This is a genomic window from Collinsella aerofaciens (assembly GCF_039062315.1).
Taxonomy (GTDB): Bacteria; Actinomycetota; Coriobacteriia; order Coriobacteriales; family Coriobacteriaceae; genus Collinsella; species Collinsella aerofaciens_BG.
Window position 1 is genome coordinate 1 of sequence record NZ_JBCJBG010000007.1, and the last position, 102,153, is coordinate 102,153.

Below are 102,153 nucleotides of genomic sequence, written 5' to 3' on the forward strand. Positions count from 1 at the left end.
CGCAACCGGTGAAACCGCCTTTGCGCGAACGGCGCGCCTGTTTAGCGAAACTGGTGAAAAATAGATTGACGCTAACAGCGCACGTCAGGCGCAGCATCGACTCCCTCGAGGGGAAGGACTGCACGACCCTGTAGCGGCGCTTGATCTCGCGGTTGGCGCGCTCCTGGACGTTGTTGGTGCGGAGCTTGGCCCAGTGCGCCCTGGGGAAGGCCGTGAACGCCAGCGCGGAGTCCTCGGCCTGCTCGAAGACCTCGCCGGCCCTGGCGGACACCGACGCCACCCAGGGCGCCGCCTCGGCCCACACGCAGCGCGCGAGGTCGGGGTCGTCCTGGTAGACCGCGGCGTGCACGAGGTCCCTGACGGCCGCCTTGGAGTCCTCGGGCCTGCCCGAGCAGGCGCTCTGGAGGTTGCGCTGCAGGTGCGTCACGCAGCGCTGCCAGGCGCAGCCCTGGAACAGGCGCGAGACGGCGGCCACGAGCCCGGCGTGGCTGTCGGAGACCACGAGGCGAACGCCGGCCAGCCCGCGCTCGCGCAGGCCGCCGAGGAACGCCGCCCAGGAGTCCTCGCTCTCGGTGTCGACCACGTCGCAGCCCAGGAAGTGCTTGCGCCCGTCGGCGCCCAGCCCGATCGCGGTCACGACGCCCTGCGAGACGACCGACGAGCCGACCCTGCAGCTCATGTAGGTGGCGTCGAGCCACAGGTAGCAGCACGGCGTGCCCGAAAGGTCGCGGCGGCGGAACTCCGCCACCTCGGCGTCGAGGCCGGAGCAGAGGCTCGAGACCTCCGAGCTCGACAGCGAGGATATGCCCAGCCTGGACGCCACGCGCTCGACCTTGCGGGTGGACACGCCGCACACGTACATCTCCTGCACGATGGCGGCCACCGAGGTGTCGACGCGCGACCATCGCGCGAGCATGCCCTCGGGGTAGTAGGTGCCGTGCCTGAGCTTGGGTATCTCGAGCTCCACGTCGCCCACGGCGGTCTTGAGCGACCTGGGGCGGTAGCCGTTGCGGCTGTTCTCCCTGCCGTCGCTGCGCTCGTTGCGGCCCGCGCCGCACATCTGCTGGGCCTCGGAGTCCATCAGCGCGTTCATCACGCCGCCCAGCACCCTGCACGCGAACTCGCGCGCGTCGCCGCACTCCTGCCAAAGCCTCGCCGCCTCGAGGGCCTCGTCGCGGCCGAGGCGCAGTACACTCTCTTCTTGGGGCATCGCCTTTCCTTCCATTCGTCACCTTCATTACTCCAACGACGAATTCTAGGCGGTGTCCCCTCCCTTTCAAGAAAGGGAAGAGGCGGGGCATGCCCCGCCTCTTACACCACATCTCTGCGCGCTACCCATGATTCAGCGGTCTGGAGCCCGTTTTGCCTTAGATTTGCTAAGGCAGGGAGACCCGCTGGTCAAAAAACATTAAATATGAGTACTGCTACCGATTTGGTAGCAGCAATTTTGGACTAATAAGGCCAGATAGCAAGTCGAAATGGCGATGAATGCACGATTGTGATCTAACTGTTAGTCCTTATAATGGACATATGTTGCGTAACTTACGCAAACGCTATCTTTTTATATGTTGCAAGCAAAGTAGCAGTACTCATTTTTGCCATTATTTGGCCACGGCCTTTGTGACAGACGTGCTGGCGGGTTCGAATCCCATGAAATGGGCCCAAACAAAAACGGTCCCCTTTCGAGGACCGTTTCCAACTCAATGGTGGGCGATGAGGGGTGTCGCGTGCGGCTGACGCCGCCCGCTTTCGCTTCGGGCCTACGGCCCTCGCGTGCTGCGCTGGAAAACGCTTCGCGTTTCCTCAGCTCCGCACCCTGGCGGGTCCGAATCCCATGCACCGGGCCCAAACAAAAACGGTCCCCTTGCGAGGACCGTTTCCAATTCGGTGGTGGGCGATGAGGGATTCGAACCCCCAGCCTTGTGCGTGTAAAGCACCTGCGCTAACCGTTGCGCCAATCGCCCGTGCGGAGAGAGTATAGCAAAACAATCGCCTCATTCATCTCATATCCATTAAAGGTAACTGGCGCGTGTCGGCGCGGAGCTGATTCAGTTGAGATTGCCTGAACATTCCGCCCCTCTTTACGCCCTCGGGTATACTCAAAAGCTACTGATTCGATTTGATGCCCAGCAACAGCAGAGGGGATAGTATATGTGCGGTTTTGTTGGTTTTGTCGGTGGGACGGATAACCAATCCGAGGTGCTCACCAAGATGATGGACCGCATCGTCCATCGCGGTCCCGACATGGGCGGTCAGTTTATCGACGGCCGCGTTGCCCTGGGCTTCCGCCGCCTGTCGATCCTCGACCTGACCGAGGCCGGCGCTCAACCCATGGCCAACGAGGACGGCAGCGTCGTCATTGTCTTCAACGGCGAGATCTACAACTTCCAAGAACTCCGTTCCGAGCTCGAGGCCAAGGGCTACAAGTTCCACTGCGGCGCCGACACCGAGAGCCTCCTGCACGGCTACGAGGAGTGGGGCGAGGCCGTCCTCGATCGCCTGCGCGGTATGTACGCCTTCGTCATCTGGGACAAAAAGAAGAACAAGCTTTTTGGCGCCCGCGACATCTTTGGCATCAAGCCGCTTTACTACTATCCCATGGCCGATGCGGGCGACGGCGCTCCGGGCGTGCTCTTTGGTTCCGAGATCAAGAGCTTCCTGGACTACCCGCACTTCCACAAGGCGGTCAACAAAAAGGCTCTGCGTCCGTACATGACGCTGCAGTATTCGGCGACTGAGGAGACCTTCTTCGAGGGTGTCTACAAGCTGCCGCCGGCGCACTACTTTACCGTCGATATCCCGACCGGCAAGATGAACATCGAGCGCTACTGGGATTGCGATTACTCTGCCGTCGAGAAGCCGTTCGAAGAGTATGTCGACGAGCTGGACGAGGTCGTGCACGAGAGCGTCGAGGCCCATCGCATCGCCGATGTCAAGGTCGCGTCGTTCCTCTCCGGTGGCGTCGACTCCAGCTACATCGCCGCTTGCCTTATGCCCGACAAGACCTTCTCGGTGGGCTTTGACTACAAGAATTTCAACGAGACCAACTACGCCAAGGAGCTTTCCGATAAGCTCGGCGTCGAGAACGTTCGCAAGATGATCACCGCCGACGAGTTCTTCGGTGCGCTCGAGGACATCCAGTATCACATGGACGAGCCGCAGTCCAACCTGTCTTCCGTGCCGCTGTGGTTCTTGGCCGAGATGGCCCGCAAGGACGTTACCGTCGTGCTTTCGGGCGAAGGCGCCGACGAACTCTTTGGCGGCTACGCCTACTACGAGGATACGGTCCCGGTGCGTAAGTACAAAAAGATGGTTCCGCTGCCCATCCGTCGCGCGCTCGGTAACCTGGCGCTGCATATGCCGTACTTCAAGGGACATAACTTCCTGGTCAAGGGTGCCGAGATCCCCGAGAAGTCGTTCCTGGGACAGGCTCTGGTATGGCCGGAGCGCGAGGTCGACGGCGTGCTCAAGCCCGAGTACAACACCGGCGATGGCGCCTTCGAGCTTGCCGCTCCCATCTATGCGCGCGTGAAGGGTCAGCCCGAGCTGGTCAAGAAGCAGTACCTGGACATGAACATGTGGCTCCCGGGCGACATTCTGCTCAAGGCCGACAAGATGTGCATGGCGCACTCGCTGGAGCTGCGCGTGCCCTTCCTGGACCGCAAAGTCATGGAGTTCGCCGAGCACATTCCCGACCGCTACCGCATCAACGAGAACGGCAACAAACAGGTACTCCGCCACGCTGCCAACAAGTCGTTGCCCGATGAGTGGGCCACCCGTCCCAAGGTGGGCTTCCCGGTGCCGATTGTCTACTGGCTGCGCGAGCAAAAGTGGTACGACTATGTCAAGGAGTACTTCACCGCGCCGTGGGCAAGCGAGTTCTTCAATACCGACGAGCTTATGCACCTGCTCGATCTGCACTTTGCGGGCAAGGGCGATTTCCAGCGCAAGATCTATACGCCGCTCGTGTTCCTAGTGTGGTACAAGCGCTTCTTTATCGACGAGGGCCAGCCTTCTGTTCAGGCTGCCTAGCCTCGGCTTACGAACGCCTGCGCGTAACGGCTCCTCCGGGAGCCGTTTTTGCGCGAGCACGTTTCAGTTACTATGAAAACCGTCCCTGCCAAATGGCTGAGAAAGGTGAAAGATGCACCATTCGGATTCCGCGACCGTGACCACGGTCGATACGCTTGCCAAGCTTCTCGATGTGTGCGGCGAGCTGCGCGCATCAGAGCAGGTTGACGAGCGTGCCGTGACCGGTTGCTCGTTTGATTCGCGCGCGGTCTCGGCAGGTGACGTGTTCTTCTGTAAAGGTGCTGCCTTTAAGCCCGCGTTTTTGAGCATGGCGCTCGATGCGGGCGCCGTCGCATTTGTGTGCGAGGAGTCGCTGGTCGAGTCTCTGGAGCCGCTGGCGCAGGAGAGCGGTGCTGCGATGCTGGTTGTTGATAGTGTTCGCACGGCCATGGCCCTGCTGCCGCCGGAGGTCTACGACCGTCCTGACCACGACGTCAAGATCGTGGGCATCACCGGCACCAAGGGAAAGACCACGGCCGCTTTTATGCTCCAGTCCATCATCAAGGCGGCGGGCGAGTCCTGCGGCATGATCGGCTCGGTGAACACCGACGATGGTATCGAGTGCTACGAGAGCACCAATACTACGCCCGAGGCCCCCGAGGTCTGGCGCCATATCGCCAACTGCCGCACGTCCGGTCGCCAGTCCATGGTCATGGAGGTCTCGAGCCAGGCGCTCAAGTACCAACGCGTCGAGAATCTGCCGTTTGACGTGGCGTGCTTCCTCAACATCGGCCGCGACCACATCTCGCCGATCGAACACCCCACGTTTGAGGATTATTTTGAGAGCAAACTCAGGATCTTTGACCAGGCAAAGACCGCCGTGGTGAATCTAGGCACCGAAGAGGTTGACCGTGTGCTAGAGGCAGCGTTGACGGCCGATCGCTTGGTGACCGTTGGCGTCGAGCATCCCGAGGCGAGCCTGTGGGCAAGCGACGTACGCATGGTCGGCTTTAGCATCGAGTTCAACTTGCATGGCCTGTGTGCCGACGAGTCCGAGACGGGGGAGAAGGTCCTGCTGGGCATCGCGGGCGACTTTAACGTGGAAAACGCGCTGGTCGCTATCGCCGCCGCGCGCGAGATCGGCATCGGTATCGAGGCTATCAAGAAGGGCCTCTCCAAACTGCGTGTGCCGGGCCGTATGGAGGTCGTGGAGTCGAAGGACGGCCGCGTGATCTGCGTCGTCGACTATGCGCACAACCAGCTTTCGTTCCGTTCGCTTTTCTCGTCGGTCAAGCGCGCGTTTCCCGCCAGCCCGGTCATCGCGGTGTTTGGCGCTGCCGGCGGCAAGGCGCAGGAGCGCCGCGAGCAGCTTCCGCGCGAGGCCGCACCGTATTCCGACCTGATGATCTTTGCCAATGAGGACCCGGCTCACGAGGACCCGATGAAGGTCTGTCGCGAGCTTGCCGAACATGTTCCCGACGATACGCCGAACAAGATCATCCTCGATCGCGAAGCTGCCGTGCATGCGGCGTTCAAGGCGGCGCGCGAGGAGTACGTCAACCCCGATGCTCCTACCATTGTCTTGCTGCTGGCAAAGGGTGACGAGGAGCTCATGCACGTGGGCGACGAGTTCGTGCCCATCGAGAGCGACCTTTCGTTGGCCAATCGCCTGATCGATGTTACCCAGTTTGACTAATGAACCATGATGGCGGCGGCGCCCTGAGTGCGCTGTCGCCATAAGCGTGTTCCCTCAATCAAAACATGCCGTCCAAGTCCAAATCCTTCTACGTAAACGGAGTAACCATGTCCCACAATACCCTGCCGACCGTTGCCGAGCTTTCGGGCGAGATGCGCGAGCGCTTGGCCAAGGTCAAGTACGTCTTTACCGACCTGGATGCCACGATGCTCGCGCCCGGCTCGTGCGTGCTGCGCGACAACGACGGCAACCCTTCGACCAAACTCGTCGAGGCCGTCGTGGCGCTCGCTCGCGCTGGTATCCAGGTGGTTCCCACCTCGGGCCGCAACCGTACCATGATCCACGAGGACGCGCGCGTGCTCGGCCTCAACTCCTACATCGGCGAGATGGGCGGCCTGGTCATGTACGACCTCAAAGCCAACGATTGGGAGTATCTGACCGGCGACATGCCTTACGACCCCGCCTGCGGCCTTACTCCGCACCAGGTGATCGAGCAGACCGGCGTGTGCGAGAAGATCCTTGCCCGCTGGCCGCACAAGATCGAGTACCACAACGACATGTCGACCGGCTACAAGTACCGTGAGGTCACCGTCGGCATGCGCGGCGATGTGCCCGACGATGAGGTCCAGGCCATCCTGGACGAGGCCGGCTGCGGTCTGGTCTGGGCTTGCAACGGCCATCTGACGCACCTGTCCAAGCCGACGACGCTCGAGCTTAATCGCGTCGAGGACGGTCGCGCCTTCAACATCAATCCGGCGGGTCTTAACAAAGGCGTTGCCATTTCGCGCTTCTGCGAGCACCTGGGGATCGAGTGCGAGGAGACGCTTGCGCTCGGCGACTCCGAGTCCGACTTCTACATGGCCGACCATGTTGGCATGTTCTGCCTGGTCGAGAACGGTCTGACGAGCGCCGGTGCCCCGGAGTTCTTGGACGCCTGCGACAATGCCTATATTACGCGCGGCAAGATTGTCGACGGTTGGGTGGCAACGGCCGAGCTGCTGGTCGCAGCCCGTTCGTAGCGCGACGCATCACGATTGGTCGCATTTTTCGAGAGAGAATCTGGTGAGGTAATGTCCGATATCGATAATATGGCCGGGGACACGCGTCCGATCGGCGTGTTCGACTCGGGCCTGGGCGGCTTGACGGTCGCGCGCGCGATCGCAACGGCACTTCCGCACGAGTCCGTCTACTATTTCGGTGACACTAAGCGCTGCCCTTATGGCACCCGCACCGAGGACGAGGTTCGCTCGTTTGCGTTGCAGGCGGGTCGTTGGCTTTCGAAGCACGACGTCAAGATTATGGTCATCGCCTGCAACACGGCGACCGCTGCGGCCTTGCGTTTGGCCCAGCAGGTGCTCGACGTTCCCGTGATCGGCGTGATCGCGCCGGGTGCCCGTGCAGCAATCAACAGCACGCGTACGCGTCGCGTGGGCGTGCTCGCTACCAACCTCACCATTCGCTCGGGCGCCTACACGCGCGCCATTCAGGATCTAGATGCCGGCGTCGATGTATACGGCTGTCCTGCCTCGAGCTTTGTCGAGGTTGTCGAACACGAGCTCGCCTCGGGTGCACATCTGCAGGAACAGTGGCTTGAGAACGAGGACATCTTCGATACGCCTGCCGTGCGTGCGCTGGTGGGTGCCACGGTTGAGCCGCTGCGCGACCATGGTATCGACACCGTGGTGCTCGGCTGTACGCATTTCCCGCTGTTGGTGGGACCTATCCGCCATGCGCTGGGGCCTGGGGTGCGCGTCGTGAGCTCCGCCGAGGAGACCACGCGCGAGCTGACCGATATCCTCACGCGCCGCGAGCAGCTGGCGGGCGACGCCGCCGAGCCGCAGCATCGTTTTGCCACGACGGCCGATAACATTGCCGAGTTTGCGGTGGCGGGTAGCTTTATCTTTGGCCAGCCGCTCAAGAGCATTGAGCATATCGATATCGACGAACTGAAATAGATACAAGGTCACCGACCAAAGGCTCACTTTCACCTTTTGCCGAAAGGATATTTCTATGGAGTATATGCAGGTCAACCGCGCCAACGGCCGTGCCGCCAATGAGCTGCGCCCCGTCAAGCTCACTCGTGGCGTCATGAAGCACGCCCACGGCTCGTGTTTGGCCGAGTTCGGTGACACGCGCGTGCTGTGCGCCGCCACTATCGAGGAGGGCGTGCCGGGCTGGCGAAAGGGAGCTAAGGCCGGCTGGGTGACCGCGGAATACGCCATGCTGCCGGCGTCGACCGGCAAGCGCTGCAAGCGCGAGCACGCCAACCGCAAGGGCCGCTCCATGGAGATCGAGCGCCTCATCGGTCGCAGCCTGCGTACCGTCGTCAATATGAAGGCACTCGGCGAGTACACCGTTACCGTCGACTGCGACGTGATTCAGGCCGATGGCGGCACGCGTACAGCGAGCATCACCGGCGCCTGGGTGGCGCTGCGCGACGCCCTCGCCATGTGGGTCGAGGCGGGCAAGATCGAGCGCATCCCGCTTATCGGCCAGGTGGCTGCCATCTCCATGGGCGTTGCCGACGGCAATACGCTGCTTGACCTCGATTATTCCGAGGACAGCCATGCCGAGGTCGACATGAACCTCGTCGCCACCGACACCGGCGAGATGATCGAGCTCCAGGGCACCGGCGAGCAGGCGCCCTTTGACCGCAAACGCCTCAACGCCCTGCTCGACCTGGGCGACAAGGGTATCGCCGAGCTCATCGAGCTTCAGCGCCAAGCCATCGCCTAACCTGCCAAAAGGGACAGGTTTATTTTGGTAGGTTTTATCTGCTGAAATGCTGCGTTGAAAGGTCCGATCGCCTGAGAGGGGAGAGGTCAAGTGCCCAAACGCCCCTCACGCGGCTTGCTATAGAGACAAGGAGGCCAGTCATGGCACTTGAGAAGATTGACATCGACACCCTCGACCCGGCGGCGACCATCGTCGTGGCAACGGGCAACGCCCATAAGCTCACCGAGATCGAGGCCATTTTGGGCAAGGTCATGCCCGAGGTGCGCTTTGTGGCGCTCGGCCAGCTGGGTGATTTTGAGGATCCCGAGGAAAACGGCACGACGTTTTTGGAGAACGCCATCATCAAGGCCCAAGCCGCGGTTGAGGAGACGGGCCTTATGGCCATTGCCGACGATTCGGGCTTGGTCGTCGACGCGCTGGACGGTGAGCCCGGTGTGTATAGCGCGCGCTATGCGGGCGTGCACGGCGACGATGCCGCCAACAACGCCAAGCTTCTCGTTAACCTGGAAGGCGTGGCCGACGAGGACCGCACCGCGCGCTTTATGAGCGTCGTCGCGCTCATCGACACGGACGGTCTGGTTACCTATGGCGAGGGCGCCTGCGAGGGCGTTATCGCGCACGAGGGCCGCGGCGACCATGGTTTTGGCTATGACCCGCTGTTCCTGCCGGTCGACACGCCGGGCAAGACCATGGCCGAGCTGACGGCTGACGAGAAGAACGCCATCAGCCATCGTTTCCACGCGCTCGAGCATCTGTCCGCCAAGCTGACGGGCGAGGAGTAGGCCATGCGTGCGGTGGTGCAGCGCGTGCTCAACGCCGGCGTGACGGTCGACGGCGAGTGCGTGGGCCGCATTGGACGCGGCTACCTGGTGCTGCTGGGTGTGGGCCATGGCGATACGCGTGCCGAGGCCGACAAGCTGTGGGGCAAGCTCCGCGGGCTGCGTATCAACGAGGACGAGAACGGCAAGACCAATCTGGCACTTGCCGATGTCGACGGCGAGGTGCTCGTGGTGTCGCAGTTCACGCTGTTCGCCGACTGCCGCCACGGTCGCCGTCCGTCGTTTACGGATGCCGGCGCGCCCGATGTTGCCAACGAGCTCTACGAGTACTTCCTGACGCTCGTTCGCCAAGATGTCGAACACGTGGCGCACGGCATTTTTGGCGCCGATATGAAAGTCGACTTGGTCAACGACGGCCCATTCACCATCGTCTTGGACACCGATAACCTTTAGGTTACGCGGTTTTACCAAACCGCGTAACAACTGGTCATGCGAGATTGTCGTCTGGTACGTATTCGAGACCGGGCTTTTTTAGCTACTTGCGTATGGCCACAACAGGGTGCTATAGTATTAGAGTTTTGTCTATCTTAGGGGTATTATCCCCTTTTTGAATTGCACCTTCTGGAGGCCCTGTTCATGGAAGAGATGGAAGTCAATCACGTCGACGACATCCACGAGAAGCTGACCGATATGGTGGGCGATCGCGTCAAGGTTAAGGCCAACATGGGCCGCACCCGCGTTGTCGAGCGCATGGGCACCATCAAGAGCGTTCACCCCGCCGTCTTTATCGTCGAGGTTGACGAGCGTCGCGGCCGCAAGTCGCGTCAGTCCTACCAGTATATCGATGTCCTCACCGGTCAGGTCGAGCTGTTCGACCCCGAGAGCGGCGAGCATATCTTTACCCCGCTCGGCAATCAGCTCGAGGAGCACTAACGGTGACCGATTGGTCCCTGACTCTTTCCGCGCCGGCAAAGATTAACCTCTACCTGGGGGTTCATACCGAGCGCGATGACCGCGGCTACCACAGGGTCGATTCCCTGATGGCAGCCGTCGGTCTTTTCGATACCGTGACGGTCACGCCGGCGCAGGCGCTGACTGTCCAGACGGTTCCGGCATCAGATTTTCCCATGCAAAAGAATACGGCGTATCGGGCTGCGGTTGCTATGGTCGAGCATTATGGTCGCGAGGCAAACATCTGCGTGACGATTGAGAAGCGCATCCCATTGTGCGCCGGCTTGGGCGGCCCCTCGACGGATGCGGCCGCGGTCATTGTCGCCTTGGCGGAGCTCTGGGGCATTGATCGCACCGACCTAGCGCTCGACGACATTGCGCGGGGCATTGGTGCTGACGTCCCATTCTTTTTGCACGCGAGCCCTGCGTTTTACGTGGGTGGGGGAGACGTGCTGGCAACTGAGTACCCCGCGCTGCCCGCGACGCCCGTCGTACTGGTTAAGCCGCGGGAGGCGAGCGTTTCGACAATTGAGGCCTATCGACGTTTTGACGAGGCCCCGGTGCCTGCGGACAAGCCCGGCGCGATAGCTTCTGCCTTGCGTGATGGTGATGCCGAGACGGCATATGCGCTCATCCATAACAACTTGGGTGTCATTTCCGCACAGATGGAGCCGCAGATTCAAACGGTTCTCGATTGGCTGCGTAAACAGGACGGCACCGTTGCTGTAGATGTGTGCGGATCGGGTGCCTGTTCGTTTGCCATCTGCGACACCGCCGCCACGGCCGAAAGACTTGCCGAGGCTGCCCAGCAAAACGGCTGGTGGTCCTGCGCGACGGAGCTCATTCCCAACACGGTTCGCGTCGAAGTGCCAAAGAAGTAAAAATTTCTCTAGCACACGACGGAAATCTTTGTTACTATAGTCGAGCTAACGGGTTGTGGCTCAGTTTGGTAGAGCACTGCGTTCGGGACGCAGGGGTCGCTGGTTCAAATCCAGTCAACCCGACCAGAGCATGAGGAGGGACCGCTTCTTGCGGTCCCTTTTTTTAGCTATTGTTGTGATACCGCGATACCCGCGGTATACTCATTCGAGCTTGTCTCGCTGTATTGTGGAGGTCTACATGTTTGGACTGAGGGCTCCTGAGCTCATCATTATTCTCGTCGTTGTCCTGATTATCTTCGGGCCCAAGAACCTGCCGAAGCTCGGCAAGTCCCTCGGCTCTACCGTCAAGAATATCCGCGAGGGTATGGAGGGCGACGATAAGGCCGAGACGAAGCAGGCCGAGGAGGTCGTGGTCGAGCAGTCCGAGGAGGACAAGGAGATCGCTGAGCTCGAGGCCAAGCTCGCTGCTGCCAAGAAGAAGCAGGCAGAGGACAGCGACGCGGACGCAGAGTAGTCCCATCCCTTTGGGGTGAGCACCTGACCGGCTTGCCCGCAGGCTAGCCGGTCTTTTTCGTTTTGTTGACAGTTGATTGTTTGATCAGAGTTGGGGAGATATCCGTATGGACGCAAGCCAGATCGTACTGACCGCTGAGGGCCGCCAGAAGCTCGTCGAGGAGCTCGCTTGGCGTGAGGGCGATTACGCCAAGGAGATCGTCGAGGACATCAAGGAAGCCCGCGCGTTCGGCGACCTTTCGGAGAACTCCGAGTATGACGCCGCTAAGGACAAGCAGGCCCAGAACGCCGCTCGTATTGCCGAGATCCAGGCCATCCTCGCCAACGCTCAGATCGCTGCCAGCACGGGCGACCTGACCGTCTCCATTGGCTCGACCGTCACCCTGGTCGACCCCAACGGTGAGCTCATCGAGGTCACGCTTGTCGGTACTACCGAGACCAACTCGCTCGAGCACAAGATCTCCAACGAGTCTCCGGTCGGTCACGCCATCATCGGTCACGGCGAGGGCGATTCCGTCGAGGTCGTTACGCCTTCCGGCAAGACTCGCGTCTACACCATCGCCAAGATCGCACGCTAGACCACGGTCCCGCGTAAAGGTATGTTTTCGCTCCCTGGGACCGAATCCTGGGGAGCGTTTTAGTTTGAGGAGCTAACTTATGGCAGAGAACCAGAACGCCGCCGATCAGGCATCGACGCTCAACGACGAGCGCGCCACCCGCCTGGCCAAGCGCGCCGCCCTGTTCGAGGCGGGCCAGAACCCCTATCCCGAGCACTCTGAGCTTGAGGACTACGTCGCCGATATCGAGGCTAAGTACGCCGAGCTTGCCGATGGCGAGGACACCGAGGACGTCGTGAAGATCGCCGGCCGAGTGGTCGCCAAGCGCGGTCAGGGCAAGATCATGTTCATCGTCGTGCGCGATGCGACTGCCGAGATTCAGCTGTTCTGCCGCATCAACGACATGGACGAGGCTGCCTGGAATACGCTCAAGGCCCTCGACCTGGGCGACATCCTGGGCGTGACCGGCGTGGTCGTGCGCACCCAGCGCGGCCAGCTTTCCGTTGCCCCTAAGAGCGCGACCCTGCTTGCCAAGGCCGTTCGTCCGCTGCCCGAGAAGTTCCACGGTCTTTCCGACAAGGAGACCCGCTATCGCCAGCGCTATGTCGACCTGATCGCCAACGACGACGTTCGCGAGACCTTCCGTAAGCGTTCGCAGATTCTCTCCACCTTCCGTCGCTTTATGGAGTCCGACGGCTACATGGAGGTCGAGACCCCCATCCTGCAGACCATCCAGGGCGGCGCTACTGCCAAGCCGTTCATTACCCACTTCAACGCGCTCGATCAGGAGTGCTACCTGCGTATTGCCACCGAGCTGCACCTCAAGCGCTGCATTGTCGGTGGTTTTGAGCGCGTGTTCGAGATCGGCCGCATCTTCCGTAACGAGGGCATGGACCTTACCCACAACCCCGAGTTCACCACGATGGAGGCCTACCGTGCCTTCTCCGACCTCGAGGGCATGAAGGCGCTCGCCCAGGGTGTCATTAAGGCGGCTAACAAGGCCATCGGCAACCCCGAGGTCATCGAGTACCAGGGCCAGACCATCGACCTTTCTGGTGAGTGGGCCAGCCGTCCCATGACCGACATCGTCTCGGACGTGCTCGGCAAGCAGGTCACCATCGACACGCCGGTCGAGGAGCTTGCTGCCGCCGCGCGCGAGAAGGGCCTGGAGATTAAGCCCGAGTGGACCGCCGGCAAGATTATCGCCGAGATTTACGATGAGCTGGGCGAGGACACCATCGTCAACCCGACCTTCGTGTGCGATTACCCCATCGAGGTCAGCCCGCTTGCCAAGCGCTTTGAGGACGACCCGCGCCTGACGCACCGCTTTGAGCTGGTTATTGCCGGTCACGAGTATGCCAACGCGTTCTCCGAGCTCAACGACCCGGTCGACCAGGCTGAGCGCTTTGCTGCCCAGATGGCCGAGAAGGCCGGCGGCGACGACGAGGCCATGGAGTATGACGAGGACTACGTGCGCGCCCTCGAGTACGGTATGCCTCCCGCGGGCGGCATTGGCATCGGTATCGACCGCGTGGTCATGCTGCTTACTAACCAGGCTTCTATCCGCGACGTGCTGCTGTTCCCGCACATGAAGCCCGAGAAGGGTTTCCAGTCCGGTGCCGCTGCCGCCAAGGCTGCCGAGGCCGGCAACGCCGCGAGCCCGTTCGTTAAGTCGCTTAAGCCCACGCTCGATTACTCCAAGATCGCCGTTGAGCCGCTGTTTGAGGAGTTCGTCGACTTTGATACCTTCTCCAAGAGCGATTTCCGCGCTGTGAAGGTCAAGGCATGCGAGGCCGTCAAGAAGTCCAAGAAGCTGCTGAACTTTACGCTCGATGACGGTACCGGTACCGACCGCACCATCCTCTCCGGTATTCACGCTTATTACGAGCCCGAGGACCTGGTCGGCAAGACTCTGCTCGCCATCACCAACCTGCCTCCGCGCAAGATGATGGGCATTCCCAGCTGCGGCATGCTGATCAGCGCTGTCCACGAGGAGGAGGGCGAGGAGCGTCTCAACTTGATCCAGCTCGACGCCTCCATCCCCGCCGGCGCAAAGATGTACTAACTAGTTACGCGGTTCTACGAACCGCGTAACGGCTCGACGCTGCGCGGGCCGCATTTGGACAATCTGACGTTCAACTTCAAGGGCGCGACCAGAAGGTCAGCGCCCTTTCGTTTCACGTCACCTTGTCTCAAATGCGGCCCGCTCGCTGACGTTGCCAATACATCGATGTAGTCATTGGGGACGTTCTTAAACGACTACCCAACGGATATTGCGCACATGGCTCGCATGACAGTCGTCTCTTTTATGTTTCCTTTAGCCGTCGCTGCCTAGGATGGGGGTTAGTCGGCAGGAAGGGAGCGTCTATATGGACGACGCGAGCGATCGTGCAATCGAAGAGGACATGCTCGATCAGTTCAATTACTTTGATGATGAGGACGAGGAGCTGATCGACCGTCGCGAGCCAGCGCCGCTTGATTCCTTTGATCTGGTCGATGAAGAGGCTGATGAGGTTGAGGGTGAATCAGTGGAGCCCCCACAGCCTTCGCGCCTTGACTCGCTGCTTTCGAGAGCCCCCATGCACCACGGCGTTCGTGCCGGCGCGCTCCATATGAAAACTGACTGGCACCAGATCGTGACGGCAGGCGATGAGCTTGCCGTCGATGCGCCACTCACCGATAAGTCATCCATCATCTGCCGCACCGGCATGCTTATGCTGGCAAGCGGAACAGGTGCCTGGCGCGTGCGCGATACCATGAATCGTGTTGCTGCCGTACTCGGCGTCACGATTCACGTCGACCTGAGTCTTCTGTCGTTTGAGTGCACTTGCATCGAAGATGGCCACTGCTTTAACGAGGTTGTCAGCCTGCCCACAACGGGAGTCAATACCCATCGCATTTGGATGATGGAGAGCTTCTTAAAGGAAATCGAGACGTATGGGCGCCGGTTTACCGTGCACGAATACCACGAGATGCTCAGGACCGTTGAGAGCTCAAAGCCCGATTACTCTCCCTGGCAACAGGGCCTTGCGGCAGCCTGTGCTTGCGGCGCCTTCGTCTTTTTGCTCGGCGGCGGCCCTATCGAGATGGCCTGCGCATTCGTAGGCGCTGGTGTCGGCAACTTTGCTCGCTCCCATATTCTCAAGCAGGGTCTTGGCCAGTTTAGCGCGCTGACGACGGGCGTTGCGCTCGCTTGCGTTTCGTATCTGCTGGCATTGCTCGGCCTTGGCCAGGTCGTACCGGGGGCAATGTCGCACCAAGAAGGCTATATCGGCGCCATGCTCTTTGTGATTCCCGGCTTTCCCCTCATTACGGCAGGCCTCGACATCGCTAAGCTCGATATGCGAAGCGGCATTGAGCGTCTTTCGTATGCCGTGTCGATTATTGTGATGGCGACCCTTGTGGGCTGGATGGTTGCCGAGTGTGCGGGGCTGGCACCGGATGATTTTGCCCCGCTCGGCCTTTCGCCGCTTGCCCTTACGCTCCTGCGCGTGGTGATGAGCTTCGTTGGCGTATTCGGCTTCTCGGTGATGTTCAACAGCCCGGTAAAGATGGCCGCGGCAGCTGGGCTGATCGGCGCCGTGTCCAATACCTTGCGCCTTACGCTCGTCGATGCGCCGACGCTGTTTCCCTTTCTGGGCCTGAGCGTAGGTATGCCTCCCGAGGCGGCAGCGTTTATCGGCGCGCTGATATCGGGACTGCTGGCAAGCTTGGCCGAAGTCAAGCTCACCTACCCACGTATCGCCCTCACGGTGCCATCAATTGTCATTATGGTGCCGGGCCTGTATCTGTATCGCTCGATGTACTACATGTGCACCTTCGATACGGTCAATATGCTCGGTTGGTTTGTGCGTGCAGTGCTCATTGTGGCGTTTTTGCCCGTTGGTCTGGGTGTGGCACGTACACTCACCGACCCTCGCTGGCGCCACACCAGCTAATTAGTCGTTGGGGACGTCCCAACGGATCAACTGCGCCTCGCATTTTCATAAACTCAACGCTTACGAAGCACGTGCTTTTCGTGCTAGGCTGGTTTCACCACATAAGTAGTCGCAGACGCACGTACCACGGGCGGGCGAGATGAAGTCCCAACAGCTCCATCTCGCCCGCCCGTTTTTGTTGCGTGGTGCCGCGGCGTAACACAGAAAGGACCATGCCCTTTATGCCTATCAACAAACGAGAGAGCCTGCTGTTCACCTTTATCATGTGCTTTTGCATGGTGCTCTGGATGAGCATCTACAACGTTGCCCTGCAGCATGGGGCCATCAACGGCGAGGTTGTTGCCGCCGCGTGGCTCGGCTTCCCCGTTGCCTACGTTTTTGCCATGTGCTGCGACTGGTTTGTTGCCAGCCCCCTTGCTAAGGGCTTCGCCTTTAAATTCCTGGTCACGCCGGGCAAGAGCTCGCCGCTTGCCATGACGCTCGCCGTCAGCTCCTGCATGGTCGTTCCCATGGTTATCATCATGTCGCTCTACGGCGCGTGTGAAGGCCTGTTCCATATGCCCGGCGGCCCGCTTGCCAATTTGCAGGCGCTGCCGATGATGTGGCTCGTCAACATTCCGCGCAACTTTATCATGGCCCTGCCCTGGAACCTGCTGGTGGCTGGTCCGGTTGCTCGCTTTGTCTTCCGCCGCGCCTTCCCCATGGGAACCGTCTTTGAAGAGCAGCATATGGAGCTTGTGCGTATGCCTGGCGCTCCCGTTGCCGATGCCGTCAATGACGTTGCCGAGAGCATGGACGCCGAGCCTGCCTGCTAGGCAACAGCCTCTAGCCTAGAGCGCCCACCGCACCCGGCGATTCCTTTTTTTGTAGACGTTGTCGCGCGGCTACGGGTGGGAAAGGTCCCAACGGTTAACATATACTCCATATGGGTAAAGAGACCAAAGCGCCGCCACGAGTGGCGCTTTGCGTTTGAAAAACTAGCTCGTCTAAGAGGAACTAGCATGTTAGACCGTTTTACCGATCGCGCGCGCAAGGTCATGTCCATGGCCAAGCAAGAGGCGCTCGATCTGCACTCAAATAAGGTGGGCACCGAGCACCTGCTGCTTGCTCTCGCTAAGGAGGACGAGGGTATTGCCGCCGAGGCACTGCGCTCGCTCGATATCTCCTACGATGACATCATGGATACCCTCAAAGAGGTCCAGACCACGGTTCCCGAGCCCAGCGAGGAGACCGAGGCTGCCAAGCTCGCCTTTACGCCGCTCGTCATCAGCGTGATGGAGCGCTCCTTCCGCGTGGCACGCGAGAACAACCAGACCTACGTTTCGACCGAGCACTTGCTGATCGGCATCGTCGAAGAGGGCAACGGCATGGCCATGGACATCCTCATGCGCCTGGGCGTGTCGTCTGCTTCCATTAAAAAGGCCATCGAAAAGCTCACTGCCAAGGATCAGGACAAGAAGCGTCCGCTCGCTGGCGCTGGCGCTGGTCGTCCCGGTGCGGGCCTGCCGTTCTTTAGCGGCTCGGATGCCTCTCAGCAAAAGGGGAGCGGCACCGACACGCTCAAGCAGTTCGCCACCAACCTCACGCAAAAGGCGCGCGACGGCGAGCTCGATCCCGTGATTGGCCGCGAAAAGGAAGTCCAGCGCATGATGGAGATCCTTTCGCGCCGCACCAAGAACAATCCGCTTATCCTGGGCGATCCCGGCGTGGGCAAGACGGCTATCGTCGAGGGCCTGGCGCAGCAGATTGCTGCTGGCAATGTGCCCGAGAATCTTATGAATCAGAATATCTGGACGCTCGATCTGCCGGGTCTTGTCGCGGGTGCCAAGTATCGCGGTGAGTTTGAGGAGCGCCTCAAGAACGTGATCCAGGAGGCGACCGAAGCCGACGACGTCATCTTGTTTATCGACGAGATGCACACCATCATCGGTGCCGGTTCTGCCGAGGGTTCTATCGATGCGAGCTCTATGCTCAAGCCCGTGCTCGCGCGCGGTGCTTTCCAGATCATCGGTGCCACCACGGCCGAGGAGTTCCGCAAGTACCTCACCAAGGACCCGGCCTTCGAGCGTCGCTTCCAGACCATTGATGTCGAGGAGCCGAGCGTCGAGGACACGGTCAAGATCCTGACCGCGCTCAAGCCGCGCTACGAGGAGCACCACCATGTGCGCTATACGCAGGGTGCTATCGAGGCCGCCGCGAACCTTTCCAACCGCTACATCCAGGATCGCTTCCTGCCCGATAAGGCCATCGACCTCATCGACGAGGCCGGTGCCCGCGCTCGCATCGCCGCGAATCGCGCGCCCGAGCCGGTGCGCGAGGCCGAGCATCGTATAGAGGAGCTCAAGGCCGCCGCGCAGGAGGCCACCGAGAGCGATGACATGAACAAGGCCGCCGAGATCACCGAGCAGCAGAAGGCCGCTGAGATTGAACTCGCCGAAGCCAAGGCCGCCTGGACCGCCGAGCTCGACGCCAGCCCGCTCACCATCGACGTGAGTCAGATTGCCGACATCGTGTCCGTGACCTCTGGCGTGCCGGTTTCCTCGCTCACCGAGAGCGAGAGCCGTCGCCTACTGCAGACCGAAAGCGTGCTCAAGACCCGCATTATCGGCCAGGACGAGGCCGTCGAGGCCGTCGCCAAGGCAGTGCGCCGCAGCCGTTCGCCGCTCAAGGACCCGCGTCGCCCCGGCGGTAGCTTTATCTTCCTGGGCCCCACCGGCACGGGCAAGACTGAGCTCGCCAAGACGCTCGCCGAGTACCTCTTTGGCAGCAAGGACGCGCTCATCAGCTTCGACATGTCCGAGTTCGGTAGCGAGTTCGAGGTCTCCAAGCTTATCGGTAGCCCTCCGGGTTACGTGGGTCACGACGAGGGCGGTCAGCTCACCAAGGCCGTTCGTCGTCACCCGTACTCGGTCGTGCTGTTCGACGAGATCGAGAAGGCACACCCTGATATCTTCAACATCTTGCTACAGGTGTTGGAGGAGGGCCGCCTGACCGATAGTCAGGGCAAGACGGTCGATTTCCGCAACACCGTGATCATCATGACGTCCAACGTGGGCGCCCGCGAGATTGCGCAGGATGCGAGCGTGGGCTTTGGCACCACCGGCGAGCAGGGTCTCACGTCGAGTGAGATCCGCGGCCGTGCGATGGGCGAGCTCAAGCGCCTGTTTCGTCCCGAGCTGCTCAACCGTATCGACGATATTGTGGTGTTCCAGAAGCTCTCGGGCGAGAACCTGACCAAGATTGCGCACCTGTTGGTGGACGATCTGCGCCAGCGCCTGATTGCCAACGGCATGAACATCAAGCTCACCGATGCGGCCTATGACAAGATCGTGGCCGAGGGTACCGACCTTACCAATGGTGCGCGTCCGCTGCGCCGTGCTATCCAAAAGCTTATCGAGGACCCGCTGTCCGAGGAGCTTCTGGCCGGCGAATGGGGCGAGGGCGATACCGTCCTGTGCGACGTGGTCGACGGCAAGTTTGTCTTTAGCCACGGCACGGGTGAGATTCCGGCGCCGCGTCCGGCGGGTGCACTCGGGGGCGATACCGCTCCGGCGGCGCCGCACACCGGAAACGCCGCGCCTGTGAGCAGTGGCGTGAGCTCGGGCCCCGGCGGCATGATGCAAGCCGGTTCCGGCGCGCTGTAGGGCGTGGCGACAATTTGATACGCGCAATCGAGGCGCTCCGGAAAGGGCGCCTCGATTTGTAGAGCTGCGGAAGTTGTGACCGTTACGCTATACGGTCCACCGTTAGCCGATGATGCGAGGGCGCTCGGCGTTTTCGACTGGTTTATGCACGCAAAGTCTGGGAATATACAAGTCGCATGTCTTACTGTCTAACCAGTTGCGCCAAGGAGGCACCATGGACTACAAGATTACCGGCTACGAGCCCGCCCAGCTGTTCCATTTCTTTGAGGAGGTCAGCGCGATCCCCCGTGGGTCTGGCAACGAGAAGGGCATCAGCGATTTCCTGGTCGCGTTTGCCAAGGAGCGCGGTCTTGATGTGTATCAGGACGAGGTCTACAACGTCATCATTCGCAAGCCCGCATCTGCCGGCGCCGAGAATGCCCCGACCGTCATGCTGCAGGGCCACATCGATATGGTGTGCGACAAGTTGGGCTCCGTTGAGCACGACTTTACGACCGACGGTATCGACTTGGTCGTCAAGGACGGTGTCCTCACCGCTAACGGCACCACTCTGGGCGCCGACAACGGTATCGCCGTCGCTCTGATGCTCACTGTTCTCGATGACGATTCGATCGTTCACCCTGCCCTCGAGTGCGTATTCACCACCGACGAGGAGACTGGCCTGGTCGGCGCCGAGACGCTCGACAAGTCCCAGATTAGCGCCCGCACTATGATTAATCTCGACTCCGAGGAAGAGGGCGTTGCCACCGTCAGCTGCGCCGGCGGCGTCGTCGTTACCTACACCTGCCCGATCGCGCGCGAGCACAAGACCGGTAGCACCCTCACGCTCGACATCTCCGGCCTACTGGGCGGTCACTCCGGCAGCGATATCCACCTGGAGCGCGGCAATGGCAACCTCATCATGGCCCGCATCATCGACCGCCTGATGGTTGCCGGCGAGCCCGCCATCGTTAGCTTTAACGGCGGCACCAAGGACAACGCCATCAACCGTGAGTGCAAGGCTGTTCTGGTCTACGCCGACCACGCTGCTGCCGAGGCCGCGGCCCAGATTGCAAAGGGCATCATCGCCGACGTCACTGCCGAGCTCGAGGTCTTCGACCCCGGCTTTACCTGCACCGTTGAGATTGCCGACGACGCCGAGGTCGAGGCCATGGACCAGAAGTCCGCGCTTGCCCTCATCCGCGCCCTGCGTCTTGCCCCTAACGGCGTGATTCGCCGCAACGTCGCCACCGACGGCTCCGTCGAGGTTTCCTCCAACATCGGTGTGGTTGCCACCTCTGACGACGAGGTCAAGATCATGCTGTCCCCGCGCTCCTCGATCACCTCGCTGCAGAACGAGTTCAAGGACCGCCTGCAGACGCTGGCCGATGTCCTGGGCTTCGACGCCAAGTTCGAGTTCGAGTATCCCGGCTGGAGCTATGCCGAGCATTCGCCGGTCCGCGACGTCTTCGTCGAGAGCTATCGCGAGCTCTTTGGCTCCGAGCTGCGCATCGAGTCCATTCACGCCGGCCTTGAGTGCGGCCTGTTTGCCGAGGCCCTGCACGGCCTGGACGCCATCGCCGTGGGCCCGACGCTCTCCGATGTCCACACCCCGGACGAGAGCATGGAGCTCGCTTCTGCCGAGCGCTTCTACGAGCTGCTCATCGACGTCCTCAAGCGCCTTGCCGCGTAAAGGTCGCCTGTGAAGCCGCTCTAAAACGGCTGGCTATGAAAACGGCCGCCTGGCGTAATGCCGGGCGGCCGTTATTCGTCACAGTGCGAGGATCCCCAGATGCTCAAGCAAGATCTTAAGCCCGATGAGGATGAGCACGACGCCGCCCACGATGGTGGCGGGATTTTCGTAGCGCGCGCCAAAGGTGTGGCCGATCGCTACGCCGGCGACGGAGAAGATAAACGTTGTGACGCCGATAAGCGATACAGCGGGAACGATGTCAACCGAGAGCGCCGCAAATGAGATGCCCACGGCCAGGGCGTCGATTGAGGTGGCGATGGCGAGGATCAGGTACTCGCCCAGGTCAATCTTTTCAGCATCCTTGCCGTCGCCTTCATCCTCGTCTTCGGTAAAGGCTTCCCACAGCATTTTGCCGCCGATGAAGGCCAAAAGGATAAAGGCGATCCAATGGTCGATGGGTCCGATGATGCCCATGAATTGACTGCCGAGCGCCCATCCGATTACGGGCATGCCGGCCTGAAAGCCGCCGAAGAACAGGCCGAGCACCACGGCGACTTTAAGGTTGATCTTTTTCATGCCGAGGCCCTTGCAGATGGAAACGGCAAAGGCGTCCATCGAAAGGCCAACGGCGAGCAACACGAGCTCTGCGAGTCCCATAGTCTGGCTCCCTCTCTGCGGGCGGGCCCGCGTGTACCTCTTGGGGGAGTAACAAAAAAGACCCGTGGCGTACGCGTTGCGCGCACAGCCACGAGTCTCGTTCATTAAGGCAAGCCAGGCCGCATCGGCCAGTGTGTTGACTTGCCGCGCCACCGGAGGCGAACCCGATCACGCGACTACTCCCTCATTTATGCGAATCCCGATGCTACCACATAAGCAGCTCATTTGGATTGGGGCTCTCAGCTGTGTTCGCTCATTCTGTAAGCATCGGATTTCGCGAGCGCCGCGGGGACAAACCGTGAGAAACTATTTAGCGTTTATGGAGCGTATACGATGGGAGCGATGCCTTGGATAAGAACGAGCTGCAAAAGCGTATGGAACAGGCTATTCGCCTGACTGCCCCCGGCCAGCCGATCCGCACCGCCCTCGACATGATCATTGCCGGTCACTTGGGTGCCCTTATCTGCGTCGGTGACACCGAAAACGTGCTCGCTGCCGGTAACGACGGCTTCCCGCTCAACATTTCGTTTACCTCGAACCGCCTGTTCGAGCTTTCCAAGATGGACGGCGCCATCGTCATCGACGGCGACCTCACCCAGATCCTGCGCGCCAACTTCCACCTCAATCCCGATCCCTCGCTTGCCACGAGCGAGACGGGCATGCGTCACCGCACCGCCGCTCGCATGTCGGTGCTCACCGACGCCATCGTGATCTCGGTTTCGGCTCGTCGTGCCGTCGTCAACGTGTACGTCCACGGTAAGAGCTACGAGATCCAGCCCGTTACCACCATCATGAGCTCGGTCAACCAGCTCGTCGCCACGCTCCAGACTACCCGTCAGTCGCTCGATCGCTCCCTGCTGCGCCTGACGGCCCTTGAGCTCGACGACTACGTCACGCTCGCCGACATCACTGGCATCTTCTCAAGCTTCGAGATCATGCAGCAGGCAAAGACCGAGCTTAAGGATTGCATTGTCAAGCTGGGTAACCAGGGCAAGCTCGTGCAGATGCAGCTCGAGCAGCTCGCGGGCTCCAGCATGGATACCGAATACGACTTGATGATCCGCGACTACGCAAGCGATTCCTCTGAGGCCAATGCCGAGAAGATTCGCGCTGAGCTTGCCCGCATGACGCCTAAGGACCTGTCCGACCCGCAGCACGTGGCGGCAGTTCTGGGCTATGACGACTTGGACGAGGACTCCGTCATGACGCCGCTGGGCCTGCGCACGCTTTCTCGCGTGTCCGTCGTGCGCGACGGCGTGGCCGAGAAGATCGTCGACGAGTACGGCTCGCTGCAGGAGCTCATGGACGACATCAGCGAGGATCCGGAGCGCCTGGGCGATTTTGGCGTTAACAACCCTGCCATTCTTGCGGACTCCCTGTACCGCATGAAGGGCACCAAACAGGGGAACGCATAATGGCGCCCGTATGCGCCGTGGTCGTTGCCGGCGGCAGCGGTCAGCGCTTTGGAAATCCCGGCGGCAAGCAGCTCGTTAACGTGGCGGGCCGTCCGCTTATGAGCTGGTCCATCCGCGCGTTTGACCGTAGCGATAAGGTCGGCCACATCGTCGTGGTTTGCCCTGCCGAGCGCCGTGCCGAGATGCGCCGCCTGGCCATCGACCCGTTTGACTATGACACGCCCATCAGTTTTGCCGATGCCGGCGATACCCGCCAGGACTCCACCCGTGCCGGCGTGCACGCGGTGCCGGCGGGCTTTGAATACGTCGCCATTCACGATGGCGCTCGTCCGCTCATCACGACCGAGGCCATCGATCATGCGATCGACGTGCTTGTGGGCGACCGCTCGCTCGACGGTGTCGTGTGCGGTCAACCCGCGATCGACACGCTCAAGATCGTTGACGGCGATAACATCGTCGAGACGCCGCCGCGTGAGCTTTATTGGGCTGCGCAGACGCCGCAGATCTTTAGCGTCGATGCTATGAAGCGCGCCCACGCCGCTGCTATCGCCGAGGGCTTTATCGGTACCGATGATTCGTCGTTGGTCGAGCGCATGGGCGGACGCGTCCGCTGCGTCCAGAGCCCGCGCGACAACCTTAAGGTGACGGTGCCCGAGGACCTGCGTCCTGTAACCGCGATTCTGCTCGGTCGCATGGCCGAGGGAGAGGACCTTCCCCATGTTCAGTAACCTGCGCATTGGCCATGGCTACGACGTCCACCGTCTGGTGGAGGGGCGTCGATGTATCATCGGCGGTGTCGACATTCCCTACGAGCGCGGCCTGCTGGGCCACTCGGATGCCGATGTGCTCGCGCACGCCTTGGCCGACGCCATTCTGGGCGCCTGCCGCGGGGGAGACATCGGCAAGCTATTCCCCGATACCGACCCCGCCTATGAGGGCGCCGACTCGATGGTGCTGCTCGCTCGCGTGATGGACTATGCGCGCGAGCTGGGCTTCGAGTTTGTCGATGCCGATTGCACCATTGCCTGCCAGCAGCCTAAGATCACCCCGCACCGCGATGCCATGCGCGCCAACCTCGCTCATGCTCTGGGCGTTGACGTCGAAAACGTGGGCGTCGCCGCCACTACGACCGAAAAGCTCGGTTGGGAAGGCCAGGGCGAGGGAATCGGCGCCTGGGCCGTCTGCCTGCTACAGAAAACCGTTAAGGAGTAACGAATGCGTATCTACAACAGCGCTACCCATAAAAAGGAAGAGTTCCAGCCCATCGAGTCCGGCAAGGTCCGCATGTACGTGTGCGGCCCCACGGTCTACGACAACATCCACATCGGCAATGCCCGCACGTTCATCAGCTTTGACGTGATTCGTCGCTGGCTCATCGCGAGCGGCTACGAGGTCACGTTCGCCCAGAACCTCACCGATGTCGATGACAAGATCATCAAGCGCGCCAACGAGCAGGGCCGCACGGCCGCCGAGGTCGCGACGGAGTTCTCCGACAAGTTCATCGGCGTCATGCGCGCCGCCAACGTGCTCGATCCCGATGTGCGCCCCCGCGCCACCAAGGAGATCGGCCCCATGATCGCCATGATCAAGACGCTTATCGAGCAGGGCCACGCTTACGCAGCCGATAACGGCGATGTGTACTTTGCCGTGCGCAGCGATCCCAACTATGGTCAGGTCTCGGGCCGCAACATCGACGACCTTATGGTTGGCGCGCGCATCGAGGAGAACGAGGACAAGAACGACCCGCTTGACTTTGCCCTGTGGAAGGCCGCCAAGCCCGGCGAGCCCAGCTGGCCGAGCCCCTGGGGCGAGGGCCGTCCCGGTTGGCACACCGAGTGCGCCGCTATGGTGCATCGCTACCTGGGCACTCCGATCGACATCCACGGCGGCGGCTCCGACCTTGCCTTCCCGCATCACGAGAACGAGTGCGCCCAGGCCACCTGCGCCTGGCACCAGGGTTTCTCCAACACTTGGATGCACACGGGCATGCTACTGGTTGACGGCGAGAAGATGTCCAAGTCGCTCGGCAACTTCTTTACGCTGGCCGAGGTCCTCGAGCAGCACTCCGCTGCCGCTCTGCGCCTTCTGATGCTGCAGACGAGCTATCGCTCGCCGCTCGACTTTTCTTGGGAGCGCCTGGAGGGTGCCGAGAACTCGCTCACGCGTATCGCCGGTACGGTCGAGAACCTGCGCTGGGCCGCGAACCATGCGACGGCCGATGCCGATGAGGCAGCATCCGAGGCGTTTGCCGCCAAGGCCGCCGAGACCCGTGCCACCTTTAAGGAGTGCATGGACGACGACTTTAACACCGCCGGCGCCATGGGTGCCGTCTTTGGCTTTGTGACCGAGTGCAACCAGTACCTGGAGCAGGCGGGCGACGCTGCCGACAAGGCCGCCACGCTTGCCGCCGCCGACACGCTGGCCGAGCTGCTCGATACGTTTGGTGTTGAGCTCCCCGAGCCCAAGGTCGAGCTGCCGCTGGGTCTGCTGGGTGTTGCCGCCGGTCTGGTCGCCTACACGGGCGACGACGTGGACGAGGCCGCTGCCAAGATTCTCGAGGCCCGCGCCGAGGCCCGTGCCGCCAAGAACTGGGATCTGGCCGACGCCATCCGCGACCAGCTCAAGGACCTGGGCCTGACGATCGAGGATACTGCCGCGGGTACTCGTATTAAGAGTCTCTAGTATTTGTCGACCGTTCGAGGTACGGCAGATTGCCTTGAAAGAGGAGGGCATAGACCTGGTGGTCATGCCCGACGATTGAAAGGCAAGGTGCCGTGGCTCGGACGGTCGATTCTTGTTCGTTATCTATTTAAGGAGGCCGTCCTATGGCCGACAATCGCAAGCGTGCGCCTCGTGGTGGCAAGCAGGCCGCTTCTGGCTCGCGTCCGATTCGCCGCAATGATCGCGCTGCCGCTCCTAAGGGCCAGCGCGATCGCAACCGCGACGCTGTCCAGGCTCCCAAGGGCGAGTTTATCGAAGGCCGTCGTGCTGCCGCCGAGGCGCTACGCACCGGTTTTCCTATCAAGTGCGCGCTCATCGCCGAGGGCGGGGAGCGCGATGCTGCCCTGTCGCGTTTGGTCGATGACCTCAACGCTTCGGGTGTCCGCATTAAGTACGTGCCGCGTGCACAGCTCGATGCGCTGTCGAGCCATGGCGCTCACCAGGGCATCGCACTCGAGGTGGGCAATTTCCCTTATGCCGATGTTGCCGATATCCTCGACCGCGCGGGCGAGGGTCCGGCACTTGTCGTGGTGCTCGATCACGTGACCGACGACGGTAACTTTGGCGCCATCGTGCGCTCCGCCGAGGTCGTGGGCGCCGCGGGCGTCGTCATCGCCAACAAGCGTGCCGCCGGCGTGACCGTGGGCAGCTACAAGACCTCAGCCGGTGCCGTCATGCATCTGCCTATCGCGCAGGTTCCCAATATCGCCCGTGCACTCGACGACCTCAAGGCCGCTGGCTTTTGGGTGGGCGGTGCCTCCGAGCACGCCGAAGGCAGTTGCTGGGATGCTCCCTTCGAGGGCCGCGTGGCGCTCGTCATGGGCTCCGAGGGCGACGGCATCTCGCGCCTGGTGCTCGAGAAATGTGACTTTTTGACCAAGCTTCCCCAGCGCGGCATGACCGAGAGCCTCAACGTTGCCCAGGCAACGACGGCGCTATGCTTTGAGTGGTTACGTCGCAACGCCGGCGAGCTCATGGGGGAGGAGTAGCGCATGTCCAAGAAGAACCGCGCCAAGTCCAAGGCCAAGCGCTTTGGCGAAGGCTCGGCCAAGCCGATTGTCTCGGCCGCGACCTACGGCGTGGGCGGCAATGCGTTTGCACAGGCTATCGCCGACCCAGTCTCGACGGTGCACTCCAACAAGCCCGAGCTGCTGGTGGTCGACGGTTACAACGTGATCCACTGCACGCCGCGCTACGAAAAGCTCGTGTACGACCACTCCGACGATCCGTATTCCAGCGACGTTCACGATATGGCGCGCACCGCCCTCATCAACGATGTCGCCGCGTTTGCCCAGGGCCGCTACGAGGCTGTGATCGTGTTCGACGGCGCGGGCAATATCTCCAGCGAGCGCCCCAACCTGCCGGCCCGCGGCGTGCGCATCGAGTTTTCGCCGACGGGTGTTTCGGCCGATACCGTGGTGCAGAAGCTCTGCATTGAGGCACGTGAGGAAGGCCGCGCGTGCTCCGTGGTATCGAGCGACGGCACGATCCAGGCCGTTGTCATGGGCAAGGGCGTCACGCGCATCTCGAGCCGTATGCTGGTGGACGAGATCAAACAGATCGATAACGACGTTCACGAGGCAGAGGAAGCTCCGCAGATTAAGATGACTCTGGGCAGCCGCCTGAGTCCCGATGCCCTGGCCAAGCTCAAGGCCCTGCGCGGACGGTAGGGGAGTTGGCGGGGCAATGCTGCCTTGCTAACTCCATTCAGCGATGTCGATCATTCTTTCGAGGCGCCACGTTAGCGCCTCTTTTAGATAAGGCAGTCTCGCTGCTAGGGCATCGTTTTTAGACAGAATCTCGATTGCCTCGTCGACAAAACCTTCGAGTTTGCCCCCGTCAAACCAGCTCATATCCTCAACAAGCAACATTTGTTTCGCGGGACTTGAATGGAACTGCGCGCTGGCAAAACTGTGCTCTCCTGCCCTAAGCTCCTCTAGAGATATGTTGCACCAGAGCGATGAGCCCGAATCGAAGATGGGGGCTGGTCTGCAGGCCAGTGAGTTGACGTTTCGCACGAGGCCGAAGTTGCGCCAATGACGATCGTAGTTGGCGATGATGTCGTCGCATACGATCATGCGGTCAAGGGCATCCTTAACGCCTGCCACCCCGAGCTCCTCGCAATTTGCTACATATCGCTCGTAGTCGGTTAGCCGTTCATCTGCGTTTGCGTGCTGGTTTACATAGAACGCAGGGACATACTCTTCTTCATCAGTTAAGAAGACATCGCATATGCTCAGGGCGGAAGTGCCCGTGCCCTCGAGCGAGTAAGGCACGTAATCGCAGGCGTTTAGGATGCGACGGTGGAGCGCGGTCGCCACCAGCTCGTTATAAGGTTCCTGGTTCAGGTGCGCTCCTGCCTTATGCAGAATTCGACGCCCGCCCTCGCACGTCCAGTACTTTTGAAGATTGCCGTCCGAGGTGTTATCGGGCTTTGCGGCAGCCGCTTTTCCCTCTGGGGCAAAGGGCGCAATGGACAGCGAGACGTCATCAAAGGCGTTATTGAAGAAGTTGATATCCTCCCAGGCGAGACCGGAATCTTGGGGTCTAATCCAATACTGGTCGGATAGGGAGAGGCCAAGATTTCGCTGGACGAGTTCATCGGGAACATCGACTGCGGCTTCTGCAAGCAGGGAGGCTAGCCCAATGCGTGCGAGCGGGATACCGCGGCCGCGCCACCAGATGCGGAAGGAGTCGAGCGATATGGGGCTATTAGGGCCAAATACTCCAATAGGGGCGTGGGCGTAATCGATGTCGGCGCCGATGTGGGTAAAGTCTTTTCGAGATGTGCTGTAGACCAGCTGAGCGACTTCGTGCGTGCGATTCATGAGGGTGAACGCGATCTCGCTCTTACCGTGGCCGCGGCGGGGACGTCCCCCCGTTTTGGTCACGGAGCGGAGTCGCGTGTCGACGCTGTCTTTGTCGATGAGCCATACACCAGAAGCCTTGCGGGCCTCAAGTGCTCCGTTTTTTATGAGCTCCTGCACCCTGCGCGGAGTGATGCCGAGCAGTTCGGCTGCTTCCTTGGTAGTAAGCATCGCGAAACCCTTCGTCAGAACGAATAGTTTTATATATAGCAATTGTAATTAAAACTATTCGTTCTGACGAATGGTTTTGAGATGTGGTCGGGTGAAGGGCCTGTTGCGCCTCGTCCGCAATTCCTTTATTCTTAACTGGCTTCGCGTGAAAGCGCCAAGTGTGCCAGTGTGGCGCAACGGTAGCGCAACTGATTTGTAATCAGTGGGTTGCAGGTTCGATTCCTGTCACTGGCTCCATGAGAGTTTCGGGCTCTGTCTCCAATTGGGACAGGGCCCGTTTCTATTTATGTCGACATGTAAGCGGGTTTGACTCCCACCAAGCTTCAGGTTTGTCTCGATCTGTAACACGGGTGGGCTGAAAACCCTCCTTATAGTTACAGATTGAGACAATGCCAAGGGTTGGCCGATAATATCTCGATCTGTAACACGAAGAGGCTGAAACCGTTCTTACTGTTACAGAATGAGACGTAAGCTGGTGTCTCTGCGTAATATCTCGATCTGTAACAGATGGGGGAGGAATAACCCTCTTACTGTTACAGATCGAGACAAAGGCCGGACCGGTCCCAGTCATCCTGGTCGAGTGAGGATTTCCGGACATACGAGGGTGGATAATCTCCCACTTTGGACTCGAAGCCACGCCAAAAGTGGGAGATTATCCACGCTCGATTCTGTCTGGGAAGCCCCGATCTCGACCTATATATAGGTGCAAATAAGCCATTATCGAAGTTCGATCCTGAAGGTGTACTCCACTACACCAAAGTGTTACCTCGGGAAACGTCACCTCAGTATTCAAAACCACCGTCCTTCATATCCAAACTCAACAAAACCGCAGGTCACAGCTATATAGATACGCCCGGCACCGTGTATCTAGAGGTTTTCGTTGACAGCCCCCAGGGTTGCATCGTATTATCTTTTTCGTTCGCGGGGGCGGCGGTCCAAAAGACCAAAGGACCTGCGGATACTTGAACGATTGGGAGTTTGCCCGAGTGGTTAATGGGGACGGGCTGTAAACCCGTTGGCTCTGCCTACATAGGTTCGAATCCTATAGCTCCCACCCGTCAAGTGCCTGTATAGCTCAGTCGGTAGAGCACTTCGTTGGTAACGAAGAGGTCACCAGTTCAAGTCTGGTTGCAGGCTCCATCCGGCGGTGTAGCTCAGTTGGTTAGAGCACACGGTTCATACCCGTGGCGTCACTGGTTCGAATCCAGTCACCGCTACCATAGGTAACACGGTGGCTTCTCAATAGTATGTTGAGAGGCCACTATGGTATAAAGGCAAAGTCCCGTCCGGGGACGACCTGTTTAGAGGAGGGCTTTATGGCCAAAGAGAAGTTTGAGCGCACTAAGCCGCATGTTAACATCGGCACCATTGGTCACGTCGACCACGGCAAGACCACGCTGACCGCTGCCATCACCAAGGTTCTCTCCGAGACCGAGGGCTGCAAGGCTGACTTCACTGCGTTCGAGAACATCGACAAGGCTCCCGAGGAGCGCGAGCGCGGCATCACGATTTCCGTCTCCCACGTTGAGTACGAGACCGCTGCCCGTCACTACGCTCACGTTGACTGCCCGGGCCACGCTGACTACGTCAAGAACATGATCTCCGGCGCTGCTCAGATGGACGGCGCTATCCTGGTCATCGCTGCTACCGACGGCCCCATGGCTCAGACCCGCGAGCACATCCTGCTCGCCCGTCAGGTCGGCGTTCCCTACATCGTCGTCTTCCTGAACAAGTGCGACATGGTCGACGATGACGAGCTCATCGACCTCGTCGAGATGGAGACCCGTGAGCTCCTCTCCGAGTACGATTTCCCCGGCGACGACATCCCCGTCATCCGTGGCTCCGCTCTGGGCGCTCTCGAGGGCGACGCCAAGTGGATGGACGCCATTCGCGAGCTCATGAAGGCCGTCGACGAGTACATCCCGACGCCTGCTCGTAACAACGACCTCCCGTTCCTGATGGCCGTTGAGGACGTTATGACCATCTCCGGCCGTGGTACCGTTGCTACTGGCCGTGTCGAGCGCGGTGAGCTCAAGCTCAACGAGCCCGTCGAGATCGTCGGCATCAAGGATACCCAGAACACCGTCGTTACCGGTATCGAGATGTTCCGTAAGTCCATGGACTTCTGCGAGGCTGGCGACAACGTCGGTCTGCTGCTCCGCGGCATCAAGCGTGAGGACATCGAGCGCGGCCAGGTTCTCTGCAAGCCCGGTTCGGTTACCCCGCACACCAAGTTCACCGGCGAGATCTACGTTCTGACCAAGGAGGAGGGCGGCCGTCACACCCCGTTCTTCGATGGTTATCGTCCTCAGTTCTACTTCCGTACCACCGACGTTACCGGTACGGTCAAGCTCCCCGAGGGCACCGAGATGGCTATGCCTGGTGACCACATCACCATCGAGGGCGACCTCATCCACCCGATCGCCATGGAGGAGGGCCTGCGCTTCGCTATCCGCGAGGGTGGCCACACCGTCGGTTCGGGCATCGTCTCCACGATCATTGAGTAAATTAGCTCTTTGATATAGCTGACTTAGAGAACCCGGCACTTATATGGGTGCCGGGTTCTTTTCTGCAATGGATATTGAGCCGTTGCTGGTGTCGAGAGGATCGATAATGGTCCTGGATGCACCGTCGATTAGCTCTCGATGGCTTCATTGATGTGTTCCAAATATGAATGGATCCACCGAGAACCAATTGACTCGAGGTTTTCATTGACAGCACTTACGTGGAGCTGATAAAGTAACAACTCGTGCCCGTACGGGGCGGAAATGAAAGGTTCAGGATACATGCGTACTCTAGTTACTCTTGCGTGCACTGAGTGCAAGCGCCGCAACTATACGACCACCAAGAACAAGTCGACCATGCCTGATCGTATGGAGATCAAGAAGTATTGCCCCTGGTGCCGTCACCACACGCTGCACAAAGAGACTCGCTAGTCTCTAGTCACATACGCCAGTAGTTCAATTGGTAGAGCATCGGTCTCCAAAACCGAGTGTTGAGGGTTCGAGTCCTTCCTGGCGTGCCAGTCATTATTCCGTAAGCTCCCACTTGGGGGCTTACGGTTTACTCATGTATAAGCGCATTGCGCGGAGGTAACCCAAATGGCCAACAAGAAGAACAAGAAGAAGGCTCAGCAGCCGGCACCTGCCAACAAAGCTGCCGCCAACTCCAAGGTTGAGGCCAAGAAGGCCGTTGCCAAGAAGAACGAGAAGGCTGCGAAGTCCAAGAAGAACGAGAAGCCTGGTTTCTTCGCCCGCACCAAGAAGTATTTCGCTTCGGTCAAGTCCGAGATGAAGCGTGTCACGTGGCCCGATAAGAAGGAGCTCGTGAACTACTCGGTTGTTGTTTGCGCTTCTCTGATCGTCGTCGGCGTCCTCATCGCTCTGCTCGATGCTGGCTTTGGCGAGGCTCTTGCTCTGTTCTCTGGATTGAGGGGCTAAACCATGTCTAAGCGTTGGTACGTCGTTCACACTTACTCTGGATACGAGAACCGCGTTAAGTCCGATCTCGAGCATCGCATCGAGACTATGGGCATGCAGGACCGTATCTTTGATATCGAGATTCCTATGGAGCGCGTCACCGAGATTAAAGAGGGTGGCAAGCGTGAGACCAAGGATTCCAAGATCTTCCCGGGTTATGTCCTGGTCCGCATGGAGATGGATGACGATGCTTGGACGTGTGTTCGTAACACGCCTGGCGTCACCGGTTTCCTAGGCGGCAACGGCAAGCCCGCTCCGCTTTCCCGCGACGAGTACAACAAGATGACTCGTCGTCCCGGTAAGGGCGATTCGCCCAAGCGCACCTCGGTTGATATTGAGGTCGGTACGTCCGTCCGCGTCACCGATGGCCCGCTTACCGACTTTGATGGCAAGGTCTCCGAGGTTAACACCGAGGCTGGCAAGCTCAAGGTCACGCTGATGATCTTTGGCCGCGAGACGCCGGTCGAGCTCGACTTTAACCAGGTCGCTGTCATCGCTTAAGTTTTCGTCCGTTCGCGCGAGCGTGCTTCTTCTGTGACTGCTCATCTCAGGAGTGCTTCTAACACGTGCGTGCTTACGATATAGCAAGTACTTCACACTCGTGATTCGAAAGGAATGACCATGGCTGAGAAGAAGGTTGCCAACGTCATTAAGCTCCAGATTCCTGCTGGTGCAGCAAACCCCGCTCCTCCCGTCGGCCCCGCCCTGGGCGCTGCTGGCGTGAACATCATGCAGTTCTGCCAGGCCTTTAACGCCGAGACGCAGGACAAGAAGGGTGACATCATCCCCGTTGAGATCTCTGTCTACGAGGACAAGTCCTTCTCCTTCATCACCAAGACCCCGCCGGCGGCTCACCTTATCAAGAAGGAGCTGAACCTCAAGTCTGGTTCCGCTAAGCCCCAGGCTGACAAGGTTGGTCAGCTCTCCCAGGAGCAGCTCACCAAGATCGCCGAGATCAAGATGCCGGACCTCAATGCCAACGACATTGACGCCGCCAAGAAGATCATCGCCGGTACCGCCCGTTCCATGGGCGTCACCATCGCTGAGTAGCGATTTCTTATGGTAACGGCGGGTGCTCCGACCGGGGCGCCCGTTAAATGTGTGCAATAGGGCACACGATACGATGTGGGAGGGCTCACGCCCGTTTAACCACAGGAGGTAATGCACATGGCTAAGCATGGTAAGAGCTATAACGCCGCTGCCGAGAAGATCGACCGCGCCACGCTCTACACCCCCCTTCAGGCTGCCAAGCTCATCAAGGAGCTCGACACCGCCAAGTTCGACGAGACCGTCGAGGCTCACTTCCGTCTGGGCATCGATACTCGTAAGGCTGACCAGAACATCCGTGGTTCCATCTCCCTGCCCCACGGCACCGGCAAGACCGTTCGTGTTGCCGTCTTCGCCGAGGGCGAGAAGGCCCGTGAGGCTGAGGCTGCCGGCGCCGACATCATCGGTTCCGACGAGCTCGTCGCCCAGATTCAGAAGGGCGAGATCAACTTCGACGCCGCTATCGCTACGCCGAACATGATGGCCAAGGTTGGCCGCATCGGTAAGATCCTTGGTCCCCGTGGCCTCATGCCGAACCCCAAGCTCGGCACCGTGACCATGGACGTCGCCAAGATGGTCTCCGAGCTCAAGGCTGGCCGCGTTGAGTACCGCGCCGACCGCTACGGCATCTGCCACGTGCCCCTGGGCAAGAAGTCCTTCTCTGAGCAGCAGCTCGTCGAGAACTACGCTGCCCTGTACACCGAGATTCTGCGCGTCAAGCCCTCTTCTGCTAAGGGCAAGTACGTCAAGTCCATCTCCGTGTCTTCCACCATGGGCCCTGGCGTCAAGGTCGATCCCGCTGTCCAGCGTGACTTCCTGGCTGAGTAACTGCTAGTTACTGCCTGAGTACAGCAAGCATTGCTAAAGAAACCCGGTTCTGCCTTGTGCAGGACCGGGTTTCTTGCTATCGCGTCAAAAGCACCATAAAGGGGACAGTGTTCCCTTTATGGTGGTTACCAGGGTGTTCTGGCTGTTGAGGACTCGATGGCATCGTGGCGTTTGAGCTCGCGGCGCATGGTTTGCGAATTGAGCCAGGCTGCCTGCCAGCCACGGATGGGGTAGCGCGTCTGGTCGAGCTCAAACTGCGTATAGCCGCAGGCGTTGATGATCGTCGTTCCACACACATGCTGCCGCTCGCGCTGAAAATCGTAACCGTAGCTTTGGTGTACATGCCCATGCACCATGTAGTCGGCCCCCCAGGATTCAAGCGCCGTGTTAAAGCACTCAAACCCTCGATGCGGCAGATCGTCCAGATCACCCATACCGGCGGCGGGTGCATGGGTAAGCAGAATGTCGCACCCGCCGACCATCCTAACCTTACGCGACAGCTTACGCATGCGCTTGGACATCTCGCGTTCGGTGTACATGTTGGCGCCGTCGCGATAACGCATGGACCCGCCAAGGCCCGCAATGCGAATCCCTCGGTACGTGTACACGCTGTCTTCTACGCAGATACATCCGCCCGGTGCATGACGTGCGTAGCGGTCATCGTGATTGCCACGCACGTAGATGAGCGGTTTGTTGATGACCGTAACCAAAAACTCAAGATAGTCCGGGTCCAGATCGCCGGCGGACAAAATCAGGTCGACGCCCTCAAAGCGTTCCTTGCGAAAGCACTCCCAAAGGCATCGTTCTTCGGTATCGGCTATGGCAAGGATTTTCATAGGGCAGGGACTTTCGGCTCATCGTCGAGCTGCGGAATGGTGCCTACCACGTTATCCGCCAGCCAATTCATCTCGACAATCTGCGTGCTCGGCAGCGGAGGGAAGCCTTCGATCTGTACCACGCCGTTCTGGCTGTGGAGCTCGCCGCCAAAGGGGTTGATGGATCCCTCAACAATGCCGTTACGGAGCAACTGCACGAGTTTGCGCGTCTGGTAGGGTAGGCCCGGAGCGTAACGGATGTCGATAACGCCAGAGCTCATGCCGTACCAGTAGTTGACGGCGCGCACTTGGTTGTCATCGCTGGTCTCGTCCCACGTGCCGTGCAGAAGGCTGCGAACGATGAGCTCGTAGTAACGGCCCCAGTTCCATACCGGCATGGCGATGCCGGTAACCTTGCCATCGACCAGGCGGTGAAGTCCGTAGGCCGTGGGGTCTTCGAGCGACTTTGACATGTCGGCGCCGGTCATGACGCTTACACCTTCGCGGCACATGGCCTCGGCAAGGCCTCCGGCGGGCACATCGCCCCAAGTCAGGATAATTTGCGCACGGGGGTCGAGCAGCGAGGCGCCAATCGCAAAGGCGTTGATCTCGCTGAGCGCGCCCGAGGCGAAGACCGACGCGTGGTAGCCGATGCGGTGGTTGTCCGCCATGCTGGCGGCAAGGGCGCCCAGGAGGAACTTGGCCTCGTACATCTTGCCAAAGTACGAACGGACGCTTTGATGGGGAAGGCCGATAGAGCAGTTGAGGAACCGAACCTGGGGATACTCAACGGCAGCCCTGAGCGTGTATTCCATCAGGCGGTGCGAGGTCGAGAAGATGACGTTTGCCCCATGTTTGACAGCCGTTTCCACGGCGGCGTAGAACACATACGGATCGTGACAGTCCTCGAACGCCTCGGTGCGCACGATACCGCCAAAGTGCTCATCGAGATACTGACGCCCTTGGTCGTGCAGGCTGTCCCAGCTCGACGTCGCACAGGGGAACTCATGGATAAAGGCGATGCGCAGGGGGTTGGTCGCCGAATAGACGGTCTTGCCCATAAAGAAGTTGAGCACGCCGGAGGTGGACTTGGCGGGCGACTCCTCCTCGTCGACGCTCGGCGCTTCAACAAGATCGACCTTGTCCTCGTCATTTTTGCCGGCAATGACCAGCTCGCGCCAAATCTTGCACAGGCGGTTTACGACGATATCCGTTGGCGTATCCAGCAGGCGGTCCTGGTTGTACACATTGAGGTACACGAGCATGGCGTCGGCGGGCGTAATGTCCAGGTGGTCGCCGCCTGCGCGAAGGTAGGCGCGCTTAAAGAGCAGGAAGGTGTGGCGCAGGTAGTCGACCTTTTTCTGCGGCCATTTTTCGATAAGATTCTGACCGAGCATCTTGGCGAGCGTCTCGTAGCTTCCCTCACGCGAGAACTCGATCTCGTATAGGGGGCAGACGCGCCAAAACGCGCAGAATTCACCGTACAGGCGGCTTTCGACGGAATCCCATGTGCCGGGGTAGAGACGGGTGACCCTGGCCGAAACCGTTGGAGCGTCCAAGAATTTGAGGACACTGACGCGTTTATTGCCTTCCTGGACATAGAACCGATGCATGAACTCGGTGACGATGATGGGGTCGCGATAGCCCTCGGTTACCTGGATGTCGTAGAGGTTGGACCACTTGCGGGCGAACTCGGTGTTAAACGGCAGCAGGGGCATAAAGTTGCATGAAAAGGCGGACTGACGGCCCTTGGTGACAGTGCCGACGACCATTTCGATCGGAATATCCCGCAGGCCGACACTCACTCGCTGACCTAAGGGGAGCTGAGCAATCAAACTGTCGAGGTCCGTAAGGTATGGATGCTCGCTTTGGCTAATGGCGCGTCGACGTCCTTGCTCGCCGCGCTTGCGTGCTTGACGATAGGCCTCTTCCATGATGTTGCTCCCTTAGTCGTTTAAACAACTACATAAACCATGGTACCACGAATGAAAACCACCACAAAGGTGCCTGTCCCTTTTTGGCGGGTTAGGCGATGATGGGGGCGATGGCGCGGATGCAGGCGTCGGCTGCCGTGAAAGTAGTGCTGTCGTCGCTGACGATAAAGATGATCTTTCCTTTGATGCCAAAGTCGCCGATTTCGCTAAAGAGTACGTAGGGCTCCTTGTCAAAGCCCGAGATGGGAAGCACGGCGGCTTTGGTGGCGCTGGTCAGCTCGTCTGCCAGTGCGTCCAGTGAAGCCCACTTGGACGTGTCCTTGACCGCGACGGGCACGGCAACGCGCCCAAAGGGCATGAGGTGCACGAGCGTGTTCTTGGAGATGTTGGAGTTGGGGACGATGATGGTCTGCCCACAGGCATCCTCAATCGTTGTATGGCGCCAAGTGATGTCTTGGACCACGCCGGATACGCCGCCGACCTCGATATTGTCGCCGGGCTTGATGATGCCCATAAAGGTCACCTGCATGCCGCCGATAAGGTTTGACAGCGTGTCCTGAAAGCCGAGCGAGATGGCGATGCCGCCGACGCCAAGGGCGGCGACGAGCGCGTTTGCGTTAATGCCAAAGCAGTTATCGAGGATAAAGCTGCCGCCAATCATCCAGATGACGGCGCGCGCGATGTTGATGAAGATACTCGATGCCGGAAGCGGGTTATCGTCTCGGTTAAGCAGATGGTTCAGGGTCTTGGATACGACCTTGGCGGCGACGGCGGTGCCTATCGCCAAGATGACGGCCCAGATGATGTTGTGGACCCACCGTTGCTCAAAGAAATGAAGAATCGGCTCAAACAATTCCATGTAGGGAAAACCTCCTAATGATCGTTCAACCATGATACCCACCAAGAAGCCCGTCCGATCAAATTCGGACGGGCTTCTGTGCTCGATATAAGGTTTACGCGGCGGGGCTGTAAGGCCCGGCGGTGTAGCTTAGCGTCGACGCTTCCAGATAATGCCGAGCATGATGACGATGATGCCGCCGATAAGGCACGCGCCAACTACTGCCAGCGTGCGGTCTCCCGTTGCGGCGAGCTTACCGGTCGTCTTCTTGGTGATGACCTTCGTGGTCGTCGTGTCCGTCTTAGGCGAGGGCTTAGGCGTCGGGGCCGGTGTGGGCGTGGGGTCCACGGCAGCGGAGCCAAAGCTGATGGTGCCCGCGAGCGAGGTCATCTTGCTCTCCCAGCTGTCCTGCCCGATCAGCGCCCTTAGCGCTGACTCGCAGGTACCCCACTCGGTGTGCTTGGTGGCGTTTGCGAAGGTGGGGAAGTCGGTCGTGTTGGTGATGATGTAGTTGTTGGTGGCGACGGTATAGGTCTTGGCGGGGTCGAGCGTGCTGCCGTCTTTGGTGAGTGTGGCGCTCACAATGCGCTTGCCTTCGGGCTGCGTCCAATCAATCGTCACGTTGATGCCGCCAAAGGAGAGAACGCTGCCAGAGTCATCGCGCCACTTGTACTTGTCTTGCGCCTCCTGCTCGCTGTGACCGGCCGCCACATAAGCCTGCTGAAGCTCGTAGCTGTCGTTGCAATCGTCGCTGATTTGTAGCGAGTGCTCGAGCGCTGCGAGGAAGTCCGCGCCGGTCATGGTCCAGGTCTCCACAGTGTTGCCGTAGGGCGAGATGGCGATGACGTTGCCGGCGGTCACGTTGCCCGCCGCGATGCCGCCGCGGATGCCGCCAGCGTTTTCGATAGCGAAGTCCGCGCCCGTCAGGGCAAGATAGGAGCCGCAAATCACGTGGCCGATGGTCTGGGCCTTGGTGGTGTCGCCCTCCTTGCCGGGGCGGAAATCGGTGGTGCGCACCATTTCCCAACCATGCGTGCCTGCGGCGTCCTCGCCGTAGAAATAGTTGGTGGTGGATGTGCCGAGCACCTTGTTCGATTCGTTTTCAAAGTCCTCGTCGAGCGGCTTGATCTTGTTGCGGACGGCTTCAAGGCGGCTTTGGTAGTCGGAGCCCTTGTCGGGGTCTGTCAAAAGGTCGTTGACGTTCTTGGCGGTGTAGAGCTTCTCGTCGCTGCCGTCTGCAGGGACCGTGACCGTGTCATCGTCGGTCGTCTCGGTGCCATTCGTGTCGTATTTGTACGGAATGGAAAGCAGCCCCACCTCGGCAAAGGCGCTGCCTGCCTCGACAACGTGGATCGTCTTGCCGTCGGCTCCCGTCACCTTCTCGTTAAGGTTGATGTGCTCGTGGCCTGCGATAAGGGCATCGACGCCACGGAGCCGCGTGGCAAAGGTCTTTGCGTCGAGCGTGTGCGCGATACACACAACAACATCGCAGCCCTCCTTGCGCAGCTGCTCTGCCTCGGCATTGATGGCGTTCGCGGCACTCGAGAAGCTGGTGCCCGCGACCAGGTCCGCGCGCAGCGAGGAACCTAGCGACTCATCCATGGCTCCGACGACGCCGACCTTGATTTTGTAGTCGAATGTGGAGTGATCCTCGCTATCCTCCCAGGTGCGATCGAGCGTCTTCGTGATGCTCGAGCTCCATGCGCCGTTCGAGGACGTTGCATTCGCGCAGAGCATGGCGAAGGGCGTGCCGGTGGTGCTGTAGCCGGTCATGGTGCGGAGTTTGTCCGCGCCGTAGCTCCAGTCGTGGTTGCCTGGCGTGGTTGCGTCGTAGCCGTCGGCGTAGAAGGTGTCCATGAGCTCGGCGATGCTCTTGCCCTCGCTCATGGTGGCGAAGGACTGTCCGTGGAAGGTGTCGCCCGCATCGAGTAAAAGATCGGGGGCGCTGCTTTGGGCGCTATAGAGAACCGCCAGTCCGTCAAAGCCCACAGTGCCGGTGCCCTTGCTTGCGTTGTAGCTGTACTTGTAGCTGCCGTGGATATCGTTGGTGTGCATGACGGCCACGGAGCCGTCAATAGCGGCGGGCAGGTTTCCCGCGAAAGCGAGGCTTGGGATGCCTGCGAGCGCGCCGGCAAACAACGCGGCGGCCAACGCAAAGCGGGGGAGTCTTTTCATGGCAGTTTCCTTAGTCCTTAGCCAGAATGTCTGGTTGAATATCGGATTATCGACATAATATGCGAAAACCGCCGCAAGGGCCTCTGTCCCTTTGCGGCGGTTTTGGCGTTTGCGCAGATAAAACCTACCAAAATAAACCTGTCCCTTTTTGGCAGGTTTTAGCTTAGCAGCATGCGGTCGTTGGCGAGCTCGCCGCCCGAGACCTCCTCGAACTTCTGCAGCAGGTCGGCCACGGTGAGCGACTTCTTCTCGTCGCCGGCCACGTCGTAGATCACATGGCCCTCGTGCATCATGATCAGACGGTTGCCCAGACGGATGGCGTCGTTCATGTTGTGCGTGACCATGAGCGTGGTCAGGTGGTTCTCGTCGACGATCTCCTCGGTCAGGTTAAGCACCTTAGAGGCCGTCTTGGGGTCGAGGGCCGCGGTGTGCTCGTCGAGCAGCAGCAGGCGCGGCCTGGTGAGCGTGGCCATCAGCAGGGTGAGTGCCTGGCGCTGGCCACCCGAGAGCAGGCCGACCTTGGCGTTGAGACGCGTGTCCAGACCAAGGTCCAGGCGCTTGAGCAGCTCGACGTACTCATCTTTCTCGGCCTTGGTGACGCCCCACGAAAGGCCGCGACGCTGGCCGCGACGCTTGGCGAGGGCCAGGTTCTCGGCGATCTGCATGTCGGCAGCGGTACCGCGCATGGGGTCCTGAAACACGCGGCCCAGGTACTTGGCGCGCTGCGACTCGCTCAGGCGCGAGATGTCGGTGCCGTCGAGCTCAATAACGCCCGAATCGAGCGGGTACACGCCGGCGATCATGTTGAGCAGCGTGGACTTGCCGGCGCCGTTGCCGCCGATCACGGTTACAAAGTCGCCGTCATTTAGGGTAAGGTCGACGCCGGTGAGCGCGCGCTTCTCGGTGACGGTGCCCTTGTTAAAGGTCTTCTTGACGTGCGAGAGCTTAAGCATCTGCCTCATCCCCCTTCGTGTAGGAGCTGCGGAGCTTATAGCGCTCCCAAACCACGGGCACGCACAGGGCCACAGCAACGATCACGGCGGAGAGCAGCTTCATGTCGTTGGCGTCCATGCCCAACTGCAGCACGATGGCGCGGATAAGGAAGTACACCACGGAGCCAAAGACGGCAGAGGCCAGGCGGACGCTAAACTGCGTGAGGCCGCCGGGCAGCAGACGGCCGAGCACCTCACCGATAACAATGGCGGCAAGACCGATAACGATGGCACCGGTGCCCATGCCAATGTCGGCGTACTTCTGGCTCTGGCAGATGAGTGCGCCCGAAAGGCCGATAAGGGCGTTGGAGAGCACGAGGGCGATCATCTTGGTGGAGTTGGTGTTGACGCCCAGGGCGCGGATCATGTACTCGTTGTTGCCGGTGGCGCGCAGTGCTGAGCCAATCTCGGTGCCAAAGAACCAATACAGGATGGCAACGATAGCCACGGCGAGCAAGATGCCCAGGATGATGGCGACGGTGGACTGCGGCAGGCCGGTCATGTTGCTGACGGCCGAGAACACGGTGCCTTTGGCAAGGATGGGCGTATTGGATTTGCCCATGATGCGCAGGTTGATGGACCACAGACTGATCTGCGTCAGGATTCCGGCGAGGATCGCGGGAATCTCAAAGACAGTGGTCAAAATGCCCGTGACGGCGCCCGCGATGGCACCGGCACACATGCCGGCCAGCACGGCGAACAGCGGGTCGACGTTGTTATTGACGATGAGCACGGCGCAGACGCAGCCGCCGAGGGCAAAGCTGCCGTCGCAGGTCATATCGGGAATGTCGAGCAGGCGGAACGTGATAAACACGCCAAGCACCATAATGCCCCAGAGGACGCCCTGCGAAACGGCGCCCTGCAATGCAATAAGCATGCTTCATACCTCCTAGGATAGGGTGGACACGTGAGTCACCATGATAGCGGTAACAATGCATAAAAGAGCTGCGGCCGGATGTTTTGTCTCATCCGTAACAAGCAGGGCGAACGCCGGTCTTTGGCGTTCGCCCCTGTGGCTCAGATATTGAATAACACGGCAACGGCGCAAGTGCGTGCCCTAGCTGCGTTACCGCACATGGTGCTACTCGTCCAGAGCGGAAAGGTCGATGCCTAGAGCCTCGGCCATCTCGTCGTTCTTGACGACGACCAGGTCCTTGCTCGAGAGGTGCTTGATCGGCATATCTTCGGGCTTGGCCTCGCCCTTCAGAATCTTAACTGCCATCTCGCCCGCGGCGTAGCCCAGATCCTCGTAGTTGATGGAGAGGGTGAACAGGCCGCCGGCCATGCACATGCCCTCCTCGCCGGTCACGAAGGGGAGCTTATTCTCCTTGCAGATCTGACCGACCTGCGAAGCACCCGCGGCGATGGTGTTGTCGGTGGGGGAGTACAGCGCGTCGACCTTGCCCACGGCAGACTCGACGACGGACTGAATCTCGTTGGAGCTCGAGACGGTGAAGTCAGTGTACTCGAGGCCCAGCTTGTCGAGCTCCTTCTTGGCGGCCTTGATCTGGACGTCGGAGTTGGACTCGGCGGTGCAGTAGAGCAGGCCGACCTTTTTAACGTCGGGCAGGACCTTCTGCATCATCTCGAGCTGCTCGGCGACCGGGGTGAGGTCGGAAGCGCCCGTGACGTTGGTGCCGGGCTTGTCGTTGTCCTGGACCAGGCCGGAGGCGGCGTAGTCGGTGATGGCGCAGCCCACGATGGGGATATCGGCCGTGGCGCCGGCGGCAGCCTGCGCGGCGGGCGTGGCGATGGCATAAATCAGGTTGACGTTGTCGCCCACAAACTTGTCGGCAATGGACTTACACGTGGACTGGTCGTTCTGGGCGTTCTTCTGGTCGATCTTGACCTTAAGGCCGCTCTTCTTGATGGCCTTGACAAAGCCGTCGTTGGCGGCGTCGAGTGCGGAGTGCTCGGTGAGCTGCAGAACGCCGACGGTGTAGTCGGAACCGGCGGCAGCAGAGCCGGAACCAGAGTTGCCGCCGCATCCGGCGAGCGGAGCGAGCGCGAGCAGGCCAGCAGATACCAGAAGGCTCCTGCGGCTGATGGTGATGTCCTTCATATCGTTACCCCCAGTATAGAAATGGCTGGAAACACTGCACTCAAACAAAGTGCAAGTGGAACTATAGTAGCGCGGATGTCCATTTTTACAATAACTTGGCGGGTTTTTTAATACAGAATCGGATGGGCGGTACGGGTAGTCGAATGGGCGGCGGAGGGTCTTATGCAGCGGAGGCGTCCTCCTCCTCGTCCAGGGCGGCGAAAAGCTTCTTGCCGTCGAGGAGACGTGTGGTGACGTTTCTCATGCGGCCAATCTCTACGGTACGCAGCGTGTCATCGGCGCCTCGGGCGTCATAGACCGTTCCCAGCAAATACGAGATGCCATCGCGCTGCCTGATGGCAAAGGGGCGGAGTGTCATCCGTGCTACTTCGGTTTCGCCACGTGCCGTGACGCTCGAAATATCAAAACTCACCGTGGTTCCGTGGTCGATGGCCTGCTCGACGAGCTCGCACGTGTCGATGCGCTTGATGGGCGTGCGTGTTGCCTTGGTAGCCTTGCTGCCTGCGCTTGGAGCGGGTTCGGGTGTATCGAGGTAGCCGCGAACGTCGGCGCTCGCCATGGCAACTAAGTGCTGCGCCATGCTCTTGCGGATAGCGATAGGCGTGGAGCGGTTGCGCATGACCATACCGTGGAGCCGGATGATCTCTTCATCGGTGAGCGGACGGGTAAGAAGTTTGTAGCCCACGCCGCGTTTGTACTCAATTTCGTATCCGGCATGGCGAAGCGCGGAGATGGCGGTGTAGATGCTGCGCCGCGCCGCCGAGATGGGCATGCGGGCGGGGTCGTCGGGATGGGCGAGGCGCCGGATCAACTCATCGGAAAGCATGGCCTTGTCTTCGCCGGTGTTTTCGCTCAAGAGCTGCAGGATACGAACGGCGCGATAGGCTGCCATCGAGGCGGCGCCTCTCGTCGTGGTGTCGTAGGTTTCAACAGCGGCTTCGGTCATCGTGCCCACGTCCTTTCCGTTTTGGGTGGCGACGGTATGGAGCCTAGGACGTGGGGCTTTCCCAGGGGCGCAGAGCGCTCTGGGCGGTCGGTAGTCGTCGGCAAACGGCGGGTTGAGTTTTCAACAGCCCTGCTCAACTGACCAAAACCTTGCCAAAAGCTTGACGGATGCTGTTGAAAAAAGCGTCTCTCGACTGATGTCGAGAGACGCTTATGCGATGAGCATTGGCGTGTGGCGACGCGAGCTAGCGTCCGACGATTAGAAGTCGGCGTTGCCCACGGTGCGCGGGTGCGGCAGGACGTCGCGGATGTTGCCCACGCCGGTCAGATACATGACCAAGCGCTCGAAGCCCAGACCGTAGCCGGCGTGCTTGCAGGAACCGTAGCGGCGCAGGTCAAGGTAGTACTTGTACTGCTCGGGATTCATGCCCAGGTCCTTGATGCGGGCCTCGAGCAGATCCAGGCGCTCCTCGCGCTGGGAGCCGCCGATAATCTCGCCGATACCGGGCACCAGGCAGTCGGCGGCGGCGACGGTCTTGCCGTCCTCGTTCATGCGCATGTAGAACGCCTTGATCTCGGCCGGGTAGTCGGTCACAAAAGTCGGTCGCTTAAAGTGCTCCTCGGTCAGGAAGCGCTCGTGCTCGGTCTGCAGGTCGATGCCCCAGCTCACGGGGTAATCAAACTGGTGGCCAGCAGCGACTGCCTGCTCCAGGATCTCGACGGCCTCGGTGTAGGTAACGCGGGCAAAGTCGGAGTTGGCGACATGGTCCAGGCGCTCGAGCAGACCCTTGTCCACAAACTTGTTGAGCATATTGAGCTCGTCGGGGCAGGTTGCCATAACGTCCTTGAGGACGTACTTGAGCATGGCCTCGGCGTTATCCATGTAGTCGTTCAGGTCGGCAAAGGCCATCTCGGGCTCGATCATCCAAAACTCGGCGGCGTGGCGCGTGGTGTTGGAGTTCTCGGCACGGAAGGTGGGGCCAAAGGTGTACACGTCGCCAAAGGCCATGGCAAAGTTCTCGGCATTGAGCTGGCCGGACACGGTGAGGCTTGCATGCTTGCCAAAGAAGTCCTGGCTCCAGTCGACCTCGCCGGACTCGGTGAGGGGCGGATTTTTGGGGTCGAGCGTGGTCACGCGGAACATCTCGCCGGCGCCCTCGCAGTCACTCGTGGTGATGATGGGGGTGTTGACGTAGACAAAGCCCTGCTCCTGGAAGAAGCGGTGAATGGCGGCAGCCGCGACAGAGCGGATGCGGAACACGGCGCGGAACAGGTTGGTGCGCGGGCGCAGGTGCTGCTGGGTGCGCAGGAACTCGACGGTTGCGCGCTTCTTCTGCAGCGGGTAATCCGGGGCGCTCGTGCCCTCGACCTCGATGGAGGTGGCAGAAAGCTCGAAAGGCTGGGGCGCATCGGGGGTCAGCTTGACGGTGCCGGTGCAAATGAGTGCGGCCGAGACGTTTTGATGGGCGATCTCGTCGTAGTTGTCGAGTGCCTCGCGGTTCATGACGACCTGCAGGTCGCGGAAGCAGCTGCCGTCGTTGAGCGTAACAAAGCCAAAGTTCTTCATGTCGCGGACGGACTTGACCCAGCCGGCGACGGTGACGGTCTGGCCGCCGAGCGACTCGGCATCGGCATAGAGCTGCGCGATTTTGGTGCGGTTCACGTATCCTCCCATAACGGTTGAATGATAGTTATCCATACAGTTCGATATTCTAGCAGCTCGGCTCATTTGAGCTATACAGATAAAGCATTGGCGGGATGGTTTTTCAAACGAAAAGCGCCCGCGGCCAAATGGTCGCGGGCGCTTGACGAGGTGCCTTTTGGCTGTGTGGCGTGGGGCCTGGCTACTTGGTCTTGGCAACCAGCAGCGGGTCGCCCAGCTTGACGAGCGGGTTGCCGCCGATAAGCGTTCCAGACTCGCCGACATGGTCGATGCTCTTAAGACGATCGAGCTCGGAGACGATGACGGTCACGATGTCCTCGTGACCAGCGGCCTTAATGGCCTCGCGGTCGAAGCTGATGAGCGGCTGGCCTGCCTTGACCACATCGCCCATCTCGACAAAGCGGGCAAAACCCTTGCCGTTCATTTCCACGGTGCCCAGGCCAACATGGATGAACACGCGCAGGCCGTCCTCGGTAATCATGCCGATGGAGTGGTTGGTGACAGTGGTGGCACCGATGCGGCCGTTGGCGGGCGCATAGATGGTGCCGGTAATGGGCTCGATGCCATAGCCCTGGCCAAGCATGCCCGAGGCGATCGTCTCGTCGGGAACCTCGTTCAGGTTGACGAGCACGCCGTTGACGGGGGCATAGATGACGCCTTCGCGGGTAGCGAAGCTTGCTGCGGGCGGAACGGACGCCTCGCCGGTCGAGGTGAAGGTGGACTTAAGCGAATCGAGCAGACCCATAGTTGCCTCCAACTTAAATAGGCGCATATCGCGCGTTTGGTTTGCCGGAAACGTTTCACATGTGTTTCGCGGCTTGGTCAACGCCCCTATTCTACGCTGCTCAACGATACCTCTGAACTGGGATTATGTGATATATCAGTTGAAGGGAAACTTATTGCCGGAGTGTTTCTGCGCCACGGGTTCAAGTGGGGTACGCTTGAAGGCGAAAAACAAGGGCGCATAATTTGCGCGAAGGGAGCACATATGATTGTCGAGAACCATGCGCTGTGGGGCGAGGAGCCGACCGAGGATTATCCGGCGACGTTTTCGTATTTGGGTGCCGAGCCGCTGCCCGATAAACCGAATGGCCGCCGCCCCGCGGTGATCATCTGCGGCGGAGGCGGGTTTACGCATATCGCTCCGCACGAGCAGGACCCGGTGGCGTTTGCATTTTTGGATCGCGGCTACCAGGCCTTTGTGCTCAACTATGTCACGAGTTCTACGGGTGACGTGAGCTTTCCGCACCCCCAGGCAGATCTTGCCAAGATGGTCGCCACGGTGCGCGCCAACGCCGACGAGTGGCATGTCGATCCTAAGCGCGTGTGCGTCGTGGGCTTTTCTGCTGGCGGCATGATTTGCGCCTCGCTGGCAACACAGTGGAAGACCGGCCCCTTCGCGGCACTTGCCGGGGCGCGTCCGGACGACATTCGTCCCGATGCCGTGGTGCTGGGCTATCCATTGCTCGACTTTGCCTATGTGCGTGACATGCAGACGCGCGATCCGCGCATTGACTTGCGTGTGCCCAAGACGGGCGGCAAGACGGGGCGCGATTTGCTCAACGACTACCTGTCGATGGTGACGGGCGGCGAGGCAACTGACGAGCATTTGGCCGACATATGCCCTACCACACATGTTTCGCGTCAGATGCCACCGACCTTTGTGTGGGGCGTGTCCGACGACAAGACGGCGCCGATCGCGCAGGTCTACCCGTTTGCGCAGCGCATGGCCGAGGAGGGCGTTGCATGCGAGATGCACGTCTTCGACCAGGGTGGTCACGGCCTTTCGCTCGGCAACGCCAACACCGCGGTCGACAACGAGGACAAGCAGGTGGCGGTCCGTCCCTGGATTCGCCTAGCCTTCCGCTTCCTGGAGCGCCACGGCTTCTAGTTACGCGGCTTTACCAAACCGCGTAACAGTTCGACGCTGCAAGCCCGCCAGGGCGGCAATCTGCCTTTCAACTTCGGCGGCATGACCAGAAGGTCAATGCCGCCTCGTTTCAAGGCACCTTGCTCGCTCTGGCGGGCTTTTGCTGTCGGCGTCAAAATATCGGTGTTGTCTTGGCTGCCAAAAGAATGACCCCTCGGGGACGGAGGAAAACGGATCAGTTTGGGCAGTGCTGGCGCCAAGGTTTAAGACCGACGTTGTCCCTTGTTGCTTTCCTACCAGACGGTGAACTGGGCGTTTTCCGTGTTCCAATGGACATCGCGAACGTAGTCGCGCACGCCCATTGCATCTCGTGCTTCGAACAACTCAAGAATATGAGCATGTTCGTTGTTGGCTTTATTGAGCAGCTTACACGCCGTTTCCTGGTCAACAGTCTCGTAATCGCGCTTGATAAAGCAACGCTCGAGCTGCGAGATCATATCGCGCAGACGGTCGTTGCCACAGCGGTTGAAGTATGTAAGGTGAAAGTCTCGCTGAATGTCGTCATACTTACGGATGAGACCGCCTTGGATCGCGAGGTCCATGGAGCCGACGAGAAATTTCAGCTGCGTAATATCGTCGTCAGTTAGATTCGGACAGGCGAGATATGCGGCCTGCCCGTCGAGCGGCCCCATAATCTCAAAGACTTCAACGGCGTTTTGCTGATCGAACCCACGGACGCGGAATCCGCGGCGGGGGAGATTGTCCAGATAGCCGTCGCTTGCGAGCTGGATGAGCGCTTCGCGGACCGGCGTGCGCGACACGCCCATGGCGTCGCAGATCGCTTGCTCGCTCAGCCGGTCGCCGGCCGAAAGCTCGCCGGCGTCAATACGGCTCGAAATGTAGTCGTATACGTGGTCTTTCAGGGGCCTTCTGAGCGTTTCCATGAGCCTATGTTCCTTAACGGTATATTTCTAAAAGCAAATACGTTTCACTTGAATAGCTCAGTTGAATTATAGAACGACCAGTTAAATCATGCTACTTAGCGCCGATACGTAAGAATACGCTTACCGAAGAATACCTACCGTTCAGGATTGTATACAATATACAAAACAGGAAAACCGCCCTAAGATAAAGCCATCGAAAGGAAGGCGGGCGCGAAGAAGTCCCGCTCTCTGCTAAGAGATCCAAGGAGGATCATCATGACCAAGTTCAGCCACGTCATCATCCGCCGCCCCGGCAAGTCCCTGAGCAATGGCATCACGAGTGCCCCCGAGCTTGGCCAGCCCATCTACGAGCGCGCCATCGAGGAACACTACGATTACGAGCATGCGCTCGAGCAGTGCGGCGTTGACGTGTCGGTGCTTCCGGCACTCGAGCAGTATCCCGACAGCTGCTTCGTCGAAGATCCGGCTGTTATCACTCGCTGCGGCGCCATCATTACCAACCCCGGCGCCGATAGCCGTAACGGCGAGAAGGACGAGATCGAGCCGGCCGTCCGTCGCTTCTTTGACGACGAGCATGTCAAGCACATCGTTTCTCCGGGCACGCTCGACGGCGGCGACGTCATGATGGTCGGTGACCATTTCTACGTCGGTCGCTCCGCTCGTACCAACGAAGAGGGCATCCGCCAGTTCTGTGAGATTCTCGAGGGCTGGGGCCTCGAGGGTTCTGAGGTTCCGCTGGAGGAGGTCCTGCACCTCAAGACGGGCGTTAACTACATCGAGGACAACAACATGCTCGTCTCTGGTGAGTTCATCGATAAGCCCGACTTTGCCCAGTACAACAAGATCGTCGTGCCCGAGGACGAGGCGTACGGCGCCAACTGCATCTGGGTCAACGGTACGGTCATCGTTGCCGAGGGCTATCCGACTGTGCTCAAGGCCGTGCAGGATCTGGGCTACAAGACACTCGTCGTTGACACCTCCGAGTATCGCAAGGTCGACGGCGGCCTTTCTTGCCTGTCGCTGCGCTTCTAACGCGATAGCTGTAACAGTCTGATGATCGCTTGACCGATGGCCCGGCACCCGATTCGGGACGTCCGGGCCATCTTTCGTTCGATCACATGATGAAGGGGGTGCACATACAATGGCCTCTAAAGCTCAAAATGAAGAGATTATCGACCCTAATGGCCTCGATCTCTTTCGTCTGACCATGATGGTCATTACCGCCAGTATTTGTGGCGGCATCTTTTCGCTTGCCGGCGATATGGCAGCAGGCGGGGCAAATACCGGTGCGGTTATCGTCTCGTGGGGAATTTGCTTTATTGGCGTCTTTGCGCTGATGATGGTGTTCAACGGTTTGTCTCAGGCCCGTCCCGACCTGACCGGCGGCATCTATGCATACGCTGCGGCCGGTTTTGGCGATTACATTGGATTCAACTCCGCTTGGGGCTACTGGATCAGCGCATGTCTTTCCAACGTGAGCTTTGCGCTCTTGCTGTTTAGCGCGCTGGGCTATTTCTTCCCTGCGTTTGGCGCGGGTAACAACTTGCTTTCTATCGTCTGCGCCAGCGTGTTTTTGTGGTTCCTTACCGCCCTTGTGCTTCGTGGCGTTAAGGAGGCTGCGGGCATTAACACGATCGTCACGTTGGCGAAGCTGGTGCCGCTGGGGCTCTTTGTGCTGAGTATCGTGCTCCTGGGTAAGTTCAACGTCGATATCTTTATGGACAACTTCTGGGGAGAGCCGGCTGGTCCTGGCTTTGGCGAGCAGGTTGTCTCGACCATGATCGCCCTTGTCTGGGTCTTCACGGGCATCGAGGGCGCAGTCGTTATCTCGGGCCGTGCAAAGTACGTGCGTGACGTCGGTCGCTCGACGGCGCTCGGATTTGCGGCTGTATTCACGCTGTATCTGATCATCTCGATGCTGTCACTCGGCATTATGCCGCGCGAGGAGATGGCACAGCTTGCAACGCCCTCCATGGCGGGAATTCTCGAGTGCGCAATCGGTCCGGTTGGTGCTGCCATCGTAAACCTTGGCGTTATCCTTTCGTTGGTCGGCGCGCTGCTGGGCTATGTCATCATTGCGTCCGAGACGCCGTTCGAGGCAGCGCGCCAGGGATCCTTCCCTCTGGCGTTTGCCAAGACGAACAAGCACGACGCCCCGGTGGTAACGGTTCTCGTGAGCTCCGGCATCACGCAGCTCTTCTTGATCGTGTCGTATGTGGCGGCGAGCACCTACCAGTTCTTCTATAGCTGCGCAGTCAACACGATTCTGGTTCCGTATGTCTGCTCGGCTGCCTATTACATGGTGATTGGCTGGAAGAACGAGCATCTGGGCGGGCCGCATGCGCCCGGCGTCGGCAAAGCCCGCTTCTTCGGTACGCTCGGCTTCATCTACACATTGTTCCTGGTGTGGTCGACGGGTCTTCAGGGCGTTATGATCACGACGATTCTTTTTGCTCCGGCCATTCCCGTTTATATGCTGGGCGAGCGAGGCCGCGGTAAACCGGTGCTTCCGCATCTGCACGACAAGCTGATCGCAGCGGTGGTCATTGTCGTGGCAATCATTTCGCTGTATCTGCACTTTGCCGGCATTGCGCCGATAGTCTAAGACTGCGGCAAGCTTCATCGCTTGGTAAGCCGACGGAGGCATCGCGTGCCGGTGCCGTTCGGTAATCCATAACTGACGTGGGCCTCTGTAACGTGCCTTTGTGAGCGCCCACCAAGCTCGCGCAGGTGACATTTGTTGCCAGCGCGGGCTTTTGCTGTTGCGGCGAAATGCTGCCGGCAGCTGGGGACGTTCCTATTGTGTCGGCACCCTGGGACACTCCTTGGATGCTCCGCATGCGACGGAGGGGACGGATCATTTTGTCGAGGGGCGGGCGGCTGTTTCGGTCCTCGGGGAAACCGCGTCCCGTTTCGAGAGCAGATTCCGGGCTGCAGTTTCCGCTAGATGCCTCAACCGGAAAGCCCATCCCGTTTAGGTGCTCCGGAGTGGGATTCGGTTTCCGCAGCAGGCCCGTCTGGGAAGCAATGGCCCAGAATCCCCCTTGCACCGATCTGTCGATTGAACATCGTTGCATGTTAGCGCTATCATGCATGGTTAAAATTGGTTAGCCATGGCAAACGGTTAGCCATGGCTAACGTAAATACAACGCCCTGTGGGCGCCGGGGGAGGAACACGGACGTGAAGCTCGATACACTCGAGATTGGAAAGGACGCCGTTGTCGCATCGGTGGCATCGGACGATCAGGCACTCCGACAGCATATTTTGGACATGGGTCTAACGCCGGGCACCGAAGTCACCATGATGAAGTACGCCCCCATGGGCGATCCGCTCGAGATCCGCCTGCGTGGCTACGAGTTGACACTGCGCAAGGACGATGCCGCTCGCATCGAGCTCGTGGGTATTCACGACACCGATACGGGTCCGCGCGCTAACGCCGCAATCGGCACGACGGAGCACCCGGCCCTGGGCGAGGGAACGTATTCGCCCCGTGCGGCAAAGACGGCCGTGCCCGAGGGCGCGTCGCTGCACTTTGCCCTCGCCGGCAACCAAAACTGCGGCAAGACCACGTTATTCAACCAGCTGACGGGCTCCAACCAGCACGTCGGTAACTTTCCCGGCGTGACGGTCGACCGCAAAGATGGCACCATCCGTAACCATCCCGAGGCGAGCGTTACCGACCTGCCTGGCATTTACTCCCTGTCGCCGTACACAGGCGAAGAGGTCGTGAGTCGTCAGTTCATCCTCGACGAGCGCCCGGACGCCATCATCGACATCATTGACGCCACCAACATTGAGCGTAACCTGTACCTGACACTGCAGCTCATGGAGCTTGACCGTCCTATGGTCATCGCGCTTAACATGATGGACGAGGTGACCGCCAACGGCGGCGCCGTAGACGTCAACTTGCTCGAGAGCCTGATGGGCGTGCCTGTTGTCCCCATTAGCGCTGCCCGCAACGAGGGCATCGGCGAGCTGGTGGACCACGCCCTGCACGTGGCACGGTTCCGCGAGCGTCCTGGTCGCCTGGACTTTTGCGCGCCCGACGGTCCGGACGGTGGTGCACTGCATCGCTGCATCCACGGTATTGCTAACCTGATCGAGGACCATGCCGTGACGGCGCACATCCCGGTGCGCTTTGCGGCGACCAAGCTGGTCGAGGGCGATGAGCTGGTAACCGAGGCGCTTCACCTGGATCGCAATGAGCTCGACGCTATCGAGCACATCATTACCCAGATGGAGGGCGAGGCCGGCACCGACCGCCTATCTGCGTTGGCCGATATGCGTTTTAGCTTTATCGGCGACGTGTGCGGGCGTTGCGTCGTCAAGCCGCACGAAAGCCGCGAGCACGTGCGCTCCGTCAAGATTGACCGCATCCTGACAGGTCGTTACACAGCCATTCCGGCGTTTCTGGTGATCATGGGCCTCGTCTTTTGGCTGACGTTTGGCGTGATCGGCGCGGCGTTGCAGGGACTTATGGAGGACGGCATCGCTGCCATCATCGCTTCGGCCGATGCAGGCCTCAAGGCGTTCGGCACCAACGACGTGGTGCGCTCGCTGGCTGTCGACGGCGTGCTTACGGGCGTGGGCAGTGTGCTGACCTTCCTGCCGATTATCGTCGTGCTCTTCTTGTTCCTTTCCATTCTGGAAGACTCCGGCTACATGGCACGCGTAGCCTTTGTCATGGATAAGGTGTTGCGTCGCTTTGGCCTGTCGGGCCGCAGCTTCGTGCCCATGCTCGTCGGTTTTGGCTGCACCGTGCCGGCTATCATGTCGACCCGTACGCTCCCATCCGAGCACGACCGCAAGATGACGGTCATGCTCACACCGTTCATGAGCTGTTCGGCCAAGTTGCCGGTCTACGGTCTGCTGTGCGGGGCGTTTTTCCCGCAGGCGACGGTTCCCGCCATGGTCTCGCTCTATCTGATCGGTATCGTGGTCGGCTGCATCGCGGCTTTGGTGCTCAACCGCACGGCATTTAAGGGCGACCCGGTGCCGTTTATCATGGAGCTTCCCAATTACCGCCTGCCGAGCGTCAAGACGACGGTGATGCTGGCATGGGATAAGGCCAAGGACTTCATCACCAAGGCCTTTACTATTATCTTTGCCGCTACGGTGGTCATCTGGTTCCTGCAGACGTTCGACATCCGCTTTAACGTGGTTGCCGACCAGTCGCAGAGCCTGCTTGCCGGTCTGGGTAGCGTTATCGCACCGGCGCTGGCGCCGCTCGGATTTGGCGATTGGCGCGCCTCGACGGCACTCGTCACCGGACTCATTGCCAAGGAGAGTGTCATCTCGACCCTCACGGTGCTTTTGGGCGCGACCTCGCCCGCGGCACTGTCGACCATGTTCTCGCCGTTTACCGCCTACGTGTTTTTGGTCTTTACGCTGCTGTACCCGCCCTGTGTGGCAGCCATCGGCGCCGTTAAGAGCGAGTTGGGCGCGCGCTATGCCGTGGCTGTATTCGCGTTTCAGGTGACGGTCGCCTGGATCGTGGCGTTTGTCGTGCATTCGGCGGGCATATTGCTGGGGTTGGCTTAGCTATTAATTGACGGCGCAACCTCTGTGTATTGAGTTGATTGCGTCCCTGCATCTGTACTGACGGATGCGGGGCCGTTGCTATATAATCGCCTCCGCTCAAAATGATTGGAGACGTTATATATGAGTCAGGCAAGGCAAGACGGTATCACGCTCAAGCAGTGGCTCCCGCTCATCGGGCTCACCTGCTGCGCGTTCGTGTTCAACACGTCGGAGTTCATGCCCATCGGCCTGCTGACCGACATCGCCGCATCGTTTTCGCTCACCGAGGCCCAAGCTGGCATCATGATCTCGGTCTATGCCTGGGGCGTCATGCTGCTGTCGTTGCCGCTCATGGTGTTTGCTTCGCGCTTTGAGTTCAAGCGGATGCTGATCGGCGTGCTCGCCGTGTTCTCGCTGGGCCAGTTCCTGTCCGCCTTGGCGCCGAGCTATCCCATCTTAGTCTGCGCGCGCCTGGTGGTCGCCTGCGCGCATGCCGTGTTCTGGTCGGTCGCCTCGATCATGGCGTCGCGCCTGGTTGACACGCGCCATGGGGCGCTCGCCATCAGCATGATCGCCACGGGCTCTTCCATCGCACAGATCTTCGGCCTGCCGCTCGGCCGCGCCATTGGCCTGGCCGTGGGCTGGCGCATGACGTTTGCTGTGGTCGGAGCGCTGTCTGCTGTCGCGGTCGTCTATCAGGCCACGGTGTTCCCTGCCATGCCAGCGGGCGAGCGTTTTACGCTCAAGCAGCTGCCCGAGCTGCTCAAGAACCCGTTCCTCATCGCGCTCTATGTGGTCACGGTGTTCATGGCAACTGGCTATTACGCGAGCTATAGCTATATCGAGCCTTTCCTGGCTCAGGTCGCGCATGTCGACGCAAGCGCTATCACTATGACGCTGACGGCGTTCGGCTGCTCTGGTCTGCTCGGAAGCTGGCTGTTCGGCCGCCTGTTCGACGGGCACCGCTTCTCGTTCTTGGCTATCACGCTTTCCGGCGTGCCAGCGGCCCTGCTGCTCATGGGTCCGGCCGCATCGTCGCTCGCTGCGGTTCTCGCTGTTTGCGCACTGTGGGGTTGCTGCGCCACGGCCTTTAACGTGGCGTTTCAGGCCGAGCTCATCAAGTACACGCCGGCGGACTCGTCGGCCGTCGCCATGTCGATCTTCTCGGGCCTGTTCAATCTGGGCATTGGCACGGGTACCGCGATCGGCGGAGCCGTGGTTTCGGGCCCCGGTATCGCCTTGATCGGCTACGCGGGCGGTGCGATCGCTGCCGTGGGCGTCATCCTCGCTATCACGGTGATGTTCCCGGCCATTCGTCGCGCAAAGCCTGTCGCCTAACCACGTCCCCCCATCAGTTGCGGTGGAATAGTTCCTGTTTAAGGCCTCTGAAGGCCCAAACAGGAACTATTCCACCGCAACTTATTTTGGGGGAGAGGATACAAGCTGGGCATACAATGGATATCGTTGTGTTGAGCTTACCGGGAGGCTGTTATGTGGGCATACGAGACGACGTTCTATCAGATCTATCCGCTGGGCTTTTGCGGAGCTCCGCGCGAAAACGCCGCGCCCGTTGCCGAGGATGAGTTCGCCCAGGCTGCTAACGCCGTGCCCAACCCCGATGCTCCTATCATGAAAATCGCCCAATGGGCCGACTACCTGCAAAAACTCGGTATTGGCGCTGTGCTCATCAACCCGCCGCTCGAGTCCGATAGTCATGGCTACGACACGCGCAGCCTGCGCCATCTCGACCGTCGCCTGGGCGGGGATGCCGACTTTGCCGCCGTGTGCGAGACACTGCATGCCCACGGCATCCGCGTGGTGCTCGACGCCGTCTTCAACCATGTCGGCCGTGGCTTTTGGGCCTTCCGCGACGTGCAGGAGCGCAAGTGGGACTCGCCGTACAAGGACTGGTTCCACATCAGCTTTGACGGTGACTCGTGCTACGGCGACGGCTTTTGGTACGAGGGCTGGGAAGGCCATTTTGAGCTTGTGAAGCTCAACCTGCAAAATCCCGCCGTGGTCGATTACCTGCTCGAGTCTGTGCACCGTTGGGCCGAGGTCTTTGGCGTCGACGGCCTGCGCCTGGACGTCGCCTATATGCTCGACCGCGATTTCATGCGTCGTTTGCATGGCTTTGCCCGTGAGCTCAAGCCCGGCTTTGTGCTCATCGGCGAGACGCTCCACGGCGACTACAACCAGATCGTCAACGACGAGATGCTCGACTCCTGCACCAACTACGAGTGCTACAAGGGCCTGTACTCCAGCTTTAACTCGGTCAACATGTTCGAGATCGCCCATTCGCTGCACCGCCAGTTTGGCGGCGATCCGTGGTGCATCTACCGCGGCAAACATCTGCTGTCGTTTGTCGACAACCACGATGTGCCGCGCCTGGCGAGCATCCTCACCGACAAGTCGTGCCTGCGTCTCGCCTATGGCATGCTCTTTGGCATGCCGGGCATCCCGTGCGTCTACTATGGCAGCGAGTGGGGAATCGCTGGCGAAAAGGGCGACCCCGATGGCGACTGGGCGCTGCGCCCTGCGCTCGATGAGCCTGCGCCCAACGAGCTGACGGCGTTCATCACGCAACTCGCACACCTTCGCTCGGCCGACGATGCGGCGGCACGCGCTCTCAACTACGGCGCGTACCGCAACGTGGTGATCCAGAATAAGCAGCTGCTGTTCGAGCGCGCCTGTGACGGCGCGACGGTGCTCGTGGCGGTGAATGCCGTGGGTGAGCCTTACACCTTTGGCGCCGGAGAACTCAACGGCTCCTTCGTCGACCTGCTTGCCGACGATGCGCCCACGGTCGAGCTGACGGGCACCCTTGAACTTGCACCCTACGAGGTGCGCTATCTGTTGAGGGCCTAGCCCATGGCCGCGTCTGACGAGGGCTATCAACATATTGAGCATGGGTTTGAGCCCGTGTTCGACCAGCACTCGCGCGTTTTGGTGCTCGGGTCGTTTCCCTCGGTGCTTTCGCGCGCCAATGCCTTTTATTACGGCAACCCTCAGAATCGCTTTTGGCGTGTGATGGCCGCGTGCCTCGGTGTATACGTGCCGTCCAACGAGGGCGATCCTTTGGCAAACGGTGAGCCCGCGACGCTCGATGCCTCCATTGCCGCCAAGCGGGCCATGCTGCTGAACGGCGGCGTGGCCCTGTGGGATGTGATCGAGAGCTGCGACATTAAGGGCTCGAGCGACGCGAGCATTCGTAACGTTGTGCCGGCACATATCGAGCGCATTACCGATGCCGCGCCGATCGAGGTCGTTGTCTGTAACGGCGGTACGGCAGGGCGACTCTACAAACGCTATCTACAAGAGCGGACGGGGCTACCCGCCATCGTGCTGCCGTCGACGAGTCCTGCCAACGCGGCGTGGCGTTTGGAGCGGCTTGTCGAGCGTTGGCACGAAGCCGTCGACTGGGCTGTTATTTAATTTAGATTTTTGTTTGAGTGTGGGCGCCGAGGTGTTTCAGAACGCCTCGCCAGACCGGCGCGGGCACGGCTGGCTCGGCGCAAACCATGCCGTCGGCGTCGACGTTGGCGGCATTGCCGCCGCCAAGTCGCTGTGCATGCTCGACGGAGCAGCCCATGCGCACAGCGCCCACAAGCTTATCCATCGCTTCCGAAAATGGTCGGCGCAAGAGGCCCATGCGTGGGGAATGGCGAAGCGCTGCGATGCCGCTGCCGGCGCAGATGGCAACGCCGCCACACCACAATTGGTCATGGCGCTCACATGCCTTGTGCAAGCGAACGGCGGTCCCACGCGCCTGCTCAGCGTCCTGTTGTGCGGCTCGAATCACGGCATAGACATGCGTTCCCGTACTGCCAAAGCGCTCAAGCGCCTGCTCGATGGCTGTCAACGTCTCATCGTCAGCCACATCTTCAATGGCTAGCACGATGCCATCGGCAACGCTGCCGGCGTCATTTGCCTTCAAGTCGACCGGGCGGGGGAGTACGGTGCCGGAAAACCGGGCATAGGCGGCGATGGCATCCTGCAGGTCCCAGAGCAAAAAACCAAGATCGGCGCTATCGGGAATACTGATATACGCAATGGTGTGCAGTGTTTTTGGTACGTCGCCACGCGTGATTGTCTCCATGCCATCTCCTTTCCGGCTCGTTTCCGTTTAGGTTACACCGTCTGGCGGCGCCCCGCCGCGCTATCCTAGTGCAACCCTTACGAAAGGAACGCCATGCGACTGCTCATGAATACCTCGCTTGCCACGCTCAAGCCCTCCGGTATCCGCCGGATCAACGCGCTCGCCGCCCAGCACCCCGGGTGTATCGCGCTTGCGCTTGGCGAGCCCGATTTTCCCACGCCCGATGTGATTAGCGCCGAGGTGACCGCCGCGCTGGGCCGCGGCGATACGCACTATCCGCCCAACAACGGTCGCCCCGCCCTGCGTGAGGCGTTGTCTGCTTACATGGGGGACGCGGGCCTTACGTTTTCCGCCGATGAGGTCATCCTGACCGACGGCGCGACCGAGGCACTGTCGGCAACATTCATGGCTATGCTCAACCCCGGCGACGAGGTCATTATCCCCACGCCGGCCTTTGGCCTGTACGAAAGCATCGTCGTGGCCAACCACGCCAAGGCGGTCTTTTTGGATACGGAGCCTGCGCAATTTCAGATTGACGAGGATGCGCTTCGTGCTTGCGTGACGCCGGCGACCAAGGCCATCGTCATCTGCTCGCCCAACAATCCTACGGGCTGTATCCTCAACGCGGCTTCGCTCGACGCCGTGGCGCACGTGGCGGAGGAGGCGGGCGTCTACGTGGTCTGCGACGACGTATATAACCGCCTGGTTTATGTGGATGGCTACGAGCGCTTTGCCCAGCGTCACCCGGAGCTGCGTGAGCAGACGGTCGTCATCGAGAGCTTCTCCAAGCCCTGGGCTATGACCGGCTGGCGCCTGGGCTGGCTCGCAGCAGCGGCACCCGTCATCGCCGAGATCGCCAAGGCTCACCAATACCTAGTATCGAGCGCCGTCTCCTTTGAGATGGACGCCGCAGCCCGAGCCCTGACCGTCGACCCAACCCCCATGCTCAAAGTCTACCGAGCCCGCCGCGAACGCGTACTCGCAGCCTTAGACGCCATGGGCCTCGACGTAGTAGAGCCCGCAGGAGCCTTCTACACTTTCCCGAGCATCAAAAAGTTCGGCCTAACCAGCGAAGACTTCTGCATCAAAGCTATCAAAGAGGCAAACGTAGCCCTAGTCCCCGGAAACTGCTTCGGAACCGAAGGCCACATCCGCCTAAGCTATTGCGTCTCCGACGAAAACCTGGACGAAGGCCTCCACCGCCTGTCCACCTTCATTTCGACCTTGTAGTCCTCAGGGACGCAACACATCAGCCCACCGACATAAGGGTTATGCGTGGGGCGCGCCGGCCAACGGCAACCCTGGCTGCCCCAAAGTCAACACAGGTCGCGCCGCCAAAGGCCAGGCGCAAGCTTTTCGTAGATTCCGCACGAGCCGAAGAGCACTAAATGTGCTCTTCGTGCGAGCCCAGGACCTGACCGAGCGAAAAGCTTGCGCCTGGCCTTTGGCGGCGCGACCGAGATGGTGGAATTGTGTGCAGCCAGGGTTGCCGTTGACCGACGTCGGGGTCCCCGCCATAATACTTTCGGTTCACGCACGAATCCGCTGCCAGAGACAGCCGGTGCAAACGGGCATCGCCCGCGAGCTTAATGGGACTTCCCGCCAGCCGAGGTGGTCGAGTAGATATGTCTTCTCGCCCCCGTCGCTCATGCAGCGCGGGGGCTTTCTTTTTGGACATGCCCCCGTCACGTCCTTGTGGCGGACCGTGCCCGGAAAGAATTCGAGGAGGTGTAATTCATGCCCCAGCAGTACAAAATCGACAAGGTTGCAGAGATCGAGTCCCGTATCGCCGAGAACGCCGGTCTGTTCGTCGTCAACTACAACGGTCTGACGGTTAAGCAGGCTCAGGAGCTGCGTCATCAGCTTCGCGAGTGCGGCGCCGAGATGAAGGTCTACAAGAACAACCTGGTCAAGATCGCTCTCAAGAACCAGGAGCAGCCCGAGCTCGACGAGATCCTCGCCGGCCCCGTCGCTTATGTGTTCTACGAGTCCGAGCCGGTCGAGGCCGCTAAGGCCCTTAAGGACTTCTCTGCTCAGTCCAAGGGCGTCCTTGAGATCAAGGGCGGTATCTCCGACGGCAAGGCCGTTTCCGCTGATGATGTTAAGGCTATCGCCGAGCTGCCCACCAAGGATCAGCTTCTCGGCCAGATTGCCGGTCTCATCTCCGGTTTCGCTCGCGACATCGCTGTCTGCGTCAACGGCGTTTCCTCTGGTCTCGCTCGTTCGATCCAGCAGGTCTCCGAGCAGAAGGCAGCCTAGTCGCTGTTTTCACCCGCGGCGGCAACGCCGCACCCCTGGCGCATTCGCGCCGTGTTTTAACTGATCTCCGTGCATCCGCACGGAAACCGAAAGGACTTAGAAATGGCTAAGCTTACCACCGATGAGATCATCGATGCTCTTAAGGAAATGACCCTTCTCGAGGCTTCCGAGCTCGTTAAGGCTATCGAGGACACCTTCGGCGTTTCCGCCGCTGCTCCTGCTGCCGTTGTCGCCGCTCCCGCTGCTGGCGCTGCTGAGGCCGAGGAGAAGACCGAGTTTGACGTCGTGCTCGAGGGCTTCGGCGACAACAAGATCCAGGTCATCAAGGCCGTCCGTGAGCTCACCAACCTTGGCCTGAAGGAGGCCAAGGAGGTCGTCGAGGGCGCTCCCAAGGCTGTTCTCGAGGGTGCCAAGAAGGAGGACGCCGAGGCTGCCAAGGAGAAGCTCGAGGCTGCTGGCGCTGCTGTCACCCTCAAGTAATCAGGCTTTCTCGCCAGATTTCTTTACAGACGGGGCTCGCTATGCGAGCCCCGTCTTTTTTGTTTTTGGCTCCTCATTCCCATTGCTCGGCACGCAGAGCATCGTTGTCTTCGCCGTGCCATTCCCGTTACCGCTGGGGCGTAAAATTGCACCATTCGAGCAATAATTTGCGTTGACCTGCTGAAGAATTGCGTTTGCCTTACGGCGACGTATGTCTCCGGCGGTAAGATACTTCGGTATCGCAATTTGGTCTGCGGCCGCCGTGCCGCACGCACAGGGCGCATTCTGCGCCTGCGAAAGGATCCTTGAATAACATGAAGGCAATCATCCCCGCCGCCGGTCTTGGCACGCGTTTTCTGCCTGGCACCAAGTGCACGCCCAAAGAGATGCTGCCGGTGCTCGACAAGCCGGTCATTCAGTATGTCGTCGAGGAGGCGCTCGACCCCGAGGAGGTCGATGACGCCATCATCGTTACCTCTCCCGGTAAGCCCGAGCTGCTGAGCTACTTCCAGCCCGATCGCTCGCTCGAGAATCTGCTGCGCGAGCGCGGTAAGGACGCCTACGCCGACGCCGTCGCCCATGCGGGCGGTATGCCGGTCGACTTCCGTTATCAGTACGAGCCCAAGGGCCTCGGCCATGCTATCCGCTCTGCTGCCGACGCCGTGGCAGGGGAGAACTTCCTGGTTCTTCTGGGCGACTACGTTGTGCCTAATCGCGACATCTGCGACAAGATGCTCGCCGTTTCCAAGGAGCACGGTGGAGCTTCGGTTATCGCCGTCGCTGCTTGCTCGCCCGAGGAAGTCAGCCGCTACGGCGTTATCGCCGGCGAGCGCGTCGGTTCGCTCGAGGGCGCCGAGGACGTTGCCGATGCAGAGCCGGGCGCTGTCTGGCGCATCGGCGGTCTGGTCGAGAAGCCCGCTCCCGAGGCGGCTCCGTCCAACCTGTACATTGTCGGCCGTTATCTGCTGAGCCCGCTGGTCATGGACCTGCTCGCCGATCAGCAGGCCGGCAAGGGCGGCGAGATCCAGCTCACCGACGCCATGGCCCGCTCGCTCGATCGCGAGGCCATGTACGCTGTCGTCATCGACCCGCTCTCGGGCTACGACACCGGCACCCCGTCTGGCTGGATGGCCACCAACGCCCTCATGGCCGCAAGCGATCCTCGCTTTGCCAGCGCCTTCTGGGACGCCATCGACGAGCGCGGCGGCTTGATGCGCAAATAAGCCTTCGGGCATCGACATTTACGGGTGCGGACTTCGGTCTGCACCCGTTTTTTATAAGAGCTGCGATTGCTGGCTCTCTGTTCACAGAAAATATATGAACAGATGTTCGATACACATACATCTACCTGCGTGTTTTCTGCCGAAAAACTTTGCTACTCCAAAAACTCAATCGCGTCAAGGCTTTTCTTGCCCAACGGTCGGTACCTGATAAACTATTAGGTTGCGATAACTGGCGAAGCTATGCCTCGCCAACCCACCGAGCATTTCCGTGAAGGAGGAAAAACCTGGTGACCTACGCATACACTGCCACTGAGCGCAAGCGCGTCAGCTTCGGGAAAATCCCGGAGGCCATGGAGCTCCCCAACCTTATCTCTGTTCAAAGGGAATCCTTTGAGCGTTTTAAGGACGAGGGCCTTCGTGAGGCGTTCAAGGAATCCAGCCCCATCCAGAGTCAGAACCATGTTCTCGAGGTTACCTTCGGCGAGCATCAGTTCGGCGACCCCGCGCACACCGTCGAGGAGTGCCGCGAGAAGGATATGACCTATCAGGCTCCGCTTCTGACCGACGTCCGTCTCACCAACAAGGAGACCGGCGAGATCAAGGAGCAGCTCGTCTTTATGGGCGACTTCCCCATGATGACCGATCAGGGCACCTTCATCATCAACGGTACCGAGCGTATCGTCGTTTCGCAGCTCGTCCGTTCCCCGGGTGTGTACTACAGCTCCGAGATGGATTCGGGCAAGCAGATCTACAAGGCCCAGATCATCCCGTCCCGCGGTGCCTGGCTCGAGTTTGAGGTCGACAAGCGCGATCAGCTCATGGTCTCCATCGACCGTAAGCGTAAGCAGAGCGCCACGATGTTCCTGCGCGCCCTTGGCATCGCCGTCACCAACGACGACATCATCGAGCTGCTCGGCAACTCCGATGTGATCAAGCGCACCCTGGAGCGCGACACCGCCCTCACCCGCGAGGATGCCCTTATCGAGATCTACCGTCGCCTGCGCCCGGGCGAGCCTCCCACCGTGGACGCTTCCCGCAGCCTGCTCGAGGGCCTGCTCTTTAACCCGCAGCGCTACGATCTGGCCCGCGTCGGTCGTTACAAGGTCAACAAGAAGCTCAACCTCACCACCGAGGAAGAGGTCACGGTGCTCACCGACGAGGATATCGTCGCGACGCTGCGCTACCTGCTGTCCCTCGCTGCCGGCGAGCAGGGCTTCAAGGTCGACGACATCGACCACTTTGGCAACCGCCGCATCCGCACCGTCGGCGAGCTCGTCGCCAACCAGTTCCGTATCGGCATGAGCCGTATGGAGCGCGTCGTCCGTGAGCGCATGAGCTCCCAGGACATCGACGAGATTACCCCGCAGTCGCTCATCAACATCCGTCCGATCGTGGCCTCCATCAAGGAGTTCTTCGGTTCCTCGCAGCTCTCGCAGTTCATGGACCAGGCGAACCCCCTGACCGGTCTGACCCACAAGCGCCGTCTGTCCGCACTCGGCCCTGGCGGTCTTGCCGGCCACAAGTCCGGCTCCAGCCGCCGCACCAACGTGCCGACGGCCGTCCGCGACGTTCACAACTCGCACTACAGCCGCATGTGCCCGATCGAGACCCCCGAAGGCCCCAACATCGGCCTGATCGGCTCGCTCGCTCTCTACGCCCGCGTCAACGAGTACGGCTTCATCGAGGCTCCGTTCCGTCGCGTCGAGAACGGCGTTGCCACCGACCAGATCGACTGGATGACCGCTGACGAGGAAGAGAAGCACGTCATCGCGCCGGCCAACACGCCGCTCGATCCCAAGACCAACGAGTTCATCACGACCGATGCCGAGGGCAAGCTTGTCCGCCCGCACACCGTGATCGCCCGTACCCGCGACTTCGACGGCTCCTTCGGCGCTCCCGCCGACGTGCCTGTCGAGGACGTCGACTACATGGACGTCTCGCCGCGTCAGATGCTCTCCGTCGCAGCCACGCTGATCCCGTTCCTCGAGCACGACGACGCCAAGCGTACGCTGATGGGCGCTAACATGCAGCGCCAGGCCGTGCCGCTGGTTCACCCTGCCGCTCCCTATGTCGGTACCGGCATGGAGCGTCGCGCCGCTCTGGACTCCGGCGAGGTCACCCTGGCCAAGAACGCCGGCGAGGTCATCTTTGCCGACGCTGCCAAGATCATCGTCAAGCATGCCGGCGGCATGGACGAGTATCACCTGGCCAAGTACCAGCGCTCCAACCAGTCCACCTGCATCAACCACCGTCCGCTCGTGCGCGTCGGTGACACCGTTGAGCAGGGCGAGCCCCTGGCTGACGGTCCTTCGACCGATCATGGCGAGCTCGCACTGGGTCAGAACCTCACCGTGGCATACATGCCGTGGGAAGGCTTCAACTACGAGGACGGTATCGTCGTGTCCGAGCGTCTGGTGGCCGAGGACCTGCTGACGACCATCAACATCACCCGTCACGAGATCGATGCCCGCGACACCAAGCTCGGCCCCGAGGAGATCACCCGCGAGATCCCGAACCTCTCTGAGGATATGCTTGCCAACCTCGACGAGGACGGCATTATCCGCATCGGCGCCGAGGTCGGCCCTGGCGACATCCTGGTCGGCAAGGTCACGCCTAAGGGCGAGAGCGCTCTGACCGCCGAGGAGCGCCTGCTGCGCGCCATCTTCGGTGCCAAGGCCCACGACGTCCGCGACACCTCCCTTAAGATGCCTCACGGCGCTTACGGTCGCGTCATCGACGTCGTTCGCTTTAGCCGCGAGAACGGCGACGATCTGGCCCCCGGCGTCAACGAGCAGGTGCGCGTCTACGTCGCCCAGCGTCGTAAGATCCAGCAGGGCGATAAGATCGCCGGCCGCCACGGCAACAAGGGTGTTATCTGTAACGTTCTGCCGGTCGAGGACATGCCCTACATGGCTGACGGTACCCCGATCGACGTTATCCTCAACCCGCTGGGCGTTCCCTCGCGTATGAACGTCGGCCAGCTGCTCGAGTGCCACCTTGGCTGGGCCGCTGCCTGCGGTTGGGATACCGAGAAGGCCGACTCCGACAAGTACGTCCCCGGTCCGTTCTTCACCGCGACGCCCGTCTTCGACGGCGCCAAGGAGGACGAGATCGCCGAGGTCATTCGTCGTGCCAACAAGAACATGCTCAACAAGGCCACCGCTGCCTTTGGCGATCACATGCGTCCCGAGTTCGTCACCCAGCTTGACGAGCGCGGCAAGACCCGCCTGTTCGACGGCCGCACCGGCGAGGAGTTCCGCGAGCCCATTACCGTGGGTACGTCCTACATCCTCAAGCTCGGCCACATGGTCGACGACAAGATCCACGCCCGTTCGACCGGCCCTTACAGCTTGGTTACCCAGCAGCCTCTGGGCGGCAAGGCCCAGTTCGGCGGCCAGCGCTTCGGCGAGATGGAAGTTTGGGCACTGTACGCATACGGTGCTTCCAACGTCCTGCAGGAGATTCTGACCGTCAAGTCCGACGATACCGTGGGCCGCGTCAAGACCTACGAGTCCATCGTCAAGGGCGAGAACGTTCCTGTTCCGGGTATCCCCGAGTCCTTCAAGGTTCTCGTCAAGGAGATCCGTTCCCTCGCGCTGGACATCGAGCCCATGCACGATGCTGACGAGGACGCCTCCGCCCCTGTGACCGCCGAGGAGACCTCTGCTCTCGACGACCTGGCTGCGCTCGCCGGCGTTGACGCCGACGTCGAGGCCGAGGATGCCGAGACCGTCGAGGCACCCGAGGCTGTCGCCGCCACGACCACTGATAAGGAGTAGTTGACTGTGGCAGATTTCGAAGCTACTGATTTTGACTCGGTAAAGATCTCCCTTGCCTCCGCCGACCAGATCCGTTCCTGGTCGCACGGTGAGGTCAAGAAGCCGGAGACCATCAATTACCGTACCCTCAAGCCCGAGAAGGACGGCCTGTTCTGCGAGAAGATCTTCGGTCCCGCCAAGGACTGGGAGTGCTCCTGCGGCAAGTACAAGGGCATCCGCTTTAAGGGTATCGTCTGCGAGCGCTGCGGCGTCGAGGTTACCTCGGCCAAGGTGCGTCGCGACCGCATGGGCCATATCGAGCTCGCCGCTCCCGTGTCCCACATCTGGTACTTCAAGAGCCCCACGAGCTTCCCGATGAGCCGTATGCTCGACATCAAGTCCAAGGACCTCGAGAAGGTTCTGTACTTTGCCAGCTACATCATCACCGAGGTTGACTATGAGGCCCGCGAGGCCGACGCCGACGACCTGCGCGAGGAGCTCGCCGCCGATCTGGAAGAGATCGATGCCGAGTGCGCCCGTCAGATCGAGTCCCTCAAGGAGCAGGGCGACCCCGAGAACTTTGACGAGTTCTCCGACGAGGAGCCGCTGACCCCCGAGGAGATCGCCTCTGGCATCGTCGACATCGAGGAAGAGTGCAAGGACGAGAAGCAGCTCCGCACGGACGCCTTCAACGCCTTCATGAAGCTCACCGAGCGCGACCTCATCTCCGATGAGCCGCTGTTCCGTGAGATGACCCGTTACTACTCCATGTACTTCAAGGGTGGTATGGGTGCCGAGGCTGTCCGCGACCTGCTCGCTGCTATCGACCTCCCCTCCGAGGCCGAGAAGCTCAAGGCCATCATCGCCGACGAGGATTCCCAGAAGCAGAAGCGCGAGAAGGCCGTCAAGCGCCTCGAGGTCGTTGACGCCTTCCTGAAGGGCGGCAACAGCCCCGCAAACATGATCCTGGACGTCATCCCGGTCATTCCGCCCGATCTGCGCCCGATGGTCCAGCTCGATGGCGGCCGCTTCGCCGCGTCCGACCTCAACGACCTGTATCGTCGCGTGATCAACCGTAACAACCGACTCAAGCGCCTGCTCGACCTGGACGCCCCTGCGATTATCGTGAACAACGAGAAGCGCATGCTCCAGGAGTCCGTGGACGCCCTGTTCGACAACGGCCGTCGTGGTCGCCCGGTCTCTGGCCGTGGCGGTCGCCCGCTCAAGTCGCTCGCCGAGGCCCTCAAGGGCAAGCAGGGTCGTTTCCGTCAGAACCTGCTGGGTAAGCGTGTCGACTACTCCGGCCGTTCGGTTATCGTTACCGACCCCAAGCTGCTGCTGCACCAGTGCGGTCTGCCCAAGACCATGGCGCTGGAGCTCTTCAAGCCCTTCGTTATGAAGCGCCTGGTCGAGCTCGGCAAGGTCGAGAACATCAAGGGCGCCAAGCGCGCTATCGACCGCGGTGCCACCTTTGTGTGGGATATCCTCGAAGAGGTCATCGACGGCCGCGTCGTGCTGCTCAACCGTGCACCGACCCTGCACCGTCTGTCCATCCAGGCCTTTGAGCCGGTGCTGGTCGAGGGCAAGGCTATCCACCTGCACCCGCTGGTCTGCTCGCCCTTCAACGCCGACTTCGACGGCGACCAGATGTCTGTCCACGTGCCGCTGTCCAGCCAGGCTCAGGCCGAGGCCCGCGTGCTCATGCTCTCTGCGAACAACCTGCGCTCGCCGGCATCCGGCAAGCCGGTCAACATCCCTTCGCAGGACATGATCATCGGTGTGTACTACCTGACCCAGGTCCGCGAGGGTCTGCCGGGCGAGAACCACGTGTTCTCGAGCTTCGACGACGCGCTGCACGCCTATGACTGCCGCTCCGAGGTCGACATGCAGGCCAAGATCCAGGTCCGCGTGTCCGCTGCCGATGCCAACGTCATCAATGAGGACGGCACCCGTATCTTCCGCGTCAAGAACGGCAAGAACGAGTTTGTCGACTACGATGTCACCGGCAATAAGACCGCGCGCTTCGAGACCTCTATCGGCCGCATCATCTTCAACCGCCAGTGCCTGCCCGAAGACTACGAGTTCATGAACTACAAGATGGTCAAGGGCGATGTGGCCAAGCTGGTTGCGGACTGCTGTGATCGTTACCCCGAGGCCAAGGTCGGCCCGATCCTCGACGCCATCAAGTACTCCGGCTTCCACTACGCTACCCGCGCCGGCCTCACCATCTCGGTGTGGGACGCTCTCATCCCTGCCGAGAAGCAGGAGCTGCTCGACCGCGCCCAGGCCAACGTCGACCAGATCAACGAGTACTTCGAGGAGGGCTTCATCAACGAGACGGAGCGCCACATCGAAGTCGTTAACGAGTGGACCGCTTGTACCGACAAGGTCGCAGCGCTCATGCTCGACATGTTCGACGAGGAGAACCCGCTGTACATGATGGCCGACTCCGGCGCCCGTGGTTCTAAGACCCAGCTGCGTCAGCTCGGCGGCATGCGTGGCCTGATGGCAGACATGTCCGGCGAGACGATCGACCTTCCCATTAAGGCGAACTTCCGCGAGGGCCTGCTGCCGCTCGAGTACTTCATTTCGACCTACGGCGCCCGTAAGGGCCTGGTCGATACCGCATCCCACACCTCGGACTCTGGTTACCTGACCCGTCGTCTGGTCGACGTGGCCCAGGACGTCATCGTCCGCGAGGAGGACTGCGGCACGCACGAGGGCGTCACCTACAACCTCATCATCCCCGGCACCACCGACCTCAACACCGACCTCGTCGGCCGTTGCTTCATCGAGGACGTCGTGGCTCCCGATGGCACCGTGCTCTTTGAGCGGGACGGCTACATCGAGAAGGTTGCCGACATTCAGAAGATGGTCGATGCCGGCCTTAAGAAGGTCAAGCTCCGCGCGCTGCTCACTTGCCGCTCCAAGTACGGCGTGTGCCAGAAGTGCTACGGCTGGGATCTTTCCACCCGTCGTCCGGTCGCCATCGGTACCGCGGTCGGCATTATTGCCGCCCAGTCCATCGGCGAGCCCGGTACGCAGCTTACGATGCGTACCATTCACTCCGGCGGCGTCGCTGGCGTCGACGATATTACGCAGGGTCTGCCTACGGTCAGCCGTATGTTCGATATCGTCGGCAACGTCAACGAGAAGATTCTGGGTCGCGAGGCCGAGCTGGCTCCGTACTCCGGCCACCTCTCGATTAAGCCCGAGAAGTCCGAGTACGTGCTGACGCTCACCGACTCCGAGGACCACACCCGTGTCCTCGACGAGCGTCGCGTCCCCGCTTCGGTTCGCTTTATGCCCGAGATCGAGGACGGCTGCGAGGTTCGCGCCGGCGACCAGATCACCAAGGGCTTCGTCAACTTCCGCAACCTGCGCAAGCTGACTGACATCGAGTCGACGATGCACACCTTCGTCGAGAGCGTCAAGGACGTCTACACCAGCCAGGGCGTCGACCTGAACGACAAGCACATCGAGGTGCTCGCACGTCAGATGCTGCGTCGCGTTCAGATCACCAACCCCGGTGACTCCAAGTACCTGCTTGGTCAGTACGTCGACCGCTACGAGTTCGCCGACGAGGTCGAGCGCGTTGCCCGTCTGGGCGGTCAGGCTCCTGTGGCCGAGCCCGTCATCCTGGGTACGCTCAAGGTCGCGTCCAACATCGACTCCTGGCTGTCGAGCGCTTCGTTCATCCGTACCGCCGGCGTCCTTACCGAGGCTGCCATCGAGGGCAAGGTCGACCACCTGCTCGACCTTAAGTCCAACGTCATCGTCGGTAAGAAGATCCCGGCCGGTACCGGCCTCAAGCCGTACGCCAACGCCAAGCTGACGTATCGTACGGCCGACGGCTACGTGGACATCGACGGCCCGGCTTCGCCCAACGCCAAGTCGCTGCCCGAGTGGGCTCCTGTGGAGCTCAAGGACCTGGACGAGCAGCTCCCGCAGCAGCTCGACTGGGCCGGCTACGACGAGTTCGGTGGTGCTGACGGTTCGTTCACCCGCAACGGCCACACCATCTCCGCCGAGAAGGCTCGCCTGTACCTGTTCGACGACCTGGGCGTGTCGCAGCGCTGGACCAACAAGTTCAGCGAGGTCGGCATCGAGACGGTCGGCGACCTGGTCGGCAAGTCCGAGGAAGATCTGCTGCGCATCGATGGCATCGGTGCCAAGGCGATCGAGGAGCTCCGTGACGGCCTCGAGGCCCACGACCTGCTCTACATCCTCGAGAACAACGACGACGTTGCCGACGAGGAAGACCTCTCGCAGCTGCTGCAGATGGTCTTTAGCCCCGACGGTCCGGACGACATCCTGCTGGGCACCTCTGCCGCGCCGACGCATCACGCCGACGCCGACGAGGAGCTCCTGGGCGCTCCGATCGACGACAAGAAGGCTCCCGCCAACGGTGCCATCAACGAGGACATGGCGTCCCTCGACGAGCTGCTCAACCAGCTCGTGGACACCGACGACGCCGAAGAGGCCAAGGACAACGACGAGGAGTAACTTCCAAGTACGTTAACCGCCCTTCCAAAGACCCGTTTCCCAACAGGGAAGCGGGTCTTTTTTGTTGAAGAAAACCTGCCAAAAGGGGATAGGTTTATTTTGGTAGGTTATTCCTGCTTGAATTTGAAACATTTCGTCCGGCCAGAGCGTATCTATGGTGAGGGCCTCAGCAAGAAATATCAGCATCACCGGGAGGTGATTATGGAAGAACAAGCTTTTAGACAGGCGGTCGAAGATCACCGGGATGTCGTGTTTCGAATCGCATTGACGTACCTGCGCGATCGCGCCGATGCCGACGATGTTGCACAAGACGTCTTTCTTAAGTTGCTCAAAAGCGATGGACACTTTGAAAGTCGGGAGCATCTTCGCCGCTGGCTTATCCGGGTCACGATCAATGAATGCAAATCGCTCTTTCGAAAGCCATGGAGGCGTGTGGAGGATATTGAGAACCTGGCCGATTCGCTTTCGACGGCGCAGGAGGAGTCCAAGGCGGTCCTGTCAGACGTTATGCGACTTCCGGAGCGATTCCGTGTTCCCATCGTGCTCTATTACTATCTGGGCTTTTCGACCTCAGAGATTGCCGAGTTACTGCATGTGCCAGCCGCGACCGCTCGAACGCGTTTAGCTCGTGGTCGATCGAAGCTCAAATTCATCCTAGAGGAGGGCGACCGTGAAATCCAATCAAATCAAGCAGGCCTTCGAGTCCATCCAAGCCGATAGCGATCTTGCCGACCGTGTTATTGATGCTGCGGCTGGAAAGCCGCTTCGTCGAAAGGGTCACGCGAAACCTCTGTATGTTGCCGTAATCGGATGTCTTGCCGGAGTGTTGGCGACCGGAGGGGTCGCCTACGCCGTTGTCAATTCCAGCTATTTTGCCTCAGCCTGGGGAAACCACGGCAATGGGGATTCCATTACCTGGACCAACGGAGGCTCATCGGGAACTAAATATACCTACACCAGAGAGTTTGGTGATGGCATCGCGCCCCAAAGCCTGGAGGGTGCAGTCCAGAAGGTTAATCTGTCCGTCGAGGGTAACGGCTATACGCTTGATATCCATGAGATGGCTATTGACCAAAACGGCTGCGGAGCCGTGACGTTTACGTTGTCCAATCCAAATGGCGTTAACTACTACAAGCCGGCAGCAGAGACAGGCGAACTTGTTCTCTATGGTGAAGAAGAACAAGGCATCGGTACACCCAGCATGAACTTCGGCGAGGAATGGGCTGACACACGCTGCACAATTGATAAGGACACATCAAGCGACACGGTCATTAATGGCACGATGTACTTTGCCTCGTGGAATCGCGAGCGAGATTTGGGACATGCGGTCACCTGGAATATCAGCTGGACGGAGGGCAAAGGTGAGGATGCGAAGGTGATCGAGGTATCGACGCCAGAGTTTAACGTCGGAGCGCACGTCGATACAAAGGAACTCCGCTCTGATGACTCGCCTCTCGAGATTAGCCCGTTTTCCATCCAGACGCACATCGATGATCTGGGCTATGAAGCAGTTGATCATAAACTGACCGTCAGCTACAAGGATGGATCGGAGCAGATTATCGAAGATGACGACGCAGGGGCGTACAATTTCTATGTTTCGATGGCACGCAATAGCGGAGAGAACATTTGGGTGCCGACAAAACTGATCAATGTCGATCAAGTGGTCTCAGTAACGCTTGAGGGCACGAGATACACATCAACAGGAGAGACCGAAACAGAAGTACCCTTTACCATCATCTATTCGTAAGATTTGGGGCCGCTTCCTACTAGGGGAAGCGGCCTCTTTTGCGGTAAATGGGCGGTTAAAGCGAGCGGTATTCGTCTGAATTTCGGAAGTATGCGGCAAAATCTTGATAGGCCGCCCGGGCCGGGAATCCGCCCCCCGCACAGGAGGGGATTCCTTTTGTGTAGGCTTTGCGGAAATGTGCCTATTTTGGGATACGCCCGGCGGCGTGGTCTGTTGACGGCACAGCTAACGCCACGTATCCTATCGAACTGCGTGTTTCGTAGGGGGATGCTGACCCCTCGATTCAAGCCGTTGCACTTTACAGAAAGCTGGAATCATTCGAGAAGGAGTACGCTTTGCCTACTATTAACCAGCTGGTTCGCCAGGGCCGTCGTTCCGTGCCCAAGAAGTCCAAGAACGCTGCTCTGCAGCACAACTCCCAGAAGCGCGGCGTGTGCACCCGCGTCTTCACCACGAGCCCCAAGAAGCCGAACTCGGCTCTTCGTAAGGTTGCCCGTGTTCGCCTCGTCAACGGCATCGAAGTTACTGCTTACATCCCGGGTGAGGGCCACAACCTGCAGGAGCACTCCATCGTGCTCGTCCGCGGCGGTCGTGTCCGTGACCTCCCTGGTGTCCGTTATCACGTCATCCGTGGCGCCTACGACGCTGCTCCGGTCCAGAACCGTATGCAGGCCCGTTCCAAGTACGGTGCTAAGCGCCCCAAGGCTAAATAAGCCAGATAACGTTTTGATACTTTCGCCGTGTGCCGCCTAAGCGCCGCACGGTAGACACTTAAGGAGATTTCACATGCCGCGTCGTGCAGCAGCTAATCGTCGTGAGGTTCAGCCTGACGCCGTTTACAACAACCGCCTGGTGACTCAGCTCATCAACAAGGTCCTTCTTGACGGCAAGAAGGCCACCGCTGAGCGCATCGTTTACACCGCTTTCGAGATCGTTGCCGAGAAGTCCGAGGGTGGCGACGCTCTCGCTACCTTCAAGAAGGCTATGGACAACGTCAAGCCCACGCTCGAGGTTAAGCCCAAGCGTGTCGGTGGCGCTACCTATCAGGTCCCGATGGAGGTCAACTCCCGTCGTTCCACCGCTCTGGGTATCCGCTGGATCGTCAACTTCTCCCGCGCTCGCAAGGAGAAGACCATGGCCGAGCGTCTCGCCAACGAGATCCTCGACGCTTCCAACGGCCTGGGCGCTTCCGTCAAGAAGCGTGAGGACGTCTTCAAGATGGCCGAGGCCAACCGCGCGTTCTCTCACTATCGTTGGTAAGTTAAGGTAAGGAACTAACATGGCTAAGCCTAAGTACAAGCTTTCCGATACCCGTAACATCGGCATCATGGCCCACATCGATGCCGGTAAGACCACCACGACCGAGCGTATTCTTTACTACACCGGTAAGACCCACAAGATCGGTGAGGTCCATGAGGGCGCTGCCACCATGGACTGGATGGTTCAGGAGCAGGAGCGCGGCGTAACTATTACCTCCGCTGCTACCACGTGCTTCTGGAACAAGGACGGTAAGGACTACCGCATCCAGATCATCGACACCCCGGGCCACGTTGACTTCACCGCAGAGGTCGAGCGCTGCCTGCGCGTCCTCGATGGCGCTGTCGCCGTCTTCGACGCCGTTGCCGGCGTTCAGCCCCAGTCTGAGACCGTTTGGCGTCAGGCTTCTACCTTCAACGTCCCCCGCATCGCCTTCATCAACAAGTATGACCGCGTGGGCGCTGACTTCTTCAACGCTATCGAGACCATGAAGGATCGTCTCGACGCTAACGCCGTGGCCGCTCAGGTCCCGATGGGCGCCGAGGACAACTTCTGGGGCGTCATCGACCTGGTCACCATGACTGCATGGGACTTCAAGGCCGACGAGAAGGGCATGACCTACCCCGAGCCGATGGACGAGATCCCGGCTGAGTTTGCCGACATCGCTGCCACCAAGCGCGAGGAGCTCCTCGACGCTGCTGCCAGCTTTGACGACGAGCTCATGGAGAAGATTCTCATGGAGGAGGACTTCACCGTCGAGGAGCTCAAGGCTGCTCTGCGCAAGGGCGTTCTGGCCAACGAGCTCAACCTCGTCTTCGTGGGCTCCGCCTACAAGAACAAGGGCGTTCAGGAGCTGCTCGACGCTGTCGTCGACTACCTGCCCAGCCCGCTCGACGTTGAGGCCGTCACCGGTACCGATCCGGACACCGGCGAGGAGATCCAGCGTCATCCTTCCTTCGACGAGCCCTTCTCCGGCCTGGTCTTCAAGATCATGACCGACCCGTTCGTCGGTAAGCTCACCTATGTCCGCGTTTACTCCGGCCGCGCCGAGTCCGGTTCCTACGTGGTCAACGCTTCCAATGGTCAGCGCGAGCGCCTCGGCCGCATCCTCGAGATGAACGCTGCCGAGCGTATCGACCGTGACGACGCTGCCGCCGGCGACATCGTCGCTTGCGTTGGCTTCAAGAACTCCACCACCGGTGACACCCTGTGCGAAGAGGGCAAGGAGATCGTCCTCGAGAAGATCGAGTTCGCTAAGCCCGTTATCGACGTTGCCATCGAGCCCAAGACCAAGGCCGAGCAGGACAAGATGTCCCTCGCTCTGACCAAACTCGCCGAGGAGGACCCGACCTTCCAGGTGTCCACCAACCACGAGACCGGCCAGACCATCATCGCCGGCATGGGCGAGCTGCACCTCGAGATCATCGTCGACCGTCTGCTCCGCGAGTTCAAGGTTGACGCTAACGTTGGTAAGCCCCAGGTTGCCTACCGCGAGACCGCTGGTCACGACGTCGAGAAGGCTGAGGGCAAGTTCGTCCGTCAGTCCGGCGGTCGCGGTCAGTACGGCCACGCCGTCATCAAGCTCGAGAAGATGGAGGAGGGCTTCGGCTACGAGTTCGTCAACGCTATCGTCGGCGGCGTCGTGCCCAAGGAGTACATCCCGTCCATCGACAAGGGCATCCAGGAGGCCCTGAACACCGGTGTTATCGCCGGCTTCCCGGTCCTCGACGTTAAGGTCACCCTGTTCGACGGTTCTTACCACGAGGTCGACTCCTCCGAGGCCGCCTTCAAGATCGCCGGTTCCATGGCTATCAAGGACGCCCTCAAGAAGTCCGATCCGCAGCTGCTCGAGCCGATCATGGCTGTCGAGGTCGAGACCCCCGAGCAGTACATGGGCGACGTTATGGGCAACCTCTCCGGTCGCCGCGGCAAGATCGAGGGCATGGAGGATCGCAAGAACAGCAAGCTCATCCGTGCCAAGGTGCCGCTGGGCGAGATGTTCGGTTACGCTACCGACCTTCGCTCCCAGACCCAGGGCCGTGCATCCTACACGATGCAGTTCGACTCTTATGAGCCCGCGCCCAAGTCCATCGTGGACGAGGTCATGAGCAAGAACGCCTAAGTTCGAGCTCCCTGTTACGTAATCCTGCGAGAACACTTCTCGCACTCTTTGGAGGTTTAAGTTGGCTACCCAGAAGATCCGCATTCGCCTCAAGGGCTATGATCACGAGGTCGTCGATCAGTCCGCGAAGCTCATCGTTGAGACCGCTCAGAAGACCGGCGCTCGCGTTTCCGGTCCTGTCCCCCTGCCCACCGAGCGCAATCTGTACACGGTTATCCGCTCGCCGCACGTGAACAAGGACTCCCGTGAGCAGTTCGAGATGCGCACCCACAAGCGTCTCATCGACATCCTCGACCCCACCTCGGGCACCGTTGATTCGCTCATGCGTCTCGACCTCCCCGCTGGCGTCGACATCGACATCAAGCTCTAAGCGATATCGCTCATAGCTTATAGAGCCCCGCTGCCATCTTGGTAGCGGGGCTCTTTTGTTTTGAGTTTAGATTTTGGGATAGCGAATTCGTCTGCCGAGCTGATGGCTGCGGCGCCCTATTCGCTCAGGGGGCGCAAGGACGCTTCTTCGAAGTGGAAGACGCACAAGCCGCTCTCGGTCTCAATGCTTGCGCGGCCGCAATCGTCGACCGTTCTAAATATGCCGCGTGCCAGCTCGTCTCCAGCGGGGGAGCGGGCGATAACGTGCTCCCCAATCCAATTGAGGTGTGCGACATATTCGTCGTGGACGGGCGCGAGCGGTCCGGCGTTTTCTTCCATGGCGTTGAGGCGCTCTGCCCAGGCATCTACAGCGTCTATAACTGCGTGATAGACCTCATCGAGGAGCATGTCGACGGCGGGAACGTTCTCGTTGAGATCCGAGAGGCCAATTGCCGCCAGGCCGCCATCGGGCACCTCTTGGGGCGTGTAGTTTACGTTGACGCCAATGCCGCAGACGGCGAAAGGTTTGCCTTCGTTATCGCGTGCGGCCTCGACCAGAATGCCGCCGAGCTTGCGTCCTCGCGCGACCAGGTCGTTGGGCCATTTGAGGCCAATCTCGTTTGCAAGACCCTGCTTTTCGAGCGCCTCGAGCACCGCTAAGCCGCTGATGGCGGCAAGACCAGAGTACTTTGCAGGATTAACGCATGGACGCAGGACAATCGAAAGCAATAGGTTGCCGGCGGTTGAATCCCACTTGTGGCCGCGCCGGCCGCGTCCTGCCGTCTGAGTCCGGGCGGCAAGTCCCGTGCCGTGCGGCTCTCCCTGTTTTCCTGCTTCGAGCAGGTCATCGTTGGTCGATCCGGTTACGTCGACTATCGTTAAACGAGAATCCATAACAGCTGCTACCTCCTAAGTTAATAAGGCAATCGCGCAATGGTGTCGAGAGATAGACACAATGTGAAGCCTTTGTCGCATTTGGACAATTTAATGTTAACACGTCAACAACGACTAAAATGCGCTATCCTCTCTTGGTCGATGTAAACACGTCAACAACTCAAAGGAGGTTAGTGATGGGTTTCACGATTCTTGGAACAGGCTCGGCGCTTCCTGAGCGCAGTGTTTCCAATGACGAGCTATCTGAGTTCCTCGATACCTCGGATGAGTGGATTTTTACTCGCACAGGTATCAAGAGCCGCCACGTCTGCACCGCCGAGTCACTTGACGACCTTGCCGTAGCGGCGAGCGAGCGGGCACTCCAAGTGTCCGGAATCGACGCGAGCCAGCTGGATCTGATCGTCTGCTCGACGACAACGGGTGACCATCTTGTTCCCGCCGAGGCGTGTGCCGTAGCCGAGCGTCTGGGCGCGACGTGCCCTGCCTTCGATGTCTCGGCGGCTTGTGCCGGCTTCGTGTTTGCGCTCGATGTCGCCGAGGGCTATATCGCCCGCGGCCGTGCCGAGCGCGTGCTTGTCGTTGCTGCCGAGCAGATGACGCGCACGCTCGACTGGACCGACCGCGCCACCTGCGTGCTCTTTGGCGATGGGGCAGGCGCCGCAGTGATTGGAGCTGGGGGAGACAACCCCCTTGCCGTTGAGCTTTCGACGGCGCCCGACGTCGAGACGTTGCGCGTACCCGGTCTGGTCGGCACCTCGCCGTTTAAGGCCTCTGCAGATAGCGAGAGCGTGCTGTCCATGAATGGCCGCCGCGTGTTCAAGTTCGGCGTCAACGCCATCTGCGACACGGTCCATAAGCTTGCGGGCGATGCGGGCATTTCGGTCGAAGACATCGACCATTTTGTATTCCATCAGGCTAACGAACGAATCCTGAGTCAGGCGGTCAAGCGCCTCGGCGTGCCAGACGAGCGCGTGGTTCGAACGCTGCGCGAGACCGGCAACATTTCGAGCGCATGCATTCCGCTTGCCCTCGACCGGCTGGCAAACGCCGGTGCACTTCACACAGGCGACACCATCGCCTTGGTTGGATTTGGCGCCGGTCTGGATATAGGTGGCTATCTGCTTCGTTGGAAGTAGTCGCACATAGGAAATAAAAACGCCCTAGGGCACAACCAAAGGAGAACTACCATGGCAGATCAGAAGACCTTCGAGCGCGTTTGCGACGTTATCCGCGAGACCGCCGGTCTTGACGATGTCGAGATGAAGCCCGAGTCCACGCTCGAGGAGATTGGTCTCGACAGCCTGGGCACCGTCGAGATCCTCGTTGCCGTCGAGGACGAGTTTGGCATCCAGCTCGATACCGAGGAGAACCCCAAGACGGTCGGCGAGTTCGCCGATACGGTCGAGGCGGCATTGGAGAAGTAGAGATGCTCAAGACTCCTCTCTGCGATCTGCTCGGCATCGAAAAGCCCGTGTTCCAGGGCGGTATGGCCTGGATTGCCGATGCCTCGCTGGCGTCCGCAGTGTCCGAGGCGGGTGGCTTAGGCATCATCGCGGCCATGAACGCCGACGCCAACTGGCTTCGCGACCAGATTCATGAGCTGCGCGCCAAGACGGATAAGCCCTTTGGCGTCAACGTCATGCTCATGAGCCCGTTTGCCGACGAGGTTGCACAGGTCGTGATTGACGAGCGAGTGCCGGTCGTCGTGACGGGCGCCGGCAATCCCGCCAAGTACATGAAGGCGTGGAACGAGGCGAGCATCAAGGTCATCCCGGTCGTTGCCTCGGTGGCGCTGGCGCGCCTCGTGGCACGTCGTGGAGCCACGGCGGTTGTTGCCGAGGGTACCGAATCGGGCGGTCATATTGGCGAGACCTCGACGATGGCACTGGTGCCGCAGGTCGTCGATGCGGTCGACATTCCCGTTGTGGCCGCCGGCGGTATTGCCGACGGCCGCGGCGTGGCGGCTGCCTTTATGCTGGGCGCAGCCGGCGTCCAGGTGGGTACGCGCTTTCTCGTTGCGAATGAGTGCACCGTCTCGGAGCAGTACAAAGAGATGGTCCTGAAGGCCAACGACACTTCGACGCGTGCGACCGGTCGCTCGACGGGGCATCCAGTGCGCGCCCTCAAGAGCCCCTTCACCAACGCCTATGCCAAGAGCGAGGGTTCCGGTGCGAGTGCCGAGGAGCTCGGTGCTATGGGAACCGGTGCGCTGCGTAAGGCCGCCAAGGACGGCAACTACGAAGAGGGTTCGTTTTTGTGTGGACAGATTGCCGGCATGGTCAACGAGCGCAAGAGCGCACGCGAAATCGTTGACGACCTGGTCGATGGCGCCGAGCACGTCCTGAAGGGTGCGTGCGCATGGGTGGCGTAGCGTTTTTGTTTGCCGGCCAGGGTGCCCAGCACCCCGCGATGGGCGTCGATCTGATCGAGACATCGTCGGCGGCCGCCGAGGTGTTCGCCATTGCCGATGAGGTGCGCCCGGGGACGAGCGAGCAGTGCCGGAGCGCCTCCAAGGAGGAGCTCTCGCAGACCGAGAATACGCAGCCTTGCGTGTTCGTTCATGACCTGGCAGCGGCTGCCGCACTGCGCGAGCGCGGCGTGGCGCCTGCCGCCTGTGCGGGATTCTCGCTGGGCGAGGTCGCCGCGCTCACCTTTGCAGGAGCGTTCGATACGCGAGCGGGCTTTGAGCTCGTGTGCGAGCGCGCGGCGCTGATGGCCGCGGCTGCCGAGCGTCACCCCGGCGGTATGCGCGCCGTCATCAAGCTTGATGCGGCGCAAGTCGAGAACCTGGCTGCGCAGGCCGGCGAGGATTGCTGGCCGGTCAACTACAACAGCCCGCAGCAGACGGTTGTTGCCGGAGCGCCCGAGGCGCTGCAGGAGCTCGACGCCTTGGTAAAAGAGGCTGGTGGCCGGGCCATGAAGGTCGCGGTGTCGGGTGCATTCCATAGCCCCTATATGGCCGAGGCGACTGAGGGACTGGCGACGTATATCCAAGCCGGCCACGCGCCGTCTCCGCTGCTAATTCCGGTCATGGCAAATATGACGGCGGCGCCCTATCCGGCGGACCCGCGAGCAGCATCGGATGTCTTGGCCAACCAGGTGAGCCATCCCGTGCGCTGGGTCGACACGCTGCATACTCTGCAGGATCAGGGTATCGACACGTTTATTGAGGTCGGCCCTGGCAAAACGCTGTCGGGCCTGGTCAAGCGTACGCTGAGCGACGTTCGCGTGTATTCGTGCGAAACGGCCGAGCAGGTCGCAGCTATTGCCGACGAGCTCGCATAGTCCACAGGGCTGTAACCCGAAAGGAATGACATGGGCAACTTGAACAACGGCACGCTCGAGCGCAACGACTCACGTCGCGTGGCACTGGTCACGGGCGGCTCGCGGGGTATCGGCCGCGCCTGCGCTGCCGGTCTGGCGGAGGACGGCTTTGATATCGCCGTCGTCTATGCCGGAAGCGTCGATGCGGCGCGCGAGACGTGCGAAGCCTGCAAGGCGGCTGGCGCCGCGGCACGCGCATATCAATGCGACGTGGCCGACCCCGCTGCCGTCAACGCGTGCGTGGAAGCGGTCCTCAACGACTTTGGCTCCATTTGGGCGCTCGTCAACAACGCTGGCATCACCCGCGATAGCCTGCTCATGCGCATGGGCGATGACGCCTTCGATCGCGTGCTCGATGTCAATCTTAAAGGAACGTTTAACACGACGCGCGCACTCACCAAGACCTTTATGCGTCAGCGCGGCGGCTGCGTCGTCAACATGAGCTCGGTCGTGGGCCTGATGGGCAATGCCGGGCAGGCCAACTACGCTGCCTCCAAGGCGGGCGTGATCGGCCTGACCAAGGCGGTGGCGCGCGAGCTTGCGCCCCGCGGCGTACGAGTGAACGCGGTCGCACCCGGGTTTGTCGAGACCGATATGACGGCAAAGCTATCGGATAAGGTGCGTGCAGCGTGCGAGGAGCAGATTCCCCTGAGGCGCATGGCGCGTCCCGAGGAAGTGGCCGGCGTGGTGCGCTTTTTGGCGAGCGACGCGGCTGCCTACATTACGGGCGAAGTCGTACGCGTCGACGGCGGAATGGCGATGTAGAAACCAGGGCCGAAGAACGGCTTGGATGAGGAGACCATGATGGAACAGAGAGTAGCAATCACCGGTATCGGTGCCGTGTCGCCGCTCGGCAACACCGCGCTTGCCACCTGGGCGGCCATGTGCGCCGGCACGTGCGGCATCGGCCCGATCACGCACTTCGATACCGATGCGTTTGCCGTCAAGGTGGCAGCCGAGGTCAAGGGCTTTGACGGCAACGAGTACTTTGGCAAGCGTGACGCCAAGCATCTCGACCCCTGCGTTCAGTTTGCGATGGCGGCTTCGGACGAAGCCATGCACGATGCGGGCTTTGATGTCGAAGGCGCCATCGATCGCAAGCGCCTGGGCGTCTACGTGGGCTCGGGCGTGGGCGGTATGACGACGCTCGTCGACAACGTCCATACGATTGCCGAACGTGGGCCCCGCCGCGCATCGCCCTATATGATCGCGATGATGATCCCCAACATGGCATCAGGCAATATCGCAATCCGCCACAAGGCAAAGGGCCCGACCCTGCCCGTGGTGACCGCGTGCGCAACCTCGGCCCATGCGGTGGGCGAGGCGTTCCGCGCCATCAAGCACGGCTATGCCGACGCGATCCTCGCGGGCGGCGCCGAGGCGGCCATTATCCCCGATGCCGTTGCGGGCTTTACGTCCTGCCGCGCATTGACCACCAACCCCGATCCCGCGACGGCCTGCCGTCCGTTCGATGCAGACCGCGACGGCTTTGTGATGGGCGAGGGCGCCTGCGTGCTCGTGCTCGAGAGCATGGAACATGCGCAGGCGCGCGGTGCGCACATTTATGCCGAGGTCGTGGGCTACGGCAACACCGATGATGCCTATCACATTACGAGCCCTGATCCCGAGGCTGCCGGCATTGCCCGCGCGATATCGCTGGCGGTGACCGAGGGCGACGTCAAGCCTTCCGAGGGTCTCTACATCAATGCCCACGGCACATCTACCAAGCTCAACGATTCGTCCGAGACGGCGGGCATTAAGCGTGCGCTCGGCGAGGACGCGGCGCGCGCCGCGCACGTCTCGTCGACTAAGTCGATGACCGGTCACATGATCGGTGCCACGGGCGCCATCGAGGTCATGGCCTGCGCCATGGCGCTCGAGCAGGGCGTGGTGCCGCCGACCATTAACTACCACACGCCCGATCCCGCCTGCGATCTTGACTACACGCCCAATCGCGCGGTTCGCGCCGACCTTACCTGGGCGCTTTCGACCAACCTGGGCTTTGGCGGACACAACGCCGCCATCGCGCTGCGTAGATATACGAGGAGCTAGAGCATGGATTCCAAAAGACTTGCCGAGATAGCCGATGTTATGGAGGACCGCGGCCTCACGCGCGTGCGCGTTGAGGAGCCCGATGGCACCGCGGTCGAACTCGAGCGCGCGAGCGCCGCACAGCCGGTTGCCGTGCCCATGCCCATGCCGAGCGCTATGGCCGCTCCAGTTGCAGCTCCCACAGTCGCGCCTGCCGCACCGGAGCCCGCCGCGCAGACACCTGCCGCCGCACCGGAGCCCAAGGGCACCGAGGTGACCGCTCCCATGGTCGGCGTTTTCTATGCTGCCCCGGCGCCGGGCGACGAACCGTTTGTGCACGTGGGCTCCAAGGTCAAGGCCGGCGAGACCCTCTGCATCATCGAGGCCATGAAGGTTCTCAACGAGGTGACGGCCGAGGCAGACGGCGAGGTGCTCGAGATCTGCGTGGCCGACGGCGACCTCGTGGAGTTTGGCAGCTGCCTCATGAGGATCGGATAGGTGATATCCATGAACAAAGAAGAGCTCAAGAAGCTGTTACCGCATCGTGAGCCGATGCTTTTGCTCGACGAAGCCGAGCTGGTGGGCGACGAGGCCCACGGCAAGATAACGATTACGGGCGACGAGTACTTTTTACAGGGGCATTTTCCGGGAAACCCGGTTGTCCCCGGCGTGATTCAGTGCGAGATGCTCGCCCAGAACTGCTGCGTGCTGCTGATGGGCGATGAGGAGGCGCGCGGCGCGACGCCGTTCTACACCAGTCTGGACAAGGTGCGCTTTAAGCGTCCGGTGCGCCCGGGCGACACGGTGGATCTGGTGTGCTCCATCACGCGTGCGCGCGGGCCGTTCCGCTTTGCGACGGGTACTGCGAGCGTCAACGGTGAGGTTTGCTGCCGCGCCGATATGTCTTTTGCACTCATGCACGAAAGTTAAGGAAGGCTTCATGTTCGACAAAGTGCTCATCGCCAACCGCGGCGAGGTTGCGGTCCGTGTTATCCGCGCGTGCCGCGATATGGGCATCAAGACCGTCGCCGTTTATTCCACGGCCGATGCGGACGCACTGCACGTGCAGCTTGCCGACGAGGCGTATTGCATCGGCGGCCCGCGTCTTGCCGAGAGCTACCTCAACGACGATGCCGTGCTCACCTGTGCCGTAAAGTCGGGAGCTAAGGCAATTCATCCCGGCTATGGCTTTTTCTCCGAGAAGGCGAGCTTCGTGCGCGACTGCGACAAGTATGGCCTGGCGTTTGTTGGTCCTTCGGCCAAGGTGATCGACAGCATGGGCGACAAGGACGCCGCACGTCGAACGGCTGCCGCGGCGGGCGTGCCCATCGTGCCGGGCTGCGATTTGCTCAAAAGTCCCGAGGAGGCAACGGCCGAGGCTGAGCGCATTGGCTGCCCCGTGCTTATTAAGGCGCGTGCGGGCGGCGGCGGTCGCGGTATTCGTAAGGTCGAGCGCGTGGAAGATGCGGCAAAGGCCTTTATTGAAGCACGAGCCGAGGGCGAGGCCGTTTTTGGCGACGGCGAGTGCTACATGGAGAAGTTCGTCGCGCCGGCGCATCACGTTGAGGTACAGATTATGGCCGATAAGCAGGGCCATGTGTTTTCGCTCGGCGAGCGCGAGTGCTCGGTGCAGCGGCGCAACCAAAAGCTAATCGAGGAGAGCCCCGCGCCGTGCCTCGACGGACACGACGACATTCGTGCTCGCATGCACAAGGCAGCGCGTGACCTGGCTCGTGCCGTCGGCTACGAAGGAGCCGGTACCATCGAGTTCCTGTATTCGGACGACGGCAATTTCTACTTTATGGAAATGAACACGCGCTTACAGGTGGAGCATCCGGTTACGGAGTTTGTGACCGATACCGACTTGGTCAAGTGGCAGCTGCGCGTGGCGGCCGGCCAGCCTCTGCCCTTTGAGCAGGAGGACATGCCGGTCCGCAACCATGCTATGGAGTGCCGCATCAATGCCGAAACGCCGGACTTTCTGCCGTCATGCGGAACGGTCACCGCGTTGCGTGTGCCGGGTGGTCCGCGCGTGCGCTGGGATTCCGCCATGTTTGCCGGTGCGAAAGTTCCGCCGTACTACGACTCCATGCTCGGCAAGCTCATCGTGTGTGCGCCCACGCGTGACGGCGCCATTCGCAAGATGCGCTCGGCCCTGGGCGAGCTCGTGATTGAGGGCGTGAGCGAAAACAGCGAGCTTCAGCTCGACGTGCTGGCAAACGACGAGTTCTTGTCGGGCATGTATCACACCGATCTAATGGGGCATCTCTATGCTGATGAATAGAAAAGCGAAGACGGTCAACGTCCTCGAGGGACCGATGACCGAGTCGTGCGCCGAGTTTCCCGCGCGCCACGTGTTTATCAAGTGCCTGGAGTGCCGCCGCGTGATCGATGAGGCGCGCCTGCACGACAACCTCGAGGTCTGCCCTCGTTGCGGCAAACACTTTCGCGTGAGCGGGCGCGACCGCATGCGCATGACGATTGACGAGGGCACGTTTGAGGAATGGGATGCCAGTCTGGCGCCGGAGGACTTCCTTTCGTTTCCCGGCTATGCCGACAAGCTCAAGAGCGTGAGCGAGCGTTCGGGCGAGCACGATGCCGTTGTGTGCGGCAGGGGCAAAATCTGCGGTTGCGATACCGCGCTCTTCTTTATGGACGCTAACTTTATGATGGGCTCGATGGGCTCCGTGGTGGGCGAGAAGATCTGTCGCGCATTTGAGCGTGCGACCGAGCTGGGATTGCCAGTTGTCGGCTTTACCGTTTCGGGCGGTGCTCGCATGCAAGAGGGCGTGACATCGCTTATGCAGATGGCCAAGATTTCTGCGGCGGTTAGGCGCCACAGCGAGGCGGGCGGCCTGTATATCACGGTGCTCACCGACCCCACGACCGGAGGCGTAACCGCGAGCTTTGCCATGGAGGGCGACATTATCCTGGCCGAGCCCGATGCCCTGACGGCATTTGCCGGCCCGCGCGTGATCGAGCAGAACATGCACAAGCGACTGCCCAAGGGATTCCAGCGCTCCGAGTTTTTGATGGAGCACGGCTTTTGCGATGCCGTTGTTCCGCGTGGCGAGATTGCGCTCACGGTAGGCGAGCTGCTGGCGCTGCACGAAGGGCACGCGCCCGGCCTGGGGGCACCGCATGAAATCGTGCATACGGGTCGCCGCGGCAAAAAGCTGGGACACTTGTTTAAGCGCTCGGCGCCACCAAAAACCGCGCTCGAGATTGTCAAGCAGACCCGCTCGGCAGATCGTGCCACGGCGGGCGAGATGATCTCGCTGGGCTTGGACGGATTTGTGGAGCTGCATGGCGACCGTTACTTTGGTGATGACGCCGCCGTGGTGGGTGGCATTGGCTGGAAAGACGGACGTCCTGTGACGGTTATCGCCATCGAGCGCGGCACCACGACCAAAGAGCGCATGCGTCGCAACTTTGGTATGGCACATCCCGAGGGCTACCGCAAAGCGCGTCGCCTTATGCGCCAGGCCGAAAAGTTTGGTCGACCGGTTCTGTGCCTGGTCGATACTTCGGGCGCGTTTTGCGGCATCGGTGCCGAGGAGCGCGGCCAGGGCGAGGCGATTGCCCGGAATCTCATGGAGATGAGCGGCCTTAAGACGCCGATTGTCTCGGTGGTAACAGGCGAGGGCGGCTCTGGTGGCGCGCTGGCGCTGTCCGTGGCCGACCGCATCCTGATGCTCTCGAGCTCGGCCTATTCGGTCGTGAGCCCCGAGGCCTGTGCGTCGATTCTGTGGAAGGATACCGAGCGCGCGAATGAGGCCGCCGAGGCGCTTAAGCTCACGGCCCCCGATTTGTTGGCGCTCGGCATCATCGACGGCATTGTTGATGATAGGGGCCTGTCGCATGAGGAGATCGCCGGTGCCGTCATGTCCTCGGCATTTGATGCCTTCGATACGCTTGGGCGGCTCGACGACGCGACCCTCACAAACCTCCGCTACGAAAAGTACCGCGCAATCGGTCAGTACCGTACGATGTGATAAAGGGACAGCCCACATGTCACATCGGGAAAGGCGTTCCATGCCACAAGTTTCTAACACCTCGTTTACAACGACGGTTTCATCAAACGCCATGGCCGTGGTGGACTATCTGTCCAAAAGCATGATGTCGGCGCTGCCGTTTATTGTCTGCGCGGCGTTGTTCCGCACCGTCGCCGTCATTATGGGCGAAGGCATGCTGGGCCTGTGGTCTGCCGATTCCGAAATCTATCGCCTGTTCTACAGTTGGCTCTATAACGCCGGCTACTACTTTTTGCCCGTTTATCTTGGTTGGGCGGCCGCCCGCCAGCTCGGTTGCTCGGAGCAGCTGGGCATGATGCTGGGCGGCGTATTGATTGCGCCCGATCTGCTTAAGCTCGTCGATGCCGCATCGACGACGGGGGCATCGATGACTTCCGTGTATGGCCTGCTTCCCGCGCCGGTCAACGATTACACGACGACTGTTATTCCGGTTCTCATCTCGGTGCCCGTGCTATGGCGAGTGGAGTGTTTCTTTTCGCGCGTTATCCCTAAGGCCGTGGCGTTTTCGTTCGTTCCGTTTGCGACCATGCTTGTCATGGTTCCGGTTTCGCTGTGTATTACGGCACCGGCGGGCAGCTATCTGGGCATGCTGTTGGGCCAGCTTATGTTTATGCTTGGCAATTCCGGTGGCATCGTGTCGCTGCTCACGCTCATGGGGCTTGCCGCGGGCTGGGAGTTCCTTAAGATCGCGGGCGTCAGCAACGTCGTCCTATCGCTCGCCTATGCGCAGTTTATGAGTGTGGGAACGGATTCGTGCATCCTGATCGCCGCGACGATGGCAACGTTCGCCGTTTGGGGCATGCCTTTTGGCGCGTCGCTCCGCGTTGCGGATAAGGACGAGAAGGCGCTCATGCTGGGCTATTCGATCTCGGGCGTGCTTGGCGGCGTAAGCGAGCCGGCGCTGTACGGTTGCGGCTTTAAATATGGCAGGTGCCTGACGTGCATGGCCATTGGCGGCGCCGTCGGAGGCCTTGTTGCGGCCGTGGGCCACGTTACGGCCTATACCATCGGCATGACGAATGTCCTCATGGTCATTGGCTTTGCCACGGGCGGTATCTCGAACCTGCTGTGGTGCTGCGCTGCCGGCGGTGTGTCATTTGCGGTGTCTGCGGCGCTGAGCTACTGCTTTGGTGTGGTGCCGACGAAGGAACAGGCGACGGAGGACGGAGCCGATTCGCCCGAAACAGTGGCGAGCGCTGCTGAAGTAAGCGCATAAACCTGTGCGACAAAAGGACGATTCTTTTGTCATGCTCCAAGGCCGTGGCCCGTGCGGGCTGCGGCCTCTTTGTATCTGGGAGACAAAGTGGCTACACTACAATCCGTTTGAGCAATAGATATATAGGTAGTACCGTGGGGGCGGATGTAGATGGTCGAGTGGATTGTTAAGCGTGCGCAGGGCGACCGTGCGCGCGTGGGCACGTTGACGGGCGTGGTGTGTATTCTCGCCAATGTGGCACTATGCGCTGCGAAGGGCGTAATTGGCGTGCTGTCGGGATCGGTTTCGATTGTGGCGGATGCCATGAACAACCTGTCCGATGCAAGCTCGAATATCGTGAGCGTGCTGGGCTTTAAGCTGGCGAGCAAGCCGGCCGACCCCGAGCATCCTTACGGCCACGGTCGCTACGAGTATCTCTCGGGTTTGGTCGTGGCGGCGCTCGTGCTGCTTATTGGCATCGAACTGGTGAAGTCCTCGGTGGAGCGTATTGTCAACCCGGAGCCTGTCGAGTTCTCGCTTGCCCTGGTGGCGGTCCTGGCACTTTCGATGGTTGTAAAGCTGTGGATGGCGGCCCTCAACCAAAAGCTCGGCGATCGCATTGAGTCCGAGACGCTGCATGCGACCGCGCAGGATTCCAAGAACGATGTCCTTGCCACAGGCGCCGTGTTGGCGTGCGCAATTGTTTCGCAGGTGACGCACATCAATCTTGACGCATGGGTCGGCCTTGCCGTTGGCGCCTATATTGGCTGGAGCGGTTTTGAGCTCATCCAGGATACGGTGAGCCCGCTTTTGGGCCAGTCGCCCGATCCTAAGCTGGTCAAGCACATTCGAGACAAGATCATGAGCTATCCCGGCGTTTTGGGCGTTCACGATTTGATGGTTCACGACTACGGCCCGGGCAGGAAGTTTGCAAGTGCGCATGCCGAGATGGCGGCCGAGGACAGCCCGTTGGAAAGTCACGACACGCTCGATAACATCGAGCAGTCGTTTAGGGACGAAGACGGCATGATCGTTACGCTTCACTACGATCCCATCGTGACCGATGACCCCAAGCTGGCGAGCATGCGCTTGCGCATTCACGCCATGGCCCAGGAGATCGATAGCCGCCTCTCGATTCATGACCTGCGCTGCGTGCCGGGTCCTACGCACACCAACGTGATCTTTGACTGCGTGCGTCCCTCAGATCTGCAGATGAGTGCCGAAGACGTAAAGCACGCGCTGACACAACGGGTCGAATCGGAATATCCCAAGTCGATTGCCAAGATTACGATCGACGAAGACTACGTAGGGCATACCCACGAGTAAGGCTATGCCGGCAAAGCAGGTTATGCAGAAGGGGAGAGCATGAAGAAGCTGTATCTACTCCGCCACGGTCAGACGGAGTTCAACGTCAAAAAGCTGGTCCAGGGCCGCTGCGATTCACCGCTCACCGACTTAGGCCGTCAGCAAGCCGGGATGGCAGCCGCATGGCTCAAAGCCCACGGCGTCGTCCCCGACAAAGTGGTCTCATCACCCTTAGGCCGAGCCATGGACACGGCAAGTCTCGTCGCATGCGAGCTCCTCGGCCCGGACGCAGCAGCCGAGCCCTGCGAAGGCATTATCGAGCGCTGCTACGGCTCCTTCGAAGAAGGCCCGCACGGCGCGCTGCCCACCGACGTCTGGGATCCGGGCGAGGACCTGGTCCCCTTCGGAGGAGAAGGAAGCCAGGCGCTGCAAGAACGTATGGTGGATGCGCTTACCAATATCATGGGCTCCGAGGGCATCGAAACCCTTCTAGCAGTAAGCCACGGCAGCGCCAGCCGCCAATTTATCAAGGCCGCAGCCCCAGAGGGCTTCGAGCTCCCAACAAAACTCCCCAACTGTGCCATCATGATCTTCGATTTCGATGAGGCAAAGCCACAAGCAGAAGGCGAACCGTCCCAATGCAAGTTCACCCTCCAGCAAATAGTGGACCCCCAACAAAGTCATTAGCCTGAGCGAGCAAGGTTTAGCAGACATCAACGTGGCGTTCCCAGTGTGCGGCGGAGGGGGCGGGCCTGAGACATATTAAGGTTGTCGCGAGTTCCGCACGAACAGGAGAGCACTTAATGTGCTCTCCGTCGTGAGCAGGACTGTAGAGCAGCAACCTTAATATGTCTCAGGCCCGCCCCCTCCGCCGCACACTGGGAACGTGCCACGCACTTTACCTGCGTAAACAATGTGAGTGAAATATGAATCTCGATGGATACGCCCGCAGCCGTGTATACTAAACAGCTGTGTGTAACCAGGGGAGTATTCTGGCTGGACAAAATGCCTGCTTAATAGGGTTGTCAGGTAGTCCGGGCGAAATACAAGGCTGGGGAGCACGTCGTGTAAGTAGTGGTCCTCTAGGGGCGTACGCTCGGTGGTGTACGCATTGTCCCAAGACCACGCGAGAGTTGGGATCATATCTTGATCAGCATGATTCTCGGCCGCAAGATTGGCATGACCCAGGTTTGGGACGAGGACGACAACGTCGTTCCCGTCACGGTCATCCAGGCTGGCCCCTGCGCTGTCTCGCAGGTTAAAACTCAGGCAACCGACGGCTATGACGCCGTCCAGATCGGTTTCGGCGACATCAAGGCCAAGAACGTGAACAAGCCCATGGCTGGTCACTTCGCCAAGGCTGGCGTCGAGCCTGTCCGCTTCCTTCGTGAGGTCCGCGTCGAGAACGGCGAGGAGCACAAGGTCGGCGAGGTCGTCACCGTCGCTGATTTCGCTGATGTCGAGAAGGTCGACGTCATCGGTACCTCCAAGGGTAAGGGCTTCCAGGGTCGCATCAAGCGCTGGGGTCAGCGCCGCGGTCCTATGACGCATGGTTCTCACTTCCAGCGTCACCCCGGTTCTATCGGTCAGTGCGCCTATCCTGCGCGCGTCCTCAAGGGCGTCAAGATGGCCGGTCACATGGGTAACGAGCGCGTTACCGTCAAGAACCTTTCCGTTGTCCGCATCGATGCCGAGCAGAACCTCATCTTGGTCAAGGGCGCTGTCCCGGGTGCCAAGAATGGTCTCGTCGCCATCCGTATGGCCTAAGGGCCCAGCCCATTTAGCCCAGCGTCATACCAAGGAGAACACTTAAATGGCAAAGTTTGAAGTAAAGAACAGCGAGGGCAAGAAGGTCGCCGAGGCCGAGCTCGCCGCTGAGGTGTACGGCATCGAGCCGAACATCCACGTTATGCACCACATCGTCAAGTGCCAGATGGCCTCTTGGCGTCAGGGCACCCAGTCCGCTAAGGGCCGCTCTGAGGTTTCCGGTGGCGGCAAGAAGCCTTGGCGTCAGAAGGGCACCGGCCGTGCCCGCCAGGGTTCCATCCGTGCTGCCCAGTGGCGTCACGGTGGCGTTGTCTTCGCCCCCAAGCCCCGTTCCTACGCTAAGCGTATGAACAACAAGGAGGTCAAGCTGGCTATGCGCTCCGCGCTGTCCGCCAAGCTGGCCGATGGCGAGCTCGTGCTCGTCGACGACTACGGCTTCGAGAAGCCTTCCACCAAGGCTGCCGTCGCCATGCTCAAGGCTCTCGGCCTTGAGGGCAAGCGTCTGACCATCATCGTTCGCGATGAGGACGTCAACGCCTACCTGTCGTTCCGCAACATTCCCAAGACGTTCATCATCACCGCTGACGAGGCCAACACCTACGATCTCGTCAACAACAACGCCGTGCTGATGCCCGCCGACATCGCCGCTCACTTCGGGGAGGTGCTTGCATAAATGACCGCCCACGAGATCATCATCCGTCCGATCGTGTCCGAGCGTTCCTTCTCCGGCATGGAGCTGAACAAGTACACGTTCGAGGTCGCCAAGGATGCTAACAAGTATCAGATCAAGGACGCTGTCGAGGAGATCTTCGGCGTCAAGGTCGTTCGCGTGAACACCCTGACGGTCAAGCCCAAGACCAAGCGCGTGCGCTATGTCGCCGGCAAGACCCGTTCTTGGAAGAAGGCCATCGTCACGCTGGCCGAGGGCGACACCATCGAGGTCTTTGGCAACCAGGCCTAAGACTCGCTGCTGTTGAGTGAGCTCATGCCTCCCAAAAAGGGGAGGCGAGAGCTCAAGGTTTTGGGCGTATAAAATGGACACGCCCGGAACCGTGTATACGTCCGGCGTCATCGCACCCGAGGCAGAACCTCGAATCCCTGTCTGCGATGGCTAACGGATTCCTATTGAAAGGGATTGTAATGGCTGTAAAGCACCTTAAGCCGACCTCCGCTGGTAGGCGTTGGCAGACGATCTCCGACTTCTCCGAGATCACCTGCACCAAGCCCGAGAAGTCTCTTCTCGAGCCCCTGCCCAAGAAGGCCGGTCGTAACAACAACGGCCGCATCACCACCCGCCACCAGGGCGGCGGCGTGAAGCGTCGTTACCGCGTGATCGACTTCAAGCGCAACAAGGACGGCGTGCCCGCCAAGGTCGCCACGATCGAGTACGATCCGAACCGTTCCGCTCGCATCGCTCTGCTGCACTACGCTGACGGTGAGAAGCGCTACATCCTGGCCCCCAAGGGCCTCGAGGTCGGTCAGACCATCATGTCCGGTTCTGACGCCGACATCAAGCCGGGCAACGCTCTGCCCCTCGCCGACATCCCCGTCGGTACGCTCATCCACGCCGTCGAGTTCCAGCCGGGCAAGGGCGCTGCTATCGCCCGTTCCGCCGGTAACTCCTGCCAGCTGATGGGTAAGGAGGGCAAGTACGCCATCGTCCGTATGCCTTCCTCCGAGATGCGCCGCATCCTCGTTACCTGCCGCGCCACCGTCGGTGAGGTCGGCAACGCCGATCACTCCAACATCGTCATCGGCAAGGCCGGCCGTAAGCGTCACATGAACGTGCGCCCGACCGTCCGCGGTACCGTCATGAACCCTGTCGACCACCCGCACGGCGGTGGCGAGGGCAAGAACCACACCTCTGGTCGTCCCTCCGTTACCCCCTGGGGTAAGCCGACGAAGGGCCTTCGTACGCGCAAGAAGAAGAAGGTCTCGAACCAGCACATCATTCGTCGCCGTAAGAAGTAATTTCGGATACCGAGTTTTAGGAGAAAGCACTTATGAGCAGAAGTCTCAAAAAGGGCCCGTTCGTGGAGACTCGCCTTCTCTCGCGTATCACCGCGATGAACGAGGCTGGCAAGAAGGACGTCGTGAAGACCTGGTCCCGCGCGTCCACCATCTTCCCCGAGATGGTTGGTCACACCATCGCCGTCCACGACGGCCGCAAGCATGTGCCCGTGTATGTTACCGAGTCCATGGTTGGTCACAAGCTCGGCGAGTTCGCGCCGACTCGTACGTTCCGTGGCCACAAGGCCAAATAGGGGGTTAACCGTAAATGGCAACTAAGTCTATTGAAACTGAGGCCACCGAGGTTCGCGCCGTCGCTAAGTACGTGCGTGTTTCCCCCAGCAAGGCCCGCCTGGTGGTCGATCTGATCCGCCGCAAGCCTGTCGCTCAGGCCTTCGACATCCTCCACTTCTGCGACCGCGCCGTCGCCGTGGATGTCGAGAAGGTTCTCCGTTCCGCCGTTGCGAACGCCGAGAACAACAACGGTCTGCGTGCCGACAACCTGGTTGTCGCCGCTGCCTATGTTGACGAGGGTCCGACGCTTAAGCGCATCCGTCCCCGCGCCAAGGGTTCCGCTTCTCGCATTCTGAAGCGTACTTCCCACATCACCGTCGTCGTTGCTCCTCGAAAGGAGGCGTAAAGCTGTATGGGTCAGAAAGTCTACCCCACCGGCTTCCGTCTTGGCATCACCGAGAACTGGCGCTCCCGCTGGTTCGCAGAGAAGGATTACGCTAAGACCCTCGGTAACGATCTCGAGATCCGCAAGTACCTCGAGAAGCGTCTTTCCCGCGCAGCTGTCTCCCGCGTCGAGATCGAGCGCGCTGGCGACAAGGTGAAGGTCATTATCCTCACCGCTCGCCCCGGCGTTGTCATCGGTAAGAAGGGTGCCGAGATCGATACCCTCCGCACCGAGCTCGAGAAGGTCGCTGGCGTCTCCAAGGGCCAGCTCTCCGTCGACGTTGTCGAGATCAAGCGCCCCGAGCTCGACGCCAACCTCGTTGCTCAGTCTATCGCCGAGCAGCTCGAGGGCCGCGTTGCCTTCCGTCGCGCTATGCGCAAGGCTGTCCAGTCCGCCCGCAAGGCCGGCGCTAAGGGCATCCGTATCCAGTGCTCCGGTCGTCTCGGCGGTGCCGAGATGGGCCGTCGTGAGTGGTACCGCGAGGGTCGCGTGCCTCTGCACACCCTCCGTGCCAAGATCGACTACGGCACGGCTGTCGCCAGCACCACCATGGGCGCTTGCGGCGTGAAGGTCTGGATTTACCTGGGCGAGAAGCTCCCGGGCCAGCCTGTTCCCAACCCTGCACTCGAGGGCTCTTCCCGTCCTCGTCGTCGTAACTCCGAGAGGAGGGGTCAGTAGTGCTTGCCCCTAAGCGTATTCTTCACCGCAAGGTGCAGCGTGGCTCCATGAAGGGCCAGGCCAAGGGTAATACCGAGCTGCATTTCGGCGAGTTTGGTATCCAGGCTCTCGAGGCCCATTGGATCACCAACCGTCAGATCGAGGCCGCTCGTATTGCCATGACCCGCTACATGAAGCGTGGCGGTCGTGTCTACATCACGATCTTCCCCGATAAGCCCATCACCAAGAAGCCTGCCGAGACTCGCATGGGTTCTGGTAAGGGTAACCCCGAGGAGTGGGTGGCCGTCGTCAAGCCCGGCCGCATCATGTTCGAGGTCAAGGGTGTTCCCGAGGAGGTCGCTCGCGAGGCTCTGCGTCTTGCGCAGCACAAGCTCCCCATCAAGACCAAGATTGTTGCTGCCAAGAACGCTGAGCAGCGCATCGAGAAGGAGATGGCTGAGGAGGCCGCTCTCGAGGCCAAGTGGGCTGCTGAGGACGCCGCCGCCGCCAAGGAGGAGAACTAATGAAGCCCGCAGAGATTCGTGAGCTCTCGGACGCTCAGCTCGTTGAGAAGCTGAAGGAAATGCGCGCCGAGCTCTTTAACCTTCGTTTCCAGATGGCTACCAGCCAGCTGGACAACACCGCTCGCGTCAACACCGTGAAGAAGGACATCGCTCGCGTCCTCACGGAGCAGCGCGCCCGCGAGATCGCAGCGGAGAAGTCCGCTGTCGCCGAGTAGGACCTAAGGAGAGAACATGACTGATTCGCGTAACTCGCGTAAGGTCCGTACGGGTGTCGTTACCTCCGTCTCCGGTGCCAAGACCATTGTTGTCACCATCACCGAGCGCAAGCGTCACCCCAAGTACGGCAAGATGATGACCAGCTCCAAGAAGCTGCACGCTCACGACGAGGAGTGCACGGCTGGCGTGGGCGACACCGTCCGCGTTATGGAGACCCGTCCTATGTCCAAGATGAAGCGTTGGCGCCTCATCGAGGTCGTCGAGCGCGCTAAATAAGCAGTCGCTCTTACGACTTGTACGTTTCCGAAGATGTGCGTATGCCTGGCTTGCATACCACAGGCCGTATAAAGGCAGCGCACCTCTCTTCGGTTCTTAGTTCGGAGGAACATCTACCATGATTCAGATGCAAACCATGCTGAACGTCGCCGACAACTCCGGCGCTCGCAAGATTCGCTGCATCAAGGTGCTTGGCGGTTCCAAGCGTCGTTATGCAGGCATCGGCGATGTGTTCATCGGTGCTGTCCAGGAGGCTACCCCTGGCGCCAACGTCAAGAAGAAGGACGTTGTCCGTTGCGTCGTCGTTCGCACCGTTAAGGAGATCCGCCGCAAGGATGGCTCCTACATTCGCTTTGATGAGAACGCCTGCGTTGTCATCAACAACGATGGTTCGCCCGTCGGCACCCGTATCTTCGGGCCCGTCGCTCGCGAGCTTCGTGACAAGAAGTACATGAAGATCGTCTCGCTCGCTCCCGAGACCCTGTAGTTAGGGGAGATATATGTATATCAAGAAGGGCGATAAGGTCCAGGTTCTCTCTGGTAAGGATCGCGGCAAGCAGGGCGTTGTCCTGCGTGCTCTCCCCGCCGAGAACAAGGTCGTTGTCGAGGGCGTTTCGGTCGTCAAGAAGGCCGTCAAGCCCAACGCTGCCAACCAGCAGGGCGGCATCGTTTCGCAGGAGGCTCCTATCGACGCCTCCAACGTCAATCTCGTTTGCCCCGAGTGCGGTAAGGTTACCCGCGTCGCTCACGAGAAGGACGGCAAGAACAAGCTGCGCGTCTGCAAGAAGTGCGGCCACAAGTTCTAAGCTGCCCGCAACATCAAGTTGCTAGCAAAGGCCCGGATGCCCCACGGCACCCGGGCCTTTTTTGATCCCTATTCATTGGGTACTCATTGGGGACAGGCTTAAATGAGTGATTGCGCGCACGAAGGCTGGCGTGACAGTTGGTCAGCTTGTGCGTTGCTGCGGACTCGGTGAGGCAACGGTTAAAAGGGCAACTGTTGGCTGGCGCGACGCCTCAAATGATCCGTTTTCCTCCGTCCCCAAGGGATCAGGTGATGCGTATTTGTGTGTAGTTACGTGCGTAGGATTGCGTGACTGTGCTTGTATATGCGCCATCTGCTGCTGAATTTTGACCATTTAGCGGTAATACACGCAGAAGCACGCACATACACGCGCATTTGTGCGAATATAGAGCTGTCAGAAATAAAAGACTTTTCACGACGCAGGAGGCAGATATGGCAGATTGTAAACAGGCTCCGCTTGATGCTGCGGCAGCCGCAAAGGCAGCGTTCGCTTCGGTCCAGGACAAGCCATTCCCCGATGATATCTTTACGGCTCCCGAGCTTCGTTGGGCTGTGATCGGGTGCGGTGTTATCGCCAACCAGATGGCCCAGTCTCTCGCTCTTTCCGGCCGCAAGCTTGCGGGCGTCGCCAACCGCACGCTGTCCAAGGCTCAGGCTTTTGCCGATCAGTATGGCATCGAGAAGGTCTACGAATCGGTCGAGGACCTCTATGCCGATCCGAACATCGACGCGATCTATATCACCACGCCGCATAACACGCACATCACCTATCTGCGTGCGGCCCTGGCAGCTGGCAAGCACGTGCTTTGCGAGAAGGCCATCACCCTCAACTCCGCCGAGCTCGACGAGGCGCGTGCCATTGCCGACGAGCATAACGTGATCCTCATGGACGCCACTACGGTGCTCCATATGCCCTTGTATCAGGAGCTGCGCCGCCGCATGGATGTCGGCGAGTTTGGCCGCATGAACCTCGCCCAACTCAACTTTGGCAGCTACAAGGAGTACGGCGACCTGACCAACCGTTTCTACAATCGCAACCTTGCTGGCGGTGCCATGCTCGACATTGGCGTCTATGCCCTGTCCGTTATGCGCCTCTTTATGGCAAGCCAGCCCGCTGAGGTCGTTTCGCTGGGCAACACCTGTGAGACCGGCGTTGACGTTGCGGGCGGCATCGTCTGCCGTAATGCCGAGCAGCAGCTGGGTGTTGTGAGCCTTACGCTTCACTCCAAGCAGCCCAAGCGCTCGGTCATCAGCTTTGACAAGTGCTATATCGAGGTCAACGAGTATCCGCGTGCCGATCACGCGACCATCGTGTGGACTGCGGACGGCCACCGCGAGGAGGTCCACGCCGGCACCGAGGCTTACGCCCTGTGCTATGAGATGGCCGATCTTGAGAAGGCCGTTGCCGGCGACGACTCCAAGCGCGAGCTACTGGATTATGCTTCTGATGTTATGGAGCTTATGACCAAGCTTCGCACCGACTGGGGAGTCGTGTACCCCGAGGAGGAGTAAGCGATGCTTGCGGAAGATAGGCTCAACGCGATCGTGTCGATGGTGCAGCAGGCCGGCTCGGTTACCGTGCCGGAGCTTGCCGAGGCTCTGGGCGTGACGGCGTCTACCATTCGGCGCGACCTGCAGACGCTCGATCGAGCGCACCGCATCGCTAAGGTCCACGGTGGAGCGACGAGTCTTGAGCGCGCGCACGTGACGCGTGACTTAACACTCAACGAGCGCAGCGACCTCCATAACGACGACAAGGAGCGTATCTGCGCCCGTGCGGCGGCGCTTGTGGAGCCCGAGAGCTTTGTATACATCGACTCGGGCTCGACGACGCTCAAGCTCATCGAGCATCTTCCACACCTTGAAGATGTCACCTATGTGACCGATTCCGTGCTCCATGCTCAGCACCTCGCTTTGCGCGGCATGCGTACCGTGGTGCTGGGCGGCGAGCTCAAGCCCGAGACCGAGGCGCTCGTTGGCCCCGATGCCTTGGCAACCCTAGACCGCTACAACTTCAATTGTGGCTTTTGGGGCTCTAACGGCATTGCCGCCGAGCAGGGCTTCACGGCGCCCGATATCGAGGAAGCGCAAGTAAAGCGTATCTCGATGCGCCATACGGCCAAGCGCTTCGTAATCTCGGACGCCAGTAAATTTGGCATGGTGGCGCCCGTCAAGTTCGCGGATTTTCGCGATGCAACGATTATTACCGCGGGCGAGGTCCCCGCCAAGTACCGGGCAATGGACAACGTCATCACGGTCTAGAAGCAGGGGCAGGCTAAGGCCAAAACCACCGCGAAGGTACCTGTCCCCATTGTGGTGGTTTAGGGCTCCCAGGGGCAGGGGGCTTCGATGTGGATGTGCTCGCCGGTAACGGGATGCGTAAAGGACACGCTGTGGGCGTGGAGCATCAATCCGCATGGGCGCGGCGTTCCGTACAGGTCGTCGCCCACCAGCGGATGGTGCTCGCTGGCCAGATGGACGCGAATCTGATGCTTGCGGCCGGTGAGCAGCTCGACATCGATATACGAACGCGTGGGCAGGCCTCGACGGCTCTTAAGGCGCTTGAGCACCTTGACGCGCGTCTGAGACGGCTTGCCGCTGGCACCGACGCGCATCTTGCGGCTATCGTGGCGGTCGCGGGCGATCGGCTTGTCGATGAGCTTTTCGTTCCAGTCTATCTTGCCCTCGGCCAGCGCCAGATAGTGCTTTTCGAAGGCGTGGTCGTTCACCATCTGGTCAAAGGCGGGCTGCGTCTGTTTGTCGAGCGAGAACAGAACCACGCCGGTGGTGTTGCGGTCCAGGCGGTTGAGCGGCTGCATGTCGGTCGCGGCAAAGCCGTCGCCCATCGCCAGCAGCAGATCGCTGGCGTAGTCGGTAAGTGTGCGCTCGCCGGTGCCGTCACCGTGGACGATCATGCCGGCGGGCTTATCGATGGCCATGAGCCAGGCGTCGCAGTAGAGGACTTGGGGTTCTTCGTTCACGTGTAAGCCTTTCGGTTAGCTAATTCCCACAAACATACAGCCCGAGGTGGCGCCGCGCAGGCGGGCGGCGGGCTTACGGCCGGCCTGCGCGGCCTCGATGGCGCGACGGACGCGTGCGACGGCGCGGCCAATCTCATCGGACTCGAGCAGGGTTCCGTCAACCATAAGACGGCGCACGCCGGCGTCGAGCAGCTGCGGAACCTGCGGCGTGAGGTCGATGGGGTAGGCATCGTACAGGCGCGAGCGGCCGTGGACGTCGGTGCGCACTGGCATGACCTTGCCATCGATATTCTTGAGCGACAGCTTGCGGGCGCGCAGGCGGCAATTGGCGCAATCGTGGATACAACCGTTGGCAACCTGCAGGATGCAGTGCTCGCTCGTCATAACGCGCGGGCGGCCGAAAACGGTGATGCCCAGGGCTGCGGGCGCGGAGGTGCCAAGCGAGATAATCTCGTCGAGCGTGATCTCGGGCGAGAGCCAAAACGCCCCGGCCCCGCGCTCGGCGAGTGCCTCCATGCAGGGCGTGTTGTGCACCGGCAGGCAAGAGCGAATCTCGACCGTGGCGCCGGCCTGCGCGGCTACGGCGAGCTCGGAGATATTGCCGACGGCGACGGTGGCTCCGGCATTGATCCAGGGATCGACGCGTGCGTGGTCAACGGCGCGGCAGACCTCGTCGAGTACGGGCACGATGCCCTGCTCAAACGCATCGGCGGGGGAGAGCTCGGCCGCATCGAGCGCGTCGGTGGTCATGTAGATGCGCGTTGCACCCTCGGCGCGAGCAGCCTCGGCGGCCTCGAGCGAGGTGACGGTGGCGCAGATTTGCGGCTCATCGCGGTAGTGCTCGGGCATGGGGCGGGAATCACTGGTGACAATCGCCGGCAGCTCGAGCGTGCGGGCACGCTTCGCGTACGGTGCCAGAATGGCCTCCTCGAGCGCCTTGCAAGCGGCTGTGCGCACCTTATGTACGGCGGAAAAGCCCATGCCGCAGCCCTCATCGAGCGTCACATCAAAGCTCGCGGCCTCAAAGGGCGAGGAGCCCATGCGGCCTACATGCTCAACCAGATCGGACGCCTCGACCGCGCGGGTCTTGGCGGCCTCGACGGTAAAGCCCGTGGCCGTGGCGGTGAGCGTGGGGTCGTCGCAGCAGGTGAGCGTCACGGTAAAAGGCTCGCCAAGGCGCGCCACGACGGACACGTCTACGGCGCGGCGGCGCAGCACGTCGCGCTTGAGCGCGGCGCCGGCGGCGTCGATAGCGCGCTGGCTTCGAATCACGCGTACGCGGCAACCTTCGGGCATGCTACGGGGCACGCGGCACTCGATGATGTCGCCGGCAGCGGCATCATCGGCGGCGATGGTGGTCAGGAATTGGTCGAACTCATCGTCGTGACGAAGTTCCAGCAGGTCGCCCTTGCCCACGGGCTCAAACAGCTCGATGCGGGCGATGGCGGCGCGGCGACGACGGTCGTCAGGCTTGAGCCCGCGCACATCGCGGTTGGCCAGGCGGCTGCCCAGCACCGTGCCCACGATCTGGCCGCGGTTGTTGGAGCGCTCGTAGCTCATCATCTCGTCGCCCGAGGTGCCGTCTTGGTAGGCGTGCGTAAAGTCACGGTTAAAGCAGCGCTTGAGTTGGCGCTGGCGGGCGGCCTCTTCATCCTTAGAGGTCGAAACATGGGCCAGCATGTCATCAATCTGATGACGATACACGTCGACGATGGAATACACGTAATCGGGGGCCTTCATGCGGCCCTCGAGCTTGAGCGATGCGGCGCCGGCGTCATACAGACGGCGAACAAGCTGCGAGGTATTGGTGTCGCGCGGGCATAGCGCGCGTTCGCGACCGGCAGGGGAGAGCGAGCGGCCGTTCTCGTCGATTAGCTCGTAAGGCAGGCGACAGGGCTGAGCGCACATGCCGCGGTTGGCCGAGCGGCCCGCCATGGCAAAACTCGAGAGAAGGCACAGACCCGAGTAGCAAAAGCAGATGGCACCGTGGCTAAAGACCTCGAGGTCGACGTCGGGCGCGGCGTCGTGGATGGCGGCGATCTCGTCAATGGAGAGCTCGCGCGAGAGGGTCACGCGGTCGGCGCCCTGCTCGCGGCACCAAATAGTCCCGCGGTCGTCATGGATGTTCGCCTGGGTCGAGATGTGTGTCTCGATGCCGGGCATGGTGCGCTTGACCTCAAAGAACAGGCCCCAGTCCTGGATAATGAAGGCGTCGGCGCCCAGCGTGGAACAGCGGTGGATGAGCTGCAGCGCATCGCCCATCTCGGACTGCTTGATGACGATGTTTACCGTGACATAAACGCGCGAGCCGGCCAGGTGTGCAGCACGGCAGGCCTGTTCAAAGGCCTCGTCGGTAAAGTTTGTTGCCTTGCGGCGGGCGTTGAAGCTGCCCATGCCGCAGTAGATGGCGTCTGCCCCGGCAGCGAGCGCGGCGGCAAAAGGCTCGGGCCCTCCGGCGGGCGCCAAAAGCTCGGGTCTGCGGTTGGTGGTTCGACTGGCGGTTGCGGTCATATCCTGCCTTTCAAAATGCTTAGATACTCAAAAGTATAGTGGCGTCGCTGCGGTGGGCGACGCCCGCAGCCTAAGCAGGACAAAGTCTTCAGCAGCTTGGACTGGCTGCTCCACATGAGAACCGTTCAGCGGTTCGGGGAAACCGTTGGGCGATAAAATATTCTCGCAAGCTGATAATATTCTTGCATCAAACAGAAACCTTGAGTACTATCCCAATCAAGCGCGGTGTTCAGACCGAACTGTGCCTCCCGGTGCGAACACCGCGCTCACGCTCTCTCAATTGATCGTAAGGAGAAAAACATGAGCAAGACCGTCGTGTCTTCCGATAACGCACCCGCAGCCATCGGCCCGTATTCCCCCGGTATCCAGGCCGGCAACATGGTGTTCCTGTCCGGCCAGCTGGGCATCGATCCCGCGACCGGCAAGATGCCCGAGGGCGTCGAGGCCCAGGCCAAGCAGTCCCTCGCCAACGTCGAGGCCCTGCTGACCGCTGCCGGCGCTACCTTTGCCGATGTCGTCAAGACCACGGTCTACCTGGCCGACATCGTCGACTTCGCCGCCGTGAACGAGATCTACGCCTCCAAGTTTGAGGCCCCGTTCCCCGCGCGCAGCGCCTTCCAGGTTGCCGCCCTTCCGGCTGGCGGTCTGGTCGAGATCGAGGTCGTTGCCGCTCTCTAAGGCGTTGGCCACAACTAAACATGACATGCAAAAAGACCCTGCAGCGCGTGAACTGCCTCCCATTTCTTGGACATGAGAAATGGGAGGCTTTTTATGCGTGTCGACTTGAGGGTGAAGCACGACA

Annotated in this window: 92 protein-coding genes, 7 tRNA genes and 1 pseudogene; 81 read left to right on the top strand and 19 right to left on the bottom strand. The window is 60.6% G+C overall.

All coding sequences use genetic code 11. The annotated features are described in order from the left end of the window. Together ABCP74_RS05100 and ABCP74_RS05105 are read right to left on the bottom strand one after the other, a co-directional pair. A partial coding sequence (locus ABCP74_RS05100; RefSeq protein WP_343001068.1) for an IS256 family transposase occupies nucleotides 1-1,210 on the bottom strand: 1,210 nt, incomplete at its 3' end. Nucleotides 1,211-1,888: 678 nt separating this feature from the next. Beyond that, nucleotides 1,889-1,964, bottom strand: a tRNA-Val gene (locus tag ABCP74_RS05105). Nucleotides 1,965-2,151: 187 nt separating this feature from the next. Here ABCP74_RS05105 and asnB point away from each other — a divergent pair. The 17 genes from asnB to ABCP74_RS05190 all read left to right on the top strand — a co-directional run bounded on the left by asnB (nucleotide 2,152) and on the right by ABCP74_RS05190 (nucleotide 21,378). Further along, the gene (asnB, locus tag ABCP74_RS05110) at nucleotides 2,152-4,032 is read left to right on the top strand and encodes an asparagine synthase (glutamine-hydrolyzing) (protein ID WP_161115110.1); all 1,881 of its coding nucleotides are present in this window, start codon (nucleotides 2,152-2,154) and stop codon (nucleotides 4,030-4,032) included. Between the two features lie 112 nt (nucleotides 4,033-4,144). Next, nucleotides 4,145-5,707, top strand: coding sequence for a Mur ligase family protein (locus tag ABCP74_RS05115; RefSeq protein WP_343001069.1), 1,563 nt, complete (start codon nucleotides 4,145-4,147; stop codon nucleotides 5,705-5,707). A gap of 107 nt (nucleotides 5,708-5,814) precedes the next feature. Beyond that, a complete protein-coding gene (locus ABCP74_RS05120) occupies nucleotides 5,815-6,726 on the top strand; it encodes an HAD family hydrolase (protein WP_343001070.1) in 912 nt (303 codons plus the stop codon). A gap of 51 nt (nucleotides 6,727-6,777) precedes the next feature. Further along, the gene (gene murI, locus ABCP74_RS05125; RefSeq protein WP_195920122.1) at nucleotides 6,778-7,662 is read left to right on the top strand and encodes a glutamate racemase; all 885 of its coding nucleotides are present in this window, start codon (nucleotides 6,778-6,780) and stop codon (nucleotides 7,660-7,662) included. Nucleotides 7,663-7,717: 55 nt separating this feature from the next. Continuing rightward, nucleotides 7,718-8,443, top strand: a complete 726-nt coding sequence (gene rph / locus ABCP74_RS05130) for a ribonuclease PH (RefSeq protein WP_022094899.1) — start codon at nucleotides 7,718-7,720, stop codon at nucleotides 8,441-8,443. Between the two features lie 140 nt (nucleotides 8,444-8,583). After that, entirely contained in the window at nucleotides 8,584-9,225 is a 642-nt protein-coding gene (gene rdgB, locus ABCP74_RS05135) for an RdgB/HAM1 family non-canonical purine NTP pyrophosphatase (RefSeq protein WP_022094898.1), read from the top strand. A gap of 3 nt (nucleotides 9,226-9,228) precedes the next feature. Further along, the gene (gene dtd / locus ABCP74_RS05140; RefSeq protein WP_055286755.1) at nucleotides 9,229-9,675 is read left to right on the top strand and encodes a D-aminoacyl-tRNA deacylase; all 447 of its coding nucleotides are present in this window, start codon (nucleotides 9,229-9,231) and stop codon (nucleotides 9,673-9,675) included. Between the two features lie 183 nt (nucleotides 9,676-9,858). Next, entirely contained in the window at nucleotides 9,859-10,155 is a 297-nt protein-coding gene (locus ABCP74_RS05145) for a Veg family protein (RefSeq protein ID WP_006234957.1), read from the top strand. Nucleotides 10,156-10,157: 2 nt separating this feature from the next. Then, nucleotides 10,158-11,054 carry a 4-(cytidine 5'-diphospho)-2-C-methyl-D-erythritol kinase gene (ispE, locus tag ABCP74_RS05150; RefSeq protein ID WP_343001071.1) on the top strand — a complete coding sequence of 299 codons (897 nt, stop codon included), beginning with the start codon at nucleotides 10,158-10,160 and terminating at the stop codon, nucleotides 11,052-11,054. A gap of 49 nt (nucleotides 11,055-11,103) precedes the next feature. Then, a tRNA-Pro gene (locus ABCP74_RS05155) sits at nucleotides 11,104-11,180 on the top strand. Between the two features lie 112 nt (nucleotides 11,181-11,292). Then, nucleotides 11,293-11,568 (top strand): twin-arginine translocase TatA/TatE family subunit, encoded by a 276-nt coding sequence (tatA, locus tag ABCP74_RS05160; RefSeq protein ID WP_022094895.1) that lies wholly within the window; start codon nucleotides 11,293-11,295, stop codon nucleotides 11,566-11,568. A 106-nt stretch (nucleotides 11,569-11,674) separates the two neighbouring features. Further along, a complete protein-coding gene (gene greA, locus ABCP74_RS05165; protein ID WP_117820769.1) occupies nucleotides 11,675-12,145 on the top strand; it encodes a transcription elongation factor GreA in 471 nt (156 codons plus the stop codon). 79 nt (nucleotides 12,146-12,224) lie between these two features. Then, complete coding sequence (gene lysS, locus ABCP74_RS05170; RefSeq protein WP_117820770.1) at nucleotides 12,225-14,189, top strand: lysine--tRNA ligase; 1,965 nt, start codon at nucleotides 12,225-12,227, stop codon at nucleotides 14,187-14,189. A 304-nt stretch (nucleotides 14,190-14,493) separates the two neighbouring features. Then, on the top strand, nucleotides 14,494-16,062 hold the full coding sequence (locus ABCP74_RS05175; protein WP_343001072.1) for a threonine/serine exporter family protein: 1,569 nt from the start codon (nucleotides 14,494-14,496) through the stop codon (nucleotides 16,060-16,062). 221 nt (nucleotides 16,063-16,283) lie between these two features. Beyond that, nucleotides 16,284-16,877 (top strand): DUF2798 domain-containing protein, encoded by a 594-nt coding sequence (locus ABCP74_RS05180; protein WP_343001073.1) that lies wholly within the window; start codon nucleotides 16,284-16,286, stop codon nucleotides 16,875-16,877. 186 nt (nucleotides 16,878-17,063) lie between these two features. Further along, entirely contained in the window at nucleotides 17,064-19,706 is a 2,643-nt protein-coding gene (locus tag ABCP74_RS05185) for an ATP-dependent Clp protease ATP-binding subunit (RefSeq protein WP_343001074.1), read from the top strand. Nucleotides 19,707-19,920: 214 nt separating this feature from the next. Next, a complete protein-coding gene (locus ABCP74_RS05190; protein WP_343001075.1) occupies nucleotides 19,921-21,378 on the top strand; it encodes an aminoacyl-histidine dipeptidase in 1,458 nt (485 codons plus the stop codon). Between the two features lie 78 nt (nucleotides 21,379-21,456). On the opposite strand, the gene ABCP74_RS05195 is transcribed toward ABCP74_RS05190, so the two are convergent. Then, nucleotides 21,457-22,035 carry a manganese efflux pump MntP gene (locus ABCP74_RS05195; RefSeq protein WP_343001076.1) on the bottom strand — a complete coding sequence of 193 codons (579 nt, stop codon included), beginning with the start codon at nucleotides 22,033-22,035 and terminating at the stop codon, nucleotides 21,457-21,459. Between the two features lie 374 nt (nucleotides 22,036-22,409). Here ABCP74_RS05195 and disA point away from each other — a divergent pair, with 374 nt between their 5' ends. The 6 genes from disA to ABCP74_RS05225 all read left to right on the top strand — a co-directional run bounded on the left by disA (nucleotide 22,410) and on the right by ABCP74_RS05225 (nucleotide 27,841). Then, a complete protein-coding gene (disA, locus tag ABCP74_RS05200; protein WP_006234973.1) occupies nucleotides 22,410-23,450 on the top strand; it encodes a DNA integrity scanning diadenylate cyclase DisA in 1,041 nt (346 codons plus the stop codon). Then, entirely contained in the window at nucleotides 23,450-24,178 is a 729-nt protein-coding gene (gene ispD, locus ABCP74_RS05205) for a 2-C-methyl-D-erythritol 4-phosphate cytidylyltransferase (RefSeq protein WP_022093924.1), read from the top strand. Before disA ends, ispD begins: the two co-directional genes overlap by 1 nt. Further along, nucleotides 24,168-24,662 carry a 2-C-methyl-D-erythritol 2,4-cyclodiphosphate synthase gene (gene ispF, locus ABCP74_RS05210; protein WP_006234975.1) on the top strand — a complete coding sequence of 165 codons (495 nt, stop codon included), beginning with the start codon at nucleotides 24,168-24,170 and terminating at the stop codon, nucleotides 24,660-24,662. The genes ispD and ispF overlap by 11 nt, the downstream gene beginning before the upstream one ends. Before the next feature lie 3 nt (nucleotides 24,663-24,665). Further along, a complete protein-coding gene (gene cysS / locus ABCP74_RS05215) occupies nucleotides 24,666-26,132 on the top strand; it encodes a cysteine--tRNA ligase (RefSeq protein ID WP_343001077.1) in 1,467 nt (488 codons plus the stop codon). A 143-nt stretch (nucleotides 26,133-26,275) separates the two neighbouring features. Next, nucleotides 26,276-27,160 carry a 23S rRNA (guanosine(2251)-2'-O)-methyltransferase RlmB gene (gene rlmB, locus ABCP74_RS05220; protein ID WP_343001078.1) on the top strand — a complete coding sequence of 295 codons (885 nt, stop codon included), beginning with the start codon at nucleotides 26,276-26,278 and terminating at the stop codon, nucleotides 27,158-27,160. Between the two features lie 3 nt (nucleotides 27,161-27,163). Next, entirely contained in the window at nucleotides 27,164-27,841 is a 678-nt protein-coding gene (locus tag ABCP74_RS05225) for an NYN domain-containing protein (protein WP_006234978.1), read from the top strand. Nucleotides 27,842-27,868: 27 nt separating this feature from the next. Here the strand turns inward: ABCP74_RS05225 and ABCP74_RS05230 are convergent, their stop codons facing one another. Further along, nucleotides 27,869-29,209 (bottom strand): DNA-binding protein, encoded by a 1,341-nt coding sequence (locus ABCP74_RS05230; RefSeq protein WP_117848041.1) that lies wholly within the window; start codon nucleotides 29,207-29,209, stop codon nucleotides 27,869-27,871. A gap of 162 nt (nucleotides 29,210-29,371) precedes the next feature. Here ABCP74_RS05230 and ABCP74_RS05235 point away from each other — a divergent pair. The 11 genes from ABCP74_RS05235 to rplA all read left to right on the top strand — a co-directional run bounded on the left by ABCP74_RS05235 (nucleotide 29,372) and on the right by rplA (nucleotide 34,563). Further along, nucleotides 29,372-29,446: transfer RNA gene (locus tag ABCP74_RS05235), tRNA-Thr, on the top strand. 735 nt (nucleotides 29,447-30,181) lie between these two features. Further along, nucleotides 30,182-30,263 (top strand) — tRNA-Tyr (locus ABCP74_RS05240). Nucleotides 30,264-30,273: 10 nt separating this feature from the next. Further along, nucleotides 30,274-30,349: transfer RNA gene (locus ABCP74_RS05245), tRNA-Thr, on the top strand. Between the two features lie 3 nt (nucleotides 30,350-30,352). Beyond that, a tRNA-Met gene (locus ABCP74_RS05250) sits at nucleotides 30,353-30,429 on the top strand. A gap of 96 nt (nucleotides 30,430-30,525) precedes the next feature. Continuing rightward, on the top strand, nucleotides 30,526-31,716 hold the full coding sequence (tuf, locus tag ABCP74_RS05255; protein ID WP_035137538.1) for an elongation factor Tu: 1,191 nt from the start codon (nucleotides 30,526-30,528) through the stop codon (nucleotides 31,714-31,716). A 279-nt stretch (nucleotides 31,717-31,995) separates the two neighbouring features. Beyond that, on the top strand, nucleotides 31,996-32,145 hold the full coding sequence (gene rpmG, locus ABCP74_RS05260) for a 50S ribosomal protein L33 (protein ID WP_022093895.1): 150 nt from the start codon (nucleotides 31,996-31,998) through the stop codon (nucleotides 32,143-32,145). 13 nt (nucleotides 32,146-32,158) lie between these two features. After that, nucleotides 32,159-32,234, top strand: a tRNA-Trp gene (locus ABCP74_RS05265). A gap of 76 nt (nucleotides 32,235-32,310) precedes the next feature. After that, nucleotides 32,311-32,649 carry a preprotein translocase subunit SecE gene (gene secE / locus ABCP74_RS05270; protein ID WP_343001079.1) on the top strand — a complete coding sequence of 113 codons (339 nt, stop codon included), beginning with the start codon at nucleotides 32,311-32,313 and terminating at the stop codon, nucleotides 32,647-32,649. Between the two features lie 3 nt (nucleotides 32,650-32,652). Then, nucleotides 32,653-33,189 carry a transcription termination/antitermination protein NusG gene (gene nusG, locus ABCP74_RS05275; protein ID WP_099432095.1) on the top strand — a complete coding sequence of 179 codons (537 nt, stop codon included), beginning with the start codon at nucleotides 32,653-32,655 and terminating at the stop codon, nucleotides 33,187-33,189. 120 nt (nucleotides 33,190-33,309) lie between these two features. Continuing rightward, entirely contained in the window at nucleotides 33,310-33,738 is a 429-nt protein-coding gene (rplK, locus tag ABCP74_RS05280) for a 50S ribosomal protein L11 (RefSeq protein ID WP_022093893.1), read from the top strand. 117 nt (nucleotides 33,739-33,855) lie between these two features. Continuing rightward, complete coding sequence (rplA, locus tag ABCP74_RS05285; protein ID WP_022093892.1) at nucleotides 33,856-34,563, top strand: 50S ribosomal protein L1; 708 nt, start codon at nucleotides 33,856-33,858, stop codon at nucleotides 34,561-34,563. A gap of 125 nt (nucleotides 34,564-34,688) precedes the next feature. On the opposite strand, the gene ABCP74_RS05290 is transcribed toward rplA, so the two are convergent. From ABCP74_RS05290 to ABCP74_RS05335, 10 genes are all read right to left on the bottom strand, one after another. Continuing rightward, entirely contained in the window at nucleotides 34,689-35,399 is a 711-nt protein-coding gene (locus ABCP74_RS05290; protein WP_006234987.1) for a metallophosphoesterase family protein, read from the bottom strand. Continuing rightward, a complete protein-coding gene (locus ABCP74_RS05295) occupies nucleotides 35,396-37,312 on the bottom strand; it encodes a BMP family ABC transporter substrate-binding protein (RefSeq protein ID WP_343001080.1) in 1,917 nt (638 codons plus the stop codon). The genes ABCP74_RS05290 and ABCP74_RS05295 overlap by 4 nt, the downstream gene beginning before the upstream one ends. Nucleotides 37,313-37,403: 91 nt before the next feature. Then, the gene (locus ABCP74_RS05300; protein WP_195544454.1) at nucleotides 37,404-38,171 is read right to left on the bottom strand and encodes a mechanosensitive ion channel family protein; all 768 of its coding nucleotides are present in this window, start codon (nucleotides 38,169-38,171) and stop codon (nucleotides 37,404-37,406) included. Between the two features lie 129 nt (nucleotides 38,172-38,300). Further along, complete coding sequence (locus tag ABCP74_RS05305) at nucleotides 38,301-40,325, bottom strand: bifunctional metallophosphatase/5'-nucleotidase (protein WP_117769334.1); 2,025 nt, start codon at nucleotides 40,323-40,325, stop codon at nucleotides 38,301-38,303. A gap of 158 nt (nucleotides 40,326-40,483) precedes the next feature. Beyond that, nucleotides 40,484-41,278 carry an ABC transporter ATP-binding protein gene (locus ABCP74_RS05310; RefSeq protein WP_055250279.1) on the bottom strand — a complete coding sequence of 265 codons (795 nt, stop codon included), beginning with the start codon at nucleotides 41,276-41,278 and terminating at the stop codon, nucleotides 40,484-40,486. After that, entirely contained in the window at nucleotides 41,271-42,194 is a 924-nt protein-coding gene (locus ABCP74_RS05315) for an ABC transporter permease (protein WP_055309412.1), read from the bottom strand. The genes ABCP74_RS05310 and ABCP74_RS05315 overlap by 8 nt, the downstream gene beginning before the upstream one ends. A gap of 204 nt (nucleotides 42,195-42,398) precedes the next feature. Continuing rightward, nucleotides 42,399-43,379, bottom strand: a complete 981-nt coding sequence (locus ABCP74_RS05320) for an ABC transporter substrate-binding protein (RefSeq protein ID WP_117769336.1) — start codon at nucleotides 43,377-43,379, stop codon at nucleotides 42,399-42,401. 160 nt (nucleotides 43,380-43,539) lie between these two features. Next, nucleotides 43,540-44,325 (bottom strand): hypothetical protein, encoded by a 786-nt coding sequence (locus ABCP74_RS05325; RefSeq protein ID WP_117769338.1) that lies wholly within the window; start codon nucleotides 44,323-44,325, stop codon nucleotides 43,540-43,542. Nucleotides 44,326-44,583: 258 nt separating this feature from the next. Beyond that, nucleotides 44,584-45,987, bottom strand: a complete 1,404-nt coding sequence (gene asnS, locus ABCP74_RS05330) for an asparagine--tRNA ligase (protein WP_022093883.1) — start codon at nucleotides 45,985-45,987, stop codon at nucleotides 44,584-44,586. 181 nt (nucleotides 45,988-46,168) lie between these two features. After that, nucleotides 46,169-46,732 carry a PTS sugar transporter subunit IIA gene (locus ABCP74_RS05335; protein WP_040359007.1) on the bottom strand — a complete coding sequence of 188 codons (564 nt, stop codon included), beginning with the start codon at nucleotides 46,730-46,732 and terminating at the stop codon, nucleotides 46,169-46,171. 243 nt (nucleotides 46,733-46,975) lie between these two features. Here ABCP74_RS05335 and ABCP74_RS05340 point away from each other — a divergent pair, with 243 nt between their 5' ends. Continuing rightward, nucleotides 46,976-47,878 (top strand): alpha/beta hydrolase, encoded by a 903-nt coding sequence (locus ABCP74_RS05340; RefSeq protein ID WP_343001081.1) that lies wholly within the window; start codon nucleotides 46,976-46,978, stop codon nucleotides 47,876-47,878. Between the two features lie 272 nt (nucleotides 47,879-48,150). Here ABCP74_RS05340 and ABCP74_RS05345 read toward each other — a convergent pair whose 3' ends face one another. Further along, nucleotides 48,151-48,801, bottom strand: a complete 651-nt coding sequence (locus tag ABCP74_RS05345) for a GntR family transcriptional regulator (RefSeq protein ID WP_343001082.1) — start codon at nucleotides 48,799-48,801, stop codon at nucleotides 48,151-48,153. Between the two features lie 255 nt (nucleotides 48,802-49,056). Between ABCP74_RS05345 and ABCP74_RS05350 the strand changes: the two genes are divergently transcribed. The 6 genes from ABCP74_RS05350 to ABCP74_RS05375 all read left to right on the top strand — a co-directional run bounded on the left by ABCP74_RS05350 (nucleotide 49,057) and on the right by ABCP74_RS05375 (nucleotide 57,757). Then, entirely contained in the window at nucleotides 49,057-49,833 is a 777-nt protein-coding gene (locus ABCP74_RS05350; RefSeq protein ID WP_117583089.1) for a dimethylarginine dimethylaminohydrolase family protein, read from the top strand. 109 nt (nucleotides 49,834-49,942) lie between these two features. Next, the gene (locus tag ABCP74_RS05355; protein WP_343001083.1) at nucleotides 49,943-51,406 is read left to right on the top strand and encodes a basic amino acid/polyamine antiporter; all 1,464 of its coding nucleotides are present in this window, start codon (nucleotides 49,943-49,945) and stop codon (nucleotides 51,404-51,406) included. 525 nt (nucleotides 51,407-51,931) lie between these two features. Next, nucleotides 51,932-54,343, top strand: coding sequence for a ferrous iron transport protein B (feoB, locus tag ABCP74_RS05360; protein ID WP_343001084.1), 2,412 nt, complete (start codon nucleotides 51,932-51,934; stop codon nucleotides 54,341-54,343). 120 nt (nucleotides 54,344-54,463) lie between these two features. Beyond that, on the top strand, nucleotides 54,464-55,660 hold the full coding sequence (locus ABCP74_RS05365; protein ID WP_343001085.1) for an MFS transporter: 1,197 nt from the start codon (nucleotides 54,464-54,466) through the stop codon (nucleotides 55,658-55,660). A 153-nt stretch (nucleotides 55,661-55,813) separates the two neighbouring features. After that, a complete protein-coding gene (locus ABCP74_RS05370; RefSeq protein WP_343001086.1) occupies nucleotides 55,814-57,190 on the top strand; it encodes an alpha-amylase family glycosyl hydrolase in 1,377 nt (458 codons plus the stop codon). A 3-nt stretch (nucleotides 57,191-57,193) separates the two neighbouring features. After that, nucleotides 57,194-57,757, top strand: a complete 564-nt coding sequence (locus ABCP74_RS05375; RefSeq protein WP_343001087.1) for a uracil-DNA glycosylase family protein — start codon at nucleotides 57,194-57,196, stop codon at nucleotides 57,755-57,757. A 1-nt stretch (nucleotide 57,758) separates the two neighbouring features. Here ABCP74_RS05375 and ABCP74_RS05380 read toward each other — a convergent pair whose 3' ends face one another. Further along, nucleotides 57,759-58,421 carry a hypothetical protein gene (locus tag ABCP74_RS05380; RefSeq protein WP_343001088.1) on the bottom strand — a complete coding sequence of 221 codons (663 nt, stop codon included), beginning with the start codon at nucleotides 58,419-58,421 and terminating at the stop codon, nucleotides 57,759-57,761. 93 nt (nucleotides 58,422-58,514) lie between these two features. On the opposite strand from ABCP74_RS05380, the gene ABCP74_RS05385 reads away from it, so the two are divergent. The 12 genes from ABCP74_RS05385 (at nucleotide 58,515) to rpsJ (ending at nucleotide 76,143) form a co-directional block, all read left to right on the top strand. Further along, nucleotides 58,515-59,651: a pyridoxal phosphate-dependent aminotransferase gene (locus ABCP74_RS05385; RefSeq protein WP_343001089.1), complete on the top strand. Its 1,137-nt coding sequence runs from the start codon at nucleotides 58,515-58,517 to the stop codon at nucleotides 59,649-59,651. Nucleotides 59,652-60,158: 507 nt separating this feature from the next. Beyond that, complete coding sequence (gene rplJ, locus ABCP74_RS05390) at nucleotides 60,159-60,680, top strand: 50S ribosomal protein L10 (RefSeq protein WP_099432079.1); 522 nt, start codon at nucleotides 60,159-60,161, stop codon at nucleotides 60,678-60,680. 102 nt (nucleotides 60,681-60,782) lie between these two features. Continuing rightward, nucleotides 60,783-61,160, top strand: a complete 378-nt coding sequence (gene rplL / locus ABCP74_RS05395; RefSeq protein WP_006235005.1) for a 50S ribosomal protein L7/L12 — start codon at nucleotides 60,783-60,785, stop codon at nucleotides 61,158-61,160. Between the two features lie 314 nt (nucleotides 61,161-61,474). Beyond that, nucleotides 61,475-62,383: a UTP--glucose-1-phosphate uridylyltransferase gene (locus ABCP74_RS05400; protein ID WP_099432078.1), complete on the top strand. Its 909-nt coding sequence runs from the start codon at nucleotides 61,475-61,477 to the stop codon at nucleotides 62,381-62,383. Nucleotides 62,384-62,670: 287 nt separating this feature from the next. Continuing rightward, complete coding sequence (gene rpoB, locus ABCP74_RS05405) at nucleotides 62,671-66,162, top strand: DNA-directed RNA polymerase subunit beta (RefSeq protein WP_199411333.1); 3,492 nt, start codon at nucleotides 62,671-62,673, stop codon at nucleotides 66,160-66,162. 6 nt (nucleotides 66,163-66,168) lie between these two features. Further along, nucleotides 66,169-70,647 (top strand): DNA-directed RNA polymerase subunit beta', encoded by a 4,479-nt coding sequence (locus tag ABCP74_RS05410; protein ID WP_343004402.1) that lies wholly within the window; start codon nucleotides 66,169-66,171, stop codon nucleotides 70,645-70,647. A gap of 201 nt (nucleotides 70,648-70,848) precedes the next feature. Next, complete coding sequence (locus tag ABCP74_RS05415; RefSeq protein ID WP_117769553.1) at nucleotides 70,849-71,367, top strand: RNA polymerase sigma factor; 519 nt, start codon at nucleotides 70,849-70,851, stop codon at nucleotides 71,365-71,367. Beyond that, nucleotides 71,318-72,394 (top strand): DUF4179 domain-containing protein, encoded by a 1,077-nt coding sequence (locus ABCP74_RS05420; protein ID WP_343001091.1) that lies wholly within the window; start codon nucleotides 71,318-71,320, stop codon nucleotides 72,392-72,394. Before ABCP74_RS05415 ends, ABCP74_RS05420 begins: the two co-directional genes overlap by 50 nt. Nucleotides 72,395-72,729: 335 nt before the next feature. Next, nucleotides 72,730-73,107: a 30S ribosomal protein S12 gene (rpsL, locus tag ABCP74_RS05425; protein ID WP_006235012.1), complete on the top strand. Its 378-nt coding sequence runs from the start codon at nucleotides 72,730-72,732 to the stop codon at nucleotides 73,105-73,107. A 73-nt stretch (nucleotides 73,108-73,180) separates the two neighbouring features. Next, nucleotides 73,181-73,654 carry a 30S ribosomal protein S7 gene (gene rpsG, locus ABCP74_RS05430; RefSeq protein WP_006235013.1) on the top strand — a complete coding sequence of 158 codons (474 nt, stop codon included), beginning with the start codon at nucleotides 73,181-73,183 and terminating at the stop codon, nucleotides 73,652-73,654. Between the two features lie 19 nt (nucleotides 73,655-73,673). Beyond that, nucleotides 73,674-75,773 carry an elongation factor G gene (gene fusA, locus ABCP74_RS05435; RefSeq protein WP_152067423.1) on the top strand — a complete coding sequence of 700 codons (2,100 nt, stop codon included), beginning with the start codon at nucleotides 73,674-73,676 and terminating at the stop codon, nucleotides 75,771-75,773. 61 nt (nucleotides 75,774-75,834) lie between these two features. Continuing rightward, nucleotides 75,835-76,143, top strand: a complete 309-nt coding sequence (gene rpsJ / locus ABCP74_RS05440) for a 30S ribosomal protein S10 (RefSeq protein WP_022094184.1) — start codon at nucleotides 75,835-75,837, stop codon at nucleotides 76,141-76,143. Nucleotides 76,144-76,259: 116 nt separating this feature from the next. On the opposite strand, the gene ABCP74_RS05445 is transcribed toward rpsJ, so the two are convergent. Continuing rightward, nucleotides 76,260-77,036 carry a biotin--[acetyl-CoA-carboxylase] ligase gene (locus ABCP74_RS05445; RefSeq protein ID WP_343001092.1) on the bottom strand — a complete coding sequence of 259 codons (777 nt, stop codon included), beginning with the start codon at nucleotides 77,034-77,036 and terminating at the stop codon, nucleotides 76,260-76,262. A gap of 176 nt (nucleotides 77,037-77,212) precedes the next feature. On the opposite strand from ABCP74_RS05445, the gene ABCP74_RS05450 reads away from it, so the two are divergent. The 27 genes and pseudogenes from ABCP74_RS05450 to ABCP74_RS05580 all read left to right on the top strand — a co-directional run bounded on the left by ABCP74_RS05450 (nucleotide 77,213) and on the right by ABCP74_RS05580 (nucleotide 98,121). Continuing rightward, on the top strand, nucleotides 77,213-78,172 hold the full coding sequence (locus tag ABCP74_RS05450; RefSeq protein ID WP_343001093.1) for a beta-ketoacyl-ACP synthase 3: 960 nt from the start codon (nucleotides 77,213-77,215) through the stop codon (nucleotides 78,170-78,172). A 51-nt stretch (nucleotides 78,173-78,223) separates the two neighbouring features. After that, entirely contained in the window at nucleotides 78,224-78,460 is a 237-nt protein-coding gene (locus ABCP74_RS05455; protein WP_006235019.1) for an acyl carrier protein, read from the top strand. A gap of 2 nt (nucleotides 78,461-78,462) precedes the next feature. Further along, nucleotides 78,463-79,407, top strand: coding sequence for an enoyl-[acyl-carrier-protein] reductase FabK (fabK, locus tag ABCP74_RS05460; protein WP_343001094.1), 945 nt, complete (start codon nucleotides 78,463-78,465; stop codon nucleotides 79,405-79,407). Beyond that, nucleotides 79,395-80,321, top strand: a complete 927-nt coding sequence (locus ABCP74_RS05465; protein ID WP_343001095.1) for an ACP S-malonyltransferase — start codon at nucleotides 79,395-79,397, stop codon at nucleotides 80,319-80,321. Before fabK ends, ABCP74_RS05465 begins: the two co-directional genes overlap by 13 nt. A gap of 30 nt (nucleotides 80,322-80,351) precedes the next feature. Further along, entirely contained in the window at nucleotides 80,352-81,125 is a 774-nt protein-coding gene (fabG, locus tag ABCP74_RS05470) for a 3-oxoacyl-[acyl-carrier-protein] reductase (RefSeq protein ID WP_343001096.1), read from the top strand. Between the two features lie 39 nt (nucleotides 81,126-81,164). After that, nucleotides 81,165-82,412: a beta-ketoacyl-ACP synthase II gene (gene fabF, locus ABCP74_RS05475; protein WP_196033060.1), complete on the top strand. Its 1,248-nt coding sequence runs from the start codon at nucleotides 81,165-81,167 to the stop codon at nucleotides 82,410-82,412. Between the two features lie 3 nt (nucleotides 82,413-82,415). Then, nucleotides 82,416-82,889, top strand: coding sequence for an acetyl-CoA carboxylase biotin carboxyl carrier protein (gene accB / locus ABCP74_RS05480; RefSeq protein WP_022094191.1), 474 nt, complete (start codon nucleotides 82,416-82,418; stop codon nucleotides 82,887-82,889). Between the two features lie 9 nt (nucleotides 82,890-82,898). Continuing rightward, on the top strand, nucleotides 82,899-83,321 hold the full coding sequence (gene fabZ, locus ABCP74_RS05485) for a 3-hydroxyacyl-ACP dehydratase FabZ (RefSeq protein ID WP_099432064.1): 423 nt from the start codon (nucleotides 82,899-82,901) through the stop codon (nucleotides 83,319-83,321). A 10-nt stretch (nucleotides 83,322-83,331) separates the two neighbouring features. Then, on the top strand, nucleotides 83,332-84,675 hold the full coding sequence (locus ABCP74_RS05490) for an acetyl-CoA carboxylase biotin carboxylase subunit (protein WP_195232309.1): 1,344 nt from the start codon (nucleotides 83,332-83,334) through the stop codon (nucleotides 84,673-84,675). Next, nucleotides 84,662-86,386, top strand: a complete 1,725-nt coding sequence (gene accD / locus ABCP74_RS05495; RefSeq protein ID WP_343001097.1) for an acetyl-CoA carboxylase, carboxyltransferase subunit beta — start codon at nucleotides 84,662-84,664, stop codon at nucleotides 86,384-86,386. The genes ABCP74_RS05490 and accD overlap by 14 nt, the downstream gene beginning before the upstream one ends. A 40-nt stretch (nucleotides 86,387-86,426) precedes the next feature. Continuing rightward, complete coding sequence (locus ABCP74_RS05500; protein WP_343001098.1) at nucleotides 86,427-87,641, top strand: PTS sugar transporter subunit IIC; 1,215 nt, start codon at nucleotides 86,427-86,429, stop codon at nucleotides 87,639-87,641. 150 nt (nucleotides 87,642-87,791) lie between these two features. Further along, the gene (locus ABCP74_RS05505; RefSeq protein ID WP_148331879.1) at nucleotides 87,792-88,946 is read left to right on the top strand and encodes a cation diffusion facilitator family transporter; all 1,155 of its coding nucleotides are present in this window, start codon (nucleotides 87,792-87,794) and stop codon (nucleotides 88,944-88,946) included. A gap of 39 nt (nucleotides 88,947-88,985) precedes the next feature. Beyond that, entirely contained in the window at nucleotides 88,986-89,612 is a 627-nt protein-coding gene (locus ABCP74_RS05510; RefSeq protein WP_117745824.1) for a histidine phosphatase family protein, read from the top strand. A 459-nt stretch (nucleotides 89,613-90,071) separates the two neighbouring features. Beyond that, entirely contained in the window at nucleotides 90,072-90,692 is a 621-nt protein-coding gene (gene rplC / locus ABCP74_RS05515) for a 50S ribosomal protein L3 (RefSeq protein WP_035137484.1), read from the top strand. Nucleotides 90,693-90,738: 46 nt separating this feature from the next. Next, nucleotides 90,739-91,365, top strand: a complete 627-nt coding sequence (gene rplD, locus ABCP74_RS05520; RefSeq protein ID WP_006235032.1) for a 50S ribosomal protein L4 — start codon at nucleotides 90,739-90,741, stop codon at nucleotides 91,363-91,365. Beyond that, nucleotides 91,366-91,653 carry a 50S ribosomal protein L23 gene (gene rplW / locus ABCP74_RS05525; RefSeq protein ID WP_022094197.1) on the top strand — a complete coding sequence of 96 codons (288 nt, stop codon included), beginning with the start codon at nucleotides 91,366-91,368 and terminating at the stop codon, nucleotides 91,651-91,653. A 179-nt stretch (nucleotides 91,654-91,832) separates the two neighbouring features. After that, complete coding sequence (rplB, locus tag ABCP74_RS05530) at nucleotides 91,833-92,663, top strand: 50S ribosomal protein L2 (RefSeq protein ID WP_022094198.1); 831 nt, start codon at nucleotides 91,833-91,835, stop codon at nucleotides 92,661-92,663. A 32-nt stretch (nucleotides 92,664-92,695) separates the two neighbouring features. Then, nucleotides 92,696-92,956, top strand: a complete 261-nt coding sequence (rpsS, locus tag ABCP74_RS05535; RefSeq protein WP_006235035.1) for a 30S ribosomal protein S19 — start codon at nucleotides 92,696-92,698, stop codon at nucleotides 92,954-92,956. A gap of 14 nt (nucleotides 92,957-92,970) precedes the next feature. Continuing rightward, nucleotides 92,971-93,342: a 50S ribosomal protein L22 gene (gene rplV / locus ABCP74_RS05540; protein ID WP_006235036.1), complete on the top strand. Its 372-nt coding sequence runs from the start codon at nucleotides 92,971-92,973 to the stop codon at nucleotides 93,340-93,342. 6 nt (nucleotides 93,343-93,348) lie between these two features. Beyond that, on the top strand, nucleotides 93,349-94,059 hold the full coding sequence (gene rpsC, locus ABCP74_RS05545) for a 30S ribosomal protein S3 (protein WP_006235037.1): 711 nt from the start codon (nucleotides 93,349-93,351) through the stop codon (nucleotides 94,057-94,059). Further along, a pseudogene (gene rplP / locus ABCP74_RS05550) lies at nucleotides 94,059-94,475 on the top strand (50S ribosomal protein L16); the annotation flags it as partial. The gene rpsC and the pseudogene rplP, both read left to right, overlap by 1 nt. 86 nt (nucleotides 94,476-94,561) lie before the next feature. After that, a complete protein-coding gene (gene rpmC, locus ABCP74_RS05555; RefSeq protein WP_006235039.1) occupies nucleotides 94,562-94,777 on the top strand; it encodes a 50S ribosomal protein L29 in 216 nt (71 codons plus the stop codon). A gap of 16 nt (nucleotides 94,778-94,793) precedes the next feature. Further along, a complete protein-coding gene (gene rpsQ / locus ABCP74_RS05560) occupies nucleotides 94,794-95,054 on the top strand; it encodes a 30S ribosomal protein S17 (RefSeq protein ID WP_006235040.1) in 261 nt (86 codons plus the stop codon). Nucleotides 95,055-95,172: 118 nt separating this feature from the next. Further along, nucleotides 95,173-95,541 (top strand): 50S ribosomal protein L14, encoded by a 369-nt coding sequence (rplN, locus tag ABCP74_RS05565; RefSeq protein WP_006235041.1) that lies wholly within the window; start codon nucleotides 95,173-95,175, stop codon nucleotides 95,539-95,541. A gap of 13 nt (nucleotides 95,542-95,554) precedes the next feature. Continuing rightward, the gene (rplX, locus tag ABCP74_RS05570) at nucleotides 95,555-95,860 is read left to right on the top strand and encodes a 50S ribosomal protein L24 (RefSeq protein WP_343001099.1); all 306 of its coding nucleotides are present in this window, start codon (nucleotides 95,555-95,557) and stop codon (nucleotides 95,858-95,860) included. Nucleotides 95,861-96,291: 431 nt separating this feature from the next. Continuing rightward, nucleotides 96,292-97,371 (top strand): Gfo/Idh/MocA family protein, encoded by a 1,080-nt coding sequence (locus ABCP74_RS05575; protein ID WP_117769377.1) that lies wholly within the window; start codon nucleotides 96,292-96,294, stop codon nucleotides 97,369-97,371. 3 nt (nucleotides 97,372-97,374) lie between these two features. Then, complete coding sequence (locus ABCP74_RS05580) at nucleotides 97,375-98,121, top strand: DeoR/GlpR family DNA-binding transcription regulator (RefSeq protein WP_117769379.1); 747 nt, start codon at nucleotides 97,375-97,377, stop codon at nucleotides 98,119-98,121. Between the two features lie 59 nt (nucleotides 98,122-98,180). Here ABCP74_RS05580 and ABCP74_RS05585 read toward each other — a convergent pair whose 3' ends face one another. Continuing rightward, nucleotides 98,181-98,840: an RluA family pseudouridine synthase gene (locus ABCP74_RS05585; protein ID WP_233504573.1), complete on the bottom strand. Its 660-nt coding sequence runs from the start codon at nucleotides 98,838-98,840 to the stop codon at nucleotides 98,181-98,183. A 15-nt stretch (nucleotides 98,841-98,855) separates the two neighbouring features. Continuing rightward, nucleotides 98,856-101,351 carry a U32 family peptidase gene (locus ABCP74_RS05590; protein ID WP_343001100.1) on the bottom strand — a complete coding sequence of 832 codons (2,496 nt, stop codon included), beginning with the start codon at nucleotides 101,349-101,351 and terminating at the stop codon, nucleotides 98,856-98,858. A gap of 300 nt (nucleotides 101,352-101,651) precedes the next feature. On the opposite strand from ABCP74_RS05590, the gene ABCP74_RS05595 reads away from it, so the two are divergent. Then, entirely contained in the window at nucleotides 101,652-102,029 is a 378-nt protein-coding gene (locus tag ABCP74_RS05595; protein ID WP_117769383.1) for a Rid family detoxifying hydrolase, read from the top strand. Nucleotides 102,030-102,153: the final 124 nt, after the last annotated feature.

Bases quoted from the DNA above. Each gene is read 5' to 3' on its own strand.
- ABCP74_RS05320 (WP_117769336.1), bottom strand. From the start codon at position 43,379: ATGAAGGACATCACCATCAGCCGCAGGAGCCTTCTGGTATCTGCTGGC.
- ABCP74_RS05345 (WP_343001082.1), bottom strand. From the start codon at position 48,801: ATGGAAACGCTCAGAAGGCCCCTGAAAGACCACGTATACGACTACATT.
- rlmB (WP_343001078.1), top strand. From the start codon at position 26,276: ATGGCCGACAATCGCAAGCGTGCGCCTCGTGGTGGCAAGCAGGCCGCT.
- rpsQ (WP_006235040.1), top strand. From the start codon at position 94,794: ATGACTGATTCGCGTAACTCGCGTAAGGTCCGTACGGGTGTCGTTACC.
- lysS (WP_117820770.1), top strand. From the start codon at position 12,225: ATGGCAGAGAACCAGAACGCCGCCGATCAGGCATCGACGCTCAACGAC.
- ABCP74_RS05400 (WP_099432078.1), top strand. From the start codon at position 61,475: ATGAAGGCAATCATCCCCGCCGCCGGTCTTGGCACGCGTTTTCTGCCT.
- ABCP74_RS05185 (WP_343001074.1), top strand. From the start codon at position 17,064: ATGTTAGACCGTTTTACCGATCGCGCGCGCAAGGTCATGTCCATGGCC.
- rplK (WP_022093893.1), top strand. From the start codon at position 33,310: ATGGCTGAGAAGAAGGTTGCCAACGTCATTAAGCTCCAGATTCCTGCT.
- ABCP74_RS05380 (WP_343001088.1), bottom strand. From the start codon at position 58,421: ATGGAGACAATCACGCGTGGCGACGTACCAAAAACACTGCACACCATT.
- ABCP74_RS05305 (WP_117769334.1), bottom strand. From the start codon at position 40,325: ATGAAAAGACTCCCCCGCTTTGCGTTGGCCGCCGCGTTGTTTGCCGGC.
- rplV (WP_006235036.1), top strand. From the start codon at position 92,971: ATGGCAACTAAGTCTATTGAAACTGAGGCCACCGAGGTTCGCGCCGTC.
- ABCP74_RS05295 (WP_343001080.1), bottom strand. From the start codon at position 37,312: ATGGAAGAGGCCTATCGTCAAGCACGCAAGCGCGGCGAGCAAGGACGT.
- ABCP74_RS05385 (WP_343001089.1), top strand. From the start codon at position 58,515: ATGCGACTGCTCATGAATACCTCGCTTGCCACGCTCAAGCCCTCCGGT.
- feoB (WP_343001084.1), top strand. From the start codon at position 51,932: ATGGCTAACGTAAATACAACGCCCTGTGGGCGCCGGGGGAGGAACACG.
- dtd (WP_055286755.1), top strand. From the start codon at position 9,229: ATGCGTGCGGTGGTGCAGCGCGTGCTCAACGCCGGCGTGACGGTCGAC.
- rplW (WP_022094197.1), top strand. From the start codon at position 91,366: ATGACCGCCCACGAGATCATCATCCGTCCGATCGTGTCCGAGCGTTCC.
- fabF (WP_196033060.1), top strand. From the start codon at position 81,165: ATGGAACAGAGAGTAGCAATCACCGGTATCGGTGCCGTGTCGCCGCTC.
- asnB (WP_161115110.1), top strand. From the start codon at position 2,152: ATGTGCGGTTTTGTTGGTTTTGTCGGTGGGACGGATAACCAATCCGAG.
- ABCP74_RS05580 (WP_117769379.1), top strand. From the start codon at position 97,375: ATGCTTGCGGAAGATAGGCTCAACGCGATCGTGTCGATGGTGCAGCAG.
- rplL (WP_006235005.1), top strand. From the start codon at position 60,783: ATGGCTAAGCTTACCACCGATGAGATCATCGATGCTCTTAAGGAAATG.
- rplA (WP_022093892.1), top strand. From the start codon at position 33,856: ATGGCTAAGCATGGTAAGAGCTATAACGCCGCTGCCGAGAAGATCGAC.
- accB (WP_022094191.1), top strand. From the start codon at position 82,416: ATGGATTCCAAAAGACTTGCCGAGATAGCCGATGTTATGGAGGACCGC.
- fusA (WP_152067423.1), top strand. From the start codon at position 73,674: ATGGCTAAGCCTAAGTACAAGCTTTCCGATACCCGTAACATCGGCATC.
- tuf (WP_035137538.1), top strand. From the start codon at position 30,526: ATGGCCAAAGAGAAGTTTGAGCGCACTAAGCCGCATGTTAACATCGGC.
- ABCP74_RS05490 (WP_195232309.1), top strand. From the start codon at position 83,332: ATGTTCGACAAAGTGCTCATCGCCAACCGCGGCGAGGTTGCGGTCCGT.
- ABCP74_RS05180 (WP_343001073.1), top strand. From the start codon at position 16,284: ATGCCTATCAACAAACGAGAGAGCCTGCTGTTCACCTTTATCATGTGC.
- ABCP74_RS05450 (WP_343001093.1), top strand. From the start codon at position 77,213: ATGGGTTTCACGATTCTTGGAACAGGCTCGGCGCTTCCTGAGCGCAGT.
- ABCP74_RS05445 (WP_343001092.1), bottom strand. From the start codon at position 77,036: ATGGATTCTCGTTTAACGATAGTCGACGTAACCGGATCGACCAACGAT.
- rpsS (WP_006235035.1), top strand. From the start codon at position 92,696: ATGAGCAGAAGTCTCAAAAAGGGCCCGTTCGTGGAGACTCGCCTTCTC.
- ABCP74_RS05115 (WP_343001069.1), top strand. From the start codon at position 4,145: ATGCACCATTCGGATTCCGCGACCGTGACCACGGTCGATACGCTTGCC.
- rph (WP_022094899.1), top strand. From the start codon at position 7,718: ATGGAGTATATGCAGGTCAACCGCGCCAACGGCCGTGCCGCCAATGAG.
- rpsC (WP_006235037.1), top strand. From the start codon at position 93,349: ATGGGTCAGAAAGTCTACCCCACCGGCTTCCGTCTTGGCATCACCGAG.
- ABCP74_RS05195 (WP_343001076.1), bottom strand. From the start codon at position 22,035: ATGGGACTCGCAGAGCTCGTGTTGCTCGCCGTTGGCCTTTCGATGGAC.
- fabZ (WP_099432064.1), top strand. From the start codon at position 82,899: ATGAACAAAGAAGAGCTCAAGAAGCTGTTACCGCATCGTGAGCCGATG.
- rplJ (WP_099432079.1), top strand. From the start codon at position 60,159: ATGCCCCAGCAGTACAAAATCGACAAGGTTGCAGAGATCGAGTCCCGT.
- ABCP74_RS05335 (WP_040359007.1), bottom strand. From the start codon at position 46,732: ATGGGTCTGCTCGATTCGCTTAAGTCCACCTTCACCTCGACCGGCGAG.
- rpsG (WP_006235013.1), top strand. From the start codon at position 73,181: ATGCCGCGTCGTGCAGCAGCTAATCGTCGTGAGGTTCAGCCTGACGCC.
- ABCP74_RS05500 (WP_343001098.1), top strand. From the start codon at position 86,427: ATGCCACAAGTTTCTAACACCTCGTTTACAACGACGGTTTCATCAAAC.
- ABCP74_RS05190 (WP_343001075.1), top strand. From the start codon at position 19,921: ATGGACTACAAGATTACCGGCTACGAGCCCGCCCAGCTGTTCCATTTC.
- ABCP74_RS05300 (WP_195544454.1), bottom strand. From the start codon at position 38,171: ATGGAATTGTTTGAGCCGATTCTTCATTTCTTTGAGCAACGGTGGGTC.
- ABCP74_RS05590 (WP_343001100.1), bottom strand. From the start codon at position 101,351: ATGACCGCAACCGCCAGTCGAACCACCAACCGCAGACCCGAGCTTTTG.
- ABCP74_RS05120 (WP_343001070.1), top strand. From the start codon at position 5,815: ATGTCCCACAATACCCTGCCGACCGTTGCCGAGCTTTCGGGCGAGATG.
- ABCP74_RS05595 (WP_117769383.1), top strand. From the start codon at position 101,652: ATGAGCAAGACCGTCGTGTCTTCCGATAACGCACCCGCAGCCATCGGC.
- ABCP74_RS05575 (WP_117769377.1), top strand. From the start codon at position 96,292: ATGGCAGATTGTAAACAGGCTCCGCTTGATGCTGCGGCAGCCGCAAAG.
- fabG (WP_343001096.1), top strand. From the start codon at position 80,352: ATGGGCAACTTGAACAACGGCACGCTCGAGCGCAACGACTCACGTCGC.
- ABCP74_RS05175 (WP_343001072.1), top strand. From the start codon at position 14,494: ATGGACGACGCGAGCGATCGTGCAATCGAAGAGGACATGCTCGATCAG.
- ABCP74_RS05370 (WP_343001086.1), top strand. From the start codon at position 55,814: ATGTGGGCATACGAGACGACGTTCTATCAGATCTATCCGCTGGGCTTT.
- rpmG (WP_022093895.1), top strand. From the start codon at position 31,996: ATGCGTACTCTAGTTACTCTTGCGTGCACTGAGTGCAAGCGCCGCAAC.
- greA (WP_117820769.1), top strand. From the start codon at position 11,675: ATGGACGCAAGCCAGATCGTACTGACCGCTGAGGGCCGCCAGAAGCTC.
- ispD (WP_022093924.1), top strand. From the start codon at position 23,450: ATGGCGCCCGTATGCGCCGTGGTCGTTGCCGGCGGCAGCGGTCAGCGC.
- rplX (WP_343001099.1), top strand. From the start codon at position 95,555: ATGTATATCAAGAAGGGCGATAAGGTCCAGGTTCTCTCTGGTAAGGAT.
- ABCP74_RS05340 (WP_343001081.1), top strand. From the start codon at position 46,976: ATGATTGTCGAGAACCATGCGCTGTGGGGCGAGGAGCCGACCGAGGAT.
- ABCP74_RS05415 (WP_117769553.1), top strand. From the start codon at position 70,849: ATGGAAGAACAAGCTTTTAGACAGGCGGTCGAAGATCACCGGGATGTC.
- secE (WP_343001079.1), top strand. From the start codon at position 32,311: ATGGCCAACAAGAAGAACAAGAAGAAGGCTCAGCAGCCGGCACCTGCC.
- ABCP74_RS05145 (WP_006234957.1), top strand. From the start codon at position 9,859: ATGGAAGAGATGGAAGTCAATCACGTCGACGACATCCACGAGAAGCTG.
- ABCP74_RS05350 (WP_117583089.1), top strand. From the start codon at position 49,057: ATGACCAAGTTCAGCCACGTCATCATCCGCCGCCCCGGCAAGTCCCTG.
- accD (WP_343001097.1), top strand. From the start codon at position 84,662: ATGCTGATGAATAGAAAAGCGAAGACGGTCAACGTCCTCGAGGGACCG.
- rdgB (WP_022094898.1), top strand. From the start codon at position 8,584: ATGGCACTTGAGAAGATTGACATCGACACCCTCGACCCGGCGGCGACC.
- ABCP74_RS05290 (WP_006234987.1), bottom strand. From the start codon at position 35,399: ATGAAAATCCTTGCCATAGCCGATACCGAAGAACGATGCCTTTGGGAG.
- ABCP74_RS05315 (WP_055309412.1), bottom strand. From the start codon at position 42,194: ATGCTTATTGCATTGCAGGGCGCCGTTTCGCAGGGCGTCCTCTGGGGC.
- rplN (WP_006235041.1), top strand. From the start codon at position 95,173: ATGATTCAGATGCAAACCATGCTGAACGTCGCCGACAACTCCGGCGCT.
- ABCP74_RS05310 (WP_055250279.1), bottom strand. From the start codon at position 41,278: ATGCTTAAGCTCTCGCACGTCAAGAAGACCTTTAACAAGGGCACCGTC.
- ABCP74_RS05355 (WP_343001083.1), top strand. From the start codon at position 49,943: ATGGCCTCTAAAGCTCAAAATGAAGAGATTATCGACCCTAATGGCCTC.
- ABCP74_RS05510 (WP_117745824.1), top strand. From the start codon at position 88,986: ATGAAGAAGCTGTATCTACTCCGCCACGGTCAGACGGAGTTCAACGTC.
- rplD (WP_006235032.1), top strand. From the start codon at position 90,739: ATGGCAAAGTTTGAAGTAAAGAACAGCGAGGGCAAGAAGGTCGCCGAG.
- cysS (WP_343001077.1), top strand. From the start codon at position 24,666: ATGCGTATCTACAACAGCGCTACCCATAAAAAGGAAGAGTTCCAGCCC.
- ABCP74_RS05230 (WP_117848041.1), bottom strand. From the start codon at position 29,209: ATGCTTACTACCAAGGAAGCAGCCGAACTGCTCGGCATCACTCCGCGC.
- rplB (WP_022094198.1), top strand. From the start codon at position 91,833: ATGGCTGTAAAGCACCTTAAGCCGACCTCCGCTGGTAGGCGTTGGCAG.
- ABCP74_RS05455 (WP_006235019.1), top strand. From the start codon at position 78,224: ATGGCAGATCAGAAGACCTTCGAGCGCGTTTGCGACGTTATCCGCGAG.
- ABCP74_RS05365 (WP_343001085.1), top strand. From the start codon at position 54,464: ATGAGTCAGGCAAGGCAAGACGGTATCACGCTCAAGCAGTGGCTCCCG.
- nusG (WP_099432095.1), top strand. From the start codon at position 32,653: ATGTCTAAGCGTTGGTACGTCGTTCACACTTACTCTGGATACGAGAAC.
- ABCP74_RS05505 (WP_148331879.1), top strand. From the start codon at position 87,792: ATGGTCGAGTGGATTGTTAAGCGTGCGCAGGGCGACCGTGCGCGCGTG.
- ABCP74_RS05225 (WP_006234978.1), top strand. From the start codon at position 27,164: ATGTCCAAGAAGAACCGCGCCAAGTCCAAGGCCAAGCGCTTTGGCGAA.
- murI (WP_195920122.1), top strand. From the start codon at position 6,778: ATGTCCGATATCGATAATATGGCCGGGGACACGCGTCCGATCGGCGTG.
- rpmC (WP_006235039.1), top strand. From the start codon at position 94,562: ATGAAGCCCGCAGAGATTCGTGAGCTCTCGGACGCTCAGCTCGTTGAG.
- disA (WP_006234973.1), top strand. From the start codon at position 22,410: ATGGAACAGGCTATTCGCCTGACTGCCCCCGGCCAGCCGATCCGCACC.
- ABCP74_RS05325 (WP_117769338.1), bottom strand. From the start codon at position 44,325: ATGACCGAAGCCGCTGTTGAAACCTACGACACCACGACGAGAGGCGCC.
- ABCP74_RS05375 (WP_343001087.1), top strand. From the start codon at position 57,194: ATGGCCGCGTCTGACGAGGGCTATCAACATATTGAGCATGGGTTTGAG.
- tatA (WP_022094895.1), top strand. From the start codon at position 11,293: ATGTTTGGACTGAGGGCTCCTGAGCTCATCATTATTCTCGTCGTTGTC.
- ABCP74_RS05465 (WP_343001095.1), top strand. From the start codon at position 79,395: ATGGGTGGCGTAGCGTTTTTGTTTGCCGGCCAGGGTGCCCAGCACCCC.
- fabK (WP_343001094.1), top strand. From the start codon at position 78,463: ATGCTCAAGACTCCTCTCTGCGATCTGCTCGGCATCGAAAAGCCCGTG.
- ispF (WP_006234975.1), top strand. From the start codon at position 24,168: ATGTTCAGTAACCTGCGCATTGGCCATGGCTACGACGTCCACCGTCTG.